The following is a 112,844-nucleotide window of genomic DNA, read 5'->3' as shown; positions in this document are numbered from 1 at the left end:
GCCTGGGAGTGGCCGTGCCGCGGACGGTGCTGCTGCCACACAAGCAGTTTCCTCCGCAGATCACGGAGCGCAGCCTGCGCAACCTGCAGTTCCCGCTGGACTGGGATGGCATCTTCGATTACGTCAAGTTCCCGGCCTTCCTCAAGCCGCATGATGGCGGAGGTTGGCGCGATGTCTTCCACGTGCACAACCGCGATGAGTTCTTCTGCGCCTACGACCAGACACGTGACCTCGCGATGACGCTGCAGGCCGCGGTGAACTTCAAAGAGTACTTCCGCTGCTATGTGGTTGGGCAGGAAGACGTGCGCATCATGCCGTACGATCCACGCCAGCCGCACCATCTGCGCTACGTGCAGAACCCTCCGCCGTACGATCCGAAGCTGTTGAAGCGCGTGGAGCGCGATGCTCTGAAGCTGTGCCGCGCGTTGGGCTATGACCTCAACACGGTCGAGTTTGCGGTGGAGAATGGCATACCCTATGCCATCGACTTCATGAATCCCGCACCCGATGCTGATCGCGTCTCGGTGGGCGAAGAGAACTTCGAGTGGATCGTGGACAAAGTGGCGAAGCTTGCGATCAAGTGCGCGCAGAAGCCTTCGCCTGCGATGAAGGAACTTACGTGGGCAGGGTTCCTGAAGGGCGAGCCGGGAACGGCGCCTGTTGCGCCGGTGAAGAAGGTGGCCAAGAAGAGCGTGAAGAAGGTGTCGAAGAAGGCTATGAAGGCTGCAAAGAACGCTCCGCAGGTATAGTGGCAAACACTGAGGGCACGGACGATGCGACCCAGCTTCACGCTTGGCATTGAAGAGGAGTACCAGACCATCGATCCGGTGACGCGCGATCTTCGGTCGCATGTGGCGACGGAGATGCTGGCGCATGGGAAGCTGCGGCTGGAGGAGCGCGTGAAGGCCGAGATGCACCAGTCGGTGGTGGAGGTGGGCACGCGCGTCTGTCACAACATCGAAGAGGCGCGCGAGGATCTCTACGACCTGCGGCGCAACATGATCCGCCTCGCCGAGGAGCATGGCCTGGTGCTGGTTGCTGGAGCGACGCATCCCTTCGCTGACTGGCGCGAGCAGGAGATCTATCCTGATCCGCGCTATGCCAAGGTGGTTGAGGATCTTCAACTGGTTGCGCGCTCGAACCTCATCTTCGGGCTGCATGTTCACGTGGGCATCGAGGACCGCGAGTCGGCGATCCGGGTGATGAACTCGATGCGCTACTTCCTGCCGCATATCCTTGCGCTCAGCACGAATTCGCCGTTCTGGCTGGGAATGGAGACGGGCTACAAGAGCTATCGTGCGAAGGTCTTCGAAAATTTCCCGCGGACCAACATCCCCGATGAGTTCGCGACGTACTCGGAGTTCGAAGCGTATGTGAACCTGCTCATCAAGACCAACACCATCGACAACGCGAAGAAGATCTGGTGGGACATCCGGCCGCATCCGTTCTTCAATACGGTCGAGGTACGCATCTGCGACATCCCGCTGCGGGCGGAGGAGTCGATTGCCATTGCCGCACTGATCCAGGCGACGGCATGCAAGCTGTGGAAGCTGCATGCGGCCAACATGGACTTCCGGCGCTACTCGCGCGCGCTGCTGATGGAGAATAAGTTCCGCGCCGTGCGCTATGGGCTTGAGGGTAAGCTGATCGACTTCGGCAAGCAGGAGGAGGTGCCGGAGCACGACCTCATCCACGAGTACCTGGCCTTCGTCGATGACGCGGTCGATGAATTGGGCTCGCGAGAGGCCATCGGCTATATCCGGCAGATGCTGCGCCAGGGTTCGGGCGCAGACCGGCAGCTGAAGGTGTGGCGCGAGACCGGGGACCTCAAGCAGGTCGTCGATTTTATGGCCGAGGAGACTCGCGCGGGGCTCTGACCGGCGCTGTCTCCTTTTGCAGCAAAGACTTACGTCGATAGCCCGCAAATCGGGCAATTTCGATGCATCCGCCCGCAGTTTTGCGGGACAATGAACAAGGGATGAATCGATGAAGAACGCCGGAGCTTTCACCTTGGACGCCACGCAGAGCGCACAACCGACATCGCAGCAGCCGGCCGTACCGGAAATTGCGGCGGCCGACCGCCAGGGCCATCACCTTCTGGCACTCGCGTTTCCCGAGGCCTTTCGCGAGGGAGCGCGTAACGCCATCGTCGCTTGCCTGCGCGTGCAGCCTGCGGAGAAGGTCACGCTGATCGCGGACAACTCGACCATCGAGATCGCAGCCGCGCTGGCGACTGAGCTTGAGGCCGTGAGGTGTGTGTGGAACGCGTTCGTTCTCGAAGAGCTGGCGCCGCGCCCGGTGAAGGACATGCCCGCGCCAGTTCTGGCGGACATGGAGAGCTCGCAGGTCAGCATCTTCGCTGTGCAGGTGCAGCCGAATGAACTCGGCAGCCGCATGCAGATGACCGACGTGGTGAACCGCCGCCACATGCGCCACGCGCACATGGTCAACATCACACCGCAGGTGATGGTGGAGGGCATGCGCGCGGACTTCAATCGCGTCGACCGGCTGAGCCAGAAGGTGCTGGACAAGGTGCGTGCGGCGACGTACGTGCGCGCGACGACAGCCGCTGGAACCGACATTCATGCCGAACTGAACCCGGACTACAAGTGGTTCAAGACCTCGGGCATCATCTCGACCGAGAAGTGGGGAAATCTACCCGGGGGCGAGTGCTTCACTTCGCCGGGTGAGGTGAATGGGTGCTTCGTGGTGGATGGCGTTGTGGGCGACTTCCTGTGCGCGCGCTATGGCCTGCTGCAGGCCACGCCGCTGACCATCGAGATCAGAGAGAACCGCATTGTGTCCGTAGCCTGTGAAAACAAGGATCTGGAGCGCGAGTTCTGGGCCTACACGCACACGGATGAGAACTCGGATCGCGTGGGAGAATTCGCCATCGGCACCAACATCGGTGTGAAGCAAGTCATCGGGAACATCCTGCAGGACGAGAAGTTTCCCGGCATCCACATCGCCTTCGGCGATCCTTATGGCAACCACACTGGCGCTCCATGGAAGTCGACGACGCACATCGATGTGGTGGGCCTGGGCTTCAACATCTGGCTGGGCGGCCCGGATGGCGAAGAGCAGATCATGCGCGATGGAACGTTCCTGATCGAAGCGTAAGAACGTAGTGCGTGGAGTTGTAGAGATGCGAGGCCTTCAGGCGTCGAGGTATGAGGGAAACCTTGCCTGATGCCCTGTAGGATGAGGACAATTTCAGGACCTGCCCATGCTTGAGCCGTACCGCAGTGACTTCAATGCGCGCTTCACTGAGGCGAAGTACCGAGAGCTCATCGCACGCCTTCGCACCGAGACAGGGACGAAGATCGAGTTCCGCATCGCCGAGACGCCTTGCTTCTTTGCGGGCGAGCTGCTGGATCGGATGGTAGCTACGGGTATCGAGCTCACCGAGCAGCTGCTGGGCAACCAGGCCTATATGCAGGCGAGCAGCGAGACGATCCCTGAAGCCTTTCGCGTGCCCGGGCAGAATGCGCATCCCCACTTCATGACGGTGGACTTCGGCCTGGTGCGCAACGCTGCCGGCGAGCTAGAACCGAAGCTTGTCGAGATGCAGGCCTTCCCCTCAATCTTCGGATATCAGTCCGGGCTGGCGAAGGCCTATATCGAGGTCTTTGGGCTCGATCCGTCCCTAAAGTACCTCTTCGGCGATCTCGACGAAGAGGGCTACTGGGCGATCCTGCGCGAGGTGATCGTCGCTGGCCATGATCCGAAGAACGTGGTGCTGATGGAGGTCGAGCCAGAGACGCAGAAGACGCTGCCGGACTTCCTGATGCACGCGAAGCATCTCGGCATCCGCATCGTCGATGTGGCGAAGGTGGTGAAGCAGGGGCGGAAGCTCTTCTACCGCGACGAAGTCACTGGCGATCTCGTCCCGATCGCGCGGATCTACAACCGGGTCATCGTCGATGAGCTGGAGCGGAAGGGAATCGAGTTACCCTTCGACTACCGCGATGAACTCGACGTCGAGTGGGCCGGGCATCCGAACTGGTACTTCCAGATAAGCAAGTTCGCCATCCCGCATCTGCGGCACGCGGCGGTGCCGGCCGCGGTGTTCCTCGACGAGTGGTTTGCGGGTGAAGGTCGCGCCCGGCTTCCGGAGGATCGGAGCCAGTGGGTCTTCAAGCCGCTGTACTCGTTTGCGGGCAAGGGAATCCAGTTCGGGCCCAGCGATGAGGATCTGGCCGCGATTCCCACAGCCGAGCGGCGGCATTACCTACTGCAGGAGCGGGTCCATTTTGAACCTGTCATTCGCACTCCGGAGGGGCTCACGCAGGCGGAGGTTCGCATCCTATATGCATGGCCGGACGGTAAGTCTATGATTCCTATGACCAGTCTCGTGCGCATGGGCCGTGGGCTGATGATGGGGGTGGACTACAATCGCGATCGCACCTGGGTGGGAGGATCGGCTGGGTTACGTCCCCCAATCTAGTCATTTCATTCGGGGAGCAGTCGCGTAGAATTCTCCCCATGCCGGGCGCAACCCAGTCTGTCCGGGCGAGGGAAGATGTGCCGACTTCTGCAAACGCGGTGAATATTGATCCTGTGCGCACAGCTGTGCGCTTCCCGCTGCATCTGGATATCGTCCTGAAGACCGCCGACCGCGAATACGCGGCGGTGACCGAGGACGTGTCTGCCAACGGCGTGCTGTTCCGCGCCGAAGAGCTCCCGGCTATCGGCGAAGGGGTCGAGTTCAAGCTGATGATGCCGTCCACCATCATGGGTGGCAATGAGGATGTGGCTCTGCACTGCAAAGGCCGCATCGTGCGGCACATCCCGGAGAAGAAGATGGCTGCCGCGGTCATCGACGAGTACTCCCTAAAGGCTGAACACGCATGAACATCCAAGGCGCCAACGGATTCGAGGACGGAACGCTTGCGGTCGATGCACGGCCAGGAATTCGTGTGATCCTCGCGGACTCACAGGCGATCTACCGCGTGGGCATGCGTAAGGTCTTCGCGCTCGAAGACGATATCCGCGTCGTTGCGCAGTCTGAGACGCTGGAAAACACCTTTGCCGCCCTGCAGCGCTTCCCAACGGACGTGGTTGTGCTCGAAGGCGCCTTGATCAACGGCATTCCCGATGCCATCGTCAACTTTCAGCGCCGTGCTCCCGAGGTCAAGCTGATCGTGCAGGTCGCCGAAAGTGATGAGGGCGGAACCGTAGAGCTCTATCGCAAAGGTGTGCGTGGCGTGGTGCCGCGTTCGATTTCTCCGGATCTGCTCATCAAGTGCGTACGCAAAATTGCCGCGGGCGAAACGTGGATCGACAACCAGTCCATCGGCTGGGTGATTGATGCATATCGCGCGCAGGCTTCGGCCGCTGCCGATCCGCACAAGGCGCCGCGCCTATCCGAGAAGGAACTTGCCATCATCGCGTGCATCACGCGCGGGATGCGCAACAAGGAGATCGCGTACCAGATCGGCACCACCGAGCAGGTGATCAAGAACTACCTGCGCAAGGTGTACGACAAGCTCGGCGTCAGCGATCGCCTGGAGCTTGCGCTCTATTGCCTGCACCACAAGATTCTGCAGAACGATCAGGACCAGATGCCTGTGCCAGTGATGGCCGGCAGCCAGCCGATGCGCGCCAAGTTCTAGACTTGCGCATCTGCAGCCCCGCTGTAGACTGTTGGCTTGAGCCTCCAATCGAACTCTCCTACCGCCTCGGGTCATGCGCCGCGCCGTTCGGTCTTTGCTCCGTTTCGTGCGCTCACGTCGATGCAGCGGCGCGTCTTCAGCGCCTGCTTTCTGGGCTGGACACTGGACGCGCTCGACTTCTTCATCCTCACCTTCTGCCTCGACCAGATCGGCACCACGTTCCATGTGGGGCTGGAGACGGTCGCGGAGAGCTTGTTCTGGACGCTCGCCATGCGCCCCGTGGGAGCGCTGCTCTTCGGTTTGCTGGCGGAGCGAATCGGCCGCAAGCCCACGCTGATGATCAACGTGGCGTGCTTCGCGATCTTTGAGCTGGCCAGCGCCTTCTCTCCCACCTGGCCGATCTTCCTCGTCTGTCGCGCGCTTTTCGGAGTCGCGATGGGTGGCGAGTGGGGTGTTGGAGCAGCACTTGCGCTCGAGTCGCTGCCCACCGAAGGCCGCGGCTTCTTTTCCGGTCTGCTGCAGGAGGGCTATGTTACCGGCAACATGCTGGCTGCGGCGCTGAGCGGGATCTTCGCACTGGCGGTGGCGCACCTTGGACTCACCGGTTTCGCCGCTGGCTGGCGGATGCTGTTTGTCATCGGCGCTTGCCTTACGCTGCTGGTGCTGGCCCTGCTGGCTACCGTGGACGAATCACCCGCGTGGCTGGCCGGCCGCGCAGCCAAGCTGGCTTCCGTGCAGAAGCCAGTGATGGAGCGGATCTCGGAAGGCGCAAGCGGCTTGCTGCGATACTCTCCGAAGTTTCTCTTCCTCATCGTGATGATGTTTGCCTTCACGTCCTTCAGTCACGGCACGCAGGACCTCTATCCAAAGTTCCTCAAGCACGACTTCCACCTCTCAGCGCCGGTGATCTCGCTGGTCGCGATGGTTGGGAACCTCGGCGCGCTGCTCGGCGGCATGACCTGCGGCACGCTCTCCGAGCGCATCGGACGCCGCAAGACGATCATGTTCGCGGCGCTGCTGGCCGTGCCGATGATCCCTCTGTGGGCGTGGTCGCACACGGCTGTGATGCTTGCCGCTGGCGGCTTTCTGATGCAGTTCATGGTGCAGGGAGCGTGGGGAGTGATCCCGGTGCACCTCAATGAGTTATCGCCCGGACCAGTGCGCGCCATTCTGCCGGGAGTGGCCTACCAGCTGGGCAACCTCCTGTCGTCGCGCAACGGCGTCTTCCAGGCCAAGGCGGCTCAACATCTGTTTCATGGCAACCTGGGCCCCGCCATGGCCTGGACGGTGCTCATCGTGGGGTTGCTGGTCGCGCTCATTACCTCGCTCGGGCCGGAAGCCAAGGGTGTGGATATGTCGGGGCAGGTTGCCGCCTGATTGCGCTCCATCGTTGCCATATCACGGAAATCCCATTACCCTTATCTCGTGCGAGCTTTCCGCAACACGGTCTGTTGTCCCAGCGCTGGCGCCTCCGCGTCGGCTGCGGCACTCTTGTAGCGCTCGCTCAGCCTGACACCGACCGCCCACGATCGCGACTGCATCGTGGGCTTTTTGCTTCCGCCCTTAACTCAACCACTGCCCCGGAGAAGATCGTTTCGTGAGTGACGCAGCCACCAACCCCATCGTCCCTGCCGTGAAGGAAACCAAGGCCCAGAAGGTCGAGCGCTTGAAGCTCGAGAAGAATCCCTGGGAGGCGTGGGACGAGGTGCGCCGATTTGCCGAGGAGGGCCGCGCCAGCGTGCTTCCCGAGTGGGCCGGGACGTACTTCAAATGGTGGGGCATCTACACGCAGGGCGACGGCCTGGGCGTGACCGGCGGCAAGGGTGGCGAAGGCAAGACTACCGACTACTTCATGATGCGGATCGGCCTGCCCAACGGCCTGCTCACGTCGAAGCAGCTACATGTCATCGCGGAGCTGACGGAGAAGTACGCGCGCGGCATTTCGGACATCACTACGCGCCAGAACATTCAGCTGCACTGGCTGACGATCGGCGCGCTGATCGAGGTGGTCGACAAGCTCACCGAAGTGGGCCTCTCCCCCAAGGGCGCTTGCGGCGACGTCGTTCGCAACGTCACCGGCTGCCCGCTGTGCGGGCTCGATGCGAACGAGGTGCTCGACGCTTCGCCGCTGGCGGTAGAGGTCGCGCACAAGCTCACCGCGAACCCCGAGTTCTACAACCTGCCACGCAAGTTCAAGATCACGGTGACGGGCTGCCCTATCTGGTGCAGTTACCCCGAGATCAACGACGTTGGCCTCACGGCGCTGAAGCGCGTGAAGGACGGCAAGGAGGAGATCGGCTACTCGCTGCGTGTCGGCGGAGGTCTCTCTATGGAGCCGCACCTCGCTGTGCGTCTCAATGCCTTCATCCCGCAGGATAAGGCGTACGACGCGGTCGAAGCGGTGGTGCGCATCTTCCGCGAGGCTGATGTGCTGCGCGAGAGCCGCACCCATGCGCGCATCAAGTACCTCTTCATGAAGCATGGCTGGACGGCCGAGTCGATGCTGGCAGCGATCGAGGAGAAGCTCGGCTACAAGTTCGATCCGGCTGAAGAAGGTCCTGTCGCGGAGGATGTCTACCGCGATCACGTGGGCGTGCATCCGCAGAAGCAGGAGGGCCTGAGCTACATCGGCGCGACCGTGCTCAATGGCCGCCTCAGCCCGGAGCAGCTGCACAAGCTCGCGGACCTCGCGGAGCAGTACGGTTCCGGCGAACTGCGCGCGACCATCGGCCAGAACATGGTGCTGGTGAATATTCCCAATGCGAAGGTCGCTGAGGTCGTTGCGGAGATCACAGCCCTTGGCCTGCAGGTCGAGCCGACGGTCTTCTTCCGCGGCGCCGTGGCCTGCACGGGAACCGAGTTCTGCAAGCTCGCCATCTCCGAGACCAAGGCCTTCAACAAGTGGCTGGTGGGCGAGCTCGAAGAGCGGCTGCCTGGCTTCGATCAGCAGGTGCGCCTGCATATTACGGGCTGCACCAACTCTTGCGGCCAGGCCTGGATCGCCGACCTCGGACTTGAAGGCAAGAAGATCAAGAAGGATGGCAAGATGGTCGACGCCTTCTACTTCTGCGTCGGTGGCGCAGTCGGCGAGTTCGCCGGCATCGCGCGGCAGATTGGCTATCGCGCTGCCGCGGAGGATTGCCCGGAGTCCATCGAGCGGCTGCTGCGCGGCTACCTCGCGCAACGTACCGACGGTGAGAACCTGCGTGCCTTCTTCCGCCGCACCAGCGACGAAGATCTGCGCGCGTTGCTCAACGGAGCGAGCACGGAAGCTGTCGAGCGCGATCCTGCGCCAGGCCGTGTGCCTGCAAACGTGAGCTAGTGGCTCGGTCACCAAGGAAGCTATGAGCCTCTTTCCCATGTTCCTCAAGCTTGCCGCGCGCCCCTGCGTCGTTGTGGGAGCGGGCGTCATCGCGGAGTCGAAGATCGAGAGCCTGCTGACCGCCGAAGCGAAGGTGACGGTGATCTCGCCCGAAGCTCTTCCGCGCGTGCAGGTTTGGGCGGAAGGCGGCGACATCACCTGGCTGCAACGCGAGTATGCGGATGGCGATCTCGCCGGCGCGTTCCTCTGCGTTGCGGCGACGGAAGTCCCTGCGGTGAATCGCGCAGTCTTTGCCGAAGCCACTGCGCGTGGTGTGCTCTGCAACGCGGTGGACGATCCACCCTTCTGCGACTTCTACTTTCCTTCCATCGTGCAGCGCGGCGAGTTGCAGATCGCGATCTCTACCGCAGGTGAAAGCCCTGCACTTGCGCAGCGGCTCCGTAAGGAGCTCAACGCCGCGCTGCCGCTGGATCTCGGCGAATGGCTGATGGAGCTTGGGCGTCTGCGCAGGGAGGTCGCTGCGGTCGAGCCGCTGGGCGATCCACGTCGCAAGCTCCTACATGAGCTGGCACAGCGCGAGGTTTGCGGCTACGACCAGTGTCCGTCGCGACTGCGCGCTCGTGAGCACGCTCGTGAACTGGGGTATGTCGCAGCAGAGCCAGTGGCTCCCAAGTCTTAGTCAACGGATCGTCAGTTCCAGCACTCATGCCAGACCCAACCCCACAACCCGCAGCGAAGTCCGGGACGGTCTACCTCGTAGGCGCGGGCCCTGGCTCGCCTGATCTGCTGACGCTGCGCGCGCTGAGGCTGCTTGAGACCTGCGACCTGGTGCTGCATGATGACCTCGTGCCCGATGAGGTGCTGACGCTCGTCAGGCCGCAGGCTGAGATTGTTAGCGTGGGTAAGCGCTGCGGCAAGCCGCGCATCACGCAGCAGGGCATTCATGAACTGATGATCGAAGGCGTACGCACTGGTCGCAGCGTCGTGCGGCTCAAGTCCGGCGATCCGCTGGTCTTCGGTCGCGCGGGAGAAGAACTCGCAGCGCTGCGGGAAGCGGGCGTTGCTTTTGAGGTGGTTCCGGGAGTTACAGCGGCGCTTGCTGCTGGCGCCGCACTGGGAGTTCCACTCACGGATCGTACGAGTGCGTCAAAGCTGATCTTTGTAACCGGCCATCACGCGTCCGGCAAAGACCCAACTCCGGTGTGGGTTGGGAAGATCCCATTCGATGCGACGCTCGTGCTCTATATGCCCGGCCGGGATATGGAGCGTCTGGCGCGAGAGTTGCGCGACGCAGGATTGCCGCCTGATACCCCGTGCTGCGCGATCTCACACGCGGCGACACCGCAACAAAATTATGTGAGCTGCAGGCTCGCGGCACTCGATCAACTTATCCCCGGAGCGGCTCCGGTGTTGCTTCTCGTCGGACGCGCCATCGCGCCAATGCTCGCAGGCGAGATCGATGTGCCTCAGTCCAAGGCGCTGCTGGATGCGGCCATCGATGAGGCCGTGGACCGCGTCTCCGCGATACTCGCGTAGCCCTATCTCTTCGGCTCAGACTCAGTCATCAGCTCAACCAGATACTGCTTCCAAACGCTCGCGACGGTGTGCGTGCCGTGGCCACGCGTCTGGTCGGTGAGGGGCAGCAGCACGAACTTCGCACGGGGCATCTCCTTCACCTGTTTTTCCGCGAAACCTAGCTCCGGTGGATTGACGAAGTCATCTGCGGAGTTGACCCACATCACCGGGACTTTGATCTTCGCGAGGTCCTGGCTGGGATCGTAATTGAGCGAAGCGTCCATGTAGTAGATCAGGTTGTTGGCATCAGAGGCTTTCACGGCATGGTCGAGGTAGGAATCGACGTCCTGCTCCGCAGCAGCGCGCGTGGGATACATCCGCTGGTAGTAGAGCGGCGCTGAGCCCATGATGAGCAGCATCTCGTTGGCGGTGCGCAGACCAAGCTCCGGCTCCGTGGTGTAGTTGCCGCTCTGCCATGCGGGGTCGCGTTCGATGTTTTCGATCGCCATGTAGCGCGTCATGCGATTGCGGCCCGCCAGCGGCACCGCGTTGCAGGCCAGCGGCATCAACGCATCCATGAAGTTCGAGTACGTCTCGCCCCACACGAAGCTCTGCATGCAGCCCATCGAGGTGCCGAGGATGAGCCGCAGGTGATCGACATGCAGGCCTTCGGTGAGCATAAGGTATTGCGCGCGCACCATGTCGTCGTAGTCGTAGTGAGGGAACTTCATGCGCAGGCCATCGGAAGGTTTCGAGCTATCGCCGTGGCCGATGTCATCCGGGAAGATGAGGAAGTACTTCGTGATGTCCAGCGGCTGTCCGGAACCGAAAAGCACGTTCGCGAACACGGGATTGAACAGAGAGTGGGCATTGCCGCCGGTGCCGTGCAGAAGAAGGACGGCGTTGTCCACGTGGCCCGCGGTGTTGCGATGTGGCGTGCCCAATGTGACGTAGTGCAGCTTGAGCTCAGGCAGTGTTTCGCCTGAGCCGAAGCGGAAGTCGCGCGCGATGTAGTCGCCAGGCTTGCCTTCGTAGGCCGGAGGCCCTTGCGCATGTGTCGGAGTGGTGAGGGCGAGGGCTGCGAGTGTGGCTACGGCGATCATGAGCTTCATCGGAGTGTCTTCCTCGTTCGCTGCAAAGAACAAGCCCGCTGTAATGGCGGGCTGTTGAAGATCAGTTATTGTCGGAGTCGCTCTCGCTCTTCGCCGCCTTGGTCGCTGGCGGGTGTTGCGTAAGAGGTGTCGTGATCTCGTCGAGGTAATCCTTAGCGCCCTCGGCGCGCACGAGCACCGGATGCCGCTCGCCATCGTGATAGTCGATGTCAATCTCATGCAGCTGGTCCTGTGACTGCACGATGAAGTGGATGGGATCCGTACTCTTCGTTGCGCGGACGATGGCGTTGTGCAGCGCATCGGCGGAGAAGACCCAGCCATCGACGCCGATCAGCTTCTCGCCTGGCGCGAGCTTCGCCTTGTCGGCCGCGCCGCCCCAGCGAACGTCGGTGATCGTACCGTCGCTCTTGATCTGCAGCCCAAGCGAGTACCAGAGGTTCGGTCCGCCACCGCTGCGGCGGGCTCGCGCCTGCGCCAGCATCGACTCAGACTTCGAGGCCATGGGCTTGTAGACGAGCTTGTAGCCACCGCGTTCGATGCCAGCAACATCCGCATGCGGTGTGATCTCATCGACGCGCTCACGCAGGAACGTCTTCCAGTCATAGGGTGCGACCTTGTTCAAGTCGTCGATGAGCTCCTGGCGGTTGTAGGTGACGATGAGAGGCCCCGTGTCTCCGCCCTTGGCGAGGAAGAGTTTATGAAAGTCGGCGATGGACTTCTTATCGTCGGTGAGCTGACGAATAAGAGTATCGACATCGAGCCACAACAACTCGCCTTCGGCGTAGTAGTCCTGACCGCGCCGCCAGTTGCCCCACTCGGGGCCTTCGCTGCGGAGGATGCTCGCAGCGATCGCGGTGTCATCGGTGGAGCGCCACTGGCGGCCCGACTTGTAGTCCAGGTTCGCTGCGGTCATCGCGAGCCGCTCGCGGTATTGCGCCTGCGTCTCGAGGCCCGAGCGTGCGGCGAGTACATTGCCCATGTACTGGGTCATGCCCTCGTACACCCACAGCAGTTCACCCACCTGCGCGGTTGCGAAGTCTGTCTGGTAGAGCTTGTCAGGGCGGCGGTACTTGCCGTTCCAGGAGTGCGTAAACTCATGCGCGAGAAGGTCGGAATTTGCGAGCCGATTCGCTGGCGTCGCGAAGCCCTTCTCGCCCACTCCGTTGTCGGACGATTGTCCGTGCTCGAGGCCTTCACCGCCCGCAACATCCGAGAGCGTCAGCAGCAGGTGATAGACGTTGTAGTGATGCGAGGCATAAGCTGCGCTCGCCTCGCGAACGAGGTTACTTGCAGCGTCCAGCGTCTCAGGATTCAGGTCTTCATCGCGGGCCTCATCGGAGACTACATCGAGGTAATGCTTCGGCGAGATCTCGGGTGCGAGCGCAAACTCATGGAAGTGGAGTCCCGCGATCACAGGCGAGTCCTCAAGCTGCTCCACGGTCGTCGGTTGGTACGTGACGGTACCACCGGGCTTTGCGTTCACGTCATACGGTGTGACCGGCTGCAGCGCTGTGCCCAGACCCCAGCCTTGCGGCACCGTCACGCTGGGCTGAATCGCGATCTGCTTGACGGGAACACCGGCAGGGTAGAGCATCAGCTTCTCCCACTCGAGGACCGCCATGTAATCGCTGGCGCGCGCTGTCACGATGCAGTCAAGATGCGCGTGCAGCGTCGTCACACCGGCAGGAATGTCGACGTGGTAGGCGTAGAGGTCCACGTCATCGCGACGCCAGGGGAGAGGCTTGCCGTTGACGGAAAACACGACGCCTGTGATGTTCTGCACCGGGCCTGTAGGACGATGGTTGCCGGGAATCCACTTGGGCGTGGTGAAGGTCGCGGGACCAGGCTTCACCGGGAGATCGATCTCGGAGTGATACAGCTTGCGGGGAGCCTCGGTAAGATCCGCCGTGATGCGGATCGGTGTCTGTCCGAGCGCGCCGGTAGCTAGCAGCAGCGTGGGCGCAAGAATTGCGGTGCGAAGAACCATGAAGCCTCCAGAAGAGTTGGGCCCGGATAACCGCGCGGCCACCCCTGAGGATGGCCGCGTCGTGGATGTTGCAGGCGCAGTGCGTCACGGCCTGCGGAGTTTTAGCGAAGGGCCTTTTCGATGACTTCGACGAGGCGGGGATCGTTGGGTTCGACGTCTGAGGCATAGCGTGCGACAACTTTGCCGTCGCGATTCACCACGAACTTTTCGAAGTTCCAAAGCACAGCCGGCAGCGGCGGAGAAGGTGGCAGACCCTGGCCCGCGAGGTAGCTATCGAGGCCGCTACGCAGACCCGCGGAGTCTGCGTCATGCTGTGGCATGGCTGCGGTGAGGGCAGCGTAGATGGGATGCTGCTCAGTGCCATTGACGGTGAGCTTCGCAAAGATGGGGAAGGTTACGGGGTATTCCGTCGAGCAGAACGCCGCAATCTCTTCGTTTGTGCCGGGTTCCTGGCCAGCGAAGTCATTTGCCGGGAAGCCAAGCACCACAAGCCCCTGATCTTTGTATTGCCGATAGAGCGCTTCGAGCGCGGTGTATTGCTTCGTGAAGCCACACTTCGACGCGACGTTGACGGCCAGTAGCACCTTGCCTGCGTACTCCTTGAGGCTGGTGGTCCTGCCGTCGATGGTGGTCAGCTCAATGTCATAGAGCGTGGACATGCGATTGGCTCCTATCGTTGCTCAGCTTGATATCAGGTACACCCGAGGTGAAGAGGCCGCACAGAGAATCTTCGCGCGGCCTCCAATTACTGAGGGTTTGTGGTCGATGCAGTCGTGGGTGTTGGCATCGCAGCGATGACCGGAATTGTTGTGGGAGTGGCGCGCTGGACCAGGCTGAGGACCGGTCCCGGGAAGATGCCGAGAGCCAGTGTTGCAAGGCCCGCAATCGCGAGCGCGAGCGCCGCCGAGGGTGTGACCTTCGCCATGGCGCCGCGCACTTCGCCGCGGACGGGCTTGGCGTAGAGAGCCGCCATGAGTCGCAGATAGTAGAAGCATGCCACGCCGGAGTTCAGCAGGCCGATGACGGCGAGCCACGTGAAGCCACCGTGCACAGCCGCGGAGAACGCGTAGAACTTCCCAAAGAAGCCCGCGGTGAAGGGGATGCCGATCAGCGAGCAGAGGAAGAACGCGAGCAACGCGGAAAGGTATGGGCGGGATTGGGCGACGCCGGTGAAGTCGTCGATCGTCCGCATCGTCTCATCCACGCCGGAGAGCTCCGTGATGACCAGGAAGGCGCCGACGTTCATCGCCGCATAGGCCGCGGTATAGAAGCAAGCGGCGGCGACGGCCTCCGTGTGCGTGCTGGTGAAGGCGGCCAGCAGGTAACCCGCATGGGCGATCGAGGAGTACGCCAGCAGACGCTTTACGTCGCGCTGCATGAGAGCGCCGAGGTTGCCGATGCACATCGACGCAACCGACAGTATGAGGATCAACGGCAGCCAACTGCCGCGCAACGACGGCGCAGCGTTGAAGAGGATGCGGAGCAGCACTGCAAAGGCTGCAGCCTTCGGCGCAGTGGACATCAGGCCGACGACTGGAGCCGGTGCGCCCTGGTAGACATCCGGGGTCCACACCTGGAACGGGACCGCAGAGACCTTGAAGCCAAGGCCGATGAGCACCATCGCGACAGCGAGGTATCCGAGGATGGGTGTGTGAGTGATGGCGAGGCCTGCCGCGATGGCGGCGATCGAGGTCGAGCCCGTTGCACCGAAGGCAAGTGCGATGCCGTAGAGGAAGAATGATGTGGCGAAGCTGCCCAGCAGGAAGTACTTCAACGCGGCTTCGGCAGAGACCCCTTGACCTTTGCGGAAGCCCGCGAGGATATACGTGGAGATCGACGAGATCTCGAGGCCAATGAAGACCATGAGCAGCTCCACGGAGCAGGTCATGAACATCATGCCAGCCGCGCCGAAGAGCACCAGCGCGAAGTACTCACCCACATGCGTGTAAGCCAGGCGCGCGGTCTCACTGGTCTCAGCGAGTGCAGCCGGGGGAGCGAAGTAATCCAGCGAACCCAGCAGCACGACCATCACAATAGCGGCGATGAGGATGTGGAAGAAGACGCTGAACGCGTCCACTTGCACGGTGCCGAAGTAGCCGGTGATGGGACCATTGGCGTCGACGATGCGAAGCTGCCACAGCGAGAACGCGCCAGCTGCGAAGGCTCCGAGGATGGCGACCCAGCCCAGCAAACGGCGCGGCTTGCCTGGAGCGATGCTCGCATCGGCCAGCATGACCAGCACCGCGGTGACGGTGAGAACGATCTCGGGAAGAATTGCGATCAGGTTCGGCGACATCAGTAGCGCGCTCCCTTGTTGACGGGCGGAGCCGGTGTGCCCTTGGCGGCTGCCCCCAGCGCGGGATCCATAAACGCCGTGCCGGTGTTGCCGTAGCTCTCGGTCTCGATGTGTTTGATCTCACCTGGCGTCATCGTAGCTGGCTTCACCGCGACGGTGGTGCCGTAGGTGTCGATGGCCTTCATCCAGAACGGCGAGACGAGGCCCATGATGAGGAAGAGCGCGGCGAACGGCCACAGCTCGAGATGCTCGCGGGCGGTGAGGTCCCAGCCCTGAACGTCTTCGGCGCGAAGGCCGAGCGAGCCATAGAACACGCGCTGGATCATCCACAGCATGTAGCTTGCGGAGAGGATGACGCCGGTGGTCGCGATGACCGTCCACAGCACGTGGTGCGTGACGTAAGACTGCATGGTGCCAGAGAGGATGAGGAACTCGCCAACGAAGCCGTTGAGCATCGGCAGGCCCACCGCGGCGAAGGTGGTGATGAGGAACATCGTCACCATCCAGGGATGGCGCACAGCCAGGCCACCGTAGTCGCGCATGTCATAGCTGCCGTAGCGCTCGTAGAGCAGTCCCATCAGGACGAACAGGGAAGCGCCGACAATCGACTCATTGAGGATCTGGAAGGTGCCACCATCGAGGCCCGCGACGGTGAAGGTGAAGATGCCGAGGATGACGAAGCTCACATGCGCCAGCGTAGAGAACGCAGCCAGCTTCTTGAGGTCGTTCTGCACCAGTGCCATCAGTGAGCCGTACACGATGCCAATCGCACCCAGTGCGAGCATCAGCGGAGCGATGGCGTGCGACTGCTCGGGGAAGATGCCGAAGCTGAAGCGAAGGATGGAGTAGAGGCCAAGCTTGCCGGCGAGCACCATCACCACGGCGGTTGGAGCTTCCTGGATGTTGTCCGAGAGCCAGCCGTGCAACGGGAAGACCGGGACCTTGACAGCGAAGGCGACAAGGAAGGCCAGCGAGCAGAGCCACAGCGCATGGCTGTTCGGCGAGATCGCGTGCGCGGCAGCCAGCGCTGCGAGGCGCGGCATGTCGAACGTGCCGGTGCGGGAGTAGAGCCAGAGCACCGCGACCAGTAGGATCGCCGAGGGGATGAAGGCGTAGAGGAAGAACTTGATCGCGGCGCGGCGGCGATTCTCGGTGCGGCCGAAGGTCGCGATGAGCAGCGTCATCGGGACGAGTGAGAGCTCCCAGAAGCCGTAGTAGAGGAACGTGTCGAGCGAGAGGAAGACTCCCAGCATCGCGACCTGCTGCAGCAGGAAGAGCGTGTAGAACAGGCGCTCGCGCTTGTTCACAGCCTTCCAACTGGCGAGCACACCGATGGGTGCGAGGAAGCCGGTCAGAACGACCAGCCACATCGAGAGGCCGTCGGCGCCGAGGTGATAGCGGATGGCGGGTACGGCGATCCACGGCAGGTTTTGCTCGAACTGGAAGGTACCCGGCGCAGCAGCGTAGTCGAAGTGCATGAGGAGGTGCAGCGTAAAGAGGAACGTCAGCAGCGTAACCGCGAGGGCCACCGTCGCATGCGTCTTGCTGCCCTCGCGCTCTGGAAGAAGAGCGAGCACCGCCGCGCCAGCCAGTGGCGTCAGCAGGAGGATCGTCAGGATGGAATGATCAAAATTCATGGTCTGCGTTGCGGTTCACCGCGTGCGTTACGTCTAGAGTGCTAAGAATGCAGCGAGTAGGAGATCACCAGGGTGAACACCAGGAAGATGGCGGCGCCGAGCGAAAGCCAGCCGGCGTAGGAACGAATATTGCCTGATTGAATGCGGCGAACCAGCCAGCCGAGGCCGCGCGTTCCGCCTGCCAGACCAGCAGCGGAGCCCTGCACGACCGCGCCCTCGATGAGGCCGCCGAGGATGATGCGGGAGAATGTAAGCAGCGGAGTTACGATCAGCGCGCCATAGATCTCATCCACCCAGTACTTGTGGTCGAGCAGGGAATAGATTGGCTTGACCTTGGCGGCAAGCTGCGCTGCGCGGCCCGGCTTCTTGAAGTAGAAGACATACGCGGCGAAGAGGCCGAGCACGAAGCAGAGGGTCGCAATCGAGGACAGTGCGATGGCGGTGCCACCGCTTCCCGTGACGGCTTCGGCGTTGCCGGAGGCAAAGACTGGATCGAGGAAGTGTTCGAACTCGTTGTGTCCGCCGAAAGCTGTCGGCACGCCGACGATGCCGCCGATCACGGAGAGCACCGCGAGAATCATCAGCGGCAGGGTCATCACCAGCGGAGACTCGTGAACGCCGTGACCATGCACCGGCTCGTGCTCGGCGACCGTGGTGGCATGCGTGTCCTTGTGCGCGTGCACCGGAGCGAGATCCTCTTCGCCATGTCCGCCCAGTGCGTGCTCGTCAAAACGCGGCGCGCCGAAGAAGGTCTTGAACCACAGCCGGAACATGTAGAACGAGGTCAGCAGCGCGGTGAGGATGCCGACCAGCCACACCAGCTTACCTACCGGTGACGGTGAGATATAGGCCTGGTACAGGATCTCGTCCTTGGAGAAGAAGCCGGAGAGGAACGGCATGCCGGCAATGGCGAAGACGCCCGCGGTCATGCACCAGAAGGTGATTGGGATCTTGCGCCACAGACCGCCCATCACGCGCATGTCCTGCTCGCCTGAGAGCGAGTGGATGACGGAGCCCGCCGAGAGGAAGAGCAGCGCCTTGAAGAAGGCGTGCGTCATCAGGTGGAAGATGCCGGCAGAGTACGCCCCTACGCCGCAGGCGAGTACCATGTAGCCCAGCTGCGAGACCGTGGAGTAGGCCAGCACGCGCTTGATGTCGTGCTGGACCAGGCCGATGGTTGCGGCCATCAGAGCGGTTGCCGCGCCAACGCAGGCGATGACGGCCATTGCAGTGGGCGAACGGTCGACGATTACGTGGCAGCGGGCCAGCATGTAGACGCCGGCGGTCACCATCGTTGCGGCATGGATCAGCGCGGAGACCGGCGTGGGACCTTCCATCGCGTCCGGAAGCCAGATGTACAGCGGGATCTGCGCGCTCTTGCCGGCGGCGCCGACGAAGAGAAGTAGAGCGATTGCCGTGAAGAGGTGGGTACCCACGCCAGTGGGCAGAGCCGCGACGCTCGTAAAGATGTCCGCGAAGTTCAGCGTGCCAAAGTGTGCGATGAGGAGGAACATCGCCAGCAGGAAGCCGAAGTCGCCGATGCGGTTGACGATGAACGCCTTCTTGCCCGCGTTCGCTGCGGAATCTTTCTTGAAGTAGAAGCCGATGAGCAGGTAGCTCGCGAGGCCCACGCCTTCCCAGCCCACGAAGAGCAGCAGGAAGTTCGCGCTGAGCACCAGCACCAGCATGAAGAACATAAACAGGTTCAGGTAGGCGAAGAAACGCCAGTAGCCGTCCTCATGCGCCATGTAACCGGCGGAATAGACGTGGATGAGGAAGCCCACGCCCGTGACCACAGCCAACATGATCAGCGTCAGGTGGTCTACCGCGAAGGCGAAGGGCACGGAGAAGCCGGAGACCGCTATCCAATTGCTGCCGGTGACGCTCAGCGAAAGCGGAGCACCAGCCGACTTCATGTAGAGCCACAAGTCAGCCACGATCAGCGCGGGCGCGAGCGTGAAGAGCAGGGCGATGGCCGTCACTGCGGCGCGCGGCAGCTTGCGGCCCAGCGTCCCGTTGAGCAGGAAGCCCGCAAAGGGAATCGTCGGAATGAGCCACAGCAGGTTGGTGTCGAACTGGTTCATGAGGTCTCTGAGTCCAAAAGCAGATTCCCTGCGGGAATGACAACAAGAAAGCGACTGCGGATGCGGTTTAGTCCTTCAACAAGTTGATCTGGTCCACGTTGAGGGTCTGGCGCGTACGGAAGAGCGAGATGATGATGGCGAGTCCCACAGCAGCTTCGGCCGCTGCCACCACCATCACGAAGAAGACGAAGATCTGTCCTGAGACCTGGTGCCACATATGCGAGAACGCCACGAAGGTCAGGTTCACTGCGTTCAGCATCAGCTCAATGGACATGAAGATGGTGATGACGTTGCGCTTGATGAGGAACGCCGCCACGCCGATGGAGAAGAGGACAGCTGCGAGGACGAGGTAGTACGCGACGGGAACCATCGTCTACAGCTCCTTCCGCGCCAGCACAACGGCGCCGAGAATCGCGACAAGAATCAGGATCGAGGTGACCTCGAAGGGCAGCAGCAGCGACGTGAAGAGCACGCGCGAGATCTCGGTGATGTTCGAGGTTGCGTTGGAGAGCTCGCCGCCGAGGTTCGTCAGGCCGAACTTGTCGCGCTCGGAGAGGAACGCGAAGGCGAGCACGCAGAAGATGGCGGCGGCACCGGGGAAGCCCGCGATCGAAGCGATGCGTGAACCCTTGGACTTTACCTCTTCGCCAGCGTTCAGCAGCATGATCACGAAGACGAAGAGCACCATGATGGCGCCCGAGTAGACGATGACCTGGGCGGCCGCGAGAAACTCCGCGCCCAGCGACCAGTACAGCACCGCCAGCGACAGCATCACCACGATGAGCGAGAGCGCCGAATTGATGGGGTGACGCTGCGCCAGCAGGTTCAGACCTGCCAGCACCGCCAGCACACCGAAGATGAGAAATAGCGCGAGTTGCATCAGCGTCCAGGTTCTCTCGAGGCGGGACGTCGTCCGTCCGCCTCACTTGCGTTCAGATGGTTGGCTTCGTACCGATTGTACTGCGCCGTTCGCGGGCTGAAGCCGTCAGCCGCGGGCGGAAGTGCTAACCGCGATAGGCCAGCCACAGAGCCGTGGCCAGGATGTTGAGGATCGCAACCGGCATCAGGAACTTCCAACCGAAGCTCATGAGTTGGTCATAGCGGAAGCGCGGCAGCGTCGCGCGCACCCAGATATAGAGGAGCAGGAAGCAGAAGACCTTGAAGACGAACCACAGCACCGGAAGGATCATCGAGAGGATGCCGGTGGCGAAGACGTGGTCGAAGAGATGACCGAAGGGCGAGCCTGCTCCTCCGAAGAACAGCAGCGTAGCCACGCAGGAGACCGTGATCATGTTCGCGTACTCCGCCATGAAGAACATCGCGAACTTCATCGAGCTGTACTCGACGTGATAGCCGATGATCTCGCTCTCAGCCTCGGCGAGGTCGAAGGGTGCGCGGTTGGTTTCGGCGTATGCAGCGATCATGTACACGAAGAACCCGACGACCTGCAGGCCGCCGAAGATGTTCCAGCTGAGCATGCCATAGTGCGACTGCGAGTTGACGATGTCGCGCAGCGAGAGCGAACCGGCGCGAAGCACCACGCCCACCAGCGACAGGCCGAGCGCGAGCTCGTAGCTGATCATCTGAGCGGTGGAGCGCAGGGAGCCGAAGAGGGTGTACTTGTTGTTCGCGCTCCAGCCGGAGAGCGTGATGCCGTAGACGCCGACCGAGGTGATGCCAAGGATCACCAGCAGGCCAATGTTGAGGTTCGCGATCTGGAAGGCGTCGACGCCCGTCTGGCCGATGAGGTGCTGCTGCCCGAAGGGAACCACGCCGACCGAGATCATGGCGCAGCTGAGGGCGATGACCGGCGCCAGGATGAACAAGGGACGCTCGACGGCGAGCGGCATCATGTCTTCCTTGAGGAAGAGCTTGATGCCATCGGCCAGCGGCTGGAAGAGGCCGAACGGGCCCACGCGTGAGGGGCCCCAGCGGTTCTGCAGGCGGCCAAGGAACTTGCGCTCGAGCAGCACCGTGTAGGCCACGCCGGTGAGTGTGATGACGAACACCACCACGACCTTGACGAGGGTCAGGAGCAGAAAAATCTGAAGTTGGCTTAGATGAGGCATGAGTAGATAGCTTCTAGCCCTTAGCTCCTAGCTTCTAGCCAATACATCAGCAGCGGCTGTCGACTGCGTGATGCGGCAAATGTTGAGTTCTCGCTAGAAGCTAGAGGCTAGCAGCTAGCAGCTTCGTTCTAGTCGGCGGCAAGATGGTCGGCCACCTCAACAGACTGGTGGCGATCGATGGCTTTGAGTGAGGGCGAATACTTGGTCAGCGAGCCCGAGGTGAACAGCGTGTCGGAGGAGGGCAGCACGAGGTCCTTGCGGTTCTCGATCTGCACCAGGCCCTGCGTTGCGGGAGCGATGTGCTGGTCGTTGCCGGCCAGCAACTTCAGGCGCGAGAGCTGGTCGTAGCCGGGCACCACGCGCTGGATCTCATCGAGGATGGCGAAGGGATCGAAGGGCGAGAGTTTGGGCTCCATGCCGTGCGCGGTGAGCCATACGGCGTGGCGGTCGGCTTCGCCCGACTGCGCGCCGCGGGACTGCCCCATGTCGGCGCGAAGGCCTTTGCCGAAGGGAACGAGAGACTTCACCTCATGACCAATCTTGTCGGCGAGGCGAACGATCAGCTCGAAATCGGAGCGAACACCCGCGCGGTCGGCGGCCTTGGCGACAAGCTGCAGATCGCCGTAGGAGTTGGTGATCGAGCCACCCTTCTCGTAGAGCGAAGCGGCTGGCAGAACGACGTCGGCCAGTGCCGCGGTCTCGGTGAGGAACAGGTCCTGCACGACGAGGAAGGTCTTCGTGAGCGTGGCGGGATCAACGTTGTAGCGAGCCACCGGATTCGAGCCGACAACGTACAGTGCGGCGAGGTTGCCGGCTGCCGCAGCGTCGAACATGGCCAGCAGATCGAGGCCGGGATCGGTGGGTGCGGGACGGTTGTTCGCGCTGTACTCTCCGGCGATGACGCCAGAGGCAAGCGGCTGGTAGCCGGGGAGTGCATCGGGCAGCACGCCCATATCGGAAGCGCCGCGCGAGTTGGCATAGTCGCTGAGCAGGGAAAACTTGGCATGGGGCAGAGCCGCGACCAGGGCTTTGAGTTCGCCGCCGCGGACTTCATTGCCGACGACGACCACCAGCTTCTCTTCGGCCTTCACGGCATCGCGGAAGGCCGACATCGCATCGGCCTGGGCGACGATCGAGGCGGCCTCGGCGGCTGTGTCATCGCCCGCAAGGTAGCTGGCGAAGGAGCCGTAGCCGAACTGTTGTACCTGGAGGAAGGCCTTCGCCTGACGGCGGAGCTTGATCTCTTCGTGATTCGCGATGTACACGCGGGCGCGGTTCTGGCGCACGTTGGTGCGGATGTTCCACGCGGTCAGGGGAGCCTGGTTGGTGGGGTCGCCGCCGACCAGCAGGATCGCGGGGGACTTCTCGACACAATGCTGCGAGGCGAAGCGGGCGCGGCCATCGGGCAACGTCGTGCCCTCAAGCGCCTTGGCGAGTGTGTAGAAGTCGGCGGTGCGGTGGTGATCGATATTGTTTGTTCCCAGCACCGTGCGCGTGAACTTCTGCAGCAGGTAGTTCTCTTCGTTGGTGGTGCGGTTGGAGCCGATGACGCCGACGGACTTCGGGCCGCGATGATCGCGGGCGTCGGCGAGGCCCTTGGCTGCGGCGGCCAGCGCCTCCTCCCAGGAGACGGGAGTGAGCTTGCCGGCTTTGCGCACCAGAGGCTGCGTCAGGCGCTCGGAGCTGTTGTTGAAGTCGAAGGCATATCGTCCCTTGTTGCAGAGGAAGTCGCCATTCATGCCGCTCTTGTCGCGGTTGTCGCCGCGGATGATCTCGCTGCCGTCGGCAACCGAGCGCACACCGAGGGTCACCTTGCAGCCGTCGCCGCAATGCGTGCAGGTGGTGGCGACGTGGTTCATCTCCCACGGCCGGGTCTTGTAGCGGTACGCGCCGGAGGTGAGCGCACCCACTGGGCATGCATCGATGCACATGCCGCACTGCTCGCAGTCGAGCTGCGCGATGTTTTCGGGCGAGAGCTGCGCGGGAACGTTGGGCGCGATGACCGAGGACGAGCCGCGATTTTGAATGCCCAGCGCGAAGACGTCCATGCCCTCGCCGCACATGCGCACGCAGCGGTAACAGAGGATGCAGCGGGGGCGATCGAAGTACACCACCGGCGACCACTGCTGCTCCTCGCGATGATTCTTCGGCTCGGTATAGAAGCTCTCGGCCGCACCGTACTTGAAGGTCATGTCCTGCAGCTCGCACTCGCCGCCGGCATCGCACACGGGGCAGTCCAGCGGGTGGTTGCCGAGCAGCAGCTGCAGTGTCGCCTTGCGGGCCTGCGCGATCTCGGGCGACTCGGTGATGACCACCATGCCTTCGCCCACGGTAGTGGTACAGGCGGTCGCCAGCTTGGGCTGCTTTTCGATGCGCACCACGCACATGCGGCACGCAGCCTGCAGCGAGAGGCCAGGGTAGTAACAGAAGGCCGGGATCTCAATGCCTGCGGACTTGCAGGCATCAATGAGCAGGGTACCCGCGGGGGCGGTCAGCTTCTTACCGTCTACGGTGAACGATACGTCCGCCATCTCTAATGCGCTCCCGCGAGCTCCGGCTCGCCGTAGGGTTGAATCTGAATCAGCGGATGGTCCACGCGCTTGCCTTCGAGGTACTCCTCGAACTCCGAGCGGAACTTCTTGATGAAGCCGAGCGTGGGCATCGCTGCCGCATCGCCGAGCGGGCAGAACGTGCGGCCCATCATGTTTTCGGCGAGGTACTGAATATTGTCGATGTCCTTCTTGTTGCCGGCGCCGGCATGGAAGCGCGTCAGCGTCTTCTTCAGCCAGTCCGTGCCTTCGCGGCAGGGAATGCACCAGCCGCAGGATTCATGCTGGTAGAACCTGATCGTGCGCAGAGCGAACTCCACGATCGACACGGTCTCATCCAGCACCACAATGCCGCCTGAGCCGAGCATCGTTCCGGCCTTCGCCATCTGGTCGAAGTCCAGACCTACATCGATCTCATCGGCCTTCAGCACCGGGCAGCTTGAGCCACCAGGAACGACAGCCTTCAGCGCCTTGCCACCAGGGATGCCCCCGGCCACTTCATAGATGGCCTTGCGCAGCGAGTAGCCCATAGGCAGCTCGTAGACGCCAGGCTTGTTGACGTGGCCGGAGATGCCGAACAGGCGCGTGCCGCCGTTGCGTTCGGTGCCCAGCTTGGCGTACTCCGGCCCACCCATCAGCAGGATGTGCGGAACGTTGGCGATGGTCTCGGCGTTGTTGATGACGGTGGGCCCGCCGTACAGGCCGACGACAGCAGGGAACGGAGGCTTGATGCGCGGCACACCGCGCTTGCCTTCGAGCGACTCCATGAGCGCCGACTCTTCGCCGACCTCATAGGCTCCCGCACCCGTCTGCGTGACGATGTCGAAGTCCACGCCGTCTTTGCCGAAGATGTTCTTGCCGAGGAAGCCCTTGGCATACGCATCGGCGACGGCCTTCTCGACGATCTTCAGCAGGTAGCGATACTCTCCGCGCAGATAGATGAAGCCCATCTTCGCGCCAATAGCGAGGCCAGCGATGATCGTGCCCTCAATGATGGCGTGAGGATCGTGCAGGAAGATGACGTGATCTTTGCAGGTGCCGGGCTCGGATTCGTCGCCATTGACGAGCACGTACTTCGGCTTCTCGCTCTGCTTGGGCACGAAGCTCCACTTCATGCCCGTCGGAAAGCCGGCGCCACCGCGCCCGCGAAGGCCTGAGGCCTTCATCTCATTGACGATCCAGTCGGGACCATTTTCGAGCGCCTTCTGAACGGCCTTGTAGCCATCGAGCTCCAGATACCTTTCGATATCGGCTGCGCCCTGGCCAAATCGGCGCGATATCACGCGCACTTCATCGGGATGGGAGACGAGTGTTGGCAATGCAATTTCCCCTGAAACAGCCCTGAGCCCTCATTCTATACCTCGATGCTTGTGTGTCGCGACGCTCAAGGCCGAACTTCGTAAGCCTCTTGCAGACGTTTTGCAAAATCTGTGTTGCTGCGCTGCACACGCTGCGTTCATTTCGCGCCTGCAAGCTCTGCCTTCGACGCAATGCGAGCGTCTCCGTGCCCAGAGAGCGCAGTGATTGCGAGCAGTGCGATCATCGGCACGGCCGCGACCCAGTACCAGTCGCCGCCCAGGAAGAGCAGGGCGATCGCAGGCGTCACATAGGCCGTCAGCAACAGCCAATTTGGAGCGCGACCTGCCAGCAGCACGAGTGGAAGAAGCAGCAAGGTCACATCGTGCAGGAACAGGTGGTAGCTGAGCAGGATCGCTCCCAGCACCGCGATCGCAAAGGCGCTGTCGAGGCTCGTGCTGCGGCGCATCCAGAGCGCGCATGCGGCAAGCACCACGCAGGATGCCAGCGCGACGACCAGCAGTCCCACATGCGGCGAGAGCCAGCGGGTGGTGCAGGCGTAAAGCAGGCCGCGCAGGTTGGCCATGGCCCTGGGCTCGAGGATGATGGTCTGCGCTGCCGCGCTCTGGCTTGCTCCGCTGGTGAGCGTGATCAGCCGCAGCAGTGCGCGGATTCCGTGGATGCCGACAATAGCAACGCAGAGCCCAGCAACGCCCGCTCCCGCTGCGATGAAGCCCGCGGCGAACTTCCATCCGCGGCGGACGGCCAGCAGGATCGCCATTGGGATCGCCAGTTGGAACCGGAAGAGCGCGAGCGCCAGCGCTGCGCCAGCACCGAGATCGTTGCCCCGATCCATCTCGCGCCAGCACAGGCACACGCAGAGCAGGAAGAGGATCGAGTCCTGCCCCTGGGCGAGCGCCAGCAGCAGCGGGGCGAAGAGGAACATCGCCAGCCCGGGGCTGGGGTTGACGACGGGCAGGATGCGGCTGAACGGTCCACGCGCGACCAGGACGCATAGCAGCATCAGCACAACGTTGAAGACCATGAACGCGCGGTAGGCGGCCTTGAAGGGCAGCAGTGCGAAGGGTGCGTCGACCAATGCTTCATAGGCCGGGTGGTTGAAGTACAGTTGCAGGCGCGCGGGCGAGACCTGCTCGTTCTCGACGCGGGCCTGCGCGTCCAAGTCGTAAAAGTGGGCTCGATCCGTGCGCAGGAGATAGCCTGCGGCGTAGAACGTGCGGAAGTCAGGCGACTTCCCGGGAAGGCTGGTGACGTAGGCGCTCAGACCCTCGAAGATCGCGAGCAGTATCACGCAGCCAATAAGAAACGGCGTGAGCTTGATTGTGGAAGACGCTGCCAGAGAATTCCGTGTCATGCGGTCGGATCCTGGAGGGAAGACAAGGCGCCATCAAGCATCCCAGAACGATGATCTTCCGAGAGATACAGGCTCTTCCTGTGGAAGCAGCATGCCAGCAGCACTAAGGTGAGGAGCGCCAGCAGGAAATTCCATCGCTGGCCAAGTACGAAGAACACAACGTTGGGCGCGAGGACGCCGAGCAGGGTAAAGCCCATTGGAAACCGCGGAGCCAGCAATCCCAGTGGCAACAGCACAAGGGAGAGATCGTGGAAGTTCATGTGGTAGCTGATTACTGCAGCACACAGCAACGCGACTGCCACTGCCAAGCGGTCGGAACCGCATCGCCTGGCCCGCCAGATGCTGGCGCCGAGAGCGATAAGGGAGGCCATCGCGACCAACAAAAATGCGGTATGCGGGGCGAGCCGGCTAGTTCCGCAGACGTAGAGCAGGCCTCGGAGGTTGGGCATGCTGCCGGGGTAGATCCCCAGCGTGTGCTGGACGATACCGCTCTGTGTTCCGGCGAGGCTGCTGTCGGCGATGAGGCCGAACCACTGTTGCAATCCAGCGCGGCCTACGAGACCAAGGCAGAGCAGGGCAACACCAGCGCCGCCGGCAAGGAAGCCTCCCGCGAAGCGCCAGCCCCGGCGCGCGGACACGATCAGCGCGATGGGCAGGGCGAACTGGAACCGGAAGAGCGCGAGCGACAGAAGGAGTCCCGCTGAGACATCCTCGCCGCGCTGGATCGCTCGCCACATGAGAGCGCAGAGCAGCAGCAGGAGCAGCGAATCCTGCCCGTGCCAGAAGGCGACGAGGACGGGAGCGAAGAGGATCAGCATGAACCCGGGCCACTCGTTCTCCAGAGCCAGTGGACGCGCGAGATCGTCCGGTGCGGCGAAGAAGATTGCGAGCAGCAAAACCGCGTTGAATGCCATGAACGCGGCGTACGCCGTGGAGAAAGAGAGTAGCGCGAAGGGCGCGAAGAGCAGAGCCTCGTAGGCGGGATGGTAGAACGGCAGCACGATCGGCGCGGGGAAGACGAAGCTGTCTTCTACCTGCTTTTGCGCATCGAGGTTGTAGAGGCTGTGCGGCGCGGTGCGAACGAGGCGACCGGCAGCGTAGAACGATCTGAAGTCGGGACCGCTGGTGCGGCTCTTCAGGGCGCTCACACCCAGCAACTCCATCAGCGCCAGAAGAAAACAGCAGGCGATGAAGAAGGGAATCCAACGGCGTCGCAGCGAAGCGCCGCCGGGCACGCTACTTTACGTCCGTGCCGCGGCCCGCAGCGTAGTCGTCCAGTACCTGGTCCATCTTGGCCGGCGTCAGGTTCTCGTGGAAGTCGTAGTTGACCTGCACGGCAGGAGCCCAGCAGCAGGCGCCGATGCACTCGACTTCTTCGAGGGAGAAGAGGCCATCGTCGGTGACGCCCTTATGGCCGATGCCCAGCTTGTGCTTGCAGTGATCCAGCAGCTCGAAGCCGCCGCGCAGCATGCAGCTGATGTTGGTGCAGACCTGCACGTTGTACTTGCCGGCAGGCTTGGTGCGCAGCATGGAGTAATAGCTGAGCACGTTGCGCACATCGAGTTCGAGCAGATCGAGACGCTGGGCGATCTCCGCGACGGCTTCATCGGAGACGTAGCCGAGGTCGTCCTGCGCGTAGAGCAGCATCGGCACCAGCGCCGAACGCTGCACCGGATAGATCGTGACCAGCTTGTCGAAACGCGAGGCGGTAGCAGGAGAGAAGATCGAGTTGGCGATAGCGGCCATAGCTCCTCTAGGGTATAGGGTTCAACGCTCAGGGCCAAGAGGGACGGCGCGGAAATCGATACGCGATGTTGCGCGCATCGGTCGTCAGGCGGGGTAGAGCATCTCGCGGGTGAGGCGTTCGGCGGCCATGTCGAGCTCTTCGGGAGCTTCGCTGCCGATGGCTACCGTTCCGTCTTCGTGGATCGCGAAGGGCAGGGCAGCGCCATCGCTCGCGGTCACCTCGGTGGGGGTGAAGCGGAGCCAGCGGGCGCCGACGCGGAGGGTGATGGAGTCAGGCGAGACCTCGGTGACGGCGTGCTCGGCGGCGTTGAGTCCGTGGGCGGCGGAGTAGACGCGCAGCATGGAGGCCCAGGAGGTCCAGAGTTCGGCTTGGAGCTGATCGGTCATCGTGGTGGTACCCCCCTCCCCCCCCCTGTTTTGTGCAAATGTTCAAAATAGAGACTTTAGGGGTGGACCTTCCCATTTTGGTCTTTGCGGCGGAAGCTGCTAGCGTCGGTTCGCGGTTTAGCGCGCAGGGTAAGGCCCTGTGACCATGATAGCGGGTTGGGGTGGGTGATTGTGCCAGGGGCGTTATCGCGGAATCGCCTGGGGTGGTGCGCCGTTTTGTGTGGAATGGGGAGGCACTCCCATTGACAGCAACCATCGAGCGGAGAAGCGAGGTCTTTGAGGGAGCAGGACCTGTCCGAAAGCAGGTCTCTCCGCTACGGCCGCAAAGTGCGCGGCCTTCGGTCGAGATGACACATTGTTCGTAGTTTAGACAGTGCTTCGGACTTGGAGTTTGGCTCATCGGTGGTGCCGGGGTTCGCTGGCTCTTTCCACGGTGCGGTGGGTTTGCCCCATTCTTCGCTCAGGTCCTCCCATGTTGGGTTGGTCAGTTCGACCAGAATGATTTTCTTGGCGCGCGACCATCGTTTCAGCTGCTTCTCGCGCGCGATGGCGTGATTCACATAACCAAAGGACTCGTAGTAGACGAGACGGTGGCAGTCAGAGCGGCTGGTGAAGCCCTCGAAGGTGCCCTCGCGGTGTTGCTGGACGCGAACACGGAGATCCGACGTGAAGCCGATGTACAGCGTTCGGCTGCGGCTGGCCATGATGTAAACGAAGTAGGTATGGTCGCGCATGCGCTGCTCTGGCTCCGCGATGGAGGGAGAGTACTACGCGGCATAATGCGCGGATAGAGGCCAATTTCGCCTCTCCCTCATCTGTGTCATCTCGAGCGAGCCCAGCGAGCCGAGGGGGAAGTGGAGAGACCTGCTTGCCGTCACTGCGATCCTGCTCACGGCGCGGTCTTTCCAGCAGGTCTCTCCGCTGCGGCCGCAAAGTGCGCGGCCTTCGGTCGAGATGACACATTTTGGGTGGTCCACTATTGGGCCCTGAAGGGGTAACCTGCCGTTCGTGCTTGGATTCGGAAGAGGCGGCGCGAGCGGTTTGTGTTCCCACCCATGCGCGATGGAGCCGCACATGGATGGGGCACGCGGCATGGTTTTAGCGAGAGAAGCCAAAACGGGGATCATCCCAGTGCGGCATGAACAGCTTGGTAAGGAGCTGTTCTGCTAACTGTTGCTCCGGCGGCCAAGTGTCATGCACCTCGAAAGAATTACGCAGAGCTAAGCGGACGTCTTTCGGGATCACAATCCGTCCATCCGCATCGAGTGTGACGCGTCCCGCTTCAGTTGGCTGCGGATGCCTGCTGCTCGACGGGTCGTGAGGTGCAGCCACAGGGAAGAGAGCATATGAGATGACGTTCTCGGCAAGGTCGCACCAAATCCATAAATTGCGGCCAAGGTAGCTCACTCGGATGGAATTTGACTCATCGCCGTCCTCAAATTCAACTGATCCGAGCTTGGCCATCGGCGCAAGCTCTTCGACGAAGCTGAACATGACAGCCCTCAGTTTCGCCCAAAACTTGAAAGCTGTTTCAGCCCGATACTGTGCTGTAGAAAAAGCGTTCGTGAACGGCGATGGCAGTTCGTATTTAGTCTTCATCTGTCGATGGCTCCGAGGACGATGTCGATGCTGCCGATGATGGCTACCACGTCGGCGATGAGTTTGCCTTTGCACATGGTTTCCAGGGCTTGGAGATTGGCGAAGTCGGCGTTGCGCATGTGGACGCGGACGGGTTTCGCGGTGCCGTCGGAGACGACGTAGTAGTTCATCATGCCGTGGGGGGCTTCGACGGAGGAGGTGACCTCGCCGGCGGGGACCTGGAAGCCTTCCGTGACGATTTTGAAGTGATGAATGAGGGCTTCCATCTGGGTCTTCATCTGCTCGCGGTCGGGGACGAGGATCTTGGGGGCGTGGGCGACGACGCGGCCTTCGGGGAGGCCTTCGAGGGCCTGGCGGCAGATCTTGACGCTCTCGCGCATCTCCTGCATACGGACTTCGTAGCGCGCCCAGACGTCGCCGACGTTGGAGACGGGGACGTTGAACTGGAACTTGGCGTAGGCGTCGTAGGGCATGTCGCGGCGAACGTCGAAGTCGACGCCTGACGCGCGCAGGGGCGGGCCGGTGACGCCGAGGGCGACCGCGTCGGCGGCGCTCAAGATGCCGACGCCCATGAGGCGATTGCGCCAGATGGGATTGTTCTGCAGCAGGCCTTCGTACTCGGCGATCTTGGAGGGGAAGTCGTCGAGGAATTCCTTGATGGTCTTGAAGAGGTCGAGGGGTGGCTCGAGCGAGACGCCGCCGATGCGGACGTAGCTGGTCATCATGCGCTGGCCGCTGACGGCTTCGAAGATGCGGAGCAGCTGTTCGCGCTCGCGGAAGCAGTAGAGGAAGACGGTGAGCGCGCCGATGTCCATGGCGTGGGTTCCGAGCCAGACGAGGTGCGACTGGATGCGGGTGAGCTCATTGAAGAGGACGCGGAGCCACTGGGCGCGCTCGGGGACTTCGAGCTGGAGGAGCTTTTCCACGGCCAGGGCGTAGGCCGTGTTGTTGGTCATGGGGCAGAGATAGTCGATGCGGTCGGTGAGGGGCGTGACCTGGTTGTAGAACTTGGCTTCGCAGGTTTTCTCGATGCCGGTGTGGAGGTATCCGATGTCCGGGGCCATGGAGACGATGGTCTCGCCGTCGATCTCGATGACGAGGCGGAGCACGCCGTGGGTGGACGGGTGCTGGGGTCCCATGTTGAGGACCATGGTGTTGTCGGAGATGGGATCGGAGCCGTGGGGCTTGTGGTGCGTAGCCACGTCCGCGACGACGTCCTGGACGTCGGGGATGAGGAGGTCTTCGGCGGCGCGGAAACCGGCGAGGGTGGCGCCCGTGGAGTCGGTGGGCTTGTTCTTGTCTTCGGTAAAGGGATTGTGTTCGAGAACTGGGGTCGACATTAGCGGTAGCCCTCCACGGGGTAGTCCTTGCGCAGGGGATGACCGTTCCAGTTGTCGGGCATCATGATGCGGGTGAGGCGGGGGTGTCCGGCGAACTTGATGCCGAAGAGGTCGAAGACTTCGCGCTCGTAGAAGTTGGCGGCGGGATAGACGCCGGTGACGGAGTCGATGATGGGGGACTCGGAGTCGAGGCGGGAGATGATGCGGATGCGCTGCTTGAGGGCGTGCGAGAGGAGCGAGTAGCTCACCTGGAAGCGGGGCTCGGACGGATACCAGTCGACGGCGGTGCAGTCTTCGAAGAAGTTGTAGCCGGCGGCCTGGGCGGCCTTCATGGCGGCGATGAGGGTCTCGGGTGCGACGGTGAGGGTGAGCTCGCTGCGGTCCCACTTGGCGTCGGTGATGAAGGCTTCCAGCGCGCGAACGGCGACGTGGTCGGCGAGGGCTTCGGCGACGGCTTGCTTGCCGAAGACGGCTTGCGGGGTCGAGGGGTTGATGATTGGGTCAGCCATGAATGAGGGTCCTGAAGCCAGGGTTCGGGGCCGAGGGCCAAGGGCCAAGGGCCAAGCAATGCAATTCGAGGAGAGCTAGAGGTCGGCCTTGTCGCTGGACCAGTTGAGGATGCCTTTTTTCCAGACATAGAAGAGGCCGACGGCGACGAAGCCGAGGTAGACGAGCATCTCCCAAAAGCCGAACATGCGCGAGCCGGTGATGGCGGGCAGGCGGCGGTAGATGACGGCCCAGGGCAGCATGAAGACGGCTTCGACGTCGAAGAGGATGAAGAGCATGGCGACCATGTAGAAGCGCACGCTGAAGCGGCTGCGGGCGTCGCCGACCGGGTCCATGCCGCACTCGTAGGGCTCGAGCTTGACGCGGGAGCGCTTGTGCTTGCCGATGAAGTACGACATGGCGACCATACCGCCGGCCACGGCGAGCGCGACGAGGACCTGGAGCGCCAGAGGAATGTATTGCCAGATGTACGGGACTGGGGTTTGAGCAGGCATGGTCAGGTTAAGTGTAGGAGCGCGGGTGTTGAGGGTCAAGGATGGTGTGCGATCCGCTGGTTCGTCCGGTGCCGAGCGCAAGTATTTGCGGTGAATTCGGGGACCGGAGGCTGAGGAGTACACTCTCACTAGAACCCCCGGGGCCCCTTGTATTCTTCCGACACGATGCTGGACAGCGGTATTTACCTGCGCGATCTGCTGACGGACGACTCTTTCCGTGGCCGGCCGCGGAGAGTTCGCGACGGGAATCGCGAGTCGATGGCGTTGCGGCGGTTGTCGCGGTCGTTTGCGGCGCAGCCGGAGTCGGTGCTGCAGGAACTGGCGAACACGGCGGTGGAGTTCTGCGGCGCGGATGGCGCGGGAATCTCGCTGGAAGAGCCGGAGCGTGACAGCTTTCGCTGGGTGGTGGTGGCGGGGAGTTTCTCAAAGTATCTGGATGGACGGGCGCCACGGCACTTCAGCCCGTGCGGAGCGTGTATCGATTCGGGCCGGCCGCAACTGTTCCGGGCGTCGAAGCTCTATTACGATCGCCTGGGCGTACCCGCCCGGCCGGTGACCGATGGCGTGATGATTCCGTGGTCGACCGAATCGTTGAACGGCACGCTGTGGGCGGTGTCGCATACGTCGGATGCGGCGTTCGACGAGGAAGACTACGCTCTGCTGTCGAGCCTGGCGGACTTTGCGTCGATCATTGTGCGGCACCAGCATCATCAGAGGCTGCTGCATGAGAGCGCCAAGGCAGTCGCAGTCGCGGAGATGGCGCATCACCTGGCTCACCGGATCAACAATCCGCTGCAGAGCCTGACGAATACGCTGTTCCTGGCGCGGCATGATCCAGCGAACGCGCAGGCGTACCTGGAACAGGCGGAGAGTGACCTGGCGCTGCTCTCGGCGCAGGTGGCCACACTGCTGGATGTGTCGATTGCGGCCGTACAGACGCGGCGTGTGCCGACGGATGTTTTGCCGCCGTTGGTGGTTTAGCGGGTGAGGGTCCGGAGCTTGTCGTAGGCCGAGAGCAAAACGAAAACGTACCCCAGCGGTTGAAGCCGTGACCTGCCATTCGTGCCACTTCGTTAGAGGCCCCTAGAAGAACGAGGTGTACCAGCTGAGTACGGGGGCGGAGAGCAGTGCGGCGAAGAGGCCTCCGATGGACAGGAAGGTACCGAGCGGTACCGCGGTCTGGGAGTCGGCTCTTTTTTGTGCGAGCAAAGAGACGGCGTAGAAGGCGCACAGCAAGACACCGGTGAAGAGCGCGAGGATCGACGGCCCGAAGCCGAGGAAGGCGGCGATCATCGCCATGAGCTTGGCGTCGCCGAGGCCTAGGCCTTCCTGCTTGCGGACGGCTTTGTAGAGGGCTCGTACGGCGAGCACCAGGCCGGCAGCGAGGACGATGGCGAGGAGTCGGCTCATCACATAGTGCTCGGGACCGGTGAGGACCATGGTGCCGGCGTCCTGGGTGGCTCCGGCGCTGGAGATGGGGTTGCGTCCGTGGAGAACGACTTCATCCTCGTGTGGCCCGAGGTAGGCGCTGCGGACGCAGGCGAGCAGGAAGCCGATGCCGGCGCCGGTGAGGGTGAAGGCGTCGGGCAGGGTGTGGGTCTGCCAGTCCATGACCATGAGGCCGATGAGCAGGAAGCCGAGGACGAAGACACCTGTCATCTGGATGAGCGTGGGCATGCTGAAGGTGCTCACGGTGGGTATGAGGGTCGCGGAGCCGAGGCTCGAGGCCTGCTCCGCGGTGATGATGTAGACGCGTGTGACGAGAGCGGCCCAGCAGCCGACGCCCAGCTCGACGAGGGGATAGCGCCAGGGGATGGTGGAGCGGCAGGAACGGCAGCGGGCGCGCAGCAGGATCCAGCTGAGGATGGGGATGTTGTCGTACCAGTGGATCGTCGCCATGCAGCGCGGGCAGTGGGAGCGCGGCCTCACGATGCTCTCGTGATTGGGCAGGCGGGCGATGCAGACGTTGAGGAAGCTGCCGAGCACGAGGCCCGCGAGGAATGCGATCAACTCGAAGGGAAGCAGCATCGTGCTTCAAGTGTATAGGGGCCTCATGGAGAGCCCGTGGGTCACTTCTGTGCGGCTGCCGGTGGGCGAATTGCGATGGGGATGATGGTGGAGATCAGGACGACCGCGGCGAGGATGTGGAAGCCGGTGCGGTAGTTTCCGGTGGCCTGGCGCGCGTGGGCGACGAGCAGTGGCCCAAAGGCACTGGCGGCTCCCCAGGCGGTGAGCATGAGTCCGTAGATGGAGCCGACGTTGGTGGGGCCGAAGTAGTCGGCAGCGAAGGCCGGCATGGTCCCGAAGCCGCCGCCGTAGCACATGAGGATGACGAAGGCGATGACGGTCAATGCCGCAGCCGAGCTCGTGCCTGGAAGCAGCCAGAAGAGCGCGACCTGCAGGAGGAAGGTGATGATGAAGGTGATGCGGCGGCTGAGGAGATCCGAGACCCAGGACCAGAAGACGCGTCCCACGGCATTGCCGATGCTGACGATGCCAACCATGCCGGCAGCCGCGACGACTGTGACCTTGGCAAGCTCCTGAAAGACGGGAGACTCTTGCGAGATGAGCGAGATGCCTGCACTGGTGTTGAGGAACAGGATGAGCCAGAGGGCCCACCACTGCCAGGTGCGCAGAGCACCGCTGAGGGTGTAGCTGGCGGAGGTGCGTTGGGCAGTCAGGGCTGCCGAGGGCGACCAGCCGGCAGGCTTCCAGTCGGGCTCGGGGTTGCGCATGAAGAGCGCGGCCAGCATGCCGAGGATGGCGTAGACGATGCCAAGGTACAGGAAGGTGTGCAGCACGCCGACGCTGGCGATGAGCCTGGTCGCAACGGGAGCGGTGATGAGCGCGCCGGCGCCGAATCCTCCCACCGCGATGCCGGTGATGAGGCCGCGGCGATCAGGGAACCATTTGACCAACACAGCGACGGGAACGATGTAGGCGAAGCCGAGGCCAATGCCGCCGATCAGGCCGTAGGTGAGGTACAGGGTGGACAGGCTGTTGGCGGAGAGGCTCGCGAGCGCGGTCCCGAGGCCGTAGAGGAAGGCTCCTGTGAGCGCGACGATCATGGGGCCGACGCGGCTGATCCAGAGTCCACCGAAAAATGCCGAGAAGCCGAGCACCAGAATGCAGATGGTGAAGGTGAGCGTGACCTGCGAGATGGACCAGTGGAAGGACCTGGTCAGCGGCGTCCGGAAGACGCTCCAGGCGTAGACGGATCCCAGGACGACCTGCAACACGATTCCAGCAAAGGCGATGCCCCAACGATTGACTTTCACGAGAGTGCCCTCGGTCGTTCGATGCCGCTAACGTGTGTGCGGCGCTAGAAAAAGGAGGCGCGGCCATGGGGGGCGTGCGGAATTGGCACCGGGAAGCCACGTAGCGGATGTTTTCCTTCGAATTTGGTGTGAGGCTGCAGGATGCGGATCAATTTCGATTGATCCGCATCCTGTCGCACCAGCCTCGCGGGGCCTGCTGGCGGCTCTCATTTCGCCAGCACGCAACCCGCCTCGATCACCGGTCGTATCGGCTGCGGGGAGGAAGACCGCAGCACGGTCGTGCCGGTGTTGTGTCGCGTGGGTGTCCGGAGACAAGTTCCCACGCGCCCGGTCCTTATTTCTGCGCAGTCAGCACCGGCTTCGGTGTTGGCTGCGGCTTCTGCGCGGACGGCTTCCCTGCGTTCCGCAGCGCCGGTAGGGTTGCCGGGCCATGGATCCGCGCGTTGAGGTCATTCGCCAGGTCGTCAAAAGATCTTGCGCTGTTGGTGTTGTCTTGTCGGGAGATGCAGGTGCGGCCACATCTCCAGGCCGGAGCCATTGCGTGACTGCAGGGATCTCTCGCATCAGCGCTTCGCTGGTCTTGCCTCGACTTGGAATGTAGGGGGAGGGGAGAGAGCGGACTGTGACTTGGAACACAAGCAGATGTGAGCGCTGGGTTACGTTGTGCGATCAGCGAGCCTACAGAGATGCTGTCCGGTCGCGCATCCCGCGATGCACGATGCACTCAAAAGGATGCAGTAATTGCAGTGCGAATCTGCGCTTCAATCATGCGTGGAAGCCGCATATTTACAAGGGTTTGCGGCCACACGGTAGCAATGCGCGGTACTCACAGGAAGACCTTGGAGCGGCGTGCAACAATCTCGCGCTGGCTGGGTTCCTACTAAGCGAAGGGAGTTATGCCGGAGACGGCTGGCTCTCACAGCGATCGATGCCCTGGGTGGGATTGAGGACTCGGTTGCTGGAGGAGGAAACACAATGCGGAACTTACGCAATCTCGGCAAGCTGGGTTGGCTGGCAATCCTTGGTCTGTTTCTATTGATGCCTGCGAAGAAGGCTAACGCCCAAGTATCGGTGGGAGTTGGGATCGGCGGCCCGGTGTATGGCGGACCGGTGTATGCGGAGCCAGGATGTCCGTACGGCTACTACGCGAGCTATCCCTATTCGTGCGCGCCTTATGGTTACTGGGGACCTGACTACTTTCTGAATGGCGTCTTCATCGGCGTAGGCCCGTGGTACCACTCGCACTGGTACGGTGGCGGCTATGGTCGTGGCTATGGCTACGGTGGCCGGGTAGGTTATGGCTATGGCGGGTATCGTGGCGGCTACGGTGGTGGCTATCGTGGTGGATATGCGGGCGGCTACCGTGGCGGTTATGCGGGTGGCGGAGCTCGCGGCTTTGCCGGTGGTGGTGCAGCTCGTGGCGGCTTCGGCGGCGGAGGCGGAGGCTTCCATGGCGGTGGCGGCGGAGGCTTCCACGGCGGCGGTGGCGGTGGACGTCGCTAAGCGCGCCTGACTGCTTCACAGACTCATAGGAACGCAATGCGAAAGCGGCTGCCAGATGGCAGCCGCTTTTGTTTGTCTGTAATCGACTTTAGAACTTGAGCAAGAGGAGCGGAATCACGATGCCGAGGATCAGCAGCGTAGTGACCACGATCTTGTTGCTGTTGTACTTGTAGGACATGTAGATGCCGCTGAGGGTCGAGGTGAACAGACCGACGGCGACGATGAGGAAGAAGATCTTCTCGGGCAGGTGGGACTTCTGCGGGGGCGGAGGCGTTGCGGGAGCGGTGGGGGCCGGCGCCTTCATCGCGGGGGTGGAATCTGCGGGAGCCGTTGCCTGCGGCTTCGAGGCGTCGTCGCCGTCGTGATGATGCTTGCCGCCTTCGGGCGGTGCGAGAGCGTCGCCGTCAGCCTTGCGAGCGTCGGGGCCCGGGGCTTTGGTTTTGGGCGGGGGCATGACGTCGGTCTGCTTCTTGTGGATCTGGGCGAGCACCATGATCCAGCGGGCGGGCTTGTAGCTGGAGCCGCGAGTGGTCTCGTGCAGGCTGAACGTCTGCAGCGCTCCGGTGAGGGAGAAGAAGAGCAGCGCGGGGGCGATGAACACGCCGACGTAGAGGTGTACCTTGCGCAGGACGCGGAGGAAGCTTGCAGAAGCGGATGACATAGGATTGCGCTGATTCTATGTCATCCACTATCGAATTCCGTCGCGATCTTGCGCAGCGGGGATGAAGTCTGGTTCATCCGGCGAAGTTGGGACGTGTGGGCACTAGCAGCAGGTTTCTCCGCTGCGCAGGACGGTGAAGCTGTCCCGCTTCGGTCGAAATGACACATCCTTCGAGGGGTTGGAGGTCCATCGACAGCTCGTCGAAGCCGAGACTCTATCGCCCCTTAGAAGTCCACATGTGTGCGGACGCTGAAGACGGCGACGGGACCGCGGTCCTGGTCGTAGCCGGGGTGAGCTACGAACTGGAAGTCGAAGGCGGTGAAGAGGCCGCGCCAGTTGTGTGCGTTGTAGTAGGCCTCGAGGATGTCCTCGCGAGCGTAGTTCAGGGCTCCGTCGCCGAGCAGGAAGCCGAGGCCTCCGAGCGCGAGGTACTGCTGGTGGTCGCGCTTGATGGCGTTGCTGATGAAGACGACGCCTAGCTTGTCGTTGGGGCGCGGCTGGCCCCAGAACTTCCAGCGTGTGCCCTTGAGGTCGCCGCCGAGCTCGAAGGTCTGGTCGACCTCGGTGTAGGCGTAGCTTTCGTGCTGGCCTTCGTTCCAGCCGAAGCGGCCGAAGAGGCGCGCGTCGTCGGTGATCTCCTGCTCGAAGTTGAGCGTGACGCCGTACTTGACCGTGGTCTGCTCGGGATGGGCAGTGATGACGGGCGTGGCGGTGGGATTGCCATGGGCGCGGGCGAAGAGGGCGAGCTCGTTCTGGACGCGGTAGTCGCCCATGTTGGCGTGGTTGACGTAGCCGAGGAGACGCACGGTGCCCTGGCGTTTGGGATCGAGGAGATGCGCGGGAAGCCAGGCGAAGGGCGTGCGGCGGTACTCAAGCTCGACGTTCTGGCCGCTGGCGCGGCGAAGGTTCCACTGGAGGTCGATGCCGTTGGCGATGGTGGGCATGAGCGCGAGGGCGTAGCGCGCGCTCCACTGCTTGTCGTCGTATTCGAAGATGCCGGCGTAGGTGTAGCCGCGGGTGTCGGCGGCGTAGTCCCAGGCGCCGTTGTTGTCGGCGGTCCAGTTCATGAACTGCAGGTGGGAGTCGGAGCCGGGGCCGTTGAGGTCGAGGACGTCGGGCAGACCCATTTTGCCGAAGCGGAGATCTAATCTCCGTTCCGGCACGCGGGTAGCGAGCGCGAAGGGAGAACGCTCCTGGTCGACCATCTTGTCGGTGAAGCCGATGGTCTGGTGGAGCTGGACGCGAGCGAGGTAGGGGATGGGGCCGAGCGAGGGATTGCGGACGACGTCGAGGTTGGTGAAGCCGGCGAGACCAAGGGCCTCGGAGATGCCGCGGCCACCGGCGGACTCCTCGTCGTAGATGGCGTCGAGCTCATACCGTGGATTCGCGTTCACCTCATAGCCGAGGAAGAGGGTTCCGACGAGCGAGGTCTTGTACTCTCCGCGCGCGAGCATGGAGTTGGTATCCGAGTAGGGCGAGTGGAAGCCGGGGTGGGCCTGGAAGATGATGTTGGCCTGGCCGGTGATGAGCCAGCGCTGGGCATCGGGATGGGGGAAGAGGGTGAGCGGCGTGGTCGCGGCTTCGGGCTCGTCTGCGTCGGGTTTGTCTGCGGGCGCCTGGGCTGGCGCGGCCAGCGCGGTGTTGTCGTCGGCTGGCGGTGCGTCGGGCAGTGGCGATTGCGCCAGCGCGAGGCTGGGGGCGGCGAGGCAGACGAAGAGCAGCAGCGCGGCGGGGCGCGGAAGAGGAGTTCGAGTCATGAGCAGATACAAGAAGGGCGTGATCGAGCCTAGCAGGCGCGAGTGACTTGAGGGTGAAGGGTCCGCCATGAGAGGAGTGCTCCGATGACGGACCAGGGTAATTCGGGTTCGTCGGTGGTTGGGCTGCTCGCTGAGATGCTGGTTGCGCTGACGGCTGTGCCAGCCTCCAGCAGGGACCAGACGCAGGTGAGCGGGCAGCGTGTTTCGCCGGTGGCAATGAACCTGCGGATGAGGCGGGTGCGGATGACGGGTAGGGTCATGGGGGCTTCTCCTTTCTGTGTCTTTATCGGCACGGGAATACACTTTTGATAGGATACCCCGGTAGGGTATTAAGGAAAAGCTAAAATGTGCGCAGACAAGCGGCGGACGGCAGCGGCAAAGGGTGGGGACGGGATCGAGGACCGCGAGCGGCTGAAGCTGCTGAACCGGGTCAAGCGCATCCGGGGGCAGATCACGGCGGTGGAGCGGGCGCTATCGGAAGACGATGACTGCCCGGACGTGCTGATGCAGCTGGCGGCGGCGCGTGGGGCGATCAACAGCCTGATGGCCGAGGTGCTGGAGGACCACATCCGCCTGCATGTGGTCGGCAAGAAGGGCGCTGTGCCGCCCGAGATTGCCGAGGATTTGATCGACCTGGTGCGGGCGTATCTGAAATAGCAGCGGCTGCGCCGTTAGCCGCTGCGCGGGTAGCTAGCTTCGCTCGGTAGCGCTTCGCGTTAGCGTGAGCCCCCGCAGGTTATTTGCTTCGTGCTCCTACGGCGACCAGGGCGATACCTCCGACCAGAGCTATTCCGCTGAGGATCGGGGGTATGGGCACGCTTTCTGTCTGTTTGTGCTCGATGTCGAGCGGACCGATCTTGGCGTCCTGCTTCTCGTGGGTGAAGCTGAAGCCGCCGATGGCGAAGCCGACGATGCCGACGAGGATGAGGACGATTCCGATGAGGGTTGCGGGTTTCATGGGCAGCTCCAAGAGGTAGAAAAAACAACAGAAGATTGGGAAGGCGTATCCCAGAGATGCGAGCACGCGAAGTGGTGCGCTGGTCGGCCGGCCGAGCCGTAATGGAACGGACCGATGCTGGTTGTGATGCGATCGAAGAAGAATTGTTTGCGTGCGTTGACTCTGCACAGGACATGGAGCTAATCTGCGATGCAACACGGGAAAGGAGGGCGATCCAACTCTATGAAGATTGGTAGTACTTGGAAGACACAACGTGAGGTGACTGAGGCTTAGGGCAACGTGCTCTAGACCTGGCAACTTACCGTCTGTAGTTGAACGCAGACTCCTGCCGAGGCCCATCCGGGGACGGGTGCCCTCAGGTCAATCCCCACAGTCCACCGCCGAACGGCCTGCCATAAGTGGCAGGCCGTTCGCTTTGGCGCATCGCGTATGATCGCAGCACGCGCACGATCCAGACTCTACCTGATGCCTGAAGAGAAGCATTTACCAGCACTTGACGGTTTGCGAGGGGGAGCCATTCTCCTTGTGCTCCTCTTCCATGCGTGCTCGGTCCCTAGCAATGAGGTGGTGTCGCGGCCGGCGATCTGGTTGAACCATGTGGCGCAGTTCGGGTGGACGGGCGTCGACCTGTTCTTTGTCCTCTCGGGGTTCCTCATCACGCGGGTGCTTCGCGAGCACAGGCCCGCGTCGAACTACTACGGAGTCTTCTTTGCCCGGCGCGCGCTGCGGCTGTTTCCGCTGTACTACCTGAGCCTGCCGATCTACTTCTGGATCTGGCCGGTGCTGAGCGCGCACTCTGCGTTCTTCCGGCTGCACAACGCCGGGGCGTTCGGACGGGCAGAGCAGCTGTGGTACTGGTTCAATCTCTCCAATTGGCGAACGGCGTTTGTTCCCCTGCTGGTTCCGATGGTGTCGCACTACTGGACGCTTTCGATCGAAGAGCAGTTTTATGCGTTCTGGCCGTTCGTGGTGCGGCGGTTGGAGCGGCGAACGCTGGAAATGGCGGCGGCCTTGGGAGTGCTGGCCGTGATCGGGCTTCGCTTCCTTCCGGTGGTGACGCGGCTGAATGCGGAGTATCCAAACTTTCTGTATCGCCTGACGCCGTTCCGGATCGATACGTTGCTGGTAGGGGCGTTGCTGGCGCTGCTGCTGGAGCGCTTTTCTGCGCGGAGATTCGTCGTGGTGGCGCTTCCGATCTTTCTGGGTTTGCTGGCGTTGACGCTGCGGATGGTGGCGCAGGGAACGTTCGACGGACGGCTGGGCTATAGCGCGCTTGCGGTGATGTATGGCTGCCTGCTGCTGTTGTGTCTCGGGAGCAAGTGGCTGGGAACAGCGTTCTCGTTTGCGCCGCTGCGGGTCTTCGGGAAGTACAGCTACAGCATCTATGTGTTCCATCCGCTGGTACTGACCGCGGTGGCGATAGGACGGCAGCATTTTCTGGCCGGGCGGCTCGTGGTCCCGGGGCATCGGTATGGCAGCCGCGTGGTGGAGACCTGCGTGGATGTGCTGCTGAGTCTCGGTGTGGGGCGGCTGACGTGGGTGCTGATCGAGTGGCCCCTGCTGCGGTTCAAGCGGCACTTCCGGTATGCGATGCCGGCGAGGTCTTCGAGTTCGCAAGGACTCGCGACACAGACTCCAGTCGCTGGATAGCGTTAAGATTGAGAGATGGATAAGGAACTCATTATTGCGGGACGGGCCTTCCGGTCGCGGCTAATTGTGGGGACGGGAAAGTACAAGGATGGGCCGGAGACCAAGGCGGCGATTGAGGCCTCGGGCGCGGAGATGGTGACCGTGGCGGTGCGGCGGGTGAACCTCGACCGTTCGAAGGAATCGTTACTCGATTACATCGATCCGAAGAAGTATTTTCTGCTGCCGAATACTGCGGGCTGCTACACGGCGGAAGAGGCGATCCGCGCGGCGCGGCTGGCGCGTGAGGTGGGGCTGAGCGACTGGGTGAAGATCGAGGTCATCGGGGATCAAGCGACCTTGTATCCCGACGTGCAGGCGACCGTGGAGGCGACCCGGGTGCTGGTGAAGGAAGGCTTTACCGTGCTGCCGTACACGACGGATGACATCGTGTTCGCGAAGCGGCTGATTGATGTCGGTGCGGCTGCTGTGATGCCGCTTGGTGCGCCGATTGGCACGGGCCTGGGCATTGCGAATACCTACACGCTGCGCATGATGCGCGAGCTGATTACGGAGGTGCCGCTGGTGGTGGATGCGGGCCTCGGTACGGCGAGCGACGCGGCGCTGGCGATGGAGCTGGGCTTCGATGCGGTGCTGCTGAATACGGCGATGGCGGGCGCGAAGGACCCGGTGCTGATGTCGAGCGCGATGAAGAAGGGGACCGAGGCAGGGCGGGAAGCGTTCCTGGCGGGACGGATGCCGAAGAAGCTGTATGCTACGGCGAGTTCGCCGCTGGAGGGGATTTCGAAGTAAGGGCTGTCCGCGCAGGCCAGCCCAAGTCCTCGTCTACCTGGTCGTGATTTCCGCGAGCAGGTCGGTGGCGGTGGTTCGGTCTCCGTGTTCGTGGCTGATCTTCTCGAAGAGCACCTTGCCGTGGGTGTCGAGGATGAAGGTTGAGGGGTAAGCGGTCTCATGCGGCGCGTCCCAGCGGAGGCCGTAGAGGTTTGTGACGGCGTAGTCGGGGTCGATGACTAGCTGGATGTTCGAGGGCAGGTCAGCCTGTTTGGCGAGGAACTCCTTTGCGCGCTGATCGAGCTCCGTGGGCGGCCCGGGATAGACCAACAGCACAGTTGTCTTCCTGGCGGCGAAGTCGGCGCTGTGCAACGCGAAGTCATGCACCTGCTTGACGCAGTACGGGCACTGGTAGCCGGGAAATCCGCGCAGGATGACGAGGATGGTGGTTCCCCTGGGCTCCAGCTTGCTGAGCCGGATGGGGTTTCCGGTGGGCGTGGAGAGGGCGAAGTCCGGAGCCTTCGCGCCTATCGCAGGCGTCTGGGCGATAGAAGCTAAGCCACTCCCGAACCAGGGGAGAAGCGCGGCTGCAGTGAAGAGGGTGTGGCGAATCCGGGCGGTGATCCGGCGGCGGCGGTGCACGGGGCTGTTCATGATGCTCTCCTGGCAAGATGCGTGTCTTGTTTCGATGAGACTCGAAATGAGAGCTGAAGTTACAAGACTCCTCCGGCGCCGGGGATCAATCTCTTGTCAGAGATCCGCTTCGTTTGATCTCCTGACCGAAGCAGAGGAGATCGCCATCGGGAGTGCGGATGAGGAGTTCGCGCTGGCCATAGGCTTTGTCGGCGGGGCCGTGGACGTCGCCGGGTGGTAAGGCGTCGAGCTTTGGCTTGAGTTCCTGATAGATGGCTTCAACATCCTTCACGTCGATGTAGTAGCGGAAGTTGCGGATGCCGTGGGGCGGGGCTTCGGGGTCGTCGTTGCGGCGGCCCCAGATGCGCATGCCGGCGGGGCCGCGCTGGACGTAAGCGTAGTCGGCGTCGTGGATCAAGACCTTGAAGCCGAGCAGGTCGCGGAAGAAGGCGATGGTGCGCTCGAAGTCTGAGAGCGGGACGTGCATGAAGGGTGTGATCTGGAGGATGTTTTCGTCGCTGGGCATGGTCGGCTTGGGGCGGAAACGGCTTCGCGGAAATTCTACGCCGGGCCGACGGGTAGGCTTGCAGTGACGTGCGGCTCTGATAGGCTGGATTCGCTTTGAAGCCCTGCCAATTGAAGGAGAAGACGATGCGTAGCTGGAAGCTTGGTTGTTGTACGGCGCTGATGGGCGCGATGTTGACGATGTCTGCGACGGCCCAGATGGGCGGCATGGAGATGAAGGCGCCCGAGATTGGTTCGGCGGTGAACCCGGCGGCGGCGATCCAGCGGGAACTTGGGTTGCTGGAGCACGACATCGTGCCGCTGGCGAAGGCGATGCCGGCTGCGAACTATAACTTCGCGCCGAGCCAGGCGATCTTCGCGAGCTCGCAGAAGACGGAGTTTGCGACGGTGCGGTCGTTTGGGCAGCAGGTGGTGCATGTGGCCGAGGCGAACTTCTACTTCTACATGTCTGTGAGTGGCGAGAAGCCCGATGTGGACATGAAGGCGTTGCAGGCGATGGAGAAGAGCCCGGCGGTCTCGAAGGAAGTTGCCGTGAAGGCGTTGGAGGATTCGTTCGCGTTTGCACACAAGGCGATTGCGACGATCACGGCGGAGAATGCGTTCCTGGCGATCAAGCCGGTGGATGGGATGAATACGCGGGCGACGCTGGCGACCTTCGGCGTGGCGCATGGGTATGACCATTACGGGCAGATGGTGACGTACCTGCGGATGAATGGGTTGATTCCGCCTTCGAGTGCGCCGCAGCCGAAGTAAGGACGGCGACAAGCGAACGTAGCGGCGCGAAGGACGCACACCAAGGTGCGCAACGGAAGCGTTGCGGCTTTGAATGAGGGAACGACGAACGCGGTGTTTGCGGAGTACGCAGGGTGGCGCGGCGTGGATTCGCTGCGGTCCGTTGCGTACTTTGCGGCCACTGCGTTTGTTGGTTTGTGATGCGGTGACTGGCATCAGCCGCCGGCGATGGCTCCGAGGATGATGAGGGGCTCGCAGGCTTCGAGGATGGCGGCGGGTAGGGTGTCGTCGTTGCGGTGGTGGGACCAGTCTTCCTCGCAGACGAAGAAGCGGAGGAAGGCGCGGCGTTCGCGGGTGACGTGGTCGCGGATGGTGCCTTCGAGCATGGGGTAGCGGGCTTCGAGGGCGTCGAGCGTGCGGCTGATCGTGACGGGAGCTTCGACGTCGATGGTGGTCTCGTAGCCGGTGATGGTGGCGAGGCGGCGGAGATGGAGCGGGAGCTCGACGCGGATCGATGGCATCGTCAGTCGAGCGTCTGGACTTCGACGGAGAGGACTCCGGGGAGATTTTCGGCGATGGCGTTCCAGGTCTCGCCGCCGTCGGGAGAGCCGTAGACCTGGCCTCCGGTGGTGCCGAAGTAGACGCCGCAATCGTCCAGCGTGTCGACGGCCATGGCGTCGCGGAGGACGTTGACGTAGCAGTTCTGCTGGGGCAGGCCGCGGCTCAGGGGCTCCCACTCGTTGCCGCCGGATTTGGAGCGGAAGACTTGCAGCTTGCCGTCGAGCGGGAAGTGCTCGGAGTCGGATTTGATGGGGACGACGAAGACGGTTTCGGGCTCGTGGGCATGGGTGTCGATGACGAAGCCGAAGTCGGTGGGCAGATTGCCGGAGACCTTCGTCCAGTTGTCGCCGGCGTCATCGGAGCGCATGACGTGCCAATGCTTCTGCATGAAGAGGGTGTCGGGTTTGGCCGGGTTCATCGCGATGTGGTGGACGCAGTGACCGATCTCGGCATTGGGATCGGGAATGTGATTCGAGCGCAGGCCCCTGTTGATAGGCTTCCAGGTAGCGCCGGCGTCGTCTGATCGAAACGCGCCGGCCGCGGAGATGGCGATAACGATGCGGTCGGGGTTGGCCTTATCGAGGATGACGGTGTGGAGGCACATGCCGCCGGCGCCGGGCGTCCAGCCAGCGGCTGTGGCGTTGGTGCGGAGGCCGGAGAGCTCGGTCCAGGATTCGCCGCCGTCGGTGGACTTGAAGAGCGCGGCGTCTTCGGCTCCGGCGAGTACGGTGTCGGGGTCGGTGAGCGAGGGCTCGAGGTGCCAGACGCGCTTGAACTCCCAGGGGTGGGGCGTGCCGTCGTACCACTGGTGGGTGCCGGGGACGCCGTCGTAGAGGAGCTTGTTGGAGATCGGGGACCAGGTCTCGCCGCCGTCGTCAGAGCGCTGCATGACCTGGCCGAACCAGCCGGAGGTCTGCGAGGCGTAGATACGGTCGGGGTTCACCGGCGATCCCTTGAGGTGGTAGAGCTCCCAGCCGGGGAAGTGGGGCTGCGAGATGGTCCAGTCGCTGCGCTTGCCGTCAGCGGTGAGGACGAAGGCGCCTTTCTTTGTGCCGACTAACAGGCGGATGGAGGACATGGTGGGCTCCCGGGTGTGTGAAGTCGGGAGAAGTGTAGCGAAGCTGTGGGTTACTGGAAAGGGGATTTCTTGCCGGCCCGCACGGCTGTCTTGATCGCAGTCGCGCGAGGAAACAGCGATTGCGTTACGCGTCTGTGCTGCGCCGCTGTTCCTGCAGCTCCTTCGGGTAGTAGCAGAGGCTTTCGAGCGGGCACGCGCTGCAGCTGGGTTCCTTGTCGGTGCAGATCTGCTGGCCGTGGAGCTTGAGCAGCAGATAGGCCTGCTGCAGCTCTGCGACGTCGCTGGGGAGGGCGTCGAGCGTGCCTGCGAGGTTGGACTGGACCTCGCGGTACATGGCGACGTAGTCGCGCATGGGGTATCCCCAGCCGAGACGGACGAGGACGCGGAGGCCGTTGGATTCGACGGGAAGGCCCTGGGCGATGCCGCAGAAGAGGAGGATCTTCTCCGCGCCAGTACCGCGAATGTTGGGGAACTGCTGGAGCGCGGTGCGCGCGTCGTCGAAGGGCAGCGTGAGGATGGTGTCGAGATTGCCGCCGAAGTCGTCGAGGGTGATCTGCGCAATCTCATGCCAGCGGAAGATGCGGGTCTGGGGCTGCTTGCCGCCGAGGATGGCGAGGGGCATCAGCTCGTCGTCGGTGGCAGCGGCGATGCGGTGGGGATCGATGCGGTTGGGGGAGATGGTCGTCAGGTCGCGAAGCGCAAGGAAGACCTCGAGGCGATTCTCTTCGGTGGTGAGGTAGCAGGCGTTCTCCCAGAGCACGAGCTCGAATGGGCCCTGGGATGGTGGGAGCGACTGCGGGCCGTGTAGATCGGCGAGGTGCTTGAGCGTGGTGCGGAGTGGGTCCATGGGGGCGAGGGCTCGGCGAATTTACTGGGGAGGCGGCAGAAGCCGGTTCTTATGCTGGATGCGTTGAATCGTGGTGAAGGACCGAGAGGTGGAGTACAGGATTACGTGGCTCTCATGCTCCAGGCGTCGCCAGTTGGGCGGACTACCGGGATAGGCTCTTCCGATTCGAGGGAATTCTCCGATGAGAGCGCATACGTCTTCGAGCAACTCCAGATAGTGCTCGGCCTGGGATTCGCCCCATGTCTGGAAGATGAAGGTTCCGATCTCTCTCAGGTCTGCTAATGCTCTGCTGGAGTAGCGGACGGAAGGCATCAGGCAGTTTTCCTCGACCTCAGTCCAAGCTCCTGCCGAATCAGTTCGAAAGGATCGCCTTCGGCGATGCCACTGGCTTCGCCTTCCTCGGCCGCGCGCAGGCATGCCGCGTCGTAGGCCTTTTGGCGAAGCTCTTCGCGGAGGGCGTCAATGGCGGCGTGGAGGACTTCGGTCACGTTGGTGAACTCGCCGCTGGCGATGTAGGGGGCAGCGAGGGATTCGAGCTCGGTGGAGAGATCGGTGCTGGATGAGGCCATGTTGTCCTCCTGGTTCGAGCGTAGTCCCGAGTGAGAGGAATGCCAAGATGAGCCGGGGAGTTCAGGGGACGTCTCTCGGGCATGCCAGGGTACTCCGGGCTGATGCGACACGGTTCATCGAGCATCCTGATGTTTGTGCAGGATGCGGCGGATGGTCACTCCACGCTCGTCCAGGGAGTAGAGAATCACGTGGCTTCCGTGCGGGAGCCGACGCCAGTTGGGATGTGGTGGCTGTAAGTACGCCCGATGCGCGGGTGATGCATGAGCAGGGAGAGCGCTCGGTCCAGGCTGTCCAGATAGCGGACGTATTGCGATTCGCCCCAGGTCGCGAGGGTTATGTCGTGATTTCGATGAGGTCTGCTTTCGCGAGTGCGGTATAGCGGATGCGGGGCATCAGTGCCCTGAAGCCGATGAAAGTCCGAAGTGACTTCTCACGTCCGCGACGAGGTCCCCTTCCAGCACCTCGCTCGATTCGGATTCTTCCATCGCGTGGAGGCACTCCTCGTCGAAGGCGGCGTCGTGGACGCGCTCTCGACGGAGGGCATCCATGGCGGCTTCAAGAACCTCCTGCCTGCTGGCAAATTCGCCGGAGGCGATGAGGTTCGAGGCATATTCTTCGAAGTTTGTCAGGGGTGCGGCCATGGAATCCTCCTGATTCGAGGGTACCGGGTGGTGGTGTGGTTGCTAAGGGAGGAGTGGGCGCGGCTGATACGCAGATTCCCTTTCCACCCCAGCGGACAAAGTCGCCCGCGGGGAAGTAGGGGCGGAGATGGTCCAGTCGCTGCGCTTGCCGTCGGAGGTGAGGACGAAGTCGCCTTTTTTCGTGCCGACGAGGAGGCGGATGGAGGACATAGTGGGGCTCCCGGTCGAGCGATTAGATCCGGTTGGAGAATCCGTCCCCCTATCTTTCGATAGGGCACTGAGCGATAACATCATCCTTGGCCTTTTGTTGCGTATCGATAACCTTATCTCCGCTCAGATATTCTTTCGAACTTAGTGAACGGAATACGGCGTTGACTATTGCAGAATCGCAAACTCTCACCTCTGCATAAAGCTCGTCTATGGAGGCAGAATCTTTATTGAAGAGTTGAATGCCCTTTTTCGGGCGGCTGAGATAGGCGTCTGTTACAGTCGTCAGCTTCTTATCTAGATCGCTGAGCCGTGGCTTCAATGCATTTTGGTAGTGGCTCTCCCAATAATCGTAGTCTTGCTCCTTGAGCGCTTCTCGGATCAGGAGGTGGCTACTCAGAACTGTAGTTTCCTGTTGGACAAGTGCCTCATCGTACAGTTCCTTCCTATGTCGTACTTCTGCAACGGGCGCTCCGCGAGACAATGCCGACTTCAGCATTCCGGCTCTCACATAGCGCACGTATAACGCGTTTGAGAAATCGACGAGTGCTTTGGTACTCGATTCATAGTGGCGGGTTTCCTGGTCGCGCTCCAGTTCCAATTTGTGGCGCTCGCGCTCAGTCTCCGCTGCACGCGATTGAACTTTTGCCGAAATTAACGTTCCGAGCACCCCAGTTAGGAGAAATCCAAGGAGCAGAAGGGTCATGGGGTGTTCCCACACTGAGCGCGAGGGAGCGGACGACAGGTTAGTTGGCTCGTGTGAAGGTGTGGGATCAATCGGGTTAGGAAGGGATGCATCAGTTTTGTTCGGCATGGGGATGCCTCCTGCTAAACTCGTCTCCGCATGCAAAGGAAGCTATCCCAGAAATAGCAGGAGCCGCAATCTCGGTTGAGTTTGCGACTCCTGTTGTCACCTATTGGTCTTAGAGGAAGAGCGGTGCGAGGACCAGGGTGATGGTTGCGAGTAGCTTGATGAGCACGTGCAGCGACGGGCCAGCGGTGTCTTTGAAGGGGTCGCCTACGGTGTCGCCGACTACGGCCGCCTTGTGGGCGTCGGATTTTTTGCCGCCGTACTGGCCGGACTCGATCCACTTCTTGGCGTTGTCCCAGGCTCCGCCGCCGTTGTTCATCAGCATGGCGAGGAGGATGCCGGAGATGGTGCCGACCATGAGGAGGCCGGCGACCGCTTGTGCTCCGCCGAGGTTGACGGGGATGCCGTTGATGGTGGGGACGGGAGCGCCGGTGCCGGCGCTGTAGACGGAGCTGAAGTTGCGGAAGATGAGGCCGACTGCGACTGGCAGGCCTACGGCGAGGACGCCGGGGAGGACCATCTCCTTGAGTGCCGCGCCGGTGACGATGGAGACGCAGCGAGCGTAATCAGGCTTGCTGGTTCCGGCCATGATGCCGGGGTTTTCCTTGAACTGGTCGCGGACATCCTTGACGACCATCTGCGCGGTGCGGCCTACGGCCTTGATGGCGAGCGAGCTGAAGAGGTAGGTCAGCATCGCTCCCAGGAGAGCGCCGACGAAGACGGGGATCTCGGCGAGGTTGATGTTGGTGAAGGACCAGCCGGGAGGCACGATACCCTGCATGCCAGCGGCGTTGGCCGCGTCTACCTTGGCGATGACCAGCGAATGGACCTCTTCGAGATAGGCGGAGAAGAGCAGGAACGCTGCGAGCGAAGCGGAGCCGATGGCATAGCCCTTGGTCAGCGCCTTGGTGGTGTTGCCGGCGGAGTCCAGCTTGTCGGTGCGGTCGCGGACGGAGTCGGGCTGCTCGGACATTTCGACGATGCCACCGGCGTTGTCGGTGATGGGGCCGAAGGTATCCATGGCGAGGATGTAGGCGGCGCACGATAGCATCCCCATGGTCGCTATAGCCGTTCCATAGATTCCCTTGGCGTAGTCGCTGACGTTGGTGAAGCCATGCAGCGCCTGGGTGCCGAAGTAGTAGCTGAGCAGCAGCGCCGAGCCGATGACGATGACGGGGAGTGCGGGTGTCTCCATGCCAACCGCGAGGCCGGAGATGATGTTGGTGGCCGGGCCGGTAAGCGAGGCCTCGGCGATGGACTGCACGGGGCGGTACTTGCTCTCGGTGTAGTACTGGGTGATCCAGACGAAGAGGAAGGCAGTGGCGAGGCCAACAGCGCCGCAGGCGATGAGCCATCCCCAGTTAACGAGCGGAGCGCCGGGATTGTCGACGCCGGAGAGCATGAGCTTGACGGCGACGGCGAAGCCGATGAGTGCGAGCACAGCGGTGACGTAGAAGCCGCGATTGAGCGCGGCCATGGGGTCCTCGGTGTCGTTGGTCTTGACGACTGCGACGCCGACGATGGAGGCGACGAGGTTGATCGCGTGGACGATCAGGGGGAAGAGGATGCCCTTGATGCCGAAGACGGGATAGAGCGCGGCTCCGAGGATCATGGCGCCGACGTTTTCGGCGGCGGTGGACTCGAAGATGTCCGCGCCGCGGCCGGCGCAGTCGCCGACGTTGTCACCGACGAGGTCGGCGATGACGGCGGGGTTGCGGGGATCGTCTTCGGGGATGCCGGCTTCCACCTTGCCGACGAGGTCTGCGCCTACGTCGGCAGCCTTGGTGTAGATGCCTCCGCCGAGCTGGGCGAAGAGCGCGACTAGCGACGCTCCGAAGCCGAAGCCGACGAGCTGGTAGGGAACGCCGACGGGATCGGTGAGTCCGCCGAAGCCGAGGAAGAGCACGCCGACGCCGATGAGCGAGAGCGCCACGACGACGAGGCCGGTGACGGCACCACCGCGGAGGGCCATCTGCAGCGCGCCGTTGAGCGAGGTCCGCGCGGCTGAGGCAGTCCTGATGTTTGCCCTGATCGAGACGTACATGCCGGTGAAACCGGCGAGTCCGGAGCAAACCGCTCCGACGAGGAAGGCGATGACGGTCTTGATGGCGTATGGAGCGGTGCGCGCCGACGAGTGATAGCCGATGAAGACGATGACCGCGAGCACGACGGCGAGGATGCCGATGGTGCGGTACTGGCGGGCGAGGAAGGCTTCGGCGCCTTCGCGGATGGCGTTCGAGATGACGCGCATCTCCGGTGTGCCGGTGTCGCCGGCGATGACCGAGCGGGCGAGCAGCAGCGCAGCGGCGAGGGCGACGACGCCTACGCCGAGGGCGATCCAGAGCCAGAGGCTGTCGGAGGAAGAGACGGTGGCGGGCGCGGCCGGGATGGGGGCGTCCTGCAGGGCCATGAAGAAGGCGGAAAGTGCTGCAACGGGCATGTACGAAGTTCCTCCGAGAGTGATGGAGAAGGCTGTTCTGACTGGGACGTCTGCGGGCGTGCAGCCCGCGCAGACGAGCGAAAAATAGGCTTCGAATCGACCGGGCGCATTAGAGCACACGCACATTCGGTGGTCAATCAAGCACAGTGGAGACCGCGGAAGAGGCAAAGGCAGGTGCGGCGTGTCACAGCGCAGGGTGATGCAATCGTCAGAGATTCAGAGACTCCGGCGACTTCGCAGGTGGTGGGCGACGGGAAGCTTGTTGCTCAGCGTAGTCTCCAGACAGGATCGAGGGCTTCCATGCTGGCACGCGCAGGAGCTCGATGCAACGGGAGAGTGTGGCGGTTGGGGAGACTGAAACAGTGAAGCGAGAGAGCGGAGTGAATTCGAGCGCGGGCCGCCATCTTTCCTGGGCGCTTTGGCTGCTTGTGGCGGGCGCGGTGATGATGACCGTGCTGCTGGCGCTGACGCCTGCGGCGGGGCATGATCAGCTGTGGTTTCTGCTGATGGCGAAGCGCTGGCTGGGGGGCGCGCAGCTGTATGGACCGGAGGTGTTCGACTCGAACCCACCGATGATTGTGTGGGTTTCGGCCTTGCCCGTGTGGGTTGCGGCGCATATCGGCGTGGCGGCGAGCCTGGTCGGGAAGCTGCTGGTGGTGGTGCTGGATGCTGCGGTTGCGTGGCTGGCGTTGAACGCGCTGGAGCTTTCGACCGGAAAGACGAGCCGCAATGGGCGGCTGTGGCTGGCGTTCGGGTTTGTCGTGATCTTCGGTGCGGTGGAGGCGCGGGACTTTGGGCAGCGCGATGCGCTGACGGCGCTGTTGCTGCTGCCGTATGTGCTCGTGGCAGCGGCTTGGAGCGTGGAGGGATCCGGTTCCGAGACGAAGCGAGGGCTGCGGATTGCGGCGGTGCTGCTGGCGGCGCTGGGAGTTTGCCTGAAGGTGCAGCTGGCGCTGGTGCCGGGGGTGATTGAGGCAGTGTTGCTGGTGCGGGCTCTTCTGTCTTCCGGGACACCTGGGTCACGAAGCGCATGGTTGCGAAGGCTGGAGCCGTGGATTCTTGTCGTGGTGGGTGCGGTGTATTTGCTCGCGATTCGCGGACTGACACCGCTGTACTTTGCGAGCGCGGTGCGGCTGAACCTGATGACGTATTGGGCCATTGGCCATCTGACACTGGTGGAGCTTTTTGTGCAGGCGATCGGGCTGCACGCGCTGCTGGCGATGGCGCTGGCGTCGATGACACGCGAGCGTAAGGAGGGGTCGCGGTTTGCGGCGGCGATCACGATGTTGTGTGTTGCGGGGCTGGCGGCGACGGTGGCGTACTACGTGCAGGGCACGGGGTGGTACTACCAGCAGCTACCGGCGATTTCGTTCTTCGGTTGTGCGGTGGTGCTGCAGCTGCTGAGTCTTGCGGAGCGCAAGAGTGCGCGGCGTGCGGCGCGGCTGGCGGCGAAGGGTGTGGTTGTTGAGAACGAGGATGTTGCAGTGGTGCTGCCAATCGCGATTGCGGCGCTCGTGGTGCTGGCTGGTGTGCTGACGATTCACTTTGCGGGCTTTGGGTTTACGCCGCGGGGGTTCGACGCGGACCATACGTTCCAGATCACGCGACCGGATCCTGGCTTCTTCACGGCGCTGGCTCCGGGAACGCCGGTGGCGATCCTTACGACGTCTGTCGATGATGCGATGATGCCGATCGAGCGCTATCACCTGCAGTGGGCGCAGAGCATGAACAACCTGTGGCTGCTGCCGGCGTGGCTGCGGACGGCGCGGCCGCAGACGGGGGACTGGCCGGTGCCGGCGCGGCATCGGTTGTCGGCGGCACAGCAGGGAGAGCTGTTGCAGACGATCACGAGCCGGGAGGCGGGGGATCTCGCGCGGTGGAAGCCTGTGGCGGTACTGGTGGCGCGGTGCCAGGATGCGGCGGTCCATTGCCAGGAGTTGGAGGACCGGCATGATGATTTGCTGGGTACGCTGTTGCTGAGTTCGGAGTTTGCGGAGCAGTGGCGGGAGTATCGGTTGGCGCGGTCGAGCGGGATGTACGACGAGTATGTGCGGGGGTGGTAGGAAAGTCTCGCAAGGGGCCGAAGAACGTACCTCAGGGGCTAAAGCCCCGTCGGTTTGTGCGGTTTTATGTCACGGCTGAAGCCGTGACCTGCCGTTCGTGCCGCGCGATCTGAACCTTTCGTCCAGCACCATCGCGGCCTTATCCGTGCGGCGCGATCAGGTCTTCTTAGTGTGTCGCGGAGTTCCCGTGCAGCGAGACTTCGTAGAGCTCAGAGCTGATGTGGTACTCGCCGGGCATGTAGCCGACTAGGTGGATGGCAGCACCGTCGTCCTTGAGCTTGGGTAGCAGCCAGTCTTCGGGGTAGTTCTTCATGCCGAGTACGAAGAAGTGCTTGTGCTGCGCGACGAAGGCTGTGTAGGGCTCGCTGTGGCCGCGGAGGTGGAAGGCGGCGGTGATCTGCGGCATGCGCTCGAAGATGTTGGCGTGGGAGTAGAGGTTGCTGGCCTGGGGATCGACGAGGTAGTAGAGCCTTGCGGTGGTGGCATCGCTCTCGCGGTAGTTCATCTCGACGAAGGTGAGGCCGCTGGCGGCGACGAACGGGATGGAGGGATCGAGCGCGGCGGTCTTTGCGCAGGCTTCGCAGGGCTGGAGTTTCGGTTCGGAGTGGGCTCGCGTGGGGAGAATCGCTCCGTCGGCGATGGAGTGCAGGAGCTGCATGGGAAGGCCGGAGATGGCGATCGCTGCGATGGCCCCGAGCAGAGCTACGCGGGGATCGGGCTGCCAGCCGTCACTGGAGATCGATAGGGTGAGGCGGGCGATGAGTGCGACGAAGGCCATCTCCAACGCGAAGCTCGTGATGGCGCCGTAGCGTAGGAAGAACGCACCGTGGGAGTGCATGAGAAGCAGCATGAGCGCGAGTGGAAGCGCCAGCAGTGCCCAGATGAGAAGCCACTCCGCGCGATTGAAGGACCAGCGTGGGCCTTGGGCGGGGACGTGGAAGCCGAACTGGCCTGCGCCAAGCAGCAGCGCCACCGCGGCAAGCAGGAGGAAGACGACCGCGGTCTCGGAAGTGGTGAGGTAGAGGTAGAACAGGGCGATTTTGGTGAAGCTGACCTGGAAGGCGAGCGGGTACATCGCCGCGCCGTGGTTGGCGAAGAGCGGGACGTAGAGGAGGGTGACGGCGAAGGGCAGAAGCAGCGCGGCGGCGATGCTGAGATCGATGTGGCGCTGCTGGAGGGAACGCGTCAGCTCGGCTGCGAGGAGGGCGCCGGTGGCGGCGACGCCGAAGACGTGGCTGAGGAGCAGACCGGAGAGCGAGAGTGCGATGGCAAGTGTCCAGAAGGCGCGATGTTTTGCTTCGGGCGCTGCGGCGTGCTGCCAACTGAGGATAGCGGCCAGAAAGAAGCCGAACATCAGGCCATAGGGCCGGGCTTCGACGGCGAGCGGGAAGTTGACGCTGGCCATGAGGAGCAAGGCCGCGAAGAGCCCAAAGAGGACTCCCAGGCGGCGGCGCACGATCGCGAAGAGGCAGAGGATCGCGGCGAGGAAGCCGAGCATCTCGGGCAGGCGCGTGGCGAGCGTGTTGACGCCGAAGACGCGGTAGCAGGCGTGGGTGAGCAGGAAGGGCAGCGGAGGGTTGAGGTCGTAGACGCGGGCGAGATCCCACATCTCGCGGACGGTGGTGGAGCGGGCGATGAAGAGGGTGTAGAGCTCGTCGTGCCAGAGGGGCTTGAGGTGGGAGAGTTCGAGCACTGCAGGCACGTAGAGTGCAACGATGAGGCCGATCATCCAGCCGGGATGCGCTTCGCACCATGCGGCGACAGTGCCGAGCCACGCGCCGAGGCGGGCTTGGTGGGTCCCCACTGCGGTAGGGCTCTTCATGGATGGGGTGGCGAGGCTCATGGGCGTTGGGATTTAGTTCGGGGCGCAGAAAAGAAACGCGAATCGAGTTTGGGGCTTGGAGTCCGGAGTTTTGAGTTTAGCCAGATTGCTGTGGTGCGGCAGTGGCAGAGCGCTACGGCTTCCGTGGGAGCCAGACCTCATAGAGCTCGGTGTCGCGCCAGTAGCCGTCGTGGGTGGTGTGGATGAGCTGGAGGTGGGCACCGTCTTCGAGGAGCTTGGGGATGAGCCAGTCTTCGGGGTAATCGTGCTGACCGAAGACGAAGAAGTGCGGGTGCAGCGCGATGAAGGCGGCGTAGTGCTCGCTGTGGCCGTGAAGAGCGAAGGCGCGGACGACCTCTGGCATGCGCTCGAAGATGTTGGCGTGGGCGATGCTGGCGCTGGCTTCGCGGTCGGTGAGGTAGTAGAGGCGCGCGAGGGTGGCGTCGTTTTCGCGATGATTCATCTCGACGAAGGCGAGGCCGCTGGCGTCGACGAGGGGCAGCGTTGCATCGCGCTGAGCGGTGAGGGCGCAGGCCTGGCAGGGCTCGGGGATGGGCTCGATGTTGGCGCGGGTGGGGATGAGTTCGTGGGCGACGATTTGTTGCGGGATCACGAAGGGCAGTCCGGACATGAGCAGCACGATGACCGAGCCGAGGAGCGCGGCGCGGGGATCGAGCTGAGGTGTGGCCGTCTCGCGATTCATCGTCCAGCGGCCTAGTAGTGCTGCCGTGAGTACGGCGACGGCCCAGACGACGATGCCTGTGTAGCGGATGAAGAACGCTCCCTGCTTCAGCGCGAGATAGCCGAGCAGGAGCAGAGGGATCGCGAGGACGCTTCCGAGGGCGAACCACTCGGGCTGGGTGAAGAACCAGCGCGGGCCGGTGGCTGGACGGGCGCCACGAAGATGGGCGACGCCGAGTAGAGCGAGGACAGCGACGGAGGTGAGGAGCAGCGCGATGAGCTCCCGGTCGATAGAGTGGATGTAGGTGTCGAAGATGGTCTCGCCGGTGGGCTGGAAGGCGACGGGATAGAGCGCTGTGCCGTGGTTGCTGAGCAGCGGGGTGTAGAGGATGGTGAGGGCGAGCGGGAGTATGAGGCCCAGGAGGATGGGCCAGTCGAGGCGACGAGAACGCAAGGAGCGGAAGAGCTCGGCGGCGACGAGTGCGGCTAGAGGAGCGAGGGAGAAGACGTGGCTTAGGAGCATCGTCGCCACTGCAAGGGGGAGGACGAAGAGAGACCACGTGGGGCGAGGGGCTTGGGTCGCGCGTTGCCAGGCGAGGAGAGCGACGAGGAAGCCGGCGTACATCAGGGCGTAGGGACGGGCCTCGGTGGCGAGCTGAAAGATGTCGCTCTGCATCACGATGGTGACGGCGAAGAAGGCGAAGAGCGCTCCCATGCGGCGGCGGACGAAGGCGAAGAGAGCGAGCAGCGCGACGAGGAAGGAGACGATCTCGGGCAGGCGGGTGGCTAGTGTGCTTTGGCCGAAGAGATGCAGCGAGGCACGCGTGGCGGAGTAGATGAGCGGGGGGTTGAGGTCGAAGACGCGGGACTGGGCCCACATGGTGTGAAGGGTGGGAGAGTTGGAGAGGAAGTAGGTGTAGAGCTCGTCATGCCAGAGAGGTTTGTGGCGCGAGGCGTCGAGGACGGCGGGGATGTAGAGGATGACAATCGCGGCGATGAGCCAGGCGGGGTGTTGCTCGCACCAGTTTGCGATGTAGCCGAGGGCTGTTGCCGCGCGCTGGCGGAGGTTCAAGGGGGCGGATTGGGTTTCAATGGGCAAAGAGATGGGTAGTGGGTCTCGGCTGTGCTCATCGTACGACGGCGTTTGGGTGGACGGAGTTCCAGTGGAGAGGCTTGCTCAATTCCGGTGGCGGCATGATCAGGGCAGGGTTGGCACGCTACGGGAAATTGGGTGGTCGCGCGTCTTCGGAAACGTTGTTGAAGTGTGGTACGTTGAGGCTCACCCGCGCGCTCCTTCGGGACTCATTCCGAAGCCGTGAGCATGGATCCGGGAGCTACAGGATCGGGAGCTACAGGATCTGCCAGCCAGTGAGCGCCGGGCTCAGTGGGGAGCCACTATGTTGCGTCAGGGGTCGGCTTGTCGGGTTCCATCTTTCCTCGTTCCTTCGGTGACTTTGAGTAAGCGGCGTCGGTGGGTTTTGCTGCTGATGGCTGTGTTGGCGGCAGCTCCCATGCTGCGAGCGCAGGAGAATCCGCTGGGGGATGTGCATACGAACCAGCCTCCACCGCCGGCTCCTCCGAAGGATGCGCGTCCGGCTATTGTTGACGGCAACATTGCTGCTCGGGCGACCGGCAACCCCGGGGCTCCGCTGCGCGTCAATGTGAACCTAGTGCTCGTGCCGCTGACAGTGACGGACCCGATGAACCGCCTGGTGACCGGGTTGGAGCGAGACAACTTCCAGGTCTTCGACAACAACATGCCGCAGACGATCAAGACCTTCGGGACGGAGGATGCTCCGATCTCGATTGGGATTGTGTTCGACCTTTCGGGTTCGATGGAGTCAAAGTTCCTGCGAGCGCGGAAGGCGCTCAGCGAGTTCCTGCGGACCTGCAATCCAAAGGATGAGTTCTTCGTGGTCGGGTTCAATGACCGTCCGGCGATCATCGTCGATTACACGTCGGAGGTAGAGGATGTGGATGCGCGGATGGTGATGCTGCATCCGGAGAAGCGCACCGCGCTGATCGACGCGATGTATCTGGGCGTCAATAAGCTGAGGAGCGCGAAGTACGACCGGAAGGCGCTGCTGGTGATCTCGGACGGTGGCGACAACCGCAGCCGCTACACGGAGGGTGAGTTGCAGCGCGTGATTCGGGAGAGTGAGGTGCAGATTTACTCGATCGGAATCTTCGATGCCTATGCTCCGACGGAGGAAGAGCAGCTGGGGCCGGTGTTGCTGAAAGAGATCTGCGAGGGTACCGGGGGACGGCTTTTCACCGTCTATGACATTCAGGACCTGGGAGACATTGCGCAACGCATCAGCGAGGAGCTGCGCAATGAGTATGTGATTGGATACACGCCTACGGACCGCCGTCGCGATGCGTCGTGGCGTAAATTGAAGGTGCGATTGCTGCCTCCGCCCGGGCTTCCGGTGCTTACTGTGCACAATCGCGAGGGGTACTATGCACCGTCGCAGTAAAAGCTGGAAGCCGGTTCGCGTGCTGCGACGCCGGCTTCATCCGGTGGGAGAGATTCTCGCCACCGTTCTGTTTTTTTCGTTTGTGACGGCGGGCGTGGCGTCGGACGCCCAGGCGCAGGCGCCCAAGGCACCAGCTTCGCAGACCGTGCCGACGCGCAGGCCGCTGACGGTGGACAGCGATCCGGTGACGCTGCCGGAGGGTGATGCGCCAGTTGCGGCGGCCCCTTCCGGTGCACCGCAAGCGGCTGCCGGCGAGGTGACGCGCGAGAACGGCAAGTTCACGCTGCGCACCAATGCGTACGAGGTGCGGCTGAATGCCAGCGTCATCGACTCCAGCGGGCAGCCGGTGGACTCGCTCCCGCAGGATGCGTTCCACGTATACGAGGACGGCGTGCCGCAGAACATCATCGGCTTCCGGCATGAGGACCTGCCGGTGTCGCTGGGGCTGCTGATCGACAGCTCGGGGTCGATGTACGACAAGCGGTCGTCAGTGGATGCGGCGTCGCTGGACCTGGTGAAGCTCTCGAACCCTCAGGATGAGGCGTTCCTGGTGGATTTCAGCTCGGAGCCCTACCTCGATACGGACTTTACGAACGATGTGGGCAAGCTGCAGCAGGGGCTGAGCTTCATCAAGAGCACGGGCGGAACGGCGCTGTATGACGCGGTGATCGCGTCGGCCGATTACCTGGCGAAGAATGCAAAGCGGCCGAAGCAGGTGCTGCTGATCGTGACCGACGGCGAGGACAATGCGTCGAGCGCGTCGCTGGAGACGACGATTCGGCGGGTGCAGGACCTGGACGGGCCGGCGATTTACTGCATCGGGCTGCTGTTTGGCGAGGATGTGAGCCGGAGCGAGGCGCGGCATGCGCGCGAGGTGCTGACGGAGCTGTCGCTGCAGACGGGTGGCCAGGCGTACTTCCCGAAGTCGCTAAAGGAAGTGGATGGCATCACGCGCGAAGTGGCGCAGGATATCCGGTCGCAGTACACGATCTCGTATCGGTCGACGAAGGCGCCGGAACTGGGTGGATACCGGACGATCCACGTGGAGGCCAAGGAAAAGGGCTTCCATGGGCTGCAGGTGAGGACTCGGACGGGGTACTTCCCGAAGACGGCGAAGCCTGAGGGTGGACAGGCGCCGGGCGGCAATTAGGAACGAGCGGCGAGGTGCCAGGGCCGCTAGAATCGCCATCCTGCGCCGAGCAGGAACTGAACGGTGCTGGCCGTTTGAGGCGCAGCGTAGTTGGTGCCGTAGTTGTTGACTGGAGTGACCGCTGAGTAATGGATGAGGGTTTCGCCGAGGTCGAAGCGGAGCAGGAAGTGGTGCGTCGGATAGAGCTCTACGACTGCTCCGACGTCGCCGCCAAACTGATTGACGATGTCGGTGGGTGGGGGAACAGAGGCCAGGTTCTGGTAGGCATTCTTGAAGGCGATGAGTCCAGGCCGGACTTTTGCATAAACGCCGTAGCGAGGATGCTGCAAGCCTAGTTTGACACCGGAGAAGAACTGCAGCTGGCCTCCGCCATCCTGAAAGGTGGGAGCGCCGCTGCCGTTGAGTATGACGATCGAGCTATCGAGCGCGAGCCAGTGGGTGAGGAAGTGCGACCCGGTGAACGCCACGCCGGAAGGAAGCCCGAGCTCTTCCTGGTCAAGGTTAACGGTGGGTTGAAGAGCATAGGAGACGATGAGCTCATTGCGCGGGACGGGAAGAGAGTCGGCTGCGGTTTGCGGGGTAGCGGAATCGGCGAAGGCGCGGCCGAACGAGCGGCTGAGACCGATGGCAACGAGCACATGATCTTCGACAAAAGCTTTTTCCACGACGGTCGGACCGGCGTTTGCGGGCAACGTCTGGCTGCGGTCTGCTTGAAGCAGGATTTCGTGGCTGACGTCGAAGGTGATGGAGGTGCGAGGTGAGAGCTTCGCGGAAAGCCCGACGCCTTCTTCCAGGCTGAAGTGAGTGATTCGTCCGTAGTGGGGGACGGACGAATAGGTGTAGATGCCCGACGATCCGAGCGGGACGAGAGTGAAGTCTTGGGAACGCAGGCTGCTGGAGAACGAGCTGATGCCCGGCGCGATGCGCGAGCGCAGAGAGAACCGGCTGTGGCCGAGCGGGACTGTGGCGCGAATGCCCACATGGGCTAGGAGTTGTTCGCCGCCATTCTGAGGCACCTGGATCTGCCGGCCAAAGAGGTAGCCAGCGCGGGCCTCCAGCGCGAAGTTGGGGCTGAGCGCGAAGGCGTACCCGCCTGAGATCCCACCGAAGAGTTGTTCGTGTACGACGAGAACAGGGCCGGTAGGCGGCCCGTAAACATAGTTGGTCTCGTTGGCTGTTTGGCGGCCCAGCGCGGAGAGTTCGAGGGTGTGACGGGCAACCTCCTGCGCACTCGCAAAGGAGAGGACAAGAAGGCAAACGATGGCGGTCGTGAGGCTGACGAAAGCTCGATGAATGGCGGCAGCTCCCCTGAATCGTCTGTGTGGCGGGCCCGGGGTACGGTTCTCGATGATAGCGAGACGCGCGGCAAGGAGAAAAGTATCTATTCTTGCTAGAGGTTATACCTCGCAACCTTCGACACACCTGGGACAGACGAGACCTCTCATCGGTAATTCGACACATGGAATCTCAGATAATTCCAGGCACGCCACTGATAGTCAGATCCCTGGTCCCTGGTCCGCAGGGTATCCGGGAGCAGCGGCTGGCAATTGGGTGGTGCGATTCGTACTCCCGCCGAGGCGGTTCCGCATCCCATAGAGACACTCTGTGCGATTAGCATGGACGGTCAGAACGTTCGCTCGGGATCGCACCCCAGCGAACGCAACCGGAAAGGAAGTATCACTTGCTTGATCTCAACACCATCAATGACGTCTTTGCGCTGATTGCCGCTCGCGCAGACGAGACCGTTGCCAAGGTCCAGGACGGCGGTAGCTGGAAGGACATCTCAGGGAAGACGATGTACGGCCGTGTGCGTGCGCTCGTACAAGCGTTGCAGGGCTGGGGCATCCAGAAGGGCGATCGCATTGCGCTGATCAGCGAGAACCGCTGGGAGTGGCCGGTGGTCGACTTTGCCGCGCTGGCGATGGGTGCGGTGGACGTCCCGCTGTACCAGACGCTGACGCCGGAGCAGGTCGGCTTCATGCTGAAGAACTCCGGAGCGAAGACCATCTTCGTGAGCACGAAGGACCAGTACGACAAGATTGTTGCGGCAGGGGAGATTCCGACGCTGGAGCGGGTCATCGTCTTCGATAAGGGCGAGTTCGGGGGCGCGGAGAGCTTTGCGAAACTGATGGAGCCGGCGGCGAGTCTTGAGGGGCGGGATGAGGCTTTCGACGCGATGAGCAGGTCGATCAAGCCGGAGGATCTGGCGTCGATCATCTACACCTCGGGCACGACGGGCGAGCCCAAGGGCGTGATGCTGACGCATGGCAACATGGCGACGAACCTGCGCCACTCGACCGACAACCTGGACATCCGGACGAAGGATGTGGCGATCTCGTTTCTTCCACTGAGCCACGTGACGGCGCGGCATCTCGATTACGCGATGTATTCGTCGGGCGGAGCGCTGGCGTACCTGCCGAGCTTCAATGGCCTTCCCGGAGCGATGCAGGCTGTGAAGCCGGAAATCTTCCTGGCGGTGCCTCGTGTGTACGAGAAGCTGCGGGGAGCGATCGAACACAAGTCGCAGGGCTTCAAGAAGACGATCCTGAACTGGGCGCTGGGTCAGGGCAAAGCGCATCGCGCGGAGATCATGAAGGGCATCAAGCCGAGCTCGCTGGGCTACACGATTGCGGACAAGCTGGTGTTCTCGAAGGTGCATGCGGCGTTTGGCGGCAACGCGCGGCTGTTTGTGTCAGGCGGGGCTCCGCTGGGGATCGACACCACAGAGTGGTTCCTCGATATGGGCATTCGCATCTTCGAGGGCTACGGCATGACGGAGACCTCGCCGGTGATCTCGCGCAACACGTATGCGGCGTACCGCGCGGGCACGGTGGGGCAGGTGATTCCGAACATGGAGGCTCGCATCGCCTCCGATGGCGAGCTGGAGGTGCGTGGAAGCTCGGTGTTCAAGGGCTACTGGAACAACGAGGAAGCCACGAAGAAGGAGTTCACCGAGGATGGCTGGTTCAAAACGGGCGACATCGGCAAGCTGGAGGATGGTTTCCTCACCATCACGGATCGCAAGAAGGAGCTGTTGAAGACCTCAGGCGGCAAGTTCATTGCGCCGCAGCCGATCGAGAACAAGCTGAAGGCGAACAGCATCATCAGCCAGGCGGCGCTGATCGGCGACATGAAGAAGTTCGTGAGCGTGCTGATCTCCCCGAACTTCGAGATGCTGGAGAAGTGGGCGGAACAGAACGGCGTCGCAAAGACGGACCGGCCTTCGCTGGCGAAGGATCCAGGCGTGCAGAAGATGTACAAGGAGATCGTCGACAAGGTGAATGCCGACCTGGCGCACTACGAATCGATCAAGAAGGTCATCGTGGTGGGCGAGGAGTGGAGCATCGAAGAAGGCGAGCTTACGCCAAGCATGAAGCTCAAGCGCCGCGTGATCAATGAGAAGTACAAGGCGCAGATCGATGGGATCTATAAGGACTGAGAAGCAGCGGAATAGCAGAGAAGCAGAACAGTAAAAGCGGCAGGTTCCTCAACTTTCGGAGGGCTCAGCTCTTACTGTTCTGCTGTTCTGCTCATTTGCTGTTCTGCTTCTTTACGCCCGGAGCGGTCCTACCTGCACGGACCTGAGGTGGGATTCGCGCGCGGGTTCGGCGTGGAGGCCGTGGAAGGCGCGGAGGCCTTTGAGGATGCGTTTCGCGGCGCGGAGGTCGAGCGTTGCGAAGTCTTTGCCGGCCCAGGTGGGGCGGGGTGTGAGGGTTTCGGCCTCGATGAGGCTGAGGGCGACCTCGGAGTATTCCCGGTACTGGAGGGGACGGTCGATCAGCACATTCAGCTGGTCCAGCAGGCCGTCGTTGGCCAGGGCCGCGATCATGCGATCGACGTAGATTCTGCCGCCTTCGAGTGCTCCCAGCAGGAGGTCGCCCTGCCGCACGATGAGGCTGGAGACGCCGCAGGCAGAGTGACGCCGGCGGGCGGCCTGGACCTTCGAGAGCAGCGAAGGTTGGCCTGAGGCTGAGGCGTGCGAGGGCGCGACCGTTGCGGGGGCGCTGGGCTCGCTCGTGAGGCGGGATGTGAAGATGACCTGCTTCATATTGGGGAACTCTATCGGCAGGCTACAGTTTTCTGTCGGTAATCGGATGACGACTTTTGCACATTGCGGGCGGGTTGGCGTTCCAGGATGAACTTCTGCTACGACGCGGCGGGCGTAGCATCCAATCTGAACCCATGACGATGCTTGCACGCGCGAAGAAACAGGATGGGCGGTTCCTGAATCCTGTCCCTACTCAAATTGGTGGTTTCAGCACGATGTGGAAGGTGCTGCCGGAGTTCCTGTTCAACCGGGGCAAGGCCTACCGCGAGCCCAAGGGGCCGCTGGGGCCGTTTCTGACGCGGGCGGAGATCTATGCGACGCCTCCCGCGAGCGGTCTGCGAGTGACCTGGTTTGGACACTCCAGCCTGCTCATCGAGATCGATGGCTTCCGGGTGTTGTTGGACCCGGTGTGGGAGGAGCGAGCGGCTCCGTCGCAGTTCTTCGGGCCGAAGCGGTTCTTTGAGCCGACGATTGCGCTGGAGGACCTGCCTCCGCTGGACGTGGTGCTGGTCTCGCATGACCACTACGACCACCTCGGACGGCACACGCATGCGAAGCTGGCGGCCCTGCCGACGACGGCCCGGACGCGTTGGGTGACTTCGGTGGGGGTGGGCAAGCATCTGCGGAGATATGGCGTCGATCCGAAGCGGATTACGGAGCTTGACTGGACGGATTCGGTGGAGGTTCCGGGCACGGACGGAGCGTTGCGGATCACGTCGTGGCCTTCGCGGCATTTCTCCGGCCGCGGCTTGCATGACCGGTTCACTACGCTGTGGGGATCGTTTGTGATCGAGGGGCCGAAGCATCGGGTGTACTTCGGGGCGGATTCGGGGTATTGGCCGGGCTATGCGGAGATTGCCTCGCAATACGACCGCTTCGACCTGGTGATGCTGGAGATTGGGGCGTCGAACGCGCTTTGGGAGAATATCCACCTGGGCCCGGACAATGCGGCGCGGGCGTACTCAGAGATGGCGGCGGCGCTGGCTGGCAAAGGCGGTGCGGGGCTGTTTCTGCCGATCCACTGGGGATTGTTCAACCTGGCGCTACATGCGTGGAGGGAGCCGGTGGAGCGGATGATGAAGATCGGCGACGAGCGTGGGCTTCCGCTGTGGCTGCCGGCGCCGGGGAGTCCGACGGAGGTGGTGGCAGGGCAGCCGCTGCTGACGCGGTGGTGGGAGCTGTGGGAGTAGAGGCAGGGTCAAGGGACCAGGGCCAAGGAGTGGGATCAGGAATTAGGAAGGGTTTGCGACGTCAGGTTTACCGATCCGGCAATACGGGACAAGGTGCAGTTGGCGGGTCTGGATGAATTCCACTTGCCCGCCTGTGGAAAAGCCGGTACAACAGGAAACGCGCCGGGGAATCCCGGAAGATTCCCTCGAACTGGAGACACCCTCATGCCGAATGCCGCTTCGAATGCTACTGCTGTCCGTGAGGTGATGGATATCCGCCAGGCTGCGGACTACCTCGGAATCAGCGGCGACACGCTGTACCGGTACGCGTCGGAGAACTTTGTGCCGGCGTTCAAACTGGGCAATCGCTGGCGCTTTCGCAAGAGCCTGCTGGATGACTGGATGGATCAGCAGAGCGGCGTGAAGCCGATGCCGCAGCTGGAGATCGTGGACCCCGCGAAGAAGAAGCAGGTTCGCGCGGTGCGGTAGAGCACCCTCATGTTTGCGATTATGAAGGGCCCGGCCGAAGCCGGGCTTTTCCGTTTGTGGGGTGCAGTCGTTCTTCCCGGCAGGGCTGAAGTGCGCGATTTCGACGCAGGGCGCTGCGGCGCCATGGATGAGGCACCGGCTGATGTTGCATCGCTCACCCCACCGTTTTCCGATGGTGCTGTGAAAGGAAGGGCCACCCGGCTCCGTGGGGGCACCGTCCTGGCGCCTTGAGGGCCTCGGCGTACCCGGAATATGCGAGTTCTAGGTGAAGACCTGGCTTGAGGCTCCGATGCTGCCGCGGATCAGGGTGATGTGGGTGATCTCGGGTGGGCAGTTGAGGCGCATGGGAAGGCCTACGGTGCCTAGGCCGCGGTTGACGTAGAGCTGCATGTGGCCGATCTGGAAGGCTCCCTCGACGTACTTGCGGCCCATGGGGGGAAGCACCATGGGGCCGGCGAGGGGAAGGCGCACCTGGCCGCCGTGAGTGTGGCCGGAGAGCATGACATCGATCATGGGGAAGCGCGGATGCTGGCGGACGGTGTCGGCGTAGTCCGGCTCGTGGACCATGAGAATGACAGGGACGTCGGGCAGCTGGGGGACGGCGAGGCTGAGGACGGGCGTGCGCATGCTGGCGTCGTCGGTGCCGCAGAGCCAGATACGGTCGTGGCCGCGCTCGATGGCGACGTAGCTGTCGACGAGCATGGGGGTCTTGTGGGCCTCGAGCGGCTGGATGACATGCTCGGAGCCGACGGCGACATCGTGGTTGCCGAGGATGCCGAAGCGTTGCGGGGCCTTGAGGGTGCTGAGGATCTCGGCGGCGACGCCGGCGGCGCGCCAGGCGGTGGAGTCCGCGAGGGGGCCACGGCTGACGAAGTCGCCGGTCAGGAGGACGATGTCCGGGTTGATGTGGTTGATGCGCTCGACGGCGTCGACGAGGAACCAGGGCTCGGTGTATTCGACGAGGTGAATGTCGGAGAGCTGGACCATGCTGAAACCGACGAAGGCGTCGGGTAGGTCCGCAATAGCGATCTGCCGGTGGGTGATCTGGAGGTCGTGACGTGCCTTGGTCCCGCCGTAGAGGGCCACCGAGGCTGCCGCCGCGGTACCTCCAATCAGGAATGCGCGGCGGGTCATGGGAGAGAAGCGAAGGTGCGCTCCCGGGTCGAAACGATCGGCCATATGTCATGATACCGGCCCGGCGCTGGCCGGGACGATGCCGTTTGGGTCGGGCTAATTTTCGGAGGGACGCTCCGCGCCGTCGATGACGAGGACCCGCATGGGGCCTTTGCGGGACTCGAGCCGCAGGCCCAGCTGTTCCTCCATTGCGGTCAGCAGCGAGGGTTCCTCGGACTCTCCGGCGTTGGTCGGATCGAAGTGCAGCACAAAGTCGTAGTGGCCGGGCAGGCCTGTCTCGTCGGTGACATAGCGGCCAAGCTGGTTGCCGAGGTTGGTAGCGAGCTCGGACATGGCGATATCGGTGCCGGTCATCTGCGTGCGGCCGGGCGAGCGGCGGGTGTTCATGTTGTGTGCGGGATCGCCGCCATGGAGCTGGAGCTTCGGGCCGCTCTTGGCGGGCACGAGGACGTAGATCGGGGCATCGCGGTTCTCCCAATGGCACTTCAGCTGGAAGCGCTCGGCGAGGAGCTGCTGGAGAAGCGGGTGCATGTCGTCGTCGGTGAGCTCGCGGTGCGAGGCGGTGAGGGCGTTGACGTCGAACATGTCGGAGTCAGTCCATTTGGGGGCATCGACGATCTGAAAGCCGAGGAGACCGTAGGCGTTCCGCAGCAGGGTTCGCAGGTTGGCGTTGACGATGACGAGATGGCCGCCCGGGCGGCGGGAGATCTGCGTGTTGGGGCTCCCCGACTTGTTGAGGTGAACGGCCGCCACCTCGAGGACCTCCTGTGGGCTGGTGGGTGGTGCGGGCGGCGTGGTCTGGGCGTGGCTGGCGAGGGAGCAGGCGAGCACAATGGCTGGCGTGAGCGAGCAGAGAGCGACGCGGTTCATGGGATCTCCTGCGGCATGGGCTGAGGCGGCTTGAGATCCTGTACGTGAATAGGTGGGAAAGGTTCCCGATGCGGAGGAGGAGGAGCGAAGGGGTGTCCTGGGAGTGCCGGATGGGGCTGTGGTGAAGGTAAAATGAAGGGATGCACGAGGTTGACAGACGGCGTCAGGCGCTCGAGGCCGCGCTTGAGGCGGGTTCAGGGGGATTGCTTGCGAACCACGCTCCGGACGTCCGCTGGCTGACCGGGTTTACGGGGTCCAGCGGGGCGGTAGCAATGGCAGCTCCACCCGCCAGCCGGGGAGCACGTTCGACGCTGCGGGCGATCCTGTTCACGGATGGACGGTACGCCGAGCAGGCGAAGGCCGAGGCTGCGGGCGTGAAGGTGATTGTCGAGCGCAAGCCTCCGGCGACGCTGGCGGCGGCGTGGCTCTCGCTGCAGGGAATCACCAAAGCGGCCTATGACTCCACGCAGACCACCGTGGCGCTGCTGGAAGCGATGAAGCTGGCTCTGCCGGGCAGTGTGCGGCGGAGCTTTTTTGCGGCGCAGCCGGGGCTGATCGCGAAGCTGCGCGAGGTGAAGGATTCGGACGAGATTGCGCGGATGCGTAAGGCCGCGGCGCTGGGTTGCAGGCTGTTCGAGTCGGTGCTGCCGAAGATTGAGCCGGGCGTGCCGGAGTCGGAGATTGCGCTGGCGCTGGAGGTGGACGCGCGGCGCAGCGGAGCCGAGGCGATGAGCTTCGAGACGATTGTGGCGTCAGGACCGCGGTCGTCGCGGCCGCACCATCGCGCGGGAGCGGACAAACTGCCGAAGCGCGGGTTTGTGACGCTGGACTTTGGAGTGATTCTGGGCGGGTACTGTTCGGATATGACGCGTACGGTCCACCTGGGCAAGGCGAGCCAGCGGGAGTGGGACGTGTATCATTCGGTGCTGGAAGCGCAACAGGCGGCGGTGCGGGCGGTGAGGCCCGGCGTCACCTGCGGCGAGGTCGACGAGGCTGCCCGGGAGGTACTGCGCCGGGCGAAACTGGCGAAGGCCTTCAGCCACTCCACCGGCCACGGGGTGGGGTTGGAGATCCACGAAGGGCCGCGGGTCGCCACAGGGCAAAAGCAGCAGCTGCAGCCGGGAATGGTGATTACCATCGAGCCCGGAGCGTACCTGGCAGGGGAGTTCGGCGTGCGCATCGAAGAGATGGTGCTGGTCACCGAGACCGGGCACGAGGTGCTGACCGCAGCGAGCCCCACGGCTTGGATTGAGTTGTAAGAAACAGGGATTAGGGAACAGGGATTAGGGATTAGGAACAGGGATTGAGTGCGGTAAGTGTGATCAGGAGACCGCAGGATCCCGGAAAGTGTGAAGAGGAACTACATGGCGTCAGGTGAAGATTTGAAGGAATTGCGCGAGCTGGTCGAGTTTTTGAAGGCCAACGACATCGCGGAGTTTGAGATGGAGCGGGACGACCTGAAGGTCGCGCTCAAGTTCGCGAGTGCGATCGTGCACCCGTCCGCAGGTGTCGACCCGGTGACGCTGGCGAGCATCCTGGCGTCTCAGTCGGCGGCTGTGGCACCGGTCGCTGTGGCTCCTGTGCTGGCTGCTCCTGCTGCTGCGCCGGCTCCGGTTGCTGCAGCGGCTCCTGCTGCCGCGGCTGCTCCGGAGGATGGAGCGCACATCGTGAAGTCGCCCATCGTGGGCACGTTCTACTCGGCGGCTTCGCCCGGTGCCGACCCCTTCATCAAGGTCGGAGACCAGGTGTCGGTGGGCAAGGTGCTTTGCATCGTCGAGGCCATGAAGCTGATGAACGAGATTGAGAGCGACGCTGCGGGTGAGGTCGTGAAGATCTTCGTCAAGGACGGTCAGCCGGTGGAGTATGGGCAGCCGTTGTTTGCGGTCAAGTAAGAGCCTGGCTGAGGCTTCGAGTTGCCAAGGAGAGCGATGAATCTTCGATTCAACGATCGGACTGTCGGTTTTCTTTGGATCATGGCGCTCATGGCCGTTGGCAGTCACATTGACGCCGGGTTGGCCGCGAGGCATTACGGATGGCTAGTGAACCCGTGGCTCAAGACTTTCAACGCAGCGTTTTCTTCTTCGTTGGCCATTGTCTATTCGGTTTTGTGGTGGCGTACTCGTTCGTCGAGTGGCGCGCAGGGTAAGGTGAATGTTTCGTAAGGTACTGATCGCAAATCGTGGAGAGATTGCACTCCGCGTCATCAACGCGTGCAAGGAGCTGGGTATCCGCACGGTCGCCGTGTATTCGGAGGCTGACCGCAACAGCTTGCACGTCAAGTTCGCCGATGAGGCCATCTGCATTGGTCCGCCGAAGTCGTCGGATTCGTATCTCAACATCCCGGCGGTGATTTCGGCGGCGGAGATTGCGGGCGCGGATGCGGTGCATCCGGGCTATGGGCTGCTGAGCGAGAACGCGAACTTTGCCGAGGTGTGCCGCGCTTCGAACATCAAGTTCATCGGGCCGCGGCCTGAGGTGACGCGCATTATGGGCGAGAAGTCCACCGCGCGCATGACGATGAAGGCCGCGGGGGTTCCGATCCTGCCGGGCTCCGACGGCGTGCTGAGGGACGATGCCGAAGCGCTGGAGACGGCGAAGAAGATCAAGTTCCCGGTGATCCTGAAGGCTGTTGCAGGCGGCGGCGGCCGTGGCATGCGCATTGTGCGCACGGCCGAGGAGCTTCCCGCGATGTTCGCGCAGGCCTCGACCGAGGCGCTGAATGCGTTTTCGAACGGCGAGCTGTACATGGAGAAGTTCATCGAGCGGCCGCGGCACATTGAGTTCCAGGTGCTGGCGGATGAGCATGGCAACGTGATGTCGCTCGGCGAGCGCGAGTGCTCGATTCAGCGGCGGCATCAGAAGCTGATCGAAGAGGCTCCGTCGCTGCAGGTGAACGCGAAGCTGCGCGAGAAGCTGGGCAAGACGATTGAGAAATCGCTGAAGGACATTGGCTACTGGAACGCAGGCACCATCGAGTTCCTGATGGATGAGGACGGCGAGATCTACTTCATCGAGATGAACACGCGCATCCAGGTGGAGCACTGCGTGACCGAGATGGTGACGGGCATCGACCTGGTGAAGGCGCAATTGCGCATTGCGGCGGGCGAGAAGCTGAGCGACATTGTGCCGCAGCGTCCTGCGATTGTGGGCCATGCGATTGAGTGCCGCATCAATGCGGAACATCCCGATAAGTTCACGCCAAGCCCCGGGAAGATCACGGCGTTCAATGTGCCGGGTGGCTTCGGGGTGCGCGTGGATACGGCGCAGTACCAGGAAGGCGTGGTGCCGCAGTACTACGACTCCATGATCGCGAAGCTGATCTGCCATGGCAAGAATCGCGAAGAGGCGATGGACAAGATGCAGCGCGCGCTGAGCCAGTTTGTGGTGGAGGGAATCTTCACGTCGATTCCACTGCATGAGCGTATCTTCGCGGACCCGGGCTTCCGTGCCGGGGACTTCGATACGAAGTTCATGGAGCGGTTTTTGGAGCGAGAGAAGGAACGCAAAGCCGCTGAGGCCGCGGCGAAGTAGCCACGGCGCTAGCTGAAGCGCTTTTGCAGGAAGTATCGGGAGTGGCCGCGAGGATAGTCGTCTAGCTCGCCGAAGACGCGGTAGCCGAGACGTTCGTAGAACGGGCGGGCCTGGAACGAAAAGGTGTCCAGCCACAGGCCGACGCAGTTGCGGTCGATCGCGATCTGCTCGGCCTGCTGCATGAGCTTTGTGCCGATGCCTGTGCCGCGCAGCTCCGATGGGACCGCCAGGTAGTCGACGAACAGCCAGTCGTAGCCGAAGCGGCCCCAGAGTCCGCCGATGGTCTTGCCTTCGGCATTGCGAATCAGCAGCGCGAGGTTCTGGAAGTTTGGCGGCGGCGCGCTTTGCTCATTGTGCGCGATGAGCGGCACAACGATGGCCCTCATGTCTTCCTCGGTGGCCGCTTCAGACCGTACGATTTCGTAATGCAAAAGGGCAGGTACTCCTTTTTGAGACAAGGATAGGGCATTGAGCGAGAGGATCCAACTTCCGCGGTTGTATGCGATTGTCGACCGCGAGAGCCTTGACCGGCGCGGCATCGCAGGCGTGGACTTTGCGCGTCAGCTGCGCGATGCCGGTGTGCGGCTGGTGCAGTATCGCGACAAGCAGGGAAGCCCGCAGCAGGTGCTACAGGCGGCGGCTCAGATCAAGGACATCTTCGCGGGAAGCGGCGCGATGCTGATCCTCAACGATCGTGCCGATCTTGCGGTGCTGGCGGGATGGGATGGCGTGCATGTGGGGCATACGGATATGCCACCCGAGGCGGTGCGGCGGGTGATTGGGCCGGATCGCGTGCTGGGCGTCTCGACGCATAACGAGGCGCAGTTGCGCGCGGCGGATGCGGGCGAGGCGGACTACGTTGCGGTGGGGCCGGTGTATGCGACGAACTCGAAGGCGGACACCGAGCCGGTGATTGGCCTGGAGGGCGTACGGCTGGCGCGGGCGCTGACGTCGAAGCCGCTGGTGGCGATTGGCGGTATCACGTTGGAGCGTGCGGCTGGGGTGATCGCTGCTGGTGCGGACTCGGTGGCGGTGATTGGGGCTCTGCTGCCGACGCAGGAGCAGAGCGTGGCGGCGCGCGTGGCGGCTTGGCTGGCCTGACGCGGGAGCGGGAATGGTTGCGTTGCCGGGTTATTTTGTTGCCGGCGCCGGGGTTCTGGTGATCGTTGCGAGGCGGTCTTTGCGGATCTCTAGGACGATGCCGGCGTTGCGGTCGGCAACTTCGCTGATGTGGTACTCGGCGGAGGTGCCGAGGACCTGGGCGATCTCGCTGGGCGAGAGCTTGTAGTCTTCGGCGAGCCAGCGAGCCATGTTGTCGGTGGCGGTCTTCAGCGCGTCATCGAGCGAGCCGGCGAGGCCCATCGCCATGATCTTGTCGGGCGACTCCACGCGCGGCGAGTAGGGCTGCTTGCCGTGGATCACGTCGACGGTGATCTCCACATCCATCGAGGTCTCAAGGGCGTTGCCGTTCAGTTCGCCATCGCCCTGGAGCGCGTGGCCGTCGCCGAAGTACAGCAGCGCACCGGGATTGCCGACAGGGAGATAGACGGTGTTGCCCTCGACGACTTCGTTGAAGTCCATGTTGCCGCCAAAGCTCCCCGAATCTCCGGTGGGAATGGCCTGGCCCGGGCTGGGAGCGGTTGCGATGCAGCCGAGCATTGGCTTCATGGGGACGGCGTAGGTCTTGAGGTGGTCGCCGGGCTTGGTGGTCGTGGCGATGCCGTGCTCGCGATCGAGGGTCCAGGTCACGTCGTCGTTGTTGTCCTTGGTCTGGATGACGAGGTGGGGATTGGTGGCGCGCGGGACGATGCCGTTGTCGGAGATGGCGGTGTCGCGGTTGAGCTTGAGCCGAACGAGGTGGACCACGAGGGTGTCGCCGGGCATGGCTCCCTCGATGTAGAAGGGGCCGGTCTCGGGATTGCCTCCCATACTGCGGCGCACGCCATGCTCGTCGGTGCCGCCGGCGTCGACGGTGGTGGTGTGGAGGGAGTCACCGGGGAAGAGGTGCAGGACCGGGGGCGTCTGTGCGCTGAACTGGCGGCGGAACTCGGTGGGCACGAACTCATGGCGCTGCGGCGGGCCGGTGTGGGTTGCCGGAAGAACAGCCGTGAAGTCGTAGGTGCCCATCTCTGAGTTGCCGACTTCCTTCCAGGTCACCTTGCCGGTCATCTTGTTCGCGGAGACGGTGGCGTCGACGTCTTCGTAACCGCCACGGGGATCGACGGCATGGAAGGTGACGCGGCCGCGCTCGAGCTTGCCCTCCAGCTTGTCTCCATCGAGGTCGCCCGTCAGCTTCCCGGCGGTATCCGTCAGGTGCAACGCCCAGTAGGATGGCGTGCCGTGGTAGTCGAAGGCGATGGACCAGGTTCCGGTGAGGGAGACGGGCTGCTGGGCGGGTGCCAAACGAGCCGGAACGGAAACCAGGACGAGGGCAGCGAGCCAGGTGAGGCGGTGCGGCATGAGGGGCTCCTTGCACAGGTGGGACTGGACACACGGATGCGTTGGATTCTACGCATCGGGATGGGTCGTGGTTCCACGATCTTTGCGGGCGCCGGGGGCGTTTAAATGGAATGGTCGAGTTTTGAGTCGGGAGCTGAGAGATAGGAGTTGCTGGGGGTTGTTCGGCGCGGCGTGGGGTGGCGTTGCTGGCTGCCCGGCTGTTACAACAGAGTCAACGTGTCCATGAATTCCACGCAAGATCCGGGCCAGCAGCCCCATCTGGTTCAGGGGATGGGTCTGTTCTCCGCGACGACGATCGTCATGGGGTCGATGATCGGCTCGGGCATCTTCATCGTGTCGGCGGACATGAGCCGGACGCTGGGGTCGCCGGCGCTGTTGATTGCCGCGTGGCTGGTGACGGCGGCGATGACGCTAATCGGCGCGCTGAGCTATGGCGAGCTGGCGGCGATGATGCCGACTGCCGGTGGGCAGTATGTATACCTGCGCGAGGCGCTCGGGCCGCTGTGGGGATTTCTCTACGGCTGGACGCTGTTTCTGGTGATCCAGACGGGGACCGTGGCCGCGGTGGGTGTGGCGTTCGGGAAGTTCCTCGGCGTGTTCTTTCCGGCTGTTAGCCAGACCAAGTGGATCTGGCACCTGGGCGGGAATGTTGGGCTGTCGACAGCGAACCTCGTCGCGATCGTCATCATCATCCTGCTGACCTGGACGAATACGCGCGGCGTGAAGGCGGGCGCGGCGGTGCAGAACGTGTTTACCAGCGCGAAGGTGCTGGCGCTGCTGGCGGTGATCGCGGTGGGGTTCGTCGCGCATAACGCTGCGGCGATGGAAGCGAACTTCGGTGCGGGTTGGCATAACTTCTTCGCGGGAGCGAGTCTGGGGCAGCACCAGCAACTCAGCATTGGATCGTTCCTTGGGCTGGGCGGTGGCTCCGCGATGGTCGGTGTGTTGACGCTGATCGCTGTGGTGCAGGTAGGGTCGTTGTTCTCGTCGGATGCCTGGAACAACGTCACGTTCACTGCCGGTGAGATCAAGAACCCGAAGCGGAATCTGCCGCTGTCGCTGATTCTTGGTGCGGGCACGGTGCTGGTGCTCTATATCGCGTGCAACTTCGTCTACCTGAGCGTGCTTCCACTCGACGCCATCAAGAACGCACCGCAGGACCGCGTGGCGACCGCCGTGATGCAGGCGGCATTTGGCAGCGTGGGCGCGAAGATCATGGCGGGGGCCATCCTGGTTTCGACCTTTGGCTGCTGCAATGGGATGTTGCTCGCAGGGGCTCGGGTGTACTACGCGATGAGCCAGGACGGGCTGTTCTTCAAGTCCGTTGGGAAGCTGGACGGGAAAACCGGTGTGCCCGTGAACTCGTTGTGGATGCAGTGCGCTTGGACCTGCCTGCTGTGCCTGAGTGGACAGTATGGCAACCTGCTGGACTACGTGATCTTTGCTGTGCTGGTGTTCTACATCCTGACGATTACGGGGCTTTTCGTCCTGCGTCGCACCCGGCCGGACGCTCCGCGGCCCTACAAGGCGATCGGGTACCCGGTGCTGCCAGCGCTGTATATCGTGATGGCGGCGTGGATTTGTGGTGTACTGTTGCGGTACAAGCCGCAATATACCTGGCCCGGTCTGCTGCTCGTCCTTTTAGGCGTGCCGGTGTACTTCTTGTGGCAGAAGAAATCTGTTCAGGAGACCTCGCACGGCTCTTGAACGCGCTCGCAGGGCCGGCGTCGCAAACCGGCTGTACGCTTTACTTGCCCCTTTGGGCCAGAGACATCCGCAGTAACGAATCAGGAGACACGAGACACGCATGGCGAATCTAATGGCGACCAAGGCCTTGTCCACCATTATGGGCGAGGCATCCGAGACCGGCGAACATACGCTTAGCCGTTCGCTTGGGGCAGGGAATCTGATCACTCTCGGCATTGGGGCCATTATCGGCACCGGCATCTTTGTGCTTACCGGCGTGGTAGCCAGTGGGTATGCCGGGCCGGGCGTGGTGTACACGTTCATCGTGGCCGCCGTGGCTTGCGTGTTCTCCGGGCTCTGCTACGCCGAGTTTGCGGCAATGATTCCGGTGGCGGGTTCGGCCTACACGTATGGCTATGCGACGCTGGGCGAGATCTTCGCGTGGATCATCGGCTGGGACCTGGTGCTGGAGTATGCCTTCGGCGCGGCTACGGTGTGCTCGGGCTGGTCGGGCTATGTGCTGTCGCTGGGGCAGGACATGGGGCTTCGGCTGCCGCCGGCGCTGGCCGGTGAGCCGGGCTCGAAGTTCGTGTACTACCACGGGCATTGGGAGCTGCTGAACGCGCACTTCGCCGACAAGCTGAAGGAGCTGAACATCGATCCCAGCACGCTGCCGATGCAGCACGGGGTCTTCAATCTCGTGGCGTTCCTCGGCATCATGTTCGCGACGGCGATCCTGGTGATCGGAATCAAGGAGTCGGCCAACTTCAACAGCTTCATCGTGGTGGTCAAGGTGGCCGTGCTGCTGGTCTTCCTGGGCGTGGGCACCTACACCCTGCTGCATCATCACGAGCTTTGGGCGAACTGGCATCCCTTTGTGCCGCCGAATCAGGGCACGCTGGGCAAGTTCGGCTGGACGGGCGTGATGCGTGGGGCGGGCGTGATCTTCTTCGCGTACATCGGCTTCGACGCGGTCTCTACGGCGGCGCAGGAGGCGAAGAATCCGAAGAAGGATATGCCGCTGGGCATCCTGGGGTCGTTGGCGATCTGCACGGTGCTGTATATCCTCGTCGGGATTGTGCTCACGGGCCTGGTGAACTACAAGTACCTGGGCGTTCCGGACTCGCTGGCCGTGGGCATGGAAGCGACGGGCTTCAAGTGGGGCTCGCTGATGGTGAAGATCGGCGCGCTAGGCGGGCTGACGAGCACGATGATCGTGATGCTGCTCGGCCAGAGCCGCGTGTTCTTCTCGATGTCGCGCGACGGCCTGCTGCCGGAGATGTTCTCCAAGGTGCATCCGAAGTTCCGCACACCGTATGTCTCGTCGATCACGGTGGGCCTGGTGGTGGCGACGTTCTCCTCGCTGCTGCCGCTGCAGAGCCTGGGTGAGATGTGCTCGATCGGCACGCTGCTGGCGTTCATCATTGTGTGCGCGGGTGTGTGGTTGCTGCGTAAGCGCAGCCCGGATCTGGAACGTCCCTTCCGCGCACCGTGGATGCCGTTCACACCGATCGCGGGCATCGTGGTCGCATTGGCGATGATGGCCTTCCTGCCCGGAATCACCTGGATCCGGCTCATCGTGTGGCTTGCGGTCGGCATGTTGATCTACTTCTTCTACAGCCGCCACCACAGCCGGGTGCAGCAGGGACTGCCTCCTCTGGCGCCGGAATAGTACCTCGGAAGCTCTTCTGTAGGACACCCAATGCCCGGCATCTTGCCGGGCATTGGCCCGTTTGTGGTTGTCGAAACGGATAAGGGTTGCCTTATCGCAAACTTTTTCTTGACGCCCCCTGTGGAAAACTGGTAAGCAGTGACTATCGCCTTTTGTTGTGAGCGCAGGAAAAGCGAAAATGGCCCTAAACCTGCTGGCTCCAATGTGCGAACCGCTGGAACGAGGACGACCCTTACCATGACCTGTGCGAAGTGCGACTCCCAGGCGCTTTCGAGCTTTCCCGCCGATGTACGCCTCTATCTCAACGGTTCGCGCACCATCAGCGCGCCGCCCATGAACCCTAGCCCGAAGATCACGGTCTGCCTGAACTGCGGGCACTCGGAGTTCTCGATTCCCCCGACATGGCTGGCCTCAGGCTGGCTGCGGCCCCTGCCCGCGCCGGTGTATCACTCGTTCGGCGCCAATGGCCGGGACGACATCCATATCTCCTAGTCAATCCTTTGCATGCATTAACGCCCCTCCGGAGCAGTCCGGCGGGGCGTTTTTTCTGCAGGAGTGCTGGTGGATCAGTTGGGGTGATCGCCGGCGGGGTGCTGGACGGAGGCGTGCGTCGCTGTGTGGCCGCGTGGAGGTGGCGGGGCCGGGAGCGCCACCTGCAGCACAGCGGAGTCGATCGCCGTCGGGTCGTCGCGGAGGCGGAGGAACAGCGTTCCCGCGGCTACGGGATGGGGGACGGTCAGGGTCGTCGCGGTGAAGCCATCCGGCACGCTGATGGGGTTGGCGAAGGCCGGGTCGGTCGAAACGGCTGAGACCAGGAAGAGGTTGGTTCCGCTGAGGGTGCAGGGCAGCGCGGGCTCGAGGGCGCATTGGAGCTGGCCGAGCGCAGGCAGGCGGACGAGGGTCACCAAAGGCTGCCAGTCGCTGGCGGGAGGCTCGGCGTCTGCGCTCGTGGCGGGTGCGGTTGTGTCTTTTGTTGTCGCGGAATCGGGGTGGGCGTCGTCGGAGGCGGCTTGCTTGGACGCGCTCTGAGCGAGCGGAAAGATTTCGCGGACGCGGAGCGCGCCAAAGGCGCTGGGGCCGAAAGAACGCAGCGGATCGAGTGAGGCGACGACGGTGTGCGGGTCCTGGAGGAGCAGGCCGCCAGCGGGGGCGAGCGTGAGGACGGTACGCAAGGTTCCGTCGGTGGTCTGCACTTCGACCTGTCCGTTGCGCGGGAAGGTGGTGGAGCTCTTCAGCGTGAAGGTGAGCATCGACGAGAGTGGAAGGTCGTCGGGATTGCCGAGCTTGATGGGATTCTCGGGGCCGGGCTCAGCGGTTTTGCTCAGCAGGGTCACGCTGGGGCGGGGTGCAGCGACGGTGATGGGCGCGGAGAACTCGCGGCCGTCGCGGAGCTGGATGCGAGCGGTGAGGTGGTCGTTGGCGTGAGTCGGCGGCCGGGGAGCATTGTCCGGAAGGGAGAGACGCAGCGTTCCGGGCAGGCTGGGAGTCGCTGCCGCGGGTTCGACCGGGACGGGAGCGAAGACGAGATCGCCGACGCGGACCTTGTCGACCTGCTCGAGCCGCGAGCCGCTCAGGATGAGGGCGCGATCGCCGGCGTAGAGCTGCACGGTGTTGATGTGGGCGGGTTCGGCGAAGGCGCGGGCAGCGACGCTGTCGGTGCGGGGCTGGCCATACTGCTGGATCTCGAGGTGGAGATCGCCGGGGAGCATTGTTTGCTTGCTGGGCAGCTTCACGGCGAGCAGGTTCGGCTGATCGGCGCGGGGATCGAGCTGGAAGGCGAGAGGAAGCTCGGTGGTCGAGCCCGCTGGCTGGGCGGTGATCGCATGTACGCAGGCGGAACCTGTAGAGGTGAGCAGGAGGTCGGAGGCGCGGCCGGCGATGAGGTCTTCGGCGGGATGGGCAGCATCGACGTTGAGAGGATCGGACGGCACGCTGGTCAGCGCCCAGCCGGTGCCGGGGAGCTGCTGGAGCTCGACCGTGGGGCCGGTGAAGGGGTCGAAGCCCCAGCGGCCCTGGATGGTTCCGGTGAGGTGGACGGGCGCGGGAATGGGTTTGGGTTGGGCGGTCGGCGGAGTTCCTGCGGCTGTCGCGGCCGCTGCCGCGGCGGCGGTTTCGGCTTCGGTGAGGGGGCGCTGGTCGCGCAGGGGGACGTGGTGTTGGGCTCCCATCTGCAGGACGAGGCCACCCTGGTAGGCGTCGGGCAGGAGGCGGATGTCGGACTCGGTGGGCGCTCCGGGAGGGGTGTTGAGGTGCAGCACCATGTCGTGCGCGAAGGCTGCGGAGAAGACCAGCGGAGCGCCTTCGATGGGCAGCACGACGGTCGGGGCGAGCAGGCAGGCGATGTGCTTGGCATCGGCAGGACGCAGCGGCGGAGCCTGGGCCTTCTGCACGGCAGGCAGCGCGATGACCAGCACCGACTTGGGGTTGTGGAAGGAGGGCGGCGTGTTGAGGCGGAGGTTCAGCGAGGCGTCCTGCGGGAACGCGATGGCGGGGATGTACTGGTACTGAGCGGTGTGCAGGTTGCCGAGGATGCGGATCATGTCGACGATGGCGCCGACGTACGCGGAGTACAGACCGCCGCCGGCCACCTGGGTGTAGCTGGCCTGGCTGATGAGGTCGGAGCCGGGACCATTGGAGAGCGCGGAGACGATGGTCTGGCCGTGGCCGTCGTCGAGGACCATCTGCGAGCCGCTCTGGGTGAGGCAGGTGAACTGCATGTCGACGGGCTGCTTGAAGCAGGTGTCGTTAGGCTTGAGCGCGAGGGTGCGGGCGAGCAGGTCGGAGTGCTTCTGGAGGTCGGCCGGGTCGGAGGGCGGCACGAGGCGGATCGAGGCCATGTACTTCTCGATGCGAGCCTGCTCGAAGCCGGCCTCGGTGAGGTCCTGGGAGGCGCGGACGAAAGCCCCGGGCCGGCCCTGGACGGCGGACTTGAGGGTGGAGAAGTCGCCGCCGGTTTCGGGCGCCATGAAGAGAACGACCTGCTGGGCGTCCTGCGGCACGGTGATCATCGTGCCTTCCTGGCGGACGTGCTTGTCCCAGGTCTCGATGCGGAAGAACCAGTTGTCGGGCGGGGGATTGGTGGTGCCGCGCAGGAAGACGCAGATGAGCAGGTACTTGATGGCCTGGTTGGGCGGAAGGTCGGGGTGCAGCCAGATGCGGTCGCCGGGTTGGAGGTTGGGGACGGCGGCGATGGGCAAGGTCTGGGCATCGCGGGTGACGCGGACGTCGATCTTCGGGCCGACGAGGTCGAACCGGCCCTGCGACTGGGCGAGGCTGTGCGTAGCGGCCATAAGGCTTGCCAGCACCACGCCCAATCCTGTCAGGAGCTTCCGAGACCCAAACACCATGCTCAAAGTTTAGACGCCAGTTTGGGCTCGGAGACGCTGTGTATCCCCGCATCCCCTTCCAGATCGATGAAGTTCGAGTGAAAGGCGGCCTGAAGGGATGGGCGGGCTGTGCTAGGATTCGCCCATACCCAGTCGTGCAATGAGTTCCCGGGCCCGCTTCTGCGTTGTGTTTGCAGGAGTCGAGGTCCTGTAAGTTCCGGAGAGATTTCATGCGTCTGTCATCCGCTGTTGTCGTTGTGTCCGCGCTTATCGTTTCGACCTCCGTTGGCTGGAGCCAGAAGCTCTTCACCGCCGAGGATTTGCCGCGGTTGGTGCGGGTGAGCGATCCACAGATTGCGCCGGATGGGAAGTCGATTGCGTTTGTGGTGGCGCGGGCGAACCTGAAGGAAGATCGCTGGGAGAGCGAGATCGACCTGCTCGATGTGGCGTCGAAGAAGGTGATCGCGTTGACGCATGATCGTCAGGGTGTGGGCTCGCCGCGCTGGTCGCCGACCGGGGACAGGCTGGCGTTTACGGCGCAGGACAAGGACAAGAAGGGCCAGATCTTCGTGCTGCCGATGAGCGGCGGCGACGCGGCGCAGCTGACGCACGTAAAGACTTCGATTTCGTCCTTTGCATGGAAGCCGGACGGGCAGGGCTTTGCCTTTGCCTCGCCGGATGAGGAGCCGGAGAAGAAGGACGAGGCCAAGTTCGACGATGCATTTGAGGTGGGCAACAACGACTTCCAGCAGAAGTCGCGCATGATGCCGGTGCACCTGTGGACGATTGGGCTGACAGGCGATGCCAAGCGGGTGACGAACGGCACTTGGTCGCTGCCGAATCATCTGCCGGGCGGAGCGCCGAAGATCGATTGGACGCTGGATGGGAAGACGCTGCTATTTACTCGCGCGGAGAGCCCGCTGACCGGCGATGGATCGCTGGGACGGCTGGAGAAGGTGGATGTCGCGAGTGGGGAGATCAAGCCGCTGACTTCGGGGGCGTTCCCGGAAGACAATCCGATGGTCTCGCCGGACGGCAAGCTGTTGGCCTTCCTGGGGCCTCGCGATGGCAAGCGCGGCAGCGGCACGACGGTGTATGTGATGCCGCTGAGCGGAGGCACGGCTACGGATGTGGCGCACGCGATCGATCACTCGATCAATGGCGCGGAGTGGATGCCCGATGGCTCGCTGCTGATCGCGGCGACCTTCCGCACGCGGCCGGCGCTGATGGTGCAGCCGGTGGAAGGCAAGTCGATGAGGATCGACCTGGGTGCGCTGACTCCTGGCGGTGGAATGAACGCGGGCAAGGATGGTTCGATTGCGTTCGTGGCGACGACTGCGGACCATCCTGCGGAGCTGTACTACGTAGGTAAGGGCGGTGAGGCTCCGGTGCAGATGACGCACCTGCAGACGGCGACCGAGGGCATGACGCTGGCGAAGCAGGAGACCGTGCACTGGAAGTCGGACCAGTTCGATGTCAATGGTGTGCTGACCTATCCCGTGGGGTTTGTGGCGGGAAAGAAGTATCCGCTGGTGCTGTATATCCATGGCGGGCCGAACTCAGCTTCGGTGCAGAGCTTTACTCCGTCGTCGCAGATCCTGGCAGCGAAGGGCTGGCTGGTGCTGGAGCCAAACTATCGCGGAAGCACCAGTGATGGAAGCACCTTCGAGCTGGCGGGCATGGGCAAGGCGGGTGCGGGTTCGGGGCCGGGGCGCGACATCGTCGCGGGCGTGAAGATGCTTGAGGCTCGCGGAATTGTTGACGAGAAGAAGGTCGCGACCACCGGTTGGAGCGAGGGCGGGTATCTCACGTCGTGGCTGATCGGGAACTATCCCGATATGTGGGCGGCGGCGATTGCGGGAGCTCCGGTGACGGACCTCGTCGACGAATATGCGCTGAGCGACATCATGTTTGGGGAGTCGGATATCTTTGGGCCGTCGCCGTTTGTGGGCGATGGGATGAAGCTCTACCTTGCGGAGTCGCCGATTACGTATGCGGCCAAGGTGAAGGCTCCAACGCTGATCCTGAACGATGTGGGAGACTACCGTGTGCCGACGCCACAGGTGTACAAGTTCTACCACGCACTCAAGGACAACGGTGTCACGGTGAAGTACGTGATCTATCCGGTGATAGGGCACTCGCCGACGGACCCCATCCGCGCGCGGGATGTGTGGCGGCGCTGGACGGCCTGGCTGGAGCCGTATCTGAGCGAAGGGCCTGCGACGGCGGGCACGAAGTAGACCGGCGATGCGGCGCGGGCTCGCGCTCAGTCCAGCGAGGGACGCTGCGTCAGAGCTTCGAGGCGATCGAGTTCGGCGAACACCTCGTCGACGGCGATGGCGATGCGGGTGTTCGGAACGGTGAGTGTTCCACGTTCTTCGCGGAGCTCGCCTGTGCCACCGGCCACGTAGGCGAGCCGACGCCAGGGGTCGATGACCCATGAGGTGCGGACGCCGACGGAGGCGTAGTCGAGGATGCGCTCCTCGACGCGACGCCAGCGGTCTTCGCTTGAGAGGATTTCGACGCAGAGGAGTGGCGCGGAGCGGACGATGAGGGGCTCGTCGGGATTCAGACGATGGAGCATCACGTCGGGGATGCGGAAGCGCGAGGTGTTGATTTGGAGGCGCTGCTCGGGGAGCGCCTCTACCTGACACTCGGTTTCAAACTGCGCAAAGAAGCGAATGAAAAAAGTCTGCAAACGTGCGTGAGGAAGTTCGCCCATGTTTCTCTCCAGGACCTCGCCGTCGACATAGTCGCGGTCGGGCCTGTACGAGGTCCGGAGATACTCTTCCACGGTGATCAGAACCGGGGTAGTGGCCATCGCGCCTCCGCTGCGAAGAGAATAGCGCATATGCTGGAGTTGCGGCCTCAGGGGTGCACGGTCGCGTCCATGCAAAGCCCAAATGCAGGTCTCTCCACTGCGCTGCGCTTCGGTCGAGATGACACATTTGAGGCAGCAAACCCGGGTCCGAGGATTCGGAACCGGGCTTCTATGCAGAGGAGCGCGTCTACGCGGAGTGGGAGCTCTTGGCGGCGGGAGCGGCTCCGCTGGTCACGCGGCGGCTGGGGCCGTCGGACTCCACCGAGCCATCGCGGATGGAGATGACGCGGTGGGCGAAGTCGGCGATGTCGGGCTCGTGGGTGACAAGGACGATGGTGTTGCCCTTGGCGTGCAGATCGTCGAAGAGGGCCATGATCTCGACGGAGGTCTTGGAGTCGAGATTGCCTGTGGGCTCGTCGGCGAGGATGATCGACGGGTTGTTGACCAGGGCGCGGGCGATGGCGACGCGCTGGCGCTGACCGCCGGAGAGCTCGTTGGGCTTGTGGTTCATGCGGGCTCCGAGGTTGACGCTCTCGAGCACGGCCTTGGCGCGCTCGATGCGTGCGGCCGCAGGCGTGCCGTTGTAGATGAGCGGGAGCTCGACGTTGTGCAGCGCAGTGGCGCGGGCCAGCAGGTTGAAGGTCTGGAAGACGAAGCCGATCTCCTTGTTGCGGATGCGGGCGAGCTCGTCATCGTTGAGCGAGGAGACGTCGTGGCCGTTGAGCCAGTAGCGTCCGCGGGAGGGCGAGTCGAGGCAGCCGATGAGGTTCATCAGCGTCGACTTGCCGGAGCCCGAGGGGCCCATGATAGCGACGTACTCGTTGTGGCGGATGCGGATGTCCACGCCGCGGAGGGCGTGCACGAGCTGGTCGCCCATCTCGTAGGTCTTCCATAGGTTGTCGGTGACGATGACGTCTCCGGGATGGGGTCCGTCGGCGTTGGCGCCTGCAGCGTCAAAGGGCGGCGGTTCAACCAGCGTGTCGGCCATCGGTGATCCTTCCAATTCTTCCAGATGTGACCCGCTTGTCCGGGCCTGGAATCTTGTGATGCGGTGATGGCCGCATGGCGGCCACCCCCTGGTTGCGATCGCGTCTAGCTGCTTGAAGAGCTGCTGTCGGCGGTTGGAGTCATGGGTGCGGTATCGCGTTTGACCGCGGTGCCGCTGCGCAGGATGCGCAGCACCTGGTAGCGGCCAGTGACGATCTCGTCGCCATCCTTGAGGCCGCTCAGGACCTCGGTGTCCGTGGAACCGACGATGCCGGTGGTGACGGGAACAAACTTCACGCGGGTGCGGCCGGAATCCTTGACGAAGACGAAGACGCCCTGCTGGGGCTCGGGCTTTTGCGTTCCGGTGGTGGCGCCGGTCGACGAGGAGATCTTGCCGTGGTTCGCGAAGTAGGCGGACTCGGCAAGGGGATCGCGCTCGACCAGCGCCTGGATGGGGATGGAAAGCACGTTGGGCTTGCGCGAGGTGGTGATCTTCGCCGTGCAGGAGAGACCGGGGCGCAGGTTGTCGGCGGTGGTATCGAGCGTGACGACGACCTTGAAGTCCTTGGCCTCTTCGGTGCCGGTGGTGGACTGCGACGTGGCAACGCCGGTGGTGCGCAGCAGGGCCTGGTCGCCAACTTCGGTGACGCGGCCGTGGAACGTGCGTCCAGGGAAGGCGTCGACAGTGACGTCGGCGATCTGGCCGAGCGCGACGTTGACGATGTCGCTCTCATCGACCTTGACTTCGGCGGTGATCACGCTCATGTCGGCGAGGGTCATCAGGGTCGAGCCTTCGGCGTTCTGGATGCCGACAACGACGGTCTCACCCTCGCGCACAGGGACGTTGGTCACGAGACCATCAAAGGGAGCGCGGCTGATGGTCTTGTCGAGGGTGTCGTAGTTGGCGCGCTGGGTGGCAACCGCCTGGCCCATGTGGCCGCGGGCGGAGTCAGTCTGCGCCTTGGCCTGGGCTACTGCAGCCTGGCGCTGCGCGAGCGTCGCCACGGACATATCGTAGGCGGCCTTCTTGGCGTCGAAGTCCTGCTTGGCGATCAGGCGGTCGTTGAAGAGCTCCTGGGAGCGCTTGTAGTCGAGGGTCTTCTGCTCGAGGTCGGCCTGCCCCTGAACGACGTTGGCTTCGGCGGTCTTCTCAGCGGCCTGGTAGCTCGCAATGTCGGTGCGCGATGCATCGATAGCTGCCTTTTGCGCGGTTACCGTGGCCTCGGGCTGAACGTTCTCCACCGTGGCGAGGACGTCGCCCTTCTTCACGTGGTCGCCTTCCTTCACGTAAAGGTGAGTGATGCGGCCGAAGGAGGTCGCGCCCACGTTGACGTAGGTCTTGGGCTTGATCTGGCCGGTGCCGCTGACGGTGGCGACGAGGTCCTGGTGGACGGCCTTCGCTGTGGTTACGGCCTGAACTGCAGACCGGTTGTAGATGATGGTCCCCGCCAGAAGACCCCCCAGCACGAGGAGTACGACGACGATCCAGACGATCTTTTTTAAGCTCATGGAAGCTATGGAGAACTTTCCGGGGTCAGCGCAAGGGGGTCCATCCGCTCCGGACGCCCCGAGTTCCAAACCCTGATGACACAACATACGCAGGCTCAATGGGAGAGGTTCCCGTATTACCTGTCGTGACCTGCAAAATCCAGCGAAAGCGTGCTTACAAAAAGAAAACGGGATGCGTCTCCATGATAGCAACCCGACGGCTTGTGCCCGCATCGCGTGGGCACTAGAATGAGGGGGTCGAACCGATGCAGGAGCAGGCCCAATGAAGATGCGGAAACTTCCCCCCAGCGTGACGTGGCTGGCATTGTTGTGCGCAAGTGTGGGGATGGCAGCCCAGAGCACGAGCACGTCCCCCAGCTCGAGCACACCGGCCCAGCAGCCGCAAACCATTCATGACGATGGCAAGGTCGTCCAGGGACCGCCGGTCGAGGAGAAGCCGGACCCGCTGAAGCGGCGTCTGTCGGATCGCGATGAAGCCAGCCGCCGCAAGGCCGCAAAGATCGAGATCAAGGGCGAGTACAAGAAGTGGCTCGACGAGGACGTGCGCTGGATCATCACCGACGAAGAGGTGAAGGCGTTCAAGAACCTCGGCAACGACGAGGAGCGCGATCAGTTCATCGAGCAGTTCTGGCTGCGCCGCAATCCGAATCCGGATTCGCCGGAGAACGAGTTCAAGGACGAGCACTACGCGCGTATCGCCTATGCGAACGAGCACTTCGCGGCCGGCAAGCCTGGCTGGATGACGGACCGCGGCCACATCTATATTGCATACGGCAAGCCGGATTCGACCGACTCGCATCCTTCAGGCGGCAACTATGAGCGTCCTATCGAAGAAGGCGGCGGCAACACCTCGACCTTCCCGTTCGAGATCTGGCACTACCGTTATCTCGCGGGTGTGGGCGACAACGTCGACATCGAGTTTGTCGATACCTGCATGTGCGGCGACTACCATGCGACGATCGACCGCTCCGAGAAGGATGCGCTGAAGCACACCCCGGGCGCTGGCCAGACGCTCTATGAGCAGATGGGCCAGTCCAAGCAGGCGGACCGCTTCTCAGGCGGCGGCCTGGAGCAGCTCGGCAACGGCCCGATGGCCTCGATGGAGCAGGGCAAGCAGTTCGATCGCCTGGATCGCTTCGCGAAGCTCTTCGCTCCGCCGCCGGTAAAGTTCGCCGACCTGGATGAGTTCCTGAGCTCGTCGAAGATCCTCAGTGGACCACCGTTCGTCTTCGACGTGCGCACGGACTACGTGAAGCTGACCAACGACACAGTGCTGGTGCCGGTGACGTTGCAGATCCGCAACGGCGATGTGACCTACAAGAGCAAGGACTCGGTCTCTACCGGTACCGTGAACATCCTGGGCCGCGTTTCGACGATCACGGGTCACATCGTGCAGACGTTCGAGGATACGGTCTCCTTCGAGACGCCTGACGATCTGCTGGCGCAGAGCAAGACCGGCGTGCACGTGTATTGGAAGGCGATGCCTCTCTCGCCCGGCCGCTACAAGGTCGAGATTGCGGTGAAGGACGTCAACAACCCGGACCACCTGGGAGCGTGGAAGCGCAGCCTGGACGTGCCGAAGTATGACGACGATCAGCTGTCGACTTCGTCGTTGATCCTGGCGACCTCGATGGAGCGCGTGCCGTCGAAGGACGTGGGTACGGGCAACTTTGTCATCGGCAACACGAAGGTGGTTCCGCGCGTGGCCCCGACGATCACGACCCCGGTGACCTTCCATCGCGCCCAGAACCTGAACTTCTGGATGCAGGTGTACAACCTGGGCATCGGCGACAACAAGCGCAATAATGCGACGATCGACTACCAGGTGATGGATCTGGCGACGAACAAGCAAGTGCTGCAGGCACAGGAGATGGCGGCGAAGATGAATCCCAACGCCGACCAGGTCACGCTGGAGAAGACGATGCCGCTGGGAAGCCTGCCTCCGGGCCGCTACCAGGTGGTCATCAAGGTAAACGATGGCGTCACGAACCAGGCTGTGAGCCAAAGCGCGCCGTTCATCGTCGAACAGTAGGACGGAAGGCGGGGACGCAGCAGTGTTGCGGACCCGTGAGTACGAGCAGTGAGCCTCCCGGAAGGGTCGCCAGCGACCCTTCCGGGAGGTAAAATTTCCGGTAACATCGGAAGCAGGCAGCGCAGATACGCAAGGCGCCGCCGCTTCAGTGTCAACAGCACGACGCCTCTCCTGGAGCCCGGGAGGCAATCCCCGATGAGCCACTAGTAGGCGCGCGAGAGGATCCAAGCGCGGTGAGACGAGCTGTACCAGGTCTTGTGCTATTGATCTCGCTGTATGGCGCAGCGGTCGCAGGCGCTGCGTCGCCGGACGCTGCGGTGTCGGGTGTGGTGCGCGATGCGCACGGCACGCCCCAGATGGGCGCGCTCGTCGTGCTGATGAACACCGCCTCCTCCACCATTGCGTCTGCCTTCACGGACGATCATGGCCGCTACCTCATGCCCTCGGTGCTTCCGGGGCGTTACCAGGTGCGCGCCACCGCGGCATTCTTCGCTCCCGCCAACAAACCCAATATTCGTCTTCAGGCCGGCGCACAGGCCGTCGTCAATCTCACCATGAACACGCTGTTCGAGGTGGAGAGCTGGCTGCCGGCGCAGCGCCGCATGGCCGACGAGCCGGCCGACGACTGGAAGTGGACGCTGAAGGCGACCGCCAGCCGGCCGCTGCTGCGGCTCACGGACCCCTCCGACCCCGACGACGGGCAGGCGATCTCCTCGAGCGGCGAGTCCCGGCGCAAGGCCATCGATCAGGGCCGCGTGATGGTGCTCTCAGGAGCTGGCGTCTTCGGCGAGGGGGGAACTCACCAGGTCGTCGTGTTGAATCGCACCATCGAAAACAACGACAGCGCCATGTTCCGCGCCGACGTTGGCGATCCGGTTAGCCCCTATCCCTCCGGCGGTTCGGTGTCGGTGAGCGCGGGCTATGAACGGCGGTCGATGTTTGGCGGAAGCACGCGCCTGGTCTCCATCGTGCAGTCGCATCCAGAGATGATGGACGCGGGTACGGCAGGGTTCGAGGTGCTGGAGCTCGCAAGCACGCAACAGATCAATCTGGGCGACCTGATCGAGATTGATGCGGGCACGCTGATGGAGGCCGAAAAGCTGGAGCGCACGCGCGTGATGACCCGGCCGTTCCTGCACGCTACGGTGCGGACCGGCGACAACGTGATTCTGGAGTACCGCTACGCTCGCAGCCGCGAGCTCGAAGGCTCGGAGGATCTGGACCGGTTGAAGCCGGCAGTCGCCGTGCTTTCGGACGCGCAGGGACGTCCTCTTGACCCGGATGCTGGGCACAACGAGGTTGCGGTGAGCCGCAAGCTGGGCGACAAGCGCGTTGTCACCTTTGCCGGCTATGCCGACCGATTCAATGCGGCGACGCTGACGGGTGGAGGAGCGATCGATCGCTCGGCCATCGAGTCGATGCCGATGATCGCCGACCCGACCACGGGCACGTTCCGCTTTGCTGGCCCGGCGTACAAGGCCAAGGGCGTGAGCGTGACCTATGTCGAGCCCATCACGCCGGCGCTGTCGGCGGTGTTCGAGTATGACCTGGGCACGACGCTGGTGAATGATGGCGGCCCGACTTCGCTGGCTGACCTGCCGGCGCACCTGACTACGAAGGCCGAGCCTGCAGTCCGCGCCGCGCTTCGAGGCAACATTGCGCACACTGGCACCGCGCTCAAGGCGGAGTACCGCTGGCAGCCAATCAACACGATCACCGCAGTCAACGCCTACAACGCCACACCGAACCAGGCGTACCTGACGCTGTTCGTGCGGCAGCGCCTGTGGGCGGGACGCTTCCTGCCGTCTGGCCTGGATGCGGTGGTGGAAGCGACCAACCTGCTTGAACAGGGGTATCAGCCAGTGCTGGCGCCGGATGGCAAGACGCTGTTCCTGGCGCAGGTGCCGCGAGCGATCCAGGCGGGGCTGGCGTTCAATTTCTAGAGTCAGTGAATAGTGGTCAGTGAGTAGTGAGTAGTGGTTTCGTGCCTCAGCAGCGAAGGCCTCCCGATGTTGGGAGGCCTTTGCTGTTGCCATCACTAAGAGGGTGACTGCTAGTCATTCACTACTCACTTGTTCTTAGAACGTTACCCTCACTCCGCCCTGGTTCTCGCGGTGGGGGACTTTTCCGTTGGTCGCAGTGATGGTTCCGAGGGTGTAGTTGGCGGGGATTGTGCCGTTCTGGGGGACGGTCACCGAGGCGTTGGGATCGGCGAACTGCGGGTGGTTGAGGACGTTGAAGGATTCGAACCGCAGCGAGACTTCGAAGTGCTCGAAGTGCAGCGTCTTGAAGGCGCTGGCGTCGAGTGACTGGATGCCGGGACCGCGGATGAGATTGCGGCCGCTGTTGCCGAAGTACCCAGGAGCGGGTTCGGCGAAGGCTGTTTGGCTGAACCAGTGGTTGACGTTCTTCACGAAGCCTGCGGGGAAGGGGTTGCCAATCAGGTTGGCGCGCTCGCCGTTGGCTTCGTTGCAACCGTTGCAGGCATCGGCGGCACCGAGTGAGAACGGGAAGCCTCCTTGGACAGAACCAATGGCGTTGAGCTGCCAGCCGCCGATGAGCAGATCGAGGCCGTGGCCTGCGCCTCCGCCGAATCGCTCGCCCTTACCGAAGGGAAGGTTGTAGACGAAGTTGGCGGCGATGCGGTTGCCTACGTCATAGTCCGAGCGAGCGTAGTCGCACATGCGGCAGTAGAAGTTCTGGAAGCCGTAGGGACCGCCGGCGTCGCCGGTCACCGCGGCTGCGGCGGACTTGATGTCCATCATCTTCGACCACGTGTAGGCGATGGTCCCGGTCAGGTCGCGCGAGCGGCGCTGCACTTTCACGTTCATGGCGTTGTAGTTGGAGAAGCCGCTCCAGTCCTCGATGATCATCTGGCCGAAGTTTTTGTATGCACGGCGCGGCAGGCGTCCGGCGACGGACTGGTTGGCAGGAAGCGTGGGGTCGCAGCCATTGGCCAGGATGCACTGTGTGGGCTGGTTGGCGTTGGTGCGGATGTTCAGGTGCGTTCCGGTATCGCCGACATACTCGATGGAGGCGAGCATCTTGGGGCTGAGCTGTTCTTCGAAGCCGAAGGAGTACTGCTGCGCGTAGGGATTGATCTTCTTGGGCGCGGCGATCTGCAGCAGAGCGTTCGCGAACGTTGCGGTGGTGACTGGGCCGACGGTGATTCCGGGAAAGAGAGTGTCGCTCTCGTAGATGGTGCCGCCCGGCGTGGATGAGTAGGTGTAGTTGGAAGCGAAGGGATAGACCGCGGTGGAGTTGACGAACTCGTTGGTCTCGAACTGGTCGTAGTAGATGCCGTAGCCTCCACGTACGACGAAGCCTGTCTTCGAGAAGGGGCGATAAGCGAAGCCGAAGCGTGGCGCTAGCACTTCCTTCTGCGCGGGTCCGGGGCCTCGCATCCCGTTGTAGGTGTAGAGCGTGCCACCGTAGTTTTGCGCGACAGCCTGGTTGGCGAGGAAGAGGCCGCCGTTGCCTGAGGGATTGAACCATGCGAGATGGTTCTGCTCTTCGTACGGGACGGTCTGGAAGTCATAGCGCAGGCCGAGGTTCAGCGTGAGCTTGTCGGTGATCTTCCAGTCGTCCGCGACGTACGGCGCCATGAGCTTGAAGTGGAGATGGATGGAGTTGCCGGTCGCGACGTTGGAGATGGGGCCGGGCTGCGCTACGGTCGCCGTGGAAGGATTGCCGAGCAGAAGGTCGGCGATCTGGTTGTGCGAGAGCGTGCCGTTGAAGGTGTAGTTGCCCAGCGGGTTGACCGTGCTCTGGCGATCGAGCACGACGTCGCGATACGTGAAGCCGAAGGAGAGGGTGTGCTTGCCGTGGTTGAGACTCACCGAGTCAGAGAGATCCCATGCTGGCTGGAGGCTTCCGGTGGGAAGGTTGGCGGGGCCGCCAACGCTGCTGAGCGGCTGCGTCGCGCTGCCGGTCGCTGTCTGCGAGAGGCCCGTGCTTAGCGAGATCACGGGGTAGTCGGCATCGCTCATCTTGAAGTTGTTGGTGAGTCCGAGGGCGTTTGCATCGGCGGCACTTGCGACATACCCGAGGCGAAGGACCTGCGCTTCGAGGTAGCCAATGCGCACTTGGTTCACGAGATTGGGTGTGAAGATGTGCGTCTCGGTGACCTGGTAGTTGCGGGTTTGCTGGTTTTGCTGCTGCGTGGTGTACAGCGTGATGGCCGGCGAGGTGACGAAGACGCTCGAGTAGGTGCCGCGCACGAACATCGAGTCCTTGCTGCCCAGCACCTGGTCGATGCGGTACGTCTGCTGATCCTCGTTGACCTTCAACGGAGAGTTGACGATGTAGTTGTACGCCGGGTTACCGGTCACGTTGGGGGTCGCGAACAGCTTGCTGGCCGCGAGCTGACCGAGCTTCGAGATGCGGTTCTGTGGGATGACGTAGGCGCCTGCAGCGTTGGTTGGGAAGGGAAGACCGGTGAGCGGATCGACGATGGCGGCGGTGGCGTTGCTGGAGAACGTCGAGGTCTGGAAGACTCCAGTGAGCTCGGCAGCCGTAGGCATGTAGCCGGTGATGGTCTGCTGGCTGCGGATGCGCATACCTTCGTAGTTGGCGAAGAAGAATGTGCGGTCCCTGCCGTTGTAGATATGCGGGATGCGGATGGGGCCGCCGAGCGAGTAGCCGAACTGGTTCTGCTTGAGCGGGGCGACGGGTTGTGGTTTGACGTTGAACCAGTCGCGTGCGTCCACCGCGGTGTTGCGGATGAACTCGAAGCCCGAGCCATGCAGGTTGTTGGTTCCGGCGCGGGTGGAGAAGTTGACCTGGTTCGAGCCGAAGCCGTATTCGGCGGAGTAGTTCTTCTCTTGCATCTTGAACTCTTCGACGGCGTCGAGCGAGATGGCGAAGGCAGGCGTGTCGTAGGAGGTGTCGGTGATGGTGGTGCCATCGAGCGTAAAGCTGTTGGAGGCGCTGACGCCGCCGCCGATGCTGATGGCGTCGCCCACGCCGTAGCGGTAGGTGGACTGCTCGCCGCCGGTGGTGACCGCGCTGGGCTCGAGGAAGAGCAGGCTGGTGAAGTTGCGGCCGTTGAGCGGGAGGTCGCTGATCTGCTTGCGCTCGATGACCTGGCCGATGGAGGAGGTGTCGGTGTCGAGGGTGAGCGCGGAAGCATCGACCTCCACTTTTTCGCTGGTCTCGCCGAGTTGGAGCGCGCCGTCGACGCGGACAGTCTGATCGATCTCGAGGCGCACGCCGCGCTTTTCCTCGGTCTTGAAGCCGGCGGCGGAGATGGAGACGGTGTAGGTGCCGGGCAGCAGCAGCGTCGCGGTGTAATCGCCACTGTTGTCGGTGGTGATGCTGCGGGCCGCCCCCGTGCCGGTGTTGGTGATGGTCACCTTCGCGTTGGGCACGACGGCGCCCGTGGGGTCGGTGGTGCGTCCTGTGATGGTGCCGGTGGTGTTCTGCGCCCAGGCCGCGGGGCCAAGCACTGCCGCCACCGCGAGCAGCCATATCCAAAGTCTGCGTGTCATCGCCACTCCTTGATTCCCTTGCTGACCCGGGCGGTGCGCGTAGCGCTCGCATGCGCGAGGCGTCTCGAACCGTATCGCGGGAATGGCAGCCAACCTAGGTACGGCGCATGGCGCTGTCAATCGCGCGATGATGCGGGTCGCTGCAATTCCGGTTGTTCCGCAATGCGGGCATGGACCTGGAGAGCAGGAAAGCCGCACCAATGCTGGGCGCGAGAGGGTTGTGGGCATTCATTTTCAGGCATTGCAGGCGTGGCCCCACCCCTGCGACAGGAGGAGTGAACTCCCGGAATGCGGAACGATTCTGCTTGGGCCAAATTTTGGTGAGATTTCATGTGCCATGGCATATTTATGAAAACCGTTCTCTGGGCATAAGGCCTGGTCTGGGTTCGTTCGAGCGAGATTGCGTTGGGAGGCCCTCGCTACGTTCTGTTACTGCCGATCTTCCATGGGCTGCGATAGGATGGGCACCCACTCTTATGCTGCCTTCGAACCGTCACTCTATCGTTGTCCTGGCTCTTGGTTCACTGCTCGCGTTCGCTGCTGAACGCGCCTATGCCGGAGCCCCCGAGCATCCTCTTCTGCTGGTCGCCAACCAGGGCGATGCCACGCTGAGCCTCGTCGATCCCGCGACCGACAAGCAGGTTGCGGTGATTCCGGAGGGCGTGCCGAAGATGTTCGGCCACGAGGTGACGACCTCGCCCGATGGCCACTTCGCATATCTTCCGCTGTATAGCGACGTCGGCGTGGGCAAGCCGGGGACAGACGGCAACGTGATACTGATCGTCGATTTGGCGCAGCGGAAGATCGTCGATCGCGTAGTGTTCGATCATCCGGTGCGGCCGCACTGTGTGCTGTGGGAGCCGCACACCGGGCTGTTGTACGTGACGACGGAGCTCGACAAGGCCGTGACGATCCTCGACCCGCGCACGAAGAAGATTGTGGGCTCGATTCCTACGGGCGAGGAGCAGTCGCACATGCTGGTGCTGAGCCACGACGGGACGCATGGCTACACGGCCAACGTCGGCTCGGGCACGGTGTCCGTACTGGACCTCAAGACGCGCAAACTGGTGACGCGGATTCCGATCTCGACGAACACGCAGCGCATTGCGATCACGCCAGATGATCGCTGGGTGTTTACGTCGGACCAGGTTAAGCCGCGGCTGGCGGTGATCGACACCAAGACGAATACGATTGCGCGCTGGGTGGACCTTCCGATGCCGGGCTATGGTGGCACGGTCACGAAGGATGGCAAGCTGTTGCTGCTGACGCTGATGACCGGCAACGAGCTGGCTGTGGTGGACTTGACGACGTGGAAGGTGGTGCGCACCATCCCCGTCGGCCCCAAGCCGCAGGAGGTGCTGCTGCGCCCCGATGGCAAGGTGGCGTATGTCTCGTGCGAGGCCAGCCACATCGTCAACGTGATCGATACGGCGACGTGGAAGGTGACCGGGACGATTGATGTCGGCGAGAAGGCCGACGGGATGGCCTGGGCAGGGAAGTGAGCTGGCAAGCTCAATGCGGCCAGCGTATGCGCGATCCACAGGAGCTCACGCGAGGCCGAAAACCCGTGCTATACTTCTTGAAGTGCGGTGAGGTTCTCCCGCGCGCAATGAACCAACGCACAATTAGTGTTGAGGTTCCTCGGCCCTCCCGAGGCAGAGCACCAGGTTTGGACGCGTAGCTCAGCTGGTAGAGCATTCGACTCTTAATCGACTGGTCGTAGGTTCGATCCCTACCGCGTCCACCAATATCTTGAGCAAAACGAAAAACGAGCCCTTGCGGCTCGTTTTGTCGTTGCAGCTGTAGTTATACGGCGACGATCATGTGCCGCTTCGCGATGGCTTCGATCTCCGGCGGAGTCAGGGCGGACAGGTCCGCAGTCTCCGTGGCGATCACATGCTGCGAGAGATCGTGGTGGTGTTCCTTCAGGTACTCCGCGAGGTGATCCATCGCGCTGCTTTTTCCTGTGCCGTGTCCGATCAGGACAATCTCATCGGCAGGCAGGAGAGCCTTTGCGATCTCTTCGTAGTAGGACTTCTCTTCGGGCACACGCTCGCCCTGGTAGTGGGCTTCCTTGCGATGAATCAGGTGATGGTGGAAGCCGAATGGGTCGTCGGGACGCGCCGTGTGCTCCAGCTCAGGAACCTTCGCATTGAGATCCCGATAGATGTGCGCGACATGGTGATCGATGACCGCCACCATCCGGTAGGGCTGCGATGTTTCCGGAGTGGCGGAGGGCAAAGCTTCGCGGAGAAATGCGCGCAGGCGGGACACTTCTTCGACGCCGAGCTCATGGGTGTGCGGGTGTTTGAAGAACGCGCGCTGTGTGCCGACGATGAAGACGGACTCGTCGCCGCCATGCGGCTGCACTTCGCCGATCTGGCCGATCAGCTCCACCGTGTCCGCCCAGCTCAGGTTCCGAGGGAGTTTGCCGGAGAGTAGGCTGGTGCGAAGTAGCTCGAGATCGTGCCGAAGGTGTGGGCTCATGCTTTCATCATGGCATGGGTCTGGGGCTAAGACTGTACTAGTTTGCTCTCCAGGGCAGCCCTGGTAAGGGCTCGCTCAGCGTGGACGACGGGCGCAGCCTGGGGCTTGATCGCCAGTGCTACGGCGTAGGCGACCTTGCTGCCGCAGTAGCAGCAATTGGTCTCTCGGATGCTGGCGTTGATGACGTCAATGTCCTGGCGGAAGGGGCGAAGGCAGGACGGGCAGTTGATCAGGACGTGATCGGCCTCGTGCGGCCGGCGGCGTTCGAGGTCGACCCAGAGCGGGGTAGCTGTGCGCCCCAGGTGGATGGGGGCGGGGATGAGCTTGACTCCCAATTCCATCAGATCGACCAGCCGGGACATGCCGGTGCCTTTTTCGTGGAAGGCGTCTGCGGCGATTCCCTGGGGGACGTGAGCCCCGGTGTACGCTCCGCTGATGGCGATGACGCGGATCTGCGGATAGAGCCGGCGCACCACAGAGAGGAGCTCGAAGCCGGACATGCCGGGCATATTGAGGTCTGAGACCAGGAGGTCCGGCACTGCGGCGCGGATCATACGGAGTGCGGCGAAGCCATCCTCTGCGGAACGGACCGCATAACCATGCATGGAGAAAATCTGAGAGAGCAGGAAGCGAGTCTGCGCTTCATCGTCAACGATGACGCAACTGGGATGACTCATGGAACCTCCTTCATGCAGCAGGGTGTGAGCTGGTTCAAGGTGGCCCTGGCCGGGAAACCGTCCGATCAACCGACCGTGGTGGCTAAAGGCTAAAGCTGGATGCGGGGAGATTTTTTTCCTGCGGACTTCTTTGCCGCCGGAGACCGTTTCGGCGGAGACGTGGAAACGATGGGGCGGGTAGCGTTGTGACCGCTGAACTGGTCGTGCAGCACCACATTGAGCAGCGATTTATGGACCCGGATGCGGCCGTTGTATTCGATAAACCCCAGCTTGCGAAAGCGGTTCATGAAGAAGCTGACGCGCGATCGCGTGGTGCCGATCATCTCCGCCAGGGCCTCCTGCGTGATGGCAGGGATTAGAGTCTCGGGCTCGCCGGGCTTGCCAAACTCCGCCATGAGCAGCAAGGTTCGTGCGAGGCGCTTCTCGCTGGAGTTGAAGAGCTGGTCGACGAGGTCGGCCTGTGTCCTCATTCCGCGCGTCAGGAGAAAGTGGAGGAAGAAGTCGGAGAAGGTTTGCTCGTCGTGCAGCACGCGGATCATCGCATCGCGGGTAATCTTCAGCGCGCTGCACTGGGTGACGGCCGAGGCAGTAGCCATGCGCAGGCCGCCGGCTACCACAATGGCTTCCTCGCCGATGAACTCGCCGGAAGTCAGCAGCGTGATCGTGGCTTCCTTGCCTCGCTGGGAGAGGACGGTGAGCTTGGCGCGGCCCGTGATGAGGTAGAAGACGGAGTTGGATGCTGTACCCTGGGCGAAGAAGATTCCACCCGGTTTCAAGTGGACGAGCTTGCGTCCGTCTCCCTCGCTGCTCAGGAAGTCGACCATGGAAAACCGAAGTGCGGCGGCCTTTCTCGTCAAACGTTCATACTCCAGGGGCCCGGGGCCGGTCCGACCGTCTACGTCCCCGGTCGAACAAAAATTGATACAGTTTTAGAATCGCCCGCTGGGTCGAACAGGCGATGCTCAAAATTGCTCACGAAAAGAATAAATTCCAGCAGCAGGCAACCCTGTAGCGAAACGGGAATTTGTCTTCGAATGGCTATGGCGACGATTGAGCAGCACGAGACATGCACGATGGCCTGCAACCATGGAGGAAGTGATGGAGTCGCCGCGCCAACAGCAAGCGGCTGCCTAATGCATTTTCCCTGGGCATCCCCAAAGGGGCGTGCAGCTGCGTTTTCATTGGAGAAAACGCCCATCGGAGTCACGTCCCTGGACTACACCCGCAGGAAAAATGCTCTAAGCAGCCGCCGCCGGAAAGAAACCGTCGCAGCCTGAGATCGGGGTGACCTTGAGGCGGAGTGCTGCATGACGCGGGTGCCCGCACTCATCCAACATCGTTACATCGGCGAGCTTGCCGGTGGTGATGGAGACCAGGGTAGGCGTCTTCGGGGTTTCACCGAAATGGACGCAGAGACCGCACTGACCGGTGTGGATTGATTCCATGAGGGCACCTCTTCGAAAAGAGATGCCGCTCACGGCGTCAGGGTGCGATCCCTTTGGAGAATTAATCGACGAAGTCTACGTTGGCCTTGTGCGGGATGATGCCGCGCTCGTAGCCGAGGTCAAGCAGCTTCTTGATGGCCAATCGGCCGTCTTCGCCGTAGTTCAGCGTGCGCTCGTTGACGTACATGCCGACGAAGCGGTTGGCATCGCGGGTGTCGAGGTCGCGGGCGAACTGCATGGCGTACTCGAGGGCCTGGTCGCGGTTGTCGAGGGCGTGCTGGATGGAGTCGCGCAGGGCCTGGGTGGTGATGCGCTGGACCTCGGAGCCGAGCGAGCGGCGGATGGCGTTGCCGCCGAGCGGAAGCGGGAGCCCGGTCTCTTCCTTCCACCACACGCCGAGGTCGAGGACCTTGCGGAGGCCGTCGCGGCCGTAGGTGAGCTGGCCCTCGTGGATGATGAGGCCGGCATCGAACTCACCCGCAACGACCGCGGGAATGATGCGGTCGAAGGGCACGGTGACGGTCTCGATCTCGGGAGCGAAGAGCTTCATGGTGAGGAACGCGGTGGTCAGCTCGCCGGGGATGGCGATCTTCACCTTCTTGATCTCTTCGAGCGTGTAGGGGCGCGGGGCGACGATCATGGGCCCGTAGTTCTCGCCCACGGAGCCGCCGCAGGCCATCAGCGTGTAGTTGTCCTGCAGGTACGGGTAGGCGTGGAAGCTGATCGCGGTCACATCGTAGGTCTGCTCGTTGATCGCCTTCTGGTTCAGGGTCTCGATGTCGGTGAGCGTGTGGGTGAACTTGTAACCGGGCACGCGGACCTTGTTGGTCGCGAGGCCGTAGAACATGAAGGCGTCATCGGAGTCGGGGCTGTGAGCGATGGTGATTTCGCGAACTGCTGCTGGTGCGGTAGACATGTATTCCTTAGGCCCGAACACGGGCGTTTCTATTGTTGCGATGACGCGGTGGTCACCGGTTGCGACCACGGGTCAGGAGCAAGATCTAGCGGCTGCGCCGGAGGGTGCTGTAGATCCCGGCGGCGGCGAGGACCTTGACGATCTCACCGGGGAGGAAGGGAAGAATGGAGGCCATGGCGACCGCTCGAAGGGATACGTGTCCTGGCGTCAGGATCTCGTTCCAATGTGCGAGCCAGCCGGCCCCAAAGGCGAAGAGCACAGCGATCGCGGCAAGCCCGCTGAGCGTGGCCGCGACGAAGCGCGGGATCCGTGCGGAAATGCGGTTGGCGAGGCCGGCAATCATCGCCACGAGGGGGTACGCCATCAGGTAGCCGCCGGTAGGGCCAACGATCTGCGCGACGCCTCCCGGACCGGTCGGGCTGAAGACCGGCAGGCCGAGTGCGCCCTCGAGCAGGTAGGCCGCAAGCACGGCGAAGCCGCCGAGCGGGCCAAAGGCCAGACCCACGCCGATGACCGCGAGCGGTGTCAGGATGAAGGGCACCGGCGTAAACGGCAGAGGGAAGACCACATGCGCTGCTGCTGCGACGACGAGGGTCGCGGCCAGTCCCAGTGCGATGCGGCCGGAAACTGTGCTGGCCAGCGACGTCGCGGCGGAGCGGAAGGATGTGCGGGAAACGGGGGCGGTCGGAGCGGCGGTATGCGGCATAGCAGTTAAACCTTATCGCAAACCGGCACGCGAAACATCTCCAGGTGTCGAAGTGAGCCAAGGTCTATGCGCGCCACTTCCTTTTATGCCTGCCGCTTCTGTTCTTCGGGATTGCCGAGAGTGCCTGGATTCGGCTGGGGAGTGCGGGGTTCGCGGTTACGGCCGCGCGGAGCGACGGGGTCGGAGAGATCTCCCAAGTCCTTGCTGTAGTACGACGAAAGGTCGGGCCGGCGCAGCGGGGCGATCAGATGGCGTCCGGAGCTGTTGCTGGCCAGCCGCGGCGCCACCCGATGGAACGCTGGGCCGGAGGGCATCGACTGGGACGGCGAGATGAGCCGCGGGGCGCGCGTGATGCGCGAGCTGCTGGAGTCCATGCCGGCATCGTGCTGGGCGACGAGGGTGCCAGGAATCGTCTGCGGCTGCGGACGGACCAGCGGCGGGGCTGGCCTGGGAACGCGGAAGGGAATGGTCTTCGCCGCTTCGACCGAGAACTCCAGCGGTTGTGAGGATGGCTCCGACGATGCTGCGGTCTCCGGTGCGCTTCGCGCCGGTAACGCTACTGGGTGAGCCAGCGGCGCGGGCGGAAGAGCGATTCCAACGTGGGTGGAGACAAAGGCAGGAAGCTCGTCGGCCGCAATTTCCGCAGGAGCAGGCGGCTCAAAAGCTGGGGCAGCGAAGGCGCGCGCGAGCACCAGCGGCCGGGCCGGCAGGGCGGAGGCTACAGCCGCGAGCGGTAGTTGGACCTCAGCCGCTACAGCAGCCATCGCAGGCTCGCCGATCACTGGTTCCTCGATTGCGGTTGCGGCGGAAGAGAATCGCGCCATCACGGGCACCATGGAGGCGGCAGCGATCACCTCGGGAGCTTCATGCTTGGGAGCGATTTCTATCTCAGCTTCAGCGTGCGTCTCTGCGGCGACCGGGATTCGTGCGAGCACAGGAACGTGCTGTGTGGTGTTTGCTGCGGCAACAACTGCCGCGATCGGCTCGGCGGTCGCCTCAACTGCTGGAACTGGACTGGCGTGGTCCGCGGTGCGGAGGACTGCCATCACCGGCGGTGCGAAAGAGCGCGTGATGCTCGTCTGCGCGACGGGAACGGCGGCTGGGACGGTGCGTGAAGGCGCTGCGGTAGACTCCGGCGCGAGAGGTTGCAGAGGACGAAGCGCTTCGAAGGTGAAGGGCTCTCCGAAGAGCGTTGCAGTGATGTGGCCCCGCGCAGCGACCGGCACAGCAGCGTAGGACGTTCGCGAGGGCACTACGAAATCCGGCATGGCGGTCTCTTCCCAGGCTTCGGACATCCTGGCGCGGGCTATCAGGGCGCGGTCCCCTCCGCTGAGGGTCCGCAGCAGCGAGGTCTCCCATCCGCCCTCTTCCTCCATCGGTTCGTCGTCGGCCTCGGCTACGGCTTCTGCTGCCACCTCAGACTGGAATTCCTGTTGTACAGGGATGGGTGCTGCTGCATCCGCCTTGCGGGCCTCGGTGAATACGGATTCCTGCGGCGGGTTCGCGAAGGCAACGCTGCTGGGTGCGTCTTTCGATTCGGGTGCGGCGGTAGGAGCGGACTCGGATACGGCTTCGGGCGCTTCTGTCGAGACAGAGATCGCTGGGGATTCGGGATCGCGGAAGCTGAGCTCGGGGGCTTCGGGCGCGAGGTTGATGCGCGAGCTGCTGAGACCAAGCGAGATGCTGTCGCTGGCAGGCGCGTCCATCTCACGCAGTCTGCGAGTGCGCCGGCGAGAACGCCGGACGTGATGCACGATGGCCAGCAACGCCCAGAGCAACGCCACCAGCGCGAGAACAAAGACCGCTACAAGCACGCGCATGTGTGAGAATCCCGGTTCGAGCATAACAAACGCGACATGAAGATTTGCCGAGTATCTCAGAGCAATTTCAGGGGTTTCTGCCCGTTTTTCCTCTGCTGCAGGGGTGTTATGTACCACTTTGTCCACAGAGTGTTGATGCGCTGAAGGCAACCCGTCATGGTGTCTGCAAGCTTGATTCCCCCGCGTCATTGCTGCACGAAACGCTGCGCCGACTGAACGATACTTGAGAAAGCAACGCACCCCGCGTTGCGCGCACGCCAGGGACCCGCGCTTCGATGATCACGCCCGACAACACAACCTCTGGGAACGAGCGTCAGCCGCGTGGCGGCGTACGCCACGTTGCTTCCGTCGCGGAGGCCGCGCGCGAGCGCTGGCTGCGCTGGCGCAGGCGTGGAGCGACGGTGGCGGCCGGGCTGCTTGCCGGGATGATGGGTTATGGTGTGATCTTCGGACACAACGGCCTCATCGTGTTCGCGCACAAGCGCGAGGAGTCGCGTGCTTTGGCTCGTCAGGTGGAAGTGCTGCAGCGCGAGAACCAGCGGCTGGAACTGCACGTGGAGCGGCTGCAGAGCGATCCCGATGCGATTGAGCATCAGGCCCGTGAGGAGCTGCACTACACGCGTGCAGGCGAGGTTATCTACTCGCTGCCGGAGAAAAGCACAACACAACAGCCCGCGCCCCCCAAAGCCAAGTAGTCCTAAAGCCGGTCCGAGACCTATTCCTGCGAACAGGATGAGCTCTGCTGCGGTTACCCTGTAGTGAGGGAAAGGTGTGCGCACGCTTGCAGGGGATCTCTTTATTGTTCGTGGGAGCACGGGGTCCGCTGCTGCATGTGCGCGCGCTGGAGCCTCTGCTGGCGGTGATCGCAGTGCAGGCGCTGGCCGCGGTGGCGGTGCTCCTCCTCAGGGAAGCGGAAGGCGCGCTGCGGCGCGTGCTGCCGTTTGTCGTGAGCCTTGCCGTGGGTGTACTGCTGGGCACGGGGCTGGCGCACCTGCTGCCGGAGGCGGTCGAAGCGCTGGGCAATCGACCGGGACTGTGGGCCACGCTGCTGGGGACCATCCTCGCGCTCTATGCGTTTGAACGGATCTTTCATGTGCTGGCGGGCGTCAGCGCGGAGCCCGTGCAAGAGTTTTCCCCGGAGCACAGCGACTGCGACGAACTGCATGGGCATCACACGCATGCGCACGGGGCGTCGCGCCCGGCTACGCTGCTGCTGGGTGCGGTGACGCACAGCTTCGTCGATGGCGCGAGCGTGGCGGTGGCCTTCGCGGTCGATCGGCGCATTGGCTGGATCACGGCGCTGGCGATTGGGCTGCATGAGATTCCGCACCGCCTGGGAGACTTTGCGCTGTTGCTGCACATGGGGGTGCATCGCGGACGCGCCGCAGCGTTGGCCATCGCCGCAGGAGGATCCAGCCTGGTGGGATGGGCGCTGGTGGCGTGGCTCGGAGCCACTCCGGGATCAGGTCTCCGCCTGGTGCCGTGGTTGCTGCCGGTCAGTGCCGGAAGTTTCGTCTACATTGCTCTGGTGGATCTGCTGCCTGAGATCGGTGGGGATCGCCGGCTTGGAGCGGCGATGGTGGAGATCCTCGCGCTCGCCGCGGGCCTCGGGCTCGCGATAGCCTTGACCCGCATTCCCGGAGCGTAAGCGAATCGAATCGGCGGAACCTGAGCGACCGAAGCCCCGTAACCCAAGCGAACTGAATCCCTGGAGCCTGAAGCAACGCATGCGTATTGGAATCGACCTCGGCGGAACGAAGATTGAAGCGATTGCCCTCGACGACCAGGGCGCGGAACACAGCCGCATTCGAGTGGCGACGCCGCGGGGAGACTACGATGGCACGGTGCGCGCCATCCAGGGGCTGGTGGCGGCCGTCGAGTCCGAGATGGGGATGACAGGCAGCGTGGGGGTGGGCATTCCCGGCACTGTGGTGCGGGCCACCGGGTTGGTGAAGAATGCGAACTCCACGTGGATCAACGGCCGGCCGCTGGAGGAAGATCTCTCCGCCGCGCTGGGCCGCGAAGTGCGCTGCGCCAACGACGCCAACTGCTTTGCCGTGAGTGAAGCCACCGACGGCGCTGCCGCGGGACAGGCAATCGTCTTCGGCGTAATCCTTGGGACAGGCTGCGGCGGTGGCATCGCGATCCATGGGCAGGTGCACTCCGGCCGCAACGGCAATGCGGGCGAGTGGGGACACATCCAGCTGCCGTGGGCCACTCCGGAGGAACTTCCGGGCCGGCCCTGCTATTGCGGCCTTTCGAGCTGCCTGGAGACCTGGATCTCCGGCACAGCCTTCGAGCAGGACTTCACGGCGATCACCGGACGCACGCTGCGCGGCAAGGAGATCGTGGAAGCGGCCGAGCAGGGCGATGCGGAGTGCGCCGCCGCGTTGGCTCGGCTGGAGAACCGGCTTGGGCGTGCGCTGGCGGTGATCGTCAATGTGCTTGACCCGGACGTGATCGTGCTCGGCGGAGGGCTCTCGAACCTCGACCATTTGTACGCCGGTGGCGTGGAGAAGGTGATGCGGGAGTATGTCTTCGGGCGCGAATGCGATACGCCGATTCTGCGCAACGTGCATGGCGACTCGAGCGGCGTGCGCGGCGCGGCCTGGCTGTGGCCGGCGAAGGCGAAGCTGTGAAGCTCTCGTAACGGATTTTCGTGCTGTCGAGGCAAGAGGGCTGCAGGGCGCGAGGTTTGCGCACCCCGATTGCGGCTCTTCGCATCCCATGCAGCATGAGCTCTTCCAACACAACCTCCGGTACATCCCTTGGGTCTTCGCTTCGCACGGAACTCACCGCGCTGCTCGATGGCGGCCTCGCCCACGCCACCTTCGCGGATGCTGTGAAGGACTTTCCTGCCGAGCTGCGGGGCGTGGTGCCGCAGGGGCTGCCGTACTCCGCGTGGCAGATCCTGGAGCACCTCCGCCTCACGCAGAAGGACATGCTCGATTTCTCCGACAACGCGGACGGGACTTACCAGGAGAAGCCGTGGCCGGCAGCCTATTGGCCCAAGTCTCCGGAGCCGCCATCTGCGACCGCGTGGAACGAAAGCATCGCGGCGATCAACGCCGACCGCAAGTCCTTCGACGATCTGCTCGATGGCGCGAGCGATGAGGAGCTGGTGACGGCGTTTCCCTGGGGCGATGGACAGAGCCTGCTGCGCGAAGCCCTGCAGCTCGCCGACCACAATGCGTACCACGTGGGCGAGCTGATCGTAGTGCGGCGGTTGCTGGGGGCGTGGAAGAAGTAGGGCTCCGGCTACGATTCATGGCAAGAGCTTATTGCTGACATCCTCCAGCTTCGATGTCTTGGAGTTGCGGACCTGTAGCTTGAGCGTCCCGCCCTTCACGTCGGCGATCACGCCTTCGTCCCCGTTGCTGTCCGCGAGCTTGGCGGTAGCCGTGCCGTCCCGGGTAATCCCCATGGCGATCTGATCGTTGCGGGGGCCGCTGCGTGCGAACATCGCTACGCCGGAGAAGCTGGGCGAGACCAGCAAGCCCAGGGCGTCGCGATCGCTGTAGTCCATGCCTAATGCCGTCCGGGTGCCATCGTCCGTTGTTCCCAGACCGGCTCGTTCGTTGCCGTCGGCGTCGTTAATCATGAAGCCCGCACTGGGAGCGTCGTGCAGGCGTTTCTGCACCTGGCCCATGACCTGAGGTTCGTAGCCGGGATAGGAGATGACGAACCGATCCGCTCCGTTCGGGCCTAGCAGAACGAAGCCATCGACTGGATCGGAGCGCTTGCGGCCCGCGACCGTCGGCGTCGGCGAGCCGAGCAGAATCCGTGGCCGGCCTTGCTCGTCCTCGATGACCAGCCCTCGCACGCGCAAGACTTGATCGCGCTGGCCGGCTCCAGCGGAGTGTACCGTGGCGAACCCGCACACCACCGCAATCGTCAGCAACAGAAGGCAGGCGAAGCACATCAGTTGAAGCTGCCTGACGCGGTGCTTCAACATTGCGATTTCAGCATCCATAGAGTCATTCCTTCGCAGACGAAATAGGCGTCGATCCGGAGATGATCCTGAGGCGCGACCTGGTCCTTGCAGCCGGGGCCGTCCTCATGATGCATGGGGCTGATCTCAGATCACGCTTTTGACGTATACGTTTGCGGGACAGGCTAAGGATGCAGAATCTGCCGGTGACGTCGCTTTAGATTCCCAGCGCCTCAACCCACTCGCTGGGGCTGGCGACCAGTACGTCCGGCTTGGCGAGCTGCAGCGAGGCGGGCGCAAGTCCGAAGCCGCAGCCGATGCTGCGTGCGCCGATGCGCCGCGCGGTGAGCACGTCGACGTCGGAGTCGCCTACCATGACGACGTCGGCGGGATCGATCTTCGCCGCGGCGTGGTCCTCGTGGAGCAGGATGGCGTGGGCCTCTTCGATCAGCTTCAGGAGGCCTTCGGGATCGGGCTTCTTGGTCGCGAAGGAGTTGCCGCCGTAGTTCTGGAAGAAGTAGGGCGTCAGGCCCAGGGCATCGCAGATGCCGCGCGATGGAAGGACCGGCTTGTTGGTGAGCACCGCCATGGGCAGCTTGGGACGCCGCGAGCGGATCGTCGCCAGCGTCTCCAGCACACCGTCGTAGCAGCCCGTGTTGTCCAGCTTGTGCTCGCGGTAATGTTCGAGGAAGTGCTGGAAGGCGCGCTCGAAGAGCACCTCGCCTTCGGCCTTGTGGCGGCCAGAGTCCGCGTCGCCGGGATCTCCCAGAGCGCGCCGCATGAGCATGGCCGCGCCGTCGCCAATGTAGCCGGCGATGATCTCGTTCGGCAGTTGGGACTTGCCCACGTGGTCGAGCGCAGCGTTGACGGAGTTGCAGAGGTCCAGCGAGGAGTTGATGAGGGTGCCGTCGAGATCGAAGACTACGAGCCGGGTGCGTGCCATGCCGAATAGTTTATGACTGGAGCGCTGTGTCTGGCTCTCCCCAAGCCTAGGGCTGCGCCGTCCACTGCATGAGAGTGAACGTCCACTCACCGCTGGAGAGCTTCATGAGGTGGAAGCGGTACTCACCCTTCGGGTGCTGCAGCTGGCCTGTCCTGCGATCGCGCAAGGTCTCGGTGTAGGTGCCGGAGAGGTGCGCGGAGTGCCCGACCCACAGGATCGTTGGCGCGCCCAGGTGCAGGTCCGAGTCATAGGCGGCGAAGACGTGGTCGTAAAGCTTGCGGAGCTGGGCGGGAGTGGAGAAGCGCTGGCCGGAGGGGTCCTCGAAGACGGCATAGCGCGAGTAGGAGGCGAGGATCTCGTTCTCCTGCTTGTCGTGCATGCGTTGGGCGAAGAGGTCGAGCTGATGGACGAGCTCGCTGCGGGTTGGGTCCTGAGGCGCGGCTGCATGGGTGGCAGCAGAGGTCAGCAGCAGACCAAGAACGCCGAGGAGAGCGAGTCGCATGCCCGCGAGTATAGGGTTGGTTGCCGCGAAGAGCCAAGCGGCTGCGCTAAAAAAATGGGGGCGTATGCTTCGTCCTGCATACGCCCCGGCGCAAATTTTGTTACTCGATGGAACGTCGAAAACTTGTTATCGCGGTGAGATCTCCACATCGCCGGAACCGGTGCGGATCTCTAGTGCAGGGCCACCTCCGTTGACCGGACCGGTCAGGTGATGACGCCAGTGCTCGCTCTGCTGCGGGGCATTGGGGAAGTGCACGCGGATGTCGCCCGAGCCGGTGGAGGCCTCGAGGTTGAAGTGGGTGTCCGGGTTCAGGCGCAGGCGCACGGAGCCAGAGCCGGTGGCGACGCTGGACTCGCCGGTCATGCGGCCGTCGGCTTCGATATCGCCGGAGCCGGTGCGGGCGCGCAACGTGCCGTCGAAGCCATGGATGCGCACCGAGCCGGAACCGCTCTTGGCCTGGACTGGACCGCCGCCGTCGCCTTCGAGCTCGATGTCGCCGGAGCCGGTCTCGAGCTCCGCACCGCCATGTAGGCCATGTGCCCGCACTGAGCCGGAGCCACTGCGGCCGGAGAGATAGCGGCCGACGCTTTCGGACTCAATGTCGCCGGAACCTGAGCGCAGGTTCAGCGCGGTGGATTTCGGCGTGGTGATCTCGTAGTCGATGGAGATGTTGTTGAACAGCATGCGGTCGTAGTTCTCGCCGATGCGGATGGTGTTGCCGCTCTGCTCGATCGGCGGATTCTCAACAATGCGCCGAATGCGCGACTGCACATCGCCGAAGGCGCTCCAGCCGGCGTGGACGTGGCCCACGATGTGGATCTGGTTGTCGCTGCCGGGGTGAACGCGGATATTGCCCGAGCCGGTAGAGACGTACAGGTCCGGCTGGCCGGAGACCGTGACCGTGCGTTCGAAGTTCGCGTCGGCGAGTGCGGCGGTGGAGACTGCGAGAACCGCAGTCAGGGTCAGTAGTTGCATCTTCATCATTGCCTCCTTGCGTCCGCCTCCCGCTCGGGACGGTCCGTGTTCGTTCAAGTTCTGCTAGTTGCTACGAGGTCTGCTGCAGCACGATCGTGTCGCCTGACTTCAGGCCCGAGATCACCTCGACCTTGCTCCCATTGGAGAGGCCGATCTTGATGGGAATCGCCTTGTGGCCGTCCTTGGCTTTCGGATCCGGAACCCACACGCTGGCGTTGCGGTCCTTGTCATAGATCACGGCCTGCTCGGGGATGGTGAGCACATGCTTATGCTCCTCGAGCACGATCTCCGCGTTGGCGGTCATGTTCGACTTGAGCTCGCCGCCGGGGTTGTCAATCGAGACCCACACCTCGAAGGTCGTGACGTTATCCTTCTCCACGCCCAGCGGCGCGATCTTGGTCACGTGCCCTTCAAACGTCTTGCCCGGGAAGCTCTGCACCTTGATGCGGGCTCCCTGGTTCATGTAGACCTTGCCGATGTCCGACTCGTCGACCTTGCCCTTGACGTAGACCTGGTGGGTGTCGCCGAGCGTCATGACGAGTGTGGCCGTGGACCCGAGCACCAGGATCGAACTGACGGCGTCGCCGACCTGCACGTCTCGGGAGAGCACCACACCGTCCATGGGAGAACGCACCAGGGTGTAGCTGAGCTGCTCCTGAAGCTGCTTCAGCGAAGCTTCGGCCTGCTGCACCTGGGCTTCTGCCTGACGATACTTACCCTCGTCCACCAGGACCTGCGCGACGGCCTTGTCCTGAACATTCTTGGCCGCGAGATACTTCTGCTGCGCGTCGTCGAGCGCCTGCGTCGAGACGACGCCTTCCTTCTGCATCGCCAGCGCGCGCTGATAGCCGTGCTCGAGGTTGGGGAGGTCGGGCGCCTCGGCGGCGATCTTGTCATATTGCACGGAGGCCGCGGCGGACTTGGCATTCGACTGCGCCGAGGCCAGCTGCGCCTGCTGCGCCGCCACCTGATCGAGGATCTCCTGCTGGTCGAGCTGCGCGAGCACTTCGCCCTCATGCACCGGGCGGTTGATGTCCGTAAAGAGCTTCGTGACGATACCCGAGGCCTTCGACTTAACCTCGACCTGAGTGATGGGCTGCACCTTGCCCGTGGCCACGACGGAGCGCGCGACGTCGCCCATCTCCGCGTGCGCCAGCTGCGTGGGGTCGATCTTGGTGTTGCCTGAAACCGACTTCACCGCGAAGACGGCGGCGACAACGATCACTGTCAAGCCGACGCCGAGGCCGATCCAAAGCTTCTTGCGAGATTTCTTCTGCTGCGACAAGGCCGCCATCCTCCGCGATTCGAATCAGGAATCGAGTCGATGGGGATACGCAGACGATACGGAATTGGTTCCAGCCGGGTTAGAAGAGATCTGTTTCGAGCGTCGCAATGAAGGGAAGCCCCGGAACAGCGATCTTGTGGAGCCGGCGGTCGTTGGTGATGAAGAGGTCCACGGACGCGTGCGCTGCAATCGCCAGGTGCATCGCGTCCGGTGGTTTGAGCCCCGACGCTCGGAGCTGAGCGAACATCGGCGAAGCCTGGAGCGGGAACGGCAGGATTTCCACTTCAGAGGATTCGAAGAAGCTTTGTATCGCTTGCGACCCAGCGGCGTCCCCCAGGATTGTGGGGCCAACCAGCATCTCGGCGCAGACCAGGGTGCTGGCGCAGAGACGATCCTGGCGGCGGCTCATTGCGTCGTGGATGGCCGCGATGCGGGGGCCATAGCTGGGGTGGCCCTCCATCCAGTAGGCGTACAGCATGGTGTCCCAGTAAACACGCCTCACTCGCCCCACTCCGTGCGCTCTTTGCGGTGGAAGGCTTCTGCTCCGCCGAGCCGGCCGTATGCCTCCTGCAGCATGCCTCGCAGTCGGTTGAAGGCAGGGGACGGCTCGCTCGAGTTGGGGGCGGAACCGTCGGGAAGAGGCTCCAGCCGATAGGTAAAGACAACGGTCGAACTGGTTCCGGAAGGCGGCCCCTCCATCAATTCGAGCGTGGCGTGATTTTCTTTCAGCAATTTGCGGGACTTGAGGGCGTTACAGACGAGCGGAATCCGATTCGACGGAATCAGCTTATCTTCGAGGAGTTTTTTGTTGAATTCGCCGGATTGAATGACCACGTGCGTTCGGCCTGCGTGCCGAGCCGGCTCGAAATACTCAGCGCGTGCCCGGGAGCGAACGACGTCAGTGCTGCCGTCATGAGGCATGAACCTTCTCCCAAAGCCACAGACTATCCCCGGTCTTTAGTCATGTCAAGACAAGACATCTAAGACATGTCTACGCGTACTTGCGCAGAATGCCCAACACCTTGCCCTGGATGGAAACCGAGGTCGCCAGGGCGAAGATCGGGGACATCTCCTTGTTGGAAGGCTGGAGGCGGATGTATTCGCCCTCGCGGTAGAAGCGCTTCAGTGTGGCATCGGTGCCGTCGACCAGGGCGACGACGATCTCACCTTCACGGGCGGTGCGAGTGCGCTCACACAGTACGTAGTCGCCGGAGACAATGTGCTCATCGCGCATGGAGTCGCCGCGAACTTCGAGGGCGAAGACGTCGCGGTTGCCGACGATGTCTCCCAGGGAGATGGACTCGGCGGTCTCGACGGCTTCGACAGGCTTTCCGGCGGCGATACGGCCCAGCAGCGGAAGACGGTCCGGCGCCGCGCGGCGGGCGCCGCGCTGCGGCAGTACGTCGATCGACCGGCTGCGGTTGTGCGCACGCTGCAGCAGGCCTTTGTTTTGCAGGTTGGTGACGTGCTTGTGCACGGTCGCCAGGGAGCTGAGGCCGAGGCCCTGAGCCATCTCCTCATAGGACGGCGAGTAGCCGTTCTGAGACGTGAAGGAGGAGAGGAAGTCGAGGACCTCTTTTTGCCGCCGCGTGATGGCCATGGCCGATATTATGAGCGAATAAAAAGCGAATTGCAAGGGGAAGTCGCAAAGCTGGTGCAATTCTGGATACTCTGGTCTCCGGATGGGTACCACAGGGCATCGTCGGCGAGTTCTGGTCACAAGGGCGGCGGAGCAGGCCGGCGATCTGGCCGACGCCCTGCGCTTTGTCGGTCTCGAGCCGGTGTTGATCCCCGTTTTGACCTTCCGCGAGGTTGATTTTCGCGATCTTGACGCCGCGCTGGCTCGGCTCGGTGATTTCGACTGGCTCGTTCTCACCAGCATTAACGCGGTGAAGGCCTTGGCGGCACGGCTGAAAGCGAACTCCGGGGTCGTCCCGGAGACCATACAAATTGCGGTGGTGGGGAAGGCGACGGGGAGGACCGTCGAGGAGCTGCTGCCGGGACGATGCGCCGACCTGCTGTCGCCGGACCCGATTGCGGAGTCGCTGGCTCTTGCGCTTGCGGAGCATGCTTTGGACCCGTCCGGGCCGCCGCGGCGATTTCTCATCGTGCGGGCGCAGGAGGGGCGAGAGGTGATCGAACAGGCCCTAATCGCTGCAGGGGCAGAGGTTACGGTGGCTCCCGGATACAGTACCGGAGCGCCGACGGAGTCACTAGCCGCTCTTCAGGAGATCGCGGCCACAGGGCAATGGCCGGCAGCGGCTACCTTCACCAGCCCATCCTCCGCGCGGAACCTGCTGGCGCTGCTGGAGCAGGCGGGCGTCAGTCTGCCGGAGTCGGTGCGGCGGATTGCCATCGGCCCCGTGACCGCCAAGGCGCTGCAGGAGCTTGGACTTCCGGCTCATGCCACTGCCAGCGAACCTTCCGCTGAGGCCTTGGCGATGGCAGTGCTGGTCGCACTGGACAGCGCCTAGATTTTGATCCCGCGGGAAAAGCTGGAACCCGATCCGGGGCCCGCATAAATATCATCTCTATTCATCTTGGCGAAACATAAAACTCTGGAGTAGGATCACCAATCATCCCCTTTTGGCAGGGCGCTTGTCGCCCTCCAGGCACGAGGATGTACCGGCCCAATCAGCGAAATCTTGTCACACAGAGGTTACTCACACCCCTGCTGCGGATATCGCGATCAACGTAAATCTCCACCTGAAGTTTCTCCTGCAAGTGATGCAAAAGAAGTGCAAAGCTCAGTGACTTGACCATGTCTTGTCGCTTGAGTTGCACAACTTTTCCACACTGCAGTCGACGCAGTGCGGCTTGCGGGCGAGGCAGACCTGGCGACCGTGGTGGATGAGTTCGTGCGAAAACTGGATCCAGTGGTCCTGCGGAATGATCTTCATCAGATCCTGCTCAACTTTCACGGGATCGTCATTCTTCGTCAACTCCAGCCGCCGGCTCAGGCGCCCGACGTGGGTGTCGACGACGATGCCCGAGGGGATGCCGAACCAGCTGCCCAGCACGACGTTGGCAGTCTTCCGCGCGGCTCCCGGAACCTGGGTGAGCTCCTCGATCGTCTGCGGCACCTTGCCGCCGAATTTCTCGACCAGCACGCGGCCGGCGTTCTGGATGTTCTTCGCCTTGGAGTGGAAGAAGCCCGTCGGCTTGATAATGCGCTCGATGTCCTCGATCCG

105 protein-coding genes and 1 tRNA gene (2 of these 106 cut by a window edge) are annotated in these 112,844 nt (G+C 63.1%); 39 read left to right on the top strand and 67 right to left on the bottom strand.

Going from position 1 to position 112,844, the window contains the following annotated elements; genetic code table 11:
• From AC5E6W_RS07905 to cobA, 10 genes are all read left to right on the top strand, one after another.
• A protein-coding gene (locus AC5E6W_RS07905) for an ATP-grasp domain-containing protein (protein ID WP_491751730.1) crosses the window boundary here: on the top strand, positions 1-749 show its 3' portion. The gene continues 289 nt to the left of window position 1, outside the view; only the last 749 of its 1,038 coding nucleotides appear in the window; its start codon lies off the left edge, out of view; it ends in the stop codon at positions 747-749.
• Positions 750-773: 24 nt separating this feature from the next.
• On the top strand, positions 774-1,877 hold the full coding sequence (locus AC5E6W_RS07900) for a carboxylate-amine ligase (RefSeq protein ID WP_491751729.1): 1,104 nt from the start codon (positions 774-776) through the stop codon (positions 1,875-1,877).
• A gap of 109 nt (positions 1,878-1,986) precedes the next feature.
• Complete coding sequence (locus AC5E6W_RS07895) at positions 1,987-3,120, top strand: aminopeptidase (RefSeq protein WP_491751728.1); 1,134 nt, start codon at positions 1,987-1,989, stop codon at positions 3,118-3,120.
• A 106-nt stretch (positions 3,121-3,226) separates the two neighbouring features.
• Positions 3,227-4,447 carry a hypothetical protein gene (locus AC5E6W_RS07890; RefSeq protein WP_491751727.1) on the top strand — a complete coding sequence of 407 codons (1,221 nt, stop codon included), beginning with the start codon at positions 3,227-3,229 and terminating at the stop codon, positions 4,445-4,447.
• Between the two features lie 77 nt (positions 4,448-4,524).
• On the top strand, positions 4,525-4,854 hold the full coding sequence (locus tag AC5E6W_RS07885; protein ID WP_491751726.1) for a PilZ domain-containing protein: 330 nt from the start codon (positions 4,525-4,527) through the stop codon (positions 4,852-4,854).
• Positions 4,851-5,615 (top strand): response regulator transcription factor, encoded by a 765-nt coding sequence (locus tag AC5E6W_RS07880; RefSeq protein WP_491751725.1) that lies wholly within the window; start codon positions 4,851-4,853, stop codon positions 5,613-5,615. The genes AC5E6W_RS07885 and AC5E6W_RS07880 overlap by 4 nt, the downstream gene beginning before the upstream one ends.
• A 36-nt stretch (positions 5,616-5,651) precedes the next feature.
• Positions 5,652-6,992, top strand: a complete 1,341-nt coding sequence (locus tag AC5E6W_RS07875; protein WP_491751724.1) for an MFS transporter — start codon at positions 5,652-5,654, stop codon at positions 6,990-6,992.
• 220 nt (positions 6,993-7,212) lie between these two features.
• Complete coding sequence (locus AC5E6W_RS07870; protein WP_491751723.1) at positions 7,213-8,937, top strand: nitrite/sulfite reductase; 1,725 nt, start codon at positions 7,213-7,215, stop codon at positions 8,935-8,937.
• A gap of 22 nt (positions 8,938-8,959) precedes the next feature.
• Positions 8,960-9,616 (top strand): precorrin-2 dehydrogenase/sirohydrochlorin ferrochelatase family protein, encoded by a 657-nt coding sequence (locus AC5E6W_RS07865; RefSeq protein WP_491751722.1) that lies wholly within the window; start codon positions 8,960-8,962, stop codon positions 9,614-9,616.
• Between the two features lie 26 nt (positions 9,617-9,642).
• Entirely contained in the window at positions 9,643-10,473 is an 831-nt protein-coding gene (cobA, locus tag AC5E6W_RS07860) for a uroporphyrinogen-III C-methyltransferase (RefSeq protein WP_491751721.1), read from the top strand.
• Between the two features lie 2 nt (positions 10,474-10,475).
• On the opposite strand, the gene AC5E6W_RS07855 is transcribed toward cobA, so the two are convergent.
• From AC5E6W_RS07855 to AC5E6W_RS07760, 20 genes are all read right to left on the bottom strand, one after another.
• On the bottom strand, positions 10,476-11,564 hold the full coding sequence (locus AC5E6W_RS07855) for an alpha/beta fold hydrolase (RefSeq protein ID WP_491751720.1): 1,089 nt from the start codon (positions 11,562-11,564) through the stop codon (positions 10,476-10,478).
• A gap of 61 nt (positions 11,565-11,625) precedes the next feature.
• On the bottom strand, positions 11,626-13,551 hold the full coding sequence (locus tag AC5E6W_RS07850) for a M61 family metallopeptidase (RefSeq protein ID WP_491751719.1): 1,926 nt from the start codon (positions 13,549-13,551) through the stop codon (positions 11,626-11,628).
• Positions 13,552-13,652: 101 nt separating this feature from the next.
• A complete protein-coding gene (locus tag AC5E6W_RS07845) occupies positions 13,653-14,210 on the bottom strand; it encodes a glutathione peroxidase (protein WP_491751718.1) in 558 nt (185 codons plus the stop codon).
• Positions 14,211-14,296: 86 nt separating this feature from the next.
• Positions 14,297-15,847 carry an NADH-quinone oxidoreductase subunit N gene (locus AC5E6W_RS07840; protein WP_491751717.1) on the bottom strand — a complete coding sequence of 517 codons (1,551 nt, stop codon included), beginning with the start codon at positions 15,845-15,847 and terminating at the stop codon, positions 14,297-14,299.
• Positions 15,847-17,484, bottom strand: coding sequence for a complex I subunit 4 family protein (locus AC5E6W_RS07835; RefSeq protein WP_491751716.1), 1,638 nt, complete (start codon positions 17,482-17,484; stop codon positions 15,847-15,849). The genes AC5E6W_RS07840 and AC5E6W_RS07835 overlap by 1 nt, the downstream gene beginning before the upstream one ends.
• A 41-nt stretch (positions 17,485-17,525) precedes the next feature.
• Positions 17,526-19,568, bottom strand: coding sequence for an NADH-quinone oxidoreductase subunit L (gene nuoL, locus AC5E6W_RS07830; protein WP_491751715.1), 2,043 nt, complete (start codon positions 19,566-19,568; stop codon positions 17,526-17,528).
• Between the two features lie 67 nt (positions 19,569-19,635).
• Positions 19,636-19,938: an NADH-quinone oxidoreductase subunit NuoK gene (gene nuoK / locus AC5E6W_RS07825; RefSeq protein ID WP_491751714.1), complete on the bottom strand. Its 303-nt coding sequence runs from the start codon at positions 19,936-19,938 to the stop codon at positions 19,636-19,638.
• 3 nt (positions 19,939-19,941) lie between these two features.
• Positions 19,942-20,448, bottom strand: coding sequence for an NADH-quinone oxidoreductase subunit J family protein (locus tag AC5E6W_RS07820; protein WP_491751713.1), 507 nt, complete (start codon positions 20,446-20,448; stop codon positions 19,942-19,944).
• A 124-nt stretch (positions 20,449-20,572) separates the two neighbouring features.
• Positions 20,573-21,637 carry an NADH-quinone oxidoreductase subunit NuoH gene (nuoH, locus tag AC5E6W_RS07815; RefSeq protein WP_491751712.1) on the bottom strand — a complete coding sequence of 355 codons (1,065 nt, stop codon included), beginning with the start codon at positions 21,635-21,637 and terminating at the stop codon, positions 20,573-20,575.
• Positions 21,638-21,765: 128 nt separating this feature from the next.
• A complete protein-coding gene (locus AC5E6W_RS07810) occupies positions 21,766-24,168 on the bottom strand; it encodes a molybdopterin-dependent oxidoreductase (protein ID WP_491751711.1) in 2,403 nt (800 codons plus the stop codon).
• A gap of 2 nt (positions 24,169-24,170) precedes the next feature.
• Positions 24,171-25,505, bottom strand: a complete 1,335-nt coding sequence (gene nuoF / locus AC5E6W_RS07805; RefSeq protein WP_491751710.1) for an NADH-quinone oxidoreductase subunit NuoF — start codon at positions 25,503-25,505, stop codon at positions 24,171-24,173.
• A gap of 137 nt (positions 25,506-25,642) precedes the next feature.
• Positions 25,643-26,857 carry a glycosyltransferase 87 family protein gene (locus tag AC5E6W_RS07800; RefSeq protein WP_491751709.1) on the bottom strand — a complete coding sequence of 405 codons (1,215 nt, stop codon included), beginning with the start codon at positions 26,855-26,857 and terminating at the stop codon, positions 25,643-25,645.
• Entirely contained in the window at positions 26,854-28,005 is a 1,152-nt protein-coding gene (locus AC5E6W_RS07795) for a glycosyltransferase family 87 protein (protein ID WP_491751708.1), read from the bottom strand. The genes AC5E6W_RS07800 and AC5E6W_RS07795 overlap by 4 nt, the downstream gene beginning before the upstream one ends.
• 88 nt (positions 28,006-28,093) lie before the next feature.
• Positions 28,094-28,603: an NADH-quinone oxidoreductase subunit NuoE family protein gene (locus AC5E6W_RS07790; RefSeq protein WP_491751707.1), complete on the bottom strand. Its 510-nt coding sequence runs from the start codon at positions 28,601-28,603 to the stop codon at positions 28,094-28,096.
• A gap of 84 nt (positions 28,604-28,687) precedes the next feature.
• Positions 28,688-28,990 (bottom strand): transcriptional regulator, encoded by a 303-nt coding sequence (locus tag AC5E6W_RS07785; protein WP_491751706.1) that lies wholly within the window; start codon positions 28,988-28,990, stop codon positions 28,688-28,690.
• Between the two features lie 314 nt (positions 28,991-29,304).
• The gene (locus AC5E6W_RS07780) at positions 29,305-29,724 is read right to left on the bottom strand and encodes a GIY-YIG nuclease family protein (RefSeq protein ID WP_491751705.1); all 420 of its coding nucleotides are present in this window, start codon (positions 29,722-29,724) and stop codon (positions 29,305-29,307) included.
• Positions 29,725-30,088: 364 nt separating this feature from the next.
• Positions 30,089-30,589 (bottom strand): hypothetical protein, encoded by a 501-nt coding sequence (locus tag AC5E6W_RS07775; RefSeq protein WP_491751704.1) that lies wholly within the window; start codon positions 30,587-30,589, stop codon positions 30,089-30,091.
• A complete protein-coding gene (gene nuoD, locus AC5E6W_RS07770; RefSeq protein ID WP_491751703.1) occupies positions 30,586-31,929 on the bottom strand; it encodes an NADH dehydrogenase (quinone) subunit D in 1,344 nt (447 codons plus the stop codon). Before nuoD ends, AC5E6W_RS07775 begins: the two co-directional genes overlap by 4 nt.
• A complete protein-coding gene (locus AC5E6W_RS07765) occupies positions 31,929-32,438 on the bottom strand; it encodes an NADH-quinone oxidoreductase subunit C (RefSeq protein ID WP_491751702.1) in 510 nt (169 codons plus the stop codon). Before AC5E6W_RS07765 ends, nuoD begins: the two co-directional genes overlap by 1 nt.
• Positions 32,439-32,513: 75 nt before the next feature.
• The gene (locus AC5E6W_RS07760) at positions 32,514-32,930 is read right to left on the bottom strand and encodes an NADH-quinone oxidoreductase subunit A (RefSeq protein ID WP_491751764.1); all 417 of its coding nucleotides are present in this window, start codon (positions 32,928-32,930) and stop codon (positions 32,514-32,516) included.
• Between the two features lie 147 nt (positions 32,931-33,077).
• Here AC5E6W_RS07760 and AC5E6W_RS07755 point away from each other — a divergent pair, with 147 nt between their 5' ends.
• Positions 33,078-33,911, top strand: a complete 834-nt coding sequence (locus tag AC5E6W_RS07755; RefSeq protein WP_491751701.1) for a GAF domain-containing protein — start codon at positions 33,078-33,080, stop codon at positions 33,909-33,911.
• 102 nt (positions 33,912-34,013) lie between these two features.
• Here the strand turns inward: AC5E6W_RS07755 and AC5E6W_RS07750 are convergent, their stop codons facing one another.
• Both AC5E6W_RS07750 and AC5E6W_RS07745 read right to left on the bottom strand, forming a co-directional pair.
• A complete protein-coding gene (locus AC5E6W_RS07750; protein ID WP_491751700.1) occupies positions 34,014-34,958 on the bottom strand; it encodes a prepilin peptidase in 945 nt (314 codons plus the stop codon).
• Positions 34,959-34,999: 41 nt separating this feature from the next.
• A complete protein-coding gene (locus tag AC5E6W_RS07745) occupies positions 35,000-36,208 on the bottom strand; it encodes an L-lactate MFS transporter (RefSeq protein ID WP_491751699.1) in 1,209 nt (402 codons plus the stop codon).
• A gap of 975 nt (positions 36,209-37,183) precedes the next feature.
• On the opposite strand from AC5E6W_RS07745, the gene AC5E6W_RS07740 reads away from it, so the two are divergent.
• Positions 37,184-37,711: a hypothetical protein gene (locus AC5E6W_RS07740; RefSeq protein ID WP_491751698.1), complete on the top strand. Its 528-nt coding sequence runs from the start codon at positions 37,184-37,186 to the stop codon at positions 37,709-37,711.
• A gap of 88 nt (positions 37,712-37,799) precedes the next feature.
• Here AC5E6W_RS07740 and AC5E6W_RS07735 read toward each other — a convergent pair whose 3' ends face one another.
• From AC5E6W_RS07735 to AC5E6W_RS07725, 3 genes are all read right to left on the bottom strand, one after another.
• Complete coding sequence (locus AC5E6W_RS07735) at positions 37,800-38,372, bottom strand: PepSY domain-containing protein (RefSeq protein ID WP_491751697.1); 573 nt, start codon at positions 38,370-38,372, stop codon at positions 37,800-37,802.
• A gap of 224 nt (positions 38,373-38,596) precedes the next feature.
• Complete coding sequence (locus AC5E6W_RS07730) at positions 38,597-40,129, bottom strand: carbohydrate porin (RefSeq protein ID WP_491751696.1); 1,533 nt, start codon at positions 40,127-40,129, stop codon at positions 38,597-38,599.
• Positions 40,130-40,158: 29 nt separating this feature from the next.
• On the bottom strand, positions 40,159-40,389 hold the full coding sequence (locus tag AC5E6W_RS07725) for a hypothetical protein (RefSeq protein WP_491751695.1): 231 nt from the start codon (positions 40,387-40,389) through the stop codon (positions 40,159-40,161).
• A gap of 85 nt (positions 40,390-40,474) precedes the next feature.
• Between AC5E6W_RS07725 and AC5E6W_RS07720 the strand changes: the two genes are divergently transcribed.
• On the top strand, positions 40,475-40,786 hold the full coding sequence (locus tag AC5E6W_RS07720; protein ID WP_491751694.1) for a metal/formaldehyde-sensitive transcriptional repressor: 312 nt from the start codon (positions 40,475-40,477) through the stop codon (positions 40,784-40,786).
• A gap of 79 nt (positions 40,787-40,865) precedes the next feature.
• Here the strand turns inward: AC5E6W_RS07720 and AC5E6W_RS07715 are convergent, their stop codons facing one another.
• A complete protein-coding gene (locus tag AC5E6W_RS07715) occupies positions 40,866-41,087 on the bottom strand; it encodes a DUF3185 domain-containing protein (RefSeq protein ID WP_491751693.1) in 222 nt (73 codons plus the stop codon).
• A gap of 429 nt (positions 41,088-41,516) precedes the next feature.
• Here AC5E6W_RS07715 and AC5E6W_RS07710 point away from each other — a divergent pair, with 429 nt between their 5' ends.
• On the top strand, positions 41,517-42,737 hold the full coding sequence (locus AC5E6W_RS07710) for an acyltransferase family protein (protein WP_491751692.1): 1,221 nt from the start codon (positions 41,517-41,519) through the stop codon (positions 42,735-42,737).
• 15 nt (positions 42,738-42,752) lie between these two features.
• On the top strand, positions 42,753-43,526 hold the full coding sequence (locus tag AC5E6W_RS07705; protein ID WP_491751691.1) for a thiazole synthase: 774 nt from the start codon (positions 42,753-42,755) through the stop codon (positions 43,524-43,526).
• A gap of 33 nt (positions 43,527-43,559) precedes the next feature.
• Here AC5E6W_RS07705 and AC5E6W_RS07700 read toward each other — a convergent pair whose 3' ends face one another.
• Together AC5E6W_RS07700 and AC5E6W_RS07695 are read right to left on the bottom strand one after the other, a co-directional pair.
• The gene (locus AC5E6W_RS07700) at positions 43,560-44,159 is read right to left on the bottom strand and encodes a peroxiredoxin family protein (RefSeq protein WP_491751690.1); all 600 of its coding nucleotides are present in this window, start codon (positions 44,157-44,159) and stop codon (positions 43,560-43,562) included.
• A gap of 85 nt (positions 44,160-44,244) precedes the next feature.
• Complete coding sequence (locus AC5E6W_RS07695; RefSeq protein WP_491751689.1) at positions 44,245-44,664, bottom strand: bleomycin resistance protein; 420 nt, start codon at positions 44,662-44,664, stop codon at positions 44,245-44,247.
• Positions 44,665-44,789: 125 nt separating this feature from the next.
• Between AC5E6W_RS07695 and AC5E6W_RS07690 the strand changes: the two genes are divergently transcribed.
• Positions 44,790-45,416, top strand: coding sequence for a DinB family protein (locus AC5E6W_RS07690; RefSeq protein WP_491751688.1), 627 nt, complete (start codon positions 44,790-44,792; stop codon positions 45,414-45,416).
• Positions 45,417-45,610: 194 nt separating this feature from the next.
• On the opposite strand, the gene AC5E6W_RS07685 is transcribed toward AC5E6W_RS07690, so the two are convergent.
• The 9 genes from AC5E6W_RS07685 to AC5E6W_RS07645 all read right to left on the bottom strand — a co-directional run bounded on the left by AC5E6W_RS07685 (position 45,611) and on the right by AC5E6W_RS07645 (position 52,550).
• A complete protein-coding gene (locus tag AC5E6W_RS07685; RefSeq protein ID WP_491751687.1) occupies positions 45,611-45,916 on the bottom strand; it encodes a MoaD/ThiS family protein in 306 nt (101 codons plus the stop codon).
• A gap of 2 nt (positions 45,917-45,918) precedes the next feature.
• Positions 45,919-47,034, bottom strand: coding sequence for a WD40/YVTN/BNR-like repeat-containing protein (locus AC5E6W_RS07680; protein ID WP_491751686.1), 1,116 nt, complete (start codon positions 47,032-47,034; stop codon positions 45,919-45,921).
• 124 nt (positions 47,035-47,158) lie between these two features.
• Positions 47,159-47,881: a hypothetical protein gene (locus tag AC5E6W_RS07675; RefSeq protein ID WP_491751685.1), complete on the bottom strand. Its 723-nt coding sequence runs from the start codon at positions 47,879-47,881 to the stop codon at positions 47,159-47,161.
• 21 nt (positions 47,882-47,902) lie between these two features.
• Entirely contained in the window at positions 47,903-48,193 is a 291-nt protein-coding gene (locus tag AC5E6W_RS07670; RefSeq protein WP_491751684.1) for a type II toxin-antitoxin system RelE/ParE family toxin, read from the bottom strand.
• Positions 48,193-48,450 (bottom strand): hypothetical protein, encoded by a 258-nt coding sequence (locus AC5E6W_RS07665; protein WP_491751683.1) that lies wholly within the window; start codon positions 48,448-48,450, stop codon positions 48,193-48,195. The genes AC5E6W_RS07670 and AC5E6W_RS07665 overlap by 1 nt, the downstream gene beginning before the upstream one ends.
• 114 nt (positions 48,451-48,564) lie before the next feature.
• Entirely contained in the window at positions 48,565-48,759 is a 195-nt protein-coding gene (locus AC5E6W_RS07660) for a type II toxin-antitoxin system RelE/ParE family toxin (protein WP_491751763.1), read from the bottom strand.
• Positions 48,760-48,843: 84 nt separating this feature from the next.
• Positions 48,844-49,092 (bottom strand): hypothetical protein, encoded by a 249-nt coding sequence (locus AC5E6W_RS07655; protein WP_491751682.1) that lies wholly within the window; start codon positions 49,090-49,092, stop codon positions 48,844-48,846.
• Between the two features lie 259 nt (positions 49,093-49,351).
• The gene (locus AC5E6W_RS07650) at positions 49,352-50,005 is read right to left on the bottom strand and encodes a hypothetical protein (RefSeq protein ID WP_491751681.1); all 654 of its coding nucleotides are present in this window, start codon (positions 50,003-50,005) and stop codon (positions 49,352-49,354) included.
• A gap of 217 nt (positions 50,006-50,222) precedes the next feature.
• Entirely contained in the window at positions 50,223-52,550 is a 2,328-nt protein-coding gene (locus tag AC5E6W_RS07645; protein ID WP_491751680.1) for a sodium-translocating pyrophosphatase, read from the bottom strand.
• 362 nt (positions 52,551-52,912) lie between these two features.
• Between AC5E6W_RS07645 and AC5E6W_RS07640 the strand changes: the two genes are divergently transcribed.
• Positions 52,913-54,613 carry a hypothetical protein gene (locus AC5E6W_RS07640; protein WP_491751679.1) on the top strand — a complete coding sequence of 567 codons (1,701 nt, stop codon included), beginning with the start codon at positions 52,913-52,915 and terminating at the stop codon, positions 54,611-54,613.
• 166 nt (positions 54,614-54,779) lie between these two features.
• Here the strand turns inward: AC5E6W_RS07640 and AC5E6W_RS07635 are convergent, their stop codons facing one another.
• Together AC5E6W_RS07635 and AC5E6W_RS07630 are read right to left on the bottom strand one after the other, a co-directional pair.
• Positions 54,780-56,456, bottom strand: a complete 1,677-nt coding sequence (locus tag AC5E6W_RS07635) for an ArnT family glycosyltransferase (protein WP_491751678.1) — start codon at positions 56,454-56,456, stop codon at positions 54,780-54,782.
• A 112-nt stretch (positions 56,457-56,568) separates the two neighbouring features.
• Positions 56,569-58,188 carry a glycosyltransferase family 39 protein gene (locus tag AC5E6W_RS07630; RefSeq protein WP_491751677.1) on the bottom strand — a complete coding sequence of 540 codons (1,620 nt, stop codon included), beginning with the start codon at positions 58,186-58,188 and terminating at the stop codon, positions 56,569-56,571.
• Positions 58,189-58,627: 439 nt separating this feature from the next.
• On the opposite strand from AC5E6W_RS07630, the gene AC5E6W_RS07625 reads away from it, so the two are divergent.
• On the top strand, positions 58,628-59,593 hold the full coding sequence (locus tag AC5E6W_RS07625; protein ID WP_491751676.1) for a VWA domain-containing protein: 966 nt from the start codon (positions 58,628-58,630) through the stop codon (positions 59,591-59,593).
• A 19-nt stretch (positions 59,594-59,612) separates the two neighbouring features.
• Positions 59,613-60,743 carry a VWA domain-containing protein gene (locus AC5E6W_RS07620; protein WP_491751675.1) on the top strand — a complete coding sequence of 377 codons (1,131 nt, stop codon included), beginning with the start codon at positions 59,613-59,615 and terminating at the stop codon, positions 60,741-60,743.
• 26 nt (positions 60,744-60,769) lie between these two features.
• Here AC5E6W_RS07620 and AC5E6W_RS07615 read toward each other — a convergent pair whose 3' ends face one another.
• Positions 60,770-61,759 (bottom strand): hypothetical protein, encoded by a 990-nt coding sequence (locus AC5E6W_RS07615; RefSeq protein ID WP_491751674.1) that lies wholly within the window; start codon positions 61,757-61,759, stop codon positions 60,770-60,772.
• A 665-nt stretch (positions 61,760-62,424) separates the two neighbouring features.
• On the opposite strand from AC5E6W_RS07615, the gene AC5E6W_RS07610 reads away from it, so the two are divergent.
• Positions 62,425-64,182: an AMP-dependent synthetase/ligase gene (locus AC5E6W_RS07610; protein ID WP_491751673.1), complete on the top strand. Its 1,758-nt coding sequence runs from the start codon at positions 62,425-62,427 to the stop codon at positions 64,180-64,182.
• Between the two features lie 111 nt (positions 64,183-64,293).
• Here AC5E6W_RS07610 and AC5E6W_RS07605 read toward each other — a convergent pair whose 3' ends face one another.
• Positions 64,294-64,791 (bottom strand): BLUF domain-containing protein, encoded by a 498-nt coding sequence (locus AC5E6W_RS07605; protein ID WP_491751672.1) that lies wholly within the window; start codon positions 64,789-64,791, stop codon positions 64,294-64,296.
• Positions 64,792-64,925: 134 nt separating this feature from the next.
• Between AC5E6W_RS07605 and AC5E6W_RS07600 the strand changes: the two genes are divergently transcribed.
• Complete coding sequence (locus AC5E6W_RS07600) at positions 64,926-65,981, top strand: MBL fold metallo-hydrolase (protein WP_491751671.1); 1,056 nt, start codon at positions 64,926-64,928, stop codon at positions 65,979-65,981.
• Positions 65,982-66,185: 204 nt separating this feature from the next.
• On the top strand, positions 66,186-66,449 hold the full coding sequence (locus AC5E6W_RS07595) for a helix-turn-helix domain-containing protein (RefSeq protein WP_491751670.1): 264 nt from the start codon (positions 66,186-66,188) through the stop codon (positions 66,447-66,449).
• Between the two features lie 261 nt (positions 66,450-66,710).
• Here the strand turns inward: AC5E6W_RS07595 and AC5E6W_RS07590 are convergent, their stop codons facing one another.
• Both AC5E6W_RS07590 and AC5E6W_RS07585 read right to left on the bottom strand, forming a co-directional pair.
• Positions 66,711-67,628, bottom strand: a complete 918-nt coding sequence (locus AC5E6W_RS07590) for a metallophosphoesterase (protein WP_491751669.1) — start codon at positions 67,626-67,628, stop codon at positions 66,711-66,713.
• A 51-nt stretch (positions 67,629-67,679) separates the two neighbouring features.
• Positions 67,680-68,453 carry a TIGR03435 family protein gene (locus tag AC5E6W_RS07585; protein WP_491751668.1) on the bottom strand — a complete coding sequence of 258 codons (774 nt, stop codon included), beginning with the start codon at positions 68,451-68,453 and terminating at the stop codon, positions 67,680-67,682.
• A 140-nt stretch (positions 68,454-68,593) separates the two neighbouring features.
• Here AC5E6W_RS07585 and AC5E6W_RS07580 point away from each other — a divergent pair, with 140 nt between their 5' ends.
• The 3 genes from AC5E6W_RS07580 (at position 68,594) to accC (ending at position 71,984) form a co-directional block, all read left to right on the top strand.
• Entirely contained in the window at positions 68,594-69,712 is a 1,119-nt protein-coding gene (locus AC5E6W_RS07580; protein ID WP_491751667.1) for a M24 family metallopeptidase, read from the top strand.
• A gap of 90 nt (positions 69,713-69,802) precedes the next feature.
• On the top strand, positions 69,803-70,345 hold the full coding sequence (gene accB, locus AC5E6W_RS07575) for an acetyl-CoA carboxylase biotin carboxyl carrier protein (RefSeq protein ID WP_491751666.1): 543 nt from the start codon (positions 69,803-69,805) through the stop codon (positions 70,343-70,345).
• Positions 70,346-70,604: 259 nt separating this feature from the next.
• Positions 70,605-71,984, top strand: a complete 1,380-nt coding sequence (gene accC / locus AC5E6W_RS07570; protein ID WP_491751665.1) for an acetyl-CoA carboxylase biotin carboxylase subunit — start codon at positions 70,605-70,607, stop codon at positions 71,982-71,984.
• An 8-nt stretch (positions 71,985-71,992) separates the two neighbouring features.
• Here the strand turns inward: accC and AC5E6W_RS07565 are convergent, their stop codons facing one another.
• Positions 71,993-72,370, bottom strand: a complete 378-nt coding sequence (locus AC5E6W_RS07565; protein ID WP_491751664.1) for a GNAT family N-acetyltransferase — start codon at positions 72,368-72,370, stop codon at positions 71,993-71,995.
• Positions 72,371-72,452: 82 nt separating this feature from the next.
• On the opposite strand from AC5E6W_RS07565, the gene thiE reads away from it, so the two are divergent.
• Complete coding sequence (thiE, locus tag AC5E6W_RS07560; RefSeq protein WP_491751663.1) at positions 72,453-73,085, top strand: thiamine phosphate synthase; 633 nt, start codon at positions 72,453-72,455, stop codon at positions 73,083-73,085.
• Positions 73,086-73,115: 30 nt separating this feature from the next.
• Here the strand turns inward: thiE and AC5E6W_RS07555 are convergent, their stop codons facing one another.
• On the bottom strand, positions 73,116-74,444 hold the full coding sequence (locus AC5E6W_RS07555) for an acetamidase/formamidase family protein (RefSeq protein WP_491751662.1): 1,329 nt from the start codon (positions 74,442-74,444) through the stop codon (positions 73,116-73,118).
• 222 nt (positions 74,445-74,666) lie between these two features.
• Here AC5E6W_RS07555 and AC5E6W_RS07550 point away from each other — a divergent pair, with 222 nt between their 5' ends.
• The 3 genes from AC5E6W_RS07550 to AC5E6W_RS07540 all read left to right on the top strand — a co-directional run bounded on the left by AC5E6W_RS07550 (position 74,667) and on the right by AC5E6W_RS07540 (position 78,294).
• Positions 74,667-76,151: an APC family permease gene (locus tag AC5E6W_RS07550; protein ID WP_491751661.1), complete on the top strand. Its 1,485-nt coding sequence runs from the start codon at positions 74,667-74,669 to the stop codon at positions 76,149-76,151.
• Positions 76,152-76,251: 100 nt separating this feature from the next.
• Positions 76,252-77,802, top strand: a complete 1,551-nt coding sequence (locus tag AC5E6W_RS07545; RefSeq protein ID WP_491751660.1) for an amino acid permease — start codon at positions 76,252-76,254, stop codon at positions 77,800-77,802.
• A 237-nt stretch (positions 77,803-78,039) separates the two neighbouring features.
• Positions 78,040-78,294 (top strand): hypothetical protein, encoded by a 255-nt coding sequence (locus tag AC5E6W_RS07540; protein ID WP_491751659.1) that lies wholly within the window; start codon positions 78,040-78,042, stop codon positions 78,292-78,294.
• A 74-nt stretch (positions 78,295-78,368) separates the two neighbouring features.
• Here AC5E6W_RS07540 and AC5E6W_RS07535 read toward each other — a convergent pair whose 3' ends face one another.
• Entirely contained in the window at positions 78,369-81,107 is a 2,739-nt protein-coding gene (locus AC5E6W_RS07535; RefSeq protein WP_491751658.1) for a hypothetical protein, read from the bottom strand.
• Positions 81,108-81,358: 251 nt separating this feature from the next.
• Here AC5E6W_RS07535 and AC5E6W_RS07530 point away from each other — a divergent pair, with 251 nt between their 5' ends.
• Complete coding sequence (locus tag AC5E6W_RS07530) at positions 81,359-83,368, top strand: S9 family peptidase (protein ID WP_491751657.1); 2,010 nt, start codon at positions 81,359-81,361, stop codon at positions 83,366-83,368.
• 26 nt (positions 83,369-83,394) lie between these two features.
• Here the strand turns inward: AC5E6W_RS07530 and AC5E6W_RS07525 are convergent, their stop codons facing one another.
• The 3 genes from AC5E6W_RS07525 to AC5E6W_RS07515 form a co-directional block, all read right to left on the bottom strand.
• Complete coding sequence (locus tag AC5E6W_RS07525; protein WP_491751656.1) at positions 83,395-83,949, bottom strand: Uma2 family endonuclease; 555 nt, start codon at positions 83,947-83,949, stop codon at positions 83,395-83,397.
• 187 nt (positions 83,950-84,136) lie between these two features.
• Entirely contained in the window at positions 84,137-84,937 is an 801-nt protein-coding gene (locus AC5E6W_RS07520) for an ABC transporter ATP-binding protein (RefSeq protein ID WP_491751655.1), read from the bottom strand.
• Between the two features lie 104 nt (positions 84,938-85,041).
• Positions 85,042-86,445 carry an efflux RND transporter periplasmic adaptor subunit gene (locus AC5E6W_RS07515; protein ID WP_491751654.1) on the bottom strand — a complete coding sequence of 468 codons (1,404 nt, stop codon included), beginning with the start codon at positions 86,443-86,445 and terminating at the stop codon, positions 85,042-85,044.
• 262 nt (positions 86,446-86,707) lie between these two features.
• On the opposite strand from AC5E6W_RS07515, the gene AC5E6W_RS07510 reads away from it, so the two are divergent.
• Positions 86,708-88,477: a GWxTD domain-containing protein gene (locus tag AC5E6W_RS07510; protein ID WP_491751653.1), complete on the top strand. Its 1,770-nt coding sequence runs from the start codon at positions 86,708-86,710 to the stop codon at positions 88,475-88,477.
• A gap of 233 nt (positions 88,478-88,710) precedes the next feature.
• Positions 88,711-90,420 carry a carboxypeptidase-like regulatory domain-containing protein gene (locus tag AC5E6W_RS07505; protein ID WP_491751652.1) on the top strand — a complete coding sequence of 570 codons (1,710 nt, stop codon included), beginning with the start codon at positions 88,711-88,713 and terminating at the stop codon, positions 90,418-90,420.
• Between the two features lie 135 nt (positions 90,421-90,555).
• On the opposite strand, the gene AC5E6W_RS07500 is transcribed toward AC5E6W_RS07505, so the two are convergent.
• Positions 90,556-93,966, bottom strand: coding sequence for an outer membrane beta-barrel protein (locus tag AC5E6W_RS07500; protein WP_491751651.1), 3,411 nt, complete (start codon positions 93,964-93,966; stop codon positions 90,556-90,558).
• 476 nt (positions 93,967-94,442) lie between these two features.
• Between AC5E6W_RS07500 and AC5E6W_RS07495 the strand changes: the two genes are divergently transcribed.
• Complete coding sequence (locus tag AC5E6W_RS07495) at positions 94,443-95,468, top strand: YncE family protein (protein WP_491751650.1); 1,026 nt, start codon at positions 94,443-94,445, stop codon at positions 95,466-95,468.
• A 169-nt stretch (positions 95,469-95,637) separates the two neighbouring features.
• A tRNA-Lys gene (locus AC5E6W_RS07490) sits at positions 95,638-95,713 on the top strand.
• A gap of 59 nt (positions 95,714-95,772) precedes the next feature.
• On the opposite strand, the gene AC5E6W_RS07485 is transcribed toward AC5E6W_RS07490, so the two are convergent.
• The 8 genes from AC5E6W_RS07485 to AC5E6W_RS07450 all read right to left on the bottom strand — a co-directional run bounded on the left by AC5E6W_RS07485 (position 95,773) and on the right by AC5E6W_RS07450 (position 102,017).
• A complete protein-coding gene (locus tag AC5E6W_RS07485) occupies positions 95,773-96,453 on the bottom strand; it encodes a hypothetical protein (RefSeq protein ID WP_491751649.1) in 681 nt (226 codons plus the stop codon).
• Positions 96,454-96,479: 26 nt separating this feature from the next.
• Entirely contained in the window at positions 96,480-97,130 is a 651-nt protein-coding gene (locus tag AC5E6W_RS07480; protein ID WP_491751648.1) for a response regulator, read from the bottom strand.
• A gap of 89 nt (positions 97,131-97,219) precedes the next feature.
• On the bottom strand, positions 97,220-97,987 hold the full coding sequence (locus AC5E6W_RS07475) for a Crp/Fnr family transcriptional regulator (protein ID WP_491751647.1): 768 nt from the start codon (positions 97,985-97,987) through the stop codon (positions 97,220-97,222).
• Positions 97,988-98,025: 38 nt separating this feature from the next.
• Positions 98,026-98,328 carry a hypothetical protein gene (locus AC5E6W_RS07470; RefSeq protein ID WP_491751646.1) on the bottom strand — a complete coding sequence of 101 codons (303 nt, stop codon included), beginning with the start codon at positions 98,326-98,328 and terminating at the stop codon, positions 98,026-98,028.
• A 40-nt stretch (positions 98,329-98,368) separates the two neighbouring features.
• A complete protein-coding gene (locus AC5E6W_RS07465; RefSeq protein ID WP_491751645.1) occupies positions 98,369-98,575 on the bottom strand; it encodes a hypothetical protein in 207 nt (68 codons plus the stop codon).
• A gap of 61 nt (positions 98,576-98,636) precedes the next feature.
• The gene (locus tag AC5E6W_RS07460; protein ID WP_491751644.1) at positions 98,637-99,491 is read right to left on the bottom strand and encodes a menaquinone biosynthesis family protein; all 855 of its coding nucleotides are present in this window, start codon (positions 99,489-99,491) and stop codon (positions 98,637-98,639) included.
• An 85-nt stretch (positions 99,492-99,576) separates the two neighbouring features.
• On the bottom strand, positions 99,577-100,197 hold the full coding sequence (locus tag AC5E6W_RS07455) for a biotin transporter BioY (protein ID WP_491751643.1): 621 nt from the start codon (positions 100,195-100,197) through the stop codon (positions 99,577-99,579).
• Between the two features lie 83 nt (positions 100,198-100,280).
• Positions 100,281-102,017: a hypothetical protein gene (locus AC5E6W_RS07450; RefSeq protein WP_491751642.1), complete on the bottom strand. Its 1,737-nt coding sequence runs from the start codon at positions 102,015-102,017 to the stop codon at positions 100,281-100,283.
• Positions 102,018-102,292: 275 nt separating this feature from the next.
• On the opposite strand from AC5E6W_RS07450, the gene AC5E6W_RS07445 reads away from it, so the two are divergent.
• The 4 genes from AC5E6W_RS07445 (at position 102,293) to AC5E6W_RS07430 (ending at position 105,267) form a co-directional block, all read left to right on the top strand.
• On the top strand, positions 102,293-102,712 hold the full coding sequence (locus tag AC5E6W_RS07445; protein WP_491751641.1) for an FtsB family cell division protein: 420 nt from the start codon (positions 102,293-102,295) through the stop codon (positions 102,710-102,712).
• Between the two features lie 110 nt (positions 102,713-102,822).
• On the top strand, positions 102,823-103,665 hold the full coding sequence (locus tag AC5E6W_RS07440; RefSeq protein WP_491751640.1) for a ZIP family metal transporter: 843 nt from the start codon (positions 102,823-102,825) through the stop codon (positions 103,663-103,665).
• 79 nt (positions 103,666-103,744) lie between these two features.
• Positions 103,745-104,656 carry an ROK family protein gene (locus AC5E6W_RS07435; RefSeq protein WP_491751639.1) on the top strand — a complete coding sequence of 304 codons (912 nt, stop codon included), beginning with the start codon at positions 103,745-103,747 and terminating at the stop codon, positions 104,654-104,656.
• A gap of 95 nt (positions 104,657-104,751) precedes the next feature.
• Positions 104,752-105,267 carry a DinB family protein gene (locus tag AC5E6W_RS07430; protein ID WP_491751638.1) on the top strand — a complete coding sequence of 172 codons (516 nt, stop codon included), beginning with the start codon at positions 104,752-104,754 and terminating at the stop codon, positions 105,265-105,267.
• A gap of 15 nt (positions 105,268-105,282) precedes the next feature.
• Here AC5E6W_RS07430 and AC5E6W_RS07425 read toward each other — a convergent pair whose 3' ends face one another.
• From AC5E6W_RS07425 to lexA, 8 genes are all read right to left on the bottom strand, one after another.
• Positions 105,283-105,990 (bottom strand): hypothetical protein, encoded by a 708-nt coding sequence (locus AC5E6W_RS07425; RefSeq protein WP_491751637.1) that lies wholly within the window; start codon positions 105,988-105,990, stop codon positions 105,283-105,285.
• Between the two features lie 175 nt (positions 105,991-106,165).
• Complete coding sequence (locus AC5E6W_RS07420; protein ID WP_491751636.1) at positions 106,166-106,891, bottom strand: HAD family hydrolase; 726 nt, start codon at positions 106,889-106,891, stop codon at positions 106,166-106,168.
• Between the two features lie 46 nt (positions 106,892-106,937).
• The gene (locus AC5E6W_RS07415; RefSeq protein WP_491751635.1) at positions 106,938-107,393 is read right to left on the bottom strand and encodes a hypothetical protein; all 456 of its coding nucleotides are present in this window, start codon (positions 107,391-107,393) and stop codon (positions 106,938-106,940) included.
• 126 nt (positions 107,394-107,519) lie between these two features.
• Positions 107,520-108,368 (bottom strand): DUF4097 family beta strand repeat-containing protein, encoded by an 849-nt coding sequence (locus AC5E6W_RS07410; protein WP_491751634.1) that lies wholly within the window; start codon positions 108,366-108,368, stop codon positions 107,520-107,522.
• Positions 108,369-108,438: 70 nt separating this feature from the next.
• Positions 108,439-109,653 carry an efflux RND transporter periplasmic adaptor subunit gene (locus tag AC5E6W_RS07405; protein WP_491751633.1) on the bottom strand — a complete coding sequence of 405 codons (1,215 nt, stop codon included), beginning with the start codon at positions 109,651-109,653 and terminating at the stop codon, positions 108,439-108,441.
• Positions 109,654-109,732: 79 nt separating this feature from the next.
• Positions 109,733-110,155: a type II toxin-antitoxin system VapC family toxin gene (locus tag AC5E6W_RS07400; RefSeq protein ID WP_491751632.1), complete on the bottom strand. Its 423-nt coding sequence runs from the start codon at positions 110,153-110,155 to the stop codon at positions 109,733-109,735.
• Entirely contained in the window at positions 110,152-110,574 is a 423-nt protein-coding gene (locus AC5E6W_RS07395; protein ID WP_491751631.1) for a hypothetical protein, read from the bottom strand. Before AC5E6W_RS07395 ends, AC5E6W_RS07400 begins: the two co-directional genes overlap by 4 nt.
• A 70-nt stretch (positions 110,575-110,644) precedes the next feature.
• Entirely contained in the window at positions 110,645-111,253 is a 609-nt protein-coding gene (gene lexA / locus AC5E6W_RS07390) for a transcriptional repressor LexA (protein ID WP_491751630.1), read from the bottom strand.
• Between the two features lie 82 nt (positions 111,254-111,335).
• Between lexA and AC5E6W_RS07385 the strand changes: the two genes are divergently transcribed.
• Positions 111,336-112,127, top strand: a complete 792-nt coding sequence (locus tag AC5E6W_RS07385) for a uroporphyrinogen-III synthase (protein WP_491751629.1) — start codon at positions 111,336-111,338, stop codon at positions 112,125-112,127.
• A 273-nt stretch (positions 112,128-112,400) separates the two neighbouring features.
• Here AC5E6W_RS07385 and nth read toward each other — a convergent pair whose 3' ends face one another.
• Positions 112,401-112,844, bottom strand: the 3' portion of a protein-coding gene (gene nth, locus AC5E6W_RS07380) for an endonuclease III (RefSeq protein WP_491751628.1). Its footprint extends 366 nt past the window's final position; the window shows 444 of its 810 coding nt (coding positions 367-810); its start codon lies beyond the right edge, outside the window; its stop codon occupies positions 112,401-112,403.

The organism is Bryocella sp., from assembly GCF_058498515.1.
The sequence above is the reverse complement of the archived record's forward strand: the minus strand, read 5'-3'. Positions and strand labels throughout refer to the sequence as shown.

Excerpts from the sequence above, each read along its gene's own strand:
- AC5E6W_RS07525 (WP_491751656.1), bottom strand. The coding sequence starts at position 83,949 with ATGGCCACTACCCCGGTTCTGATCACCGTGGAAGAGTATCTCCGGACC.
- AC5E6W_RS07465 (WP_491751645.1), bottom strand. The coding sequence starts at position 98,575 with ATGGAATCAATCCACACCGGTCAGTGCGGTCTCTGCGTCCATTTCGGT.
- AC5E6W_RS07710 (WP_491751692.1), top strand. The coding sequence starts at position 41,517 with ATGATCGCAGCACGCGCACGATCCAGACTCTACCTGATGCCTGAAGAG.
- AC5E6W_RS07855 (WP_491751720.1), bottom strand. The coding sequence starts at position 11,564 with ATGAAGCTCATGATCGCCGTAGCCACACTCGCAGCCCTCGCCCTCACC.
- AC5E6W_RS07530 (WP_491751657.1), top strand. The coding sequence starts at position 81,359 with ATGCGTCTGTCATCCGCTGTTGTCGTTGTGTCCGCGCTTATCGTTTCG.
- AC5E6W_RS07565 (WP_491751664.1), bottom strand. The coding sequence starts at position 72,370 with ATGAGGGCCATCGTTGTGCCGCTCATCGCGCACAATGAGCAAAGCGCG.
- AC5E6W_RS07865 (WP_491751722.1), top strand. The coding sequence starts at position 8,960 with ATGAGCCTCTTTCCCATGTTCCTCAAGCTTGCCGCGCGCCCCTGCGTC.
- AC5E6W_RS07645 (WP_491751680.1), bottom strand. The coding sequence starts at position 52,550 with ATGCCCGTTGCAGCACTTTCCGCCTTCTTCATGGCCCTGCAGGACGCC.
- AC5E6W_RS07430 (WP_491751638.1), top strand. The coding sequence starts at position 104,752 with ATGAGCTCTTCCAACACAACCTCCGGTACATCCCTTGGGTCTTCGCTT.
- AC5E6W_RS07485 (WP_491751649.1), bottom strand. The coding sequence starts at position 96,453 with ATGAGCCCACACCTTCGGCACGATCTCGAGCTACTTCGCACCAGCCTA.
- nuoL (WP_491751715.1), bottom strand. The coding sequence starts at position 19,568 with ATGAACCAGTTCGACACCAACCTGCTGTGGCTCATTCCGACGATTCCC.
- AC5E6W_RS07590 (WP_491751669.1), bottom strand. The coding sequence starts at position 67,628 with ATGGCCGATCGTTTCGACCCGGGAGCGCACCTTCGCTTCTCTCCCATG.
- AC5E6W_RS07585 (WP_491751668.1), bottom strand. The coding sequence starts at position 68,453 with ATGAACCGCGTCGCTCTCTGCTCGCTCACGCCAGCCATTGTGCTCGCC.
- AC5E6W_RS07750 (WP_491751700.1), bottom strand. The coding sequence starts at position 34,958 with ATGCTGCTTCCCTTCGAGTTGATCGCATTCCTCGCGGGCCTCGTGCTC.
- AC5E6W_RS07810 (WP_491751711.1), bottom strand. The coding sequence starts at position 24,168 with ATGGCGGACGTATCGTTCACCGTAGACGGTAAGAAGCTGACCGCCCCC.
- accC (WP_491751665.1), top strand. The coding sequence starts at position 70,605 with ATGTTTCGTAAGGTACTGATCGCAAATCGTGGAGAGATTGCACTCCGC.
- AC5E6W_RS07445 (WP_491751641.1), top strand. The coding sequence starts at position 102,293 with ATGATCACGCCCGACAACACAACCTCTGGGAACGAGCGTCAGCCGCGT.
- AC5E6W_RS07460 (WP_491751644.1), bottom strand. The coding sequence starts at position 99,491 with ATGTCTACCGCACCAGCAGCAGTTCGCGAAATCACCATCGCTCACAGC.
- AC5E6W_RS07540 (WP_491751659.1), top strand. The coding sequence starts at position 78,040 with ATGACCTGTGCGAAGTGCGACTCCCAGGCGCTTTCGAGCTTTCCCGCC.
- AC5E6W_RS07720 (WP_491751694.1), top strand. The coding sequence starts at position 40,475 with ATGTGCGCAGACAAGCGGCGGACGGCAGCGGCAAAGGGTGGGGACGGG.
- AC5E6W_RS07555 (WP_491751662.1), bottom strand. The coding sequence starts at position 74,444 with ATGCCGCACCGCCTCACCTGGCTCGCTGCCCTCGTCCTGGTTTCCGTT.
- AC5E6W_RS07415 (WP_491751635.1), bottom strand. The coding sequence starts at position 107,393 with ATGCGACTCGCTCTCCTCGGCGTTCTTGGTCTGCTGCTGACCTCTGCT.
- AC5E6W_RS07665 (WP_491751683.1), bottom strand. The coding sequence starts at position 48,450 with ATGGCCTCATCCAGCACCGATCTCTCCACCGAGCTCGAATCCCTCGCT.
- AC5E6W_RS07470 (WP_491751646.1), bottom strand. The coding sequence starts at position 98,328 with ATGGGCGTTTTCTCCAATGAAAACGCAGCTGCACGCCCCTTTGGGGAT.
- AC5E6W_RS07700 (WP_491751690.1), bottom strand. The coding sequence starts at position 44,159 with ATGAACAGCCCCGTGCACCGCCGCCGCCGGATCACCGCCCGGATTCGC.
- AC5E6W_RS07835 (WP_491751716.1), bottom strand. The coding sequence starts at position 17,484 with ATGAATTTTGATCATTCCATCCTGACGATCCTCCTGCTGACGCCACTG.
- AC5E6W_RS07580 (WP_491751667.1), top strand. The coding sequence starts at position 68,594 with ATGCACGAGGTTGACAGACGGCGTCAGGCGCTCGAGGCCGCGCTTGAG.
- lexA (WP_491751630.1), bottom strand. The coding sequence starts at position 111,253 with ATGGCCATCACGCGGCGGCAAAAAGAGGTCCTCGACTTCCTCTCCTCC.
- AC5E6W_RS07550 (WP_491751661.1), top strand. The coding sequence starts at position 74,667 with ATGAATTCCACGCAAGATCCGGGCCAGCAGCCCCATCTGGTTCAGGGG.
- AC5E6W_RS07880 (WP_491751725.1), top strand. The coding sequence starts at position 4,851 with ATGAACATCCAAGGCGCCAACGGATTCGAGGACGGAACGCTTGCGGTC.
- AC5E6W_RS07685 (WP_491751687.1), bottom strand. The coding sequence starts at position 45,916 with ATGCCATCGATCCGCGTCGAGCTCCCGCTCCATCTCCGCCGCCTCGCC.
- cobA (WP_491751721.1), top strand. The coding sequence starts at position 9,643 with ATGCCAGACCCAACCCCACAACCCGCAGCGAAGTCCGGGACGGTCTAC.
- AC5E6W_RS07730 (WP_491751696.1), bottom strand. The coding sequence starts at position 40,129 with ATGACTCGAACTCCTCTTCCGCGCCCCGCCGCGCTGCTGCTCTTCGTC.
- AC5E6W_RS07785 (WP_491751706.1), bottom strand. The coding sequence starts at position 28,990 with ATGACCGATCAGCTCCAAGCCGAACTCTGGACCTCCTGGGCCTCCATG.
- AC5E6W_RS07480 (WP_491751648.1), bottom strand. The coding sequence starts at position 97,130 with ATGAGTCATCCCAGTTGCGTCATCGTTGACGATGAAGCGCAGACTCGC.
- AC5E6W_RS07545 (WP_491751660.1), top strand. The coding sequence starts at position 76,252 with ATGGCGAATCTAATGGCGACCAAGGCCTTGTCCACCATTATGGGCGAG.
- AC5E6W_RS07600 (WP_491751671.1), top strand. The coding sequence starts at position 64,926 with ATGACGATGCTTGCACGCGCGAAGAAACAGGATGGGCGGTTCCTGAAT.
- AC5E6W_RS07670 (WP_491751684.1), bottom strand. The coding sequence starts at position 48,193 with ATGCCTTCCGTCCGCTACTCCAGCAGAGCATTAGCAGACCTGAGAGAG.
- AC5E6W_RS07760 (WP_491751764.1), bottom strand. The coding sequence starts at position 32,930 with ATGCCTGCTCAAACCCCAGTCCCGTACATCTGGCAATACATTCCTCTG.
- AC5E6W_RS07695 (WP_491751689.1), bottom strand. The coding sequence starts at position 44,664 with ATGCCCAGCGACGAAAACATCCTCCAGATCACACCCTTCATGCACGTC.
- AC5E6W_RS07595 (WP_491751670.1), top strand. The coding sequence starts at position 66,186 with ATGCCGAATGCCGCTTCGAATGCTACTGCTGTCCGTGAGGTGATGGAT.
- nuoD (WP_491751703.1), bottom strand. The coding sequence starts at position 31,929 with ATGTCGACCCCAGTTCTCGAACACAATCCCTTTACCGAAGACAAGAAC.
- AC5E6W_RS07740 (WP_491751698.1), top strand. The coding sequence starts at position 37,184 with ATGCGGAACTTACGCAATCTCGGCAAGCTGGGTTGGCTGGCAATCCTT.
- AC5E6W_RS07680 (WP_491751686.1), bottom strand. The coding sequence starts at position 47,034 with ATGTCCTCCATCCGCCTGTTAGTCGGCACAAAGAAAGGCGCCTTCGTC.
- AC5E6W_RS07780 (WP_491751705.1), bottom strand. The coding sequence starts at position 29,724 with ATGCGCGACCATACCTACTTCGTTTACATCATGGCCAGCCGCAGCCGA.
- AC5E6W_RS07385 (WP_491751629.1), top strand. The coding sequence starts at position 111,336 with ATGGGTACCACAGGGCATCGTCGGCGAGTTCTGGTCACAAGGGCGGCG.
- AC5E6W_RS07820 (WP_491751713.1), bottom strand. The coding sequence starts at position 20,448 with ATGCAACTCGCGCTATTTCTCATCTTCGGTGTGCTGGCGGTGCTGGCA.
- AC5E6W_RS07650 (WP_491751681.1), bottom strand. The coding sequence starts at position 50,005 with ATGACCCTTCTGCTCCTTGGATTTCTCCTAACTGGGGTGCTCGGAACG.
- AC5E6W_RS07515 (WP_491751654.1), bottom strand. The coding sequence starts at position 86,445 with ATGAGCTTAAAAAAGATCGTCTGGATCGTCGTCGTACTCCTCGTGCTG.
- AC5E6W_RS07450 (WP_491751642.1), bottom strand. The coding sequence starts at position 102,017 with ATGCGCGTGCTTGTAGCGGTCTTTGTTCTCGCGCTGGTGGCGTTGCTC.
- AC5E6W_RS07890 (WP_491751727.1), top strand. The coding sequence starts at position 3,227 with ATGCTTGAGCCGTACCGCAGTGACTTCAATGCGCGCTTCACTGAGGCG.
- AC5E6W_RS07435 (WP_491751639.1), top strand. The coding sequence starts at position 103,745 with ATGCGTATTGGAATCGACCTCGGCGGAACGAAGATTGAAGCGATTGCC.
- AC5E6W_RS07395 (WP_491751631.1), bottom strand. The coding sequence starts at position 110,574 with ATGCCTCATGACGGCAGCACTGACGTCGTTCGCTCCCGGGCACGCGCT.
- AC5E6W_RS07840 (WP_491751717.1), bottom strand. The coding sequence starts at position 15,847 with ATGTCGCCGAACCTGATCGCAATTCTTCCCGAGATCGTTCTCACCGTC.
- AC5E6W_RS07775 (WP_491751704.1), bottom strand. The coding sequence starts at position 30,589 with ATGAAGACTAAATACGAACTGCCATCGCCGTTCACGAACGCTTTTTCT.
- AC5E6W_RS07715 (WP_491751693.1), bottom strand. The coding sequence starts at position 41,087 with ATGAAACCCGCAACCCTCATCGGAATCGTCCTCATCCTCGTCGGCATC.
- AC5E6W_RS07675 (WP_491751685.1), bottom strand. The coding sequence starts at position 47,881 with ATGGACCCACTCCGCACCACGCTCAAGCACCTCGCCGATCTACACGGC.
- AC5E6W_RS07765 (WP_491751702.1), bottom strand. The coding sequence starts at position 32,438 with ATGGCTGACCCAATCATCAACCCCTCGACCCCGCAAGCCGTCTTCGGC.
- AC5E6W_RS07690 (WP_491751688.1), top strand. The coding sequence starts at position 44,790 with ATGCGTAGCTGGAAGCTTGGTTGTTGTACGGCGCTGATGGGCGCGATG.
- AC5E6W_RS07845 (WP_491751718.1), bottom strand. The coding sequence starts at position 14,210 with ATGTCCACGCTCTATGACATTGAGCTGACCACCATCGACGGCAGGACC.
- AC5E6W_RS07790 (WP_491751707.1), bottom strand. The coding sequence starts at position 28,603 with ATGGCCGCTATCGCCAACTCGATCTTCTCTCCTGCTACCGCCTCGCGT.
- AC5E6W_RS07420 (WP_491751636.1), bottom strand. The coding sequence starts at position 106,891 with ATGGCACGCACCCGGCTCGTAGTCTTCGATCTCGACGGCACCCTCATC.
- AC5E6W_RS07410 (WP_491751634.1), bottom strand. The coding sequence starts at position 108,368 with ATGCAACTACTGACCCTGACTGCGGTTCTCGCAGTCTCCACCGCCGCA.
- AC5E6W_RS07725 (WP_491751695.1), bottom strand. The coding sequence starts at position 40,389 with ATGACCCTACCCGTCATCCGCACCCGCCTCATCCGCAGGTTCATTGCC.
- AC5E6W_RS07520 (WP_491751655.1), bottom strand. The coding sequence starts at position 84,937 with ATGGCCGACACGCTGGTTGAACCGCCGCCCTTTGACGCTGCAGGCGCC.
- AC5E6W_RS07895 (WP_491751728.1), top strand. The coding sequence starts at position 1,987 with ATGAAGAACGCCGGAGCTTTCACCTTGGACGCCACGCAGAGCGCACAA.
- nuoK (WP_491751714.1), bottom strand. The coding sequence starts at position 19,938 with ATGGTTCCCGTCGCGTACTACCTCGTCCTCGCAGCTGTCCTCTTCTCC.
- AC5E6W_RS07510 (WP_491751653.1), top strand. The coding sequence starts at position 86,708 with ATGAAGATGCGGAAACTTCCCCCCAGCGTGACGTGGCTGGCATTGTTG.
- AC5E6W_RS07425 (WP_491751637.1), bottom strand. The coding sequence starts at position 105,990 with ATGGATGCTGAAATCGCAATGTTGAAGCACCGCGTCAGGCAGCTTCAA.
- AC5E6W_RS07655 (WP_491751682.1), bottom strand. The coding sequence starts at position 49,092 with ATGGCCGCACCCCTGACAAACTTCGAAGAATATGCCTCGAACCTCATC.
- AC5E6W_RS07635 (WP_491751678.1), bottom strand. The coding sequence starts at position 56,456 with ATGAGCCTCGCCACCCCATCCATGAAGAGCCCTACCGCAGTGGGGACC.
- AC5E6W_RS07900 (WP_491751729.1), top strand. The coding sequence starts at position 774 with ATGCGACCCAGCTTCACGCTTGGCATTGAAGAGGAGTACCAGACCATC.
- AC5E6W_RS07605 (WP_491751672.1), bottom strand. The coding sequence starts at position 64,791 with ATGAAGCAGGTCATCTTCACATCCCGCCTCACGAGCGAGCCCAGCGCC.
- AC5E6W_RS07800 (WP_491751709.1), bottom strand. The coding sequence starts at position 26,857 with ATGACACGGAATTCTCTGGCAGCGTCTTCCACAATCAAGCTCACGCCG.
- AC5E6W_RS07705 (WP_491751691.1), top strand. The coding sequence starts at position 42,753 with ATGGATAAGGAACTCATTATTGCGGGACGGGCCTTCCGGTCGCGGCTA.
- AC5E6W_RS07500 (WP_491751651.1), bottom strand. The coding sequence starts at position 93,966 with ATGACACGCAGACTTTGGATATGGCTGCTCGCGGTGGCGGCAGTGCTT.
- AC5E6W_RS07455 (WP_491751643.1), bottom strand. The coding sequence starts at position 100,197 with ATGCCGCATACCGCCGCTCCGACCGCCCCCGTTTCCCGCACATCCTTC.
- AC5E6W_RS07735 (WP_491751697.1), bottom strand. The coding sequence starts at position 38,372 with ATGTCATCCGCTTCTGCAAGCTTCCTCCGCGTCCTGCGCAAGGTACAC.
- AC5E6W_RS07625 (WP_491751676.1), top strand. The coding sequence starts at position 58,628 with ATGCTGCGAGCGCAGGAGAATCCGCTGGGGGATGTGCATACGAACCAG.
- AC5E6W_RS07850 (WP_491751719.1), bottom strand. The coding sequence starts at position 13,551 with ATGGTTCTTCGCACCGCAATTCTTGCGCCCACGCTGCTGCTAGCTACC.
- AC5E6W_RS07495 (WP_491751650.1), top strand. The coding sequence starts at position 94,443 with ATGCTGCCTTCGAACCGTCACTCTATCGTTGTCCTGGCTCTTGGTTCA.
- nuoH (WP_491751712.1), bottom strand. The coding sequence starts at position 21,637 with ATGCCTCATCTAAGCCAACTTCAGATTTTTCTGCTCCTGACCCTCGTC.